Annotated in this window: 87 protein-coding genes, 2 riboswitches and 1 other annotated feature (2 of these 90 cut by a window edge); of the genes, 16 read left to right on the plus strand and 71 right to left on the minus strand. The window is 61.6% G+C overall.

Features of this window, described 5'->3' with window-relative positions:
* Positions 1-997, minus strand: partial view of a glycosyltransferase family 2 protein gene (locus tag BM235_RS02140; RefSeq protein WP_090108883.1) — the 5' portion only. It extends 209 nt beyond the left edge of the window; 997 of the gene's 1,206 nt are visible here — the first part of the coding sequence; its start codon is at positions 995-997; its stop codon lies beyond the left edge, outside the window.
* A gap of 143 nt (positions 998-1,140) precedes the next feature.
* Complete coding sequence (locus BM235_RS02145; protein ID WP_090108884.1) at positions 1,141-1,518, minus strand: hypothetical protein; 378 nt, start codon at positions 1,516-1,518, stop codon at positions 1,141-1,143.
* Between the two features lie 172 nt (positions 1,519-1,690).
* Here BM235_RS02145 and BM235_RS02150 point away from each other — a divergent pair, with 172 nt between their 5' ends.
* Positions 1,691-2,938: a sialidase family protein gene (locus tag BM235_RS02150; RefSeq protein ID WP_090108885.1), complete on the plus strand. Its 1,248-nt coding sequence runs from the start codon at positions 1,691-1,693 to the stop codon at positions 2,936-2,938.
* Positions 2,939-2,992: 54 nt separating this feature from the next.
* Here BM235_RS02150 and BM235_RS02155 read toward each other — a convergent pair whose 3' ends face one another.
* Positions 2,993-3,427, minus strand: a complete 435-nt coding sequence (locus tag BM235_RS02155) for a hypothetical protein (RefSeq protein WP_090108886.1) — start codon at positions 3,425-3,427, stop codon at positions 2,993-2,995.
* A gap of 145 nt (positions 3,428-3,572) precedes the next feature.
* A complete protein-coding gene (locus BM235_RS02160; RefSeq protein ID WP_090108887.1) occupies positions 3,573-4,634 on the minus strand; it encodes an LLM class flavin-dependent oxidoreductase in 1,062 nt (353 codons plus the stop codon).
* 337 nt (positions 4,635-4,971) lie between these two features.
* Here BM235_RS02160 and BM235_RS02165 point away from each other — a divergent pair, with 337 nt between their 5' ends.
* Entirely contained in the window at positions 4,972-5,811 is an 840-nt protein-coding gene (locus BM235_RS02165; protein ID WP_090108888.1) for an amidohydrolase family protein, read from the plus strand.
* A gap of 241 nt (positions 5,812-6,052) precedes the next feature.
* Here the strand turns inward: BM235_RS02165 and BM235_RS02170 are convergent, their stop codons facing one another.
* Positions 6,053-7,375 (minus strand): M20 metallopeptidase family protein, encoded by a 1,323-nt coding sequence (locus tag BM235_RS02170; RefSeq protein ID WP_090108889.1) that lies wholly within the window; start codon positions 7,373-7,375, stop codon positions 6,053-6,055.
* Between the two features lie 132 nt (positions 7,376-7,507).
* On the minus strand, positions 7,508-8,476 hold the full coding sequence (locus tag BM235_RS02175; RefSeq protein ID WP_143106616.1) for an NADP-dependent oxidoreductase: 969 nt from the start codon (positions 8,474-8,476) through the stop codon (positions 7,508-7,510).
* A 202-nt stretch (positions 8,477-8,678) separates the two neighbouring features.
* On the opposite strand from BM235_RS02175, the gene BM235_RS02180 reads away from it, so the two are divergent.
* Positions 8,679-9,314: a TetR/AcrR family transcriptional regulator gene (locus tag BM235_RS02180; RefSeq protein WP_090108891.1), complete on the plus strand. Its 636-nt coding sequence runs from the start codon at positions 8,679-8,681 to the stop codon at positions 9,312-9,314.
* A 97-nt stretch (positions 9,315-9,411) separates the two neighbouring features.
* Here the strand turns inward: BM235_RS02180 and BM235_RS02185 are convergent, their stop codons facing one another.
* Positions 9,412-10,236, minus strand: coding sequence for an AraC family transcriptional regulator (locus BM235_RS02185; protein ID WP_090108892.1), 825 nt, complete (start codon positions 10,234-10,236; stop codon positions 9,412-9,414).
* A gap of 119 nt (positions 10,237-10,355) precedes the next feature.
* Between BM235_RS02185 and BM235_RS02190 the strand changes: the two genes are divergently transcribed.
* Entirely contained in the window at positions 10,356-13,514 is a 3,159-nt protein-coding gene (locus BM235_RS02190; RefSeq protein ID WP_090108893.1) for a beta-galactosidase, LacZ type, read from the plus strand.
* Between the two features lie 444 nt (positions 13,515-13,958).
* Here the strand turns inward: BM235_RS02190 and BM235_RS02195 are convergent, their stop codons facing one another.
* The 11 genes from BM235_RS02195 to pxpB form a co-directional block, all read right to left on the minus strand.
* Positions 13,959-15,152 (minus strand): LLM class flavin-dependent oxidoreductase, encoded by a 1,194-nt coding sequence (locus tag BM235_RS02195; protein ID WP_090108894.1) that lies wholly within the window; start codon positions 15,150-15,152, stop codon positions 13,959-13,961.
* A gap of 36 nt (positions 15,153-15,188) precedes the next feature.
* Positions 15,189-16,148, minus strand: a complete 960-nt coding sequence (locus BM235_RS02200; RefSeq protein WP_255374019.1) for a substrate-binding domain-containing protein — start codon at positions 16,146-16,148, stop codon at positions 15,189-15,191.
* 58 nt (positions 16,149-16,206) lie between these two features.
* Complete coding sequence (locus BM235_RS02205) at positions 16,207-16,518, minus strand: 2Fe-2S iron-sulfur cluster-binding protein (protein ID WP_090109568.1); 312 nt, start codon at positions 16,516-16,518, stop codon at positions 16,207-16,209.
* A gap of 35 nt (positions 16,519-16,553) precedes the next feature.
* Positions 16,554-18,263 (minus strand): FAD-binding protein, encoded by a 1,710-nt coding sequence (locus BM235_RS02210; RefSeq protein WP_090108895.1) that lies wholly within the window; start codon positions 18,261-18,263, stop codon positions 16,554-16,556.
* A 36-nt stretch (positions 18,264-18,299) separates the two neighbouring features.
* Positions 18,300-19,061 carry a LamB/YcsF family protein gene (locus tag BM235_RS02215; RefSeq protein ID WP_090109570.1) on the minus strand — a complete coding sequence of 254 codons (762 nt, stop codon included), beginning with the start codon at positions 19,059-19,061 and terminating at the stop codon, positions 18,300-18,302.
* A 233-nt stretch (positions 19,062-19,294) separates the two neighbouring features.
* A complete protein-coding gene (locus BM235_RS02220) occupies positions 19,295-20,719 on the minus strand; it encodes a UbiD family decarboxylase (RefSeq protein WP_090108896.1) in 1,425 nt (474 codons plus the stop codon).
* Between the two features lie 18 nt (positions 20,720-20,737).
* On the minus strand, positions 20,738-21,808 hold the full coding sequence (locus BM235_RS02225) for an ABC transporter substrate-binding protein (RefSeq protein ID WP_255374020.1): 1,071 nt from the start codon (positions 21,806-21,808) through the stop codon (positions 20,738-20,740).
* Between the two features lie 121 nt (positions 21,809-21,929).
* On the minus strand, positions 21,930-22,727 hold the full coding sequence (locus BM235_RS02230) for an ABC transporter permease (protein ID WP_090108897.1): 798 nt from the start codon (positions 22,725-22,727) through the stop codon (positions 21,930-21,932).
* Positions 22,727-23,518, minus strand: coding sequence for an ABC transporter ATP-binding protein (locus tag BM235_RS02235; protein ID WP_090108898.1), 792 nt, complete (start codon positions 23,516-23,518; stop codon positions 22,727-22,729). Before BM235_RS02235 ends, BM235_RS02230 begins: the two co-directional genes overlap by 1 nt.
* A 4-nt stretch (positions 23,519-23,522) precedes the next feature.
* Positions 23,523-24,551 (minus strand): 5-oxoprolinase subunit C family protein, encoded by a 1,029-nt coding sequence (locus BM235_RS02240; RefSeq protein ID WP_090108899.1) that lies wholly within the window; start codon positions 24,549-24,551, stop codon positions 23,523-23,525.
* The gene (gene pxpB, locus BM235_RS02245) at positions 24,548-25,336 is read right to left on the minus strand and encodes a 5-oxoprolinase subunit PxpB (protein ID WP_304441388.1); all 789 of its coding nucleotides are present in this window, start codon (positions 25,334-25,336) and stop codon (positions 24,548-24,550) included. The genes BM235_RS02240 and pxpB overlap by 4 nt, the downstream gene beginning before the upstream one ends.
* A 276-nt stretch (positions 25,337-25,612) precedes the next feature.
* Between pxpB and BM235_RS02250 the strand changes: the two genes are divergently transcribed.
* Positions 25,613-26,350 (plus strand): IclR family transcriptional regulator, encoded by a 738-nt coding sequence (locus BM235_RS02250; protein WP_090109574.1) that lies wholly within the window; start codon positions 25,613-25,615, stop codon positions 26,348-26,350.
* A 531-nt stretch (positions 26,351-26,881) separates the two neighbouring features.
* Here the strand turns inward: BM235_RS02250 and BM235_RS02255 are convergent.
* The 4 genes from BM235_RS02255 to BM235_RS02270 form a co-directional block, all read right to left on the minus strand.
* On the minus strand, positions 26,882-29,362 hold the full coding sequence (locus BM235_RS02255) for a heavy metal translocating P-type ATPase (protein ID WP_090108901.1): 2,481 nt from the start codon (positions 29,360-29,362) through the stop codon (positions 26,882-26,884).
* 71 nt (positions 29,363-29,433) lie between these two features.
* Positions 29,434-29,769, minus strand: coding sequence for a metal-sensitive transcriptional regulator (locus tag BM235_RS02260; RefSeq protein ID WP_255374040.1), 336 nt, complete (start codon positions 29,767-29,769; stop codon positions 29,434-29,436).
* A gap of 120 nt (positions 29,770-29,889) precedes the next feature.
* The gene (locus BM235_RS02265) at positions 29,890-31,539 is read right to left on the minus strand and encodes a sensor domain-containing protein (RefSeq protein WP_090108902.1); all 1,650 of its coding nucleotides are present in this window, start codon (positions 31,537-31,539) and stop codon (positions 29,890-29,892) included.
* Positions 31,529-33,553 carry an EAL domain-containing protein gene (locus BM235_RS02270; protein ID WP_255374021.1) on the minus strand — a complete coding sequence of 675 codons (2,025 nt, stop codon included), beginning with the start codon at positions 33,551-33,553 and terminating at the stop codon, positions 31,529-31,531. The genes BM235_RS02265 and BM235_RS02270 overlap by 11 nt, the downstream gene beginning before the upstream one ends.
* 288 nt (positions 33,554-33,841) lie before the next feature.
* Here BM235_RS02270 and BM235_RS02275 point away from each other — a divergent pair, with 288 nt between their 5' ends.
* Together BM235_RS02275 and BM235_RS02280 are read left to right on the plus strand one after the other, a co-directional pair.
* Positions 33,842-34,216 carry a helix-turn-helix domain-containing protein gene (locus tag BM235_RS02275; RefSeq protein ID WP_090108904.1) on the plus strand — a complete coding sequence of 125 codons (375 nt, stop codon included), beginning with the start codon at positions 33,842-33,844 and terminating at the stop codon, positions 34,214-34,216.
* 19 nt (positions 34,217-34,235) lie between these two features.
* Positions 34,236-34,883: a hypothetical protein gene (locus BM235_RS02280; RefSeq protein ID WP_090108905.1), complete on the plus strand. Its 648-nt coding sequence runs from the start codon at positions 34,236-34,238 to the stop codon at positions 34,881-34,883.
* A 76-nt stretch (positions 34,884-34,959) separates the two neighbouring features.
* Here the strand turns inward: BM235_RS02280 and BM235_RS02285 are convergent, their stop codons facing one another.
* Complete coding sequence (locus BM235_RS02285) at positions 34,960-36,258, minus strand: alpha-glucosidase/alpha-galactosidase (protein WP_090108906.1); 1,299 nt, start codon at positions 36,256-36,258, stop codon at positions 34,960-34,962.
* Between the two features lie 137 nt (positions 36,259-36,395).
* On the opposite strand from BM235_RS02285, the gene BM235_RS02290 reads away from it, so the two are divergent.
* On the plus strand, positions 36,396-37,250 hold the full coding sequence (locus BM235_RS02290; protein WP_090108907.1) for a helix-turn-helix domain-containing protein: 855 nt from the start codon (positions 36,396-36,398) through the stop codon (positions 37,248-37,250).
* A gap of 144 nt (positions 37,251-37,394) precedes the next feature.
* Here the strand turns inward: BM235_RS02290 and BM235_RS02295 are convergent, their stop codons facing one another.
* The 8 genes from BM235_RS02295 to BM235_RS02330 form a co-directional block, all read right to left on the minus strand.
* Positions 37,395-38,963, minus strand: coding sequence for a 2-isopropylmalate synthase (locus BM235_RS02295; protein ID WP_090108908.1), 1,569 nt, complete (start codon positions 38,961-38,963; stop codon positions 37,395-37,397).
* A 92-nt stretch (positions 38,964-39,055) separates the two neighbouring features.
* Positions 39,056-39,289: a binding site (T-box leader), on the minus strand.
* 93 nt (positions 39,290-39,382) lie between these two features.
* Positions 39,383-40,375, minus strand: a complete 993-nt coding sequence (locus tag BM235_RS02300) for an aldose 1-epimerase (RefSeq protein ID WP_090108909.1) — start codon at positions 40,373-40,375, stop codon at positions 39,383-39,385.
* 4 nt (positions 40,376-40,379) lie between these two features.
* The gene (locus tag BM235_RS02305) at positions 40,380-41,396 is read right to left on the minus strand and encodes a Gfo/Idh/MocA family protein (RefSeq protein ID WP_090108910.1); all 1,017 of its coding nucleotides are present in this window, start codon (positions 41,394-41,396) and stop codon (positions 40,380-40,382) included.
* A gap of 50 nt (positions 41,397-41,446) precedes the next feature.
* A complete protein-coding gene (locus BM235_RS02310) occupies positions 41,447-42,283 on the minus strand; it encodes a carbohydrate ABC transporter permease (RefSeq protein ID WP_090108911.1) in 837 nt (278 codons plus the stop codon).
* A complete protein-coding gene (locus tag BM235_RS02315) occupies positions 42,280-43,257 on the minus strand; it encodes a carbohydrate ABC transporter permease (RefSeq protein ID WP_090108912.1) in 978 nt (325 codons plus the stop codon). Before BM235_RS02315 ends, BM235_RS02310 begins: the two co-directional genes overlap by 4 nt.
* Before the next feature lie 60 nt (positions 43,258-43,317).
* Complete coding sequence (locus BM235_RS02320; RefSeq protein WP_090108913.1) at positions 43,318-44,700, minus strand: ABC transporter substrate-binding protein; 1,383 nt, start codon at positions 44,698-44,700, stop codon at positions 43,318-43,320.
* A gap of 343 nt (positions 44,701-45,043) precedes the next feature.
* A complete protein-coding gene (locus tag BM235_RS02325) occupies positions 45,044-47,308 on the minus strand; it encodes a helix-turn-helix domain-containing protein (RefSeq protein ID WP_090108914.1) in 2,265 nt (754 codons plus the stop codon).
* A gap of 259 nt (positions 47,309-47,567) precedes the next feature.
* The gene (locus BM235_RS02330) at positions 47,568-48,659 is read right to left on the minus strand and encodes a DUF3048 domain-containing protein (RefSeq protein WP_090108915.1); all 1,092 of its coding nucleotides are present in this window, start codon (positions 48,657-48,659) and stop codon (positions 47,568-47,570) included.
* 163 nt (positions 48,660-48,822) lie between these two features.
* Here BM235_RS02330 and BM235_RS02335 point away from each other — a divergent pair, with 163 nt between their 5' ends.
* The 3 genes from BM235_RS02335 to BM235_RS02345 all read left to right on the plus strand — a co-directional run bounded on the left by BM235_RS02335 (position 48,823) and on the right by BM235_RS02345 (position 52,708).
* The gene (locus BM235_RS02335; RefSeq protein ID WP_090108916.1) at positions 48,823-49,782 is read left to right on the plus strand and encodes a hypothetical protein; all 960 of its coding nucleotides are present in this window, start codon (positions 48,823-48,825) and stop codon (positions 49,780-49,782) included.
* Between the two features lie 171 nt (positions 49,783-49,953).
* Positions 49,954-51,699: a glycoside hydrolase family 13 protein gene (locus BM235_RS02340; RefSeq protein WP_090109578.1), complete on the plus strand. Its 1,746-nt coding sequence runs from the start codon at positions 49,954-49,956 to the stop codon at positions 51,697-51,699.
* Positions 51,700-52,102: 403 nt separating this feature from the next.
* The gene (locus BM235_RS02345) at positions 52,103-52,708 is read left to right on the plus strand and encodes a hypothetical protein (RefSeq protein ID WP_143106618.1); all 606 of its coding nucleotides are present in this window, start codon (positions 52,103-52,105) and stop codon (positions 52,706-52,708) included.
* Between the two features lie 185 nt (positions 52,709-52,893).
* Here the strand turns inward: BM235_RS02345 and BM235_RS02350 are convergent, their stop codons facing one another.
* The 4 genes from BM235_RS02350 to BM235_RS02365 form a co-directional block, all read right to left on the minus strand.
* Positions 52,894-54,564 carry an alpha-amylase family glycosyl hydrolase gene (locus BM235_RS02350; protein WP_158543662.1) on the minus strand — a complete coding sequence of 557 codons (1,671 nt, stop codon included), beginning with the start codon at positions 54,562-54,564 and terminating at the stop codon, positions 52,894-52,896.
* Between the two features lie 95 nt (positions 54,565-54,659).
* Positions 54,660-55,493 (minus strand): sugar ABC transporter permease, encoded by an 834-nt coding sequence (locus tag BM235_RS02355; protein WP_090108919.1) that lies wholly within the window; start codon positions 55,491-55,493, stop codon positions 54,660-54,662.
* Positions 55,490-56,782 (minus strand): carbohydrate ABC transporter permease, encoded by a 1,293-nt coding sequence (locus BM235_RS02360; protein ID WP_090108920.1) that lies wholly within the window; start codon positions 56,780-56,782, stop codon positions 55,490-55,492. The genes BM235_RS02355 and BM235_RS02360 overlap by 4 nt, the downstream gene beginning before the upstream one ends.
* 88 nt (positions 56,783-56,870) lie before the next feature.
* On the minus strand, positions 56,871-58,199 hold the full coding sequence (locus BM235_RS02365) for a sugar ABC transporter substrate-binding protein (RefSeq protein WP_255374022.1): 1,329 nt from the start codon (positions 58,197-58,199) through the stop codon (positions 56,871-56,873).
* 548 nt (positions 58,200-58,747) lie between these two features.
* Here BM235_RS02365 and BM235_RS02370 point away from each other — a divergent pair.
* Positions 58,748-59,776, plus strand: coding sequence for a LacI family DNA-binding transcriptional regulator (locus BM235_RS02370; RefSeq protein ID WP_090108921.1), 1,029 nt, complete (start codon positions 58,748-58,750; stop codon positions 59,774-59,776).
* 5 nt (positions 59,777-59,781) lie between these two features.
* A complete protein-coding gene (locus BM235_RS02375; RefSeq protein WP_090108922.1) occupies positions 59,782-61,746 on the plus strand; it encodes a glycoside hydrolase family 15 protein in 1,965 nt (654 codons plus the stop codon).
* Positions 61,747-62,045: 299 nt separating this feature from the next.
* Here BM235_RS02375 and BM235_RS02380 read toward each other — a convergent pair whose 3' ends face one another.
* From BM235_RS02380 to BM235_RS02535, 32 genes are all read right to left on the minus strand, one after another.
* Positions 62,046-63,062, minus strand: coding sequence for a S66 family peptidase (locus tag BM235_RS02380; protein WP_090108923.1), 1,017 nt, complete (start codon positions 63,060-63,062; stop codon positions 62,046-62,048).
* Between the two features lie 165 nt (positions 63,063-63,227).
* Positions 63,228-64,049: an alpha/beta hydrolase family protein gene (locus BM235_RS02385; protein ID WP_090108924.1), complete on the minus strand. Its 822-nt coding sequence runs from the start codon at positions 64,047-64,049 to the stop codon at positions 63,228-63,230.
* A 334-nt stretch (positions 64,050-64,383) separates the two neighbouring features.
* Positions 64,384-65,643, minus strand: coding sequence for a phosphoribosylamine--glycine ligase (purD, locus tag BM235_RS02390; RefSeq protein WP_090108925.1), 1,260 nt, complete (start codon positions 65,641-65,643; stop codon positions 64,384-64,386).
* Positions 65,644-65,665: 22 nt separating this feature from the next.
* The gene (gene purH, locus BM235_RS02395) at positions 65,666-67,225 is read right to left on the minus strand and encodes a bifunctional phosphoribosylaminoimidazolecarboxamide formyltransferase/IMP cyclohydrolase (RefSeq protein WP_090108926.1); all 1,560 of its coding nucleotides are present in this window, start codon (positions 67,223-67,225) and stop codon (positions 65,666-65,668) included.
* Between the two features lie 260 nt (positions 67,226-67,485).
* Positions 67,486-68,106, minus strand: coding sequence for a phosphoribosylglycinamide formyltransferase (gene purN, locus BM235_RS02400; protein ID WP_090108927.1), 621 nt, complete (start codon positions 68,104-68,106; stop codon positions 67,486-67,488).
* Entirely contained in the window at positions 68,103-69,149 is a 1,047-nt protein-coding gene (purM, locus tag BM235_RS02405) for a phosphoribosylformylglycinamidine cyclo-ligase (RefSeq protein WP_090108928.1), read from the minus strand. The genes purN and purM overlap by 4 nt, the downstream gene beginning before the upstream one ends.
* A gap of 260 nt (positions 69,150-69,409) precedes the next feature.
* The gene (gene purF / locus BM235_RS02410) at positions 69,410-71,047 is read right to left on the minus strand and encodes an amidophosphoribosyltransferase (protein ID WP_369803452.1); all 1,638 of its coding nucleotides are present in this window, start codon (positions 71,045-71,047) and stop codon (positions 69,410-69,412) included.
* On the minus strand, positions 71,032-73,275 hold the full coding sequence (purL, locus tag BM235_RS02415; RefSeq protein WP_090108929.1) for a phosphoribosylformylglycinamidine synthase subunit PurL: 2,244 nt from the start codon (positions 73,273-73,275) through the stop codon (positions 71,032-71,034). Before purL ends, purF begins: the two co-directional genes overlap by 16 nt.
* Positions 73,253-73,945 (minus strand): phosphoribosylformylglycinamidine synthase subunit PurQ, encoded by a 693-nt coding sequence (purQ, locus tag BM235_RS02420; RefSeq protein ID WP_090108930.1) that lies wholly within the window; start codon positions 73,943-73,945, stop codon positions 73,253-73,255. Before purQ ends, purL begins: the two co-directional genes overlap by 23 nt.
* A 6-nt stretch (positions 73,946-73,951) precedes the next feature.
* The gene (purS, locus tag BM235_RS02425) at positions 73,952-74,194 is read right to left on the minus strand and encodes a phosphoribosylformylglycinamidine synthase subunit PurS (RefSeq protein ID WP_090108931.1); all 243 of its coding nucleotides are present in this window, start codon (positions 74,192-74,194) and stop codon (positions 73,952-73,954) included.
* A 436-nt stretch (positions 74,195-74,630) separates the two neighbouring features.
* Positions 74,631-75,554 (minus strand): phosphoribosylaminoimidazolesuccinocarboxamide synthase, encoded by a 924-nt coding sequence (locus BM235_RS02430; protein WP_090108932.1) that lies wholly within the window; start codon positions 75,552-75,554, stop codon positions 74,631-74,633.
* Positions 75,555-75,587: 33 nt separating this feature from the next.
* Positions 75,588-76,883, minus strand: a complete 1,296-nt coding sequence (purB, locus tag BM235_RS02435) for an adenylosuccinate lyase (RefSeq protein ID WP_090108933.1) — start codon at positions 76,881-76,883, stop codon at positions 75,588-75,590.
* A 6-nt stretch (positions 76,884-76,889) separates the two neighbouring features.
* On the minus strand, positions 76,890-78,170 hold the full coding sequence (gene purK / locus BM235_RS02440) for a 5-(carboxyamino)imidazole ribonucleotide synthase (RefSeq protein ID WP_369803465.1): 1,281 nt from the start codon (positions 78,168-78,170) through the stop codon (positions 76,890-76,892).
* Positions 78,171-78,175: 5 nt separating this feature from the next.
* Positions 78,176-78,661, minus strand: a complete 486-nt coding sequence (gene purE, locus BM235_RS02445; protein ID WP_090108935.1) for a 5-(carboxyamino)imidazole ribonucleotide mutase — start codon at positions 78,659-78,661, stop codon at positions 78,176-78,178.
* A gap of 264 nt (positions 78,662-78,925) precedes the next feature.
* Positions 78,926-79,027: riboswitch (purine riboswitch) on the minus strand.
* 1,084 nt (positions 79,028-80,111) lie between these two features.
* Positions 80,112-80,720 carry a hypothetical protein gene (locus BM235_RS02450; protein ID WP_090108936.1) on the minus strand — a complete coding sequence of 203 codons (609 nt, stop codon included), beginning with the start codon at positions 80,718-80,720 and terminating at the stop codon, positions 80,112-80,114.
* Between the two features lie 223 nt (positions 80,721-80,943).
* Positions 80,944-81,459, minus strand: a complete 516-nt coding sequence (locus tag BM235_RS02455) for a GNAT family N-acetyltransferase (protein WP_090108937.1) — start codon at positions 81,457-81,459, stop codon at positions 80,944-80,946.
* Between the two features lie 6 nt (positions 81,460-81,465).
* Positions 81,466-83,649, minus strand: coding sequence for an ABC transporter transmembrane domain-containing protein (locus BM235_RS02460; protein ID WP_090108938.1), 2,184 nt, complete (start codon positions 83,647-83,649; stop codon positions 81,466-81,468).
* A gap of 232 nt (positions 83,650-83,881) precedes the next feature.
* A complete protein-coding gene (locus tag BM235_RS02465) occupies positions 83,882-85,276 on the minus strand; it encodes an NCS2 family permease (protein ID WP_090108939.1) in 1,395 nt (464 codons plus the stop codon).
* A gap of 129 nt (positions 85,277-85,405) precedes the next feature.
* A riboswitch (purine riboswitch) is annotated at positions 85,406-85,506 on the minus strand.
* Positions 85,507-85,694: 188 nt separating this feature from the next.
* A complete protein-coding gene (locus tag BM235_RS02470) occupies positions 85,695-86,447 on the minus strand; it encodes a YdcF family protein (RefSeq protein WP_090109584.1) in 753 nt (250 codons plus the stop codon).
* A 75-nt stretch (positions 86,448-86,522) separates the two neighbouring features.
* Complete coding sequence (guaA, locus tag BM235_RS02475; protein WP_090108940.1) at positions 86,523-88,052, minus strand: glutamine-hydrolyzing GMP synthase; 1,530 nt, start codon at positions 88,050-88,052, stop codon at positions 86,523-86,525.
* A gap of 297 nt (positions 88,053-88,349) precedes the next feature.
* Positions 88,350-92,252 (minus strand): S-layer homology domain-containing protein, encoded by a 3,903-nt coding sequence (locus tag BM235_RS02480; protein WP_090108941.1) that lies wholly within the window; start codon positions 92,250-92,252, stop codon positions 88,350-88,352.
* Between the two features lie 171 nt (positions 92,253-92,423).
* Complete coding sequence (bcp, locus tag BM235_RS02485; RefSeq protein ID WP_090108942.1) at positions 92,424-92,888, minus strand: thioredoxin-dependent thiol peroxidase; 465 nt, start codon at positions 92,886-92,888, stop codon at positions 92,424-92,426.
* Between the two features lie 177 nt (positions 92,889-93,065).
* Positions 93,066-95,225 carry a Sip1-related alpha-galactosidase gene (locus BM235_RS02490; protein ID WP_158543663.1) on the minus strand — a complete coding sequence of 720 codons (2,160 nt, stop codon included), beginning with the start codon at positions 95,223-95,225 and terminating at the stop codon, positions 93,066-93,068.
* A 79-nt stretch (positions 95,226-95,304) separates the two neighbouring features.
* Positions 95,305-96,360, minus strand: coding sequence for an ROK family protein (locus BM235_RS02495; RefSeq protein WP_090108944.1), 1,056 nt, complete (start codon positions 96,358-96,360; stop codon positions 95,305-95,307).
* Positions 96,357-96,986: a D-sedoheptulose-7-phosphate isomerase gene (locus tag BM235_RS02500; RefSeq protein WP_090108945.1), complete on the minus strand. Its 630-nt coding sequence runs from the start codon at positions 96,984-96,986 to the stop codon at positions 96,357-96,359. The genes BM235_RS02495 and BM235_RS02500 overlap by 4 nt, the downstream gene beginning before the upstream one ends.
* 293 nt (positions 96,987-97,279) lie before the next feature.
* Complete coding sequence (locus BM235_RS02505) at positions 97,280-99,715, minus strand: alpha-mannosidase (protein WP_090108946.1); 2,436 nt, start codon at positions 99,713-99,715, stop codon at positions 97,280-97,282.
* Positions 99,716-101,278 (minus strand): sedoheptulokinase, encoded by a 1,563-nt coding sequence (locus BM235_RS02510; protein ID WP_090108947.1) that lies wholly within the window; start codon positions 101,276-101,278, stop codon positions 99,716-99,718. It abuts the gene before it with no gap.
* 272 nt (positions 101,279-101,550) lie between these two features.
* Positions 101,551-102,810, minus strand: coding sequence for an amidohydrolase family protein (locus BM235_RS02515; protein WP_090108948.1), 1,260 nt, complete (start codon positions 102,808-102,810; stop codon positions 101,551-101,553).
* A gap of 208 nt (positions 102,811-103,018) precedes the next feature.
* A complete protein-coding gene (locus tag BM235_RS02520; protein WP_090108949.1) occupies positions 103,019-104,389 on the minus strand; it encodes an extracellular solute-binding protein in 1,371 nt (456 codons plus the stop codon).
* Between the two features lie 157 nt (positions 104,390-104,546).
* A complete protein-coding gene (locus BM235_RS02525; RefSeq protein ID WP_090108950.1) occupies positions 104,547-105,374 on the minus strand; it encodes a carbohydrate ABC transporter permease in 828 nt (275 codons plus the stop codon).
* Positions 105,375-105,388: 14 nt separating this feature from the next.
* Positions 105,389-106,261, minus strand: a complete 873-nt coding sequence (locus BM235_RS02530) for a carbohydrate ABC transporter permease (protein WP_090108951.1) — start codon at positions 106,259-106,261, stop codon at positions 105,389-105,391.
* A gap of 20 nt (positions 106,262-106,281) precedes the next feature.
* Positions 106,282-107,298, minus strand: coding sequence for a LacI family DNA-binding transcriptional regulator (locus tag BM235_RS02535; protein ID WP_158543664.1), 1,017 nt, complete (start codon positions 107,296-107,298; stop codon positions 106,282-106,284).
* An 812-nt stretch (positions 107,299-108,110) separates the two neighbouring features.
* Here BM235_RS02535 and BM235_RS02540 point away from each other — a divergent pair.
* Positions 108,111-108,632, plus strand: coding sequence for a PDDEXK family nuclease (locus BM235_RS02540; protein WP_143106619.1), 522 nt, complete (start codon positions 108,111-108,113; stop codon positions 108,630-108,632).
* Between the two features lie 772 nt (positions 108,633-109,404).
* On the opposite strand, the gene BM235_RS02550 is transcribed toward BM235_RS02540, so the two are convergent.
* From BM235_RS02550 to BM235_RS02560, 3 genes are read right to left on the minus strand one after another with little or no spacing between them, the layout of a single operon-like run.
* The gene (locus BM235_RS02550; protein ID WP_090108955.1) at positions 109,405-110,208 is read right to left on the minus strand and encodes an ABC transporter permease; all 804 of its coding nucleotides are present in this window, start codon (positions 110,206-110,208) and stop codon (positions 109,405-109,407) included.
* Between the two features lie 9 nt (positions 110,209-110,217).
* Positions 110,218-111,012, minus strand: a complete 795-nt coding sequence (locus tag BM235_RS02555; protein WP_090108956.1) for an ABC transporter permease — start codon at positions 111,010-111,012, stop codon at positions 110,218-110,220.
* Positions 111,009-112,175 (minus strand): ABC transporter ATP-binding protein, encoded by a 1,167-nt coding sequence (locus tag BM235_RS02560; RefSeq protein ID WP_090108957.1) that lies wholly within the window; start codon positions 112,173-112,175, stop codon positions 111,009-111,011. Before BM235_RS02560 ends, BM235_RS02555 begins: the two co-directional genes overlap by 4 nt.
* A 171-nt stretch (positions 112,176-112,346) precedes the next feature.
* Between BM235_RS02560 and BM235_RS02565 the strand changes: the two genes are divergently transcribed.
* Together BM235_RS02565 and BM235_RS02570 are read left to right on the plus strand one after the other, a co-directional pair.
* Entirely contained in the window at positions 112,347-113,315 is a 969-nt protein-coding gene (locus BM235_RS02565; protein ID WP_255374023.1) for an LCP family protein, read from the plus strand.
* A 96-nt stretch (positions 113,316-113,411) separates the two neighbouring features.
* On the plus strand, positions 113,412-114,746 hold the full coding sequence (locus BM235_RS02570; protein ID WP_090108959.1) for a glutamate-1-semialdehyde 2,1-aminomutase: 1,335 nt from the start codon (positions 113,412-113,414) through the stop codon (positions 114,744-114,746).
* A gap of 326 nt (positions 114,747-115,072) precedes the next feature.
* On the opposite strand, the gene BM235_RS02575 is transcribed toward BM235_RS02570, so the two are convergent.
* Positions 115,073-115,343 carry the 3' portion of a winged helix-turn-helix transcriptional regulator gene (locus tag BM235_RS02575; protein WP_090108960.1) on the minus strand. Its footprint extends 104 nt past the window's final position, so only the last 271 of its 375 coding nucleotides appear in the window; its start codon lies off the right edge, out of view — the gene reads right to left on this strand; it ends in the stop codon at positions 115,073-115,075.

Raw genomic sequence — 115,343 nt, forward strand, 5'->3', positions numbered from 1 at the left:
CGAGCACCATCGTGTACTTCGTGCGGAGCATCTGCACGGCGTACAGCAGCGCCTTGTTCACCGTCTCGTTCGGGAACGGCTTGAAGTCCGTTGTCGGATGCGAGATCGTGGACAGCAACGCGGTCGCTTGCCCGTCCGGCGACAGATCCAGCACGTAGCAGTAGTAATTGCTGAATGCCTGCTCATATAAATTTTCCAGGCGCCCGATCGTACTGTCGTCCGCCCCGCCCACCAGATAGATCACGGTGACGAGCGGTTCGATATTCCTGCGGCTTCTGGCCATATGCCTCGCCAGATGATAGCGGTAGCGCCAGTACCGGTGCTGTGCGTCCGTCTTCAGCGTAGACGATATGCTGAAGGTGGAGTTCACCCGGTAATCCATCAGCTCGATGGGGATGTACTTAATCTCGCAATGCTCGGTCAGACGCAGCCAATAATCGTAATCTTCGACCGGCTGCAGCCCGTAGCCGTCGATCATTTTCGCGTATTTCGCCTTATACATAAAAGAGACCCCGATGATCGAGGAATCGAGCAGCTTTTCTTTGGGCTTGGATTGATATTGGCGCAGCTCGGCAAGCTTGAGCTCGTCGTGCAGCGGCCGATCTTCATTATCGATGGATTGAAAAGAGCTGTAGACGAGACCGAGCTCGTCTGGACCCTTGACCAGCGCCTTGCGCAGCGTCTCGAAGAAAGCCGGGTAGTACACGTTGTCGCTGGATACCCACGTCAAATATTGAATTTGCTTCATTTTATACAGCGGCTTGAATCCGGCATTCAACGCGTTCGCCACGCCCTGGTTCCACGCGAGCGGCATCACCTCGACCCGCGCGTCGCCGCCGGCGTACGCCTTGACTAGCGGCTCCATTTCGGGGGCGCCGTCGATCACGACGATCAGCTTGAAGCCCCTGTACGACTGCCGAAGCACGGACTCCAGCGCGGCCTTGAGAAATTCCGGCTTTTGCTTGTAGACGGGCATGACTACGCCCAGGTCGACCATGAAGCGTCACCTCTTCCGTGCATAGATGATGTTAGTGTATGGGGCTGCCGCCGGATTGCTTGTGCGACTAACCCAGGCCGGTTCTCATTTTCTCCGCGCGAAAAACCCGGCGCTCGCACGCCGGGCCGGACTGCCGAAGGGGCTTATACGGGTATCGTCAATCCGTTAGTCGGCGTGAGCTCGGACTGCAGCACGCGCTGCTCGGTCACGAGATTGCCGAATTCGTCCAGTCCGTAAGTGGACATAGCGACTTGGGTTAGCGTGGCCGTGACGCTGAATTGCACTTCGTAGGACACGTTCCCGGCGATAAAAAAGCTTCGGATGTCGGCCGAGTTGGCTGCCAGGATATAGCCTGTCACGTATAGAGGCGTCAGAACCAGCGAGCTGCTCGGCACGCCGAACACTTCGATGACGACCGTCGCGCTTGTGGTCCCCAGATTCCGCGCGCTGACGACGATGTTGGTAGCCGCCGTGCCTGTCGCTCTCGTGTTCGTGATCATCCCCGTCGTAAATGTCGGCATGAGATCTCCCTCCTTCCTACCCTCTACTCTATTCCCGCCGCGCGAAGCGCAACTGGACAACTACGCCCCGAAAATCGCGCATTTTTTTGTCGGAGGCAGGCTGCCGCATAGGTAGCGGCGTCTGCCCCGCAGTAAACTAATATAATCAAAGCTGACGAAAGGGAGAGTGAGAATGACCAACTTCAACTTCCAAGTCACGCCGGCGGGATTTCCCAAATTCGAGCCCAGCGTCGCCGTAAATCTGCTGATTACCGGCGTCATGGTAGCCGTATCCGTCGACACGACGTCGGGCGTTCCGATGACGGGCTTGTATCGCTCGCTGGACGGCGGGAGCAGCTGGAGCAATTCGACGCTTCCCTTGCCCGCCGGGTTTACCGGCGCCGAAGCGCCGACGGTCGCTTATGCGTTCCCGAACACGTTCGTCGTCGCCGCGCACGTGTTCCCCGGCGCTTCTTCAGGAACGACCGTCGTGTACGTATCCACGGACAACGGCGAGACGTTCAGCCCGCCCAAGATCGTAGCGCCGGGATACGGCTCCTACATTAACAACGACGAGACCAACATCGCCGCGGATGTCGGTCAATCGAGCCCTTATCTCGGCAATTTGTACTTAACCTACAATCATCAATTCAATGTCGCGAACAGCGGCAATTCGACGGCCTTCTTTCAACGGTCTACCGACAACGGGACGACCTGGGGTACGCCGGTCCTGCTGTCCAGCGAGTCCGACCAGGTCGAACGGCCGGAAGTCGCCGTGAGCCTGACCGGCATCGTATACGCGGCATGGGTCACCGTCAACCCAAGCTTCCGCTATGTCATCCGCAGGTCGCTGGACGGGGGCGTGACGTTCGAAGAGTCCACGTTGGTTTCCCCCGTCGTTCCCGTTCCGAACCCGCTGCCCGTGCCGAACTATGCTTTCCGCGTGCTGACGTTCGCCAGCATCTCGACCGACCGGTCCATCGGGCCTTTTACCGAAGATGTGTACGCGGTCTGGCAGGACAACCGCCAAGGCTATGCCGATATCTTTATGTCCAAATCGACGGATAAAGGCTTACATTGGTCCGCTCCCGTCCCGATCACCGGCGCGCCTGCCGGCAGCCAGAACTTCTTCCCCTCCGTCGACGTGGACCCGCTGACCGGCGTCGTCAACGTCATTTACTACAGCAATCAAGTAAACGGCTTCGATCTCGACGTCTACGTGGCCCGCTCCATCACCGGCGGGGCGACGTTCACGAACACCCGGATCACGAACACGTCGTTCAACCCGAACGGCAACAACCCGACGCCCGTGCCCATTATCGGAGACTACATCGACATTATCAGCGTTCCTCCGGGCGGATACATCGGCGTATGGATGGACACGACCCCGGGCTCGCAGACGATATTCGCGGGCTATTCGGATATCGTGATCGCGCCTTAGAAATAAGAAAAAGAGCCCTTCGCGGGGCTCTTTCTTATTGTACGGTGGGCGTGCTCAGTCGGAGACCGCCGTGAAGTTGAAGCTTTCCGGGCCCACCCGGATCGTACCGAGCAATGACGCGGTAACGAATACCGTGTAGGCCACGTTGCCGATATTGGGCGCGTTAAAATCCGAGCCGGCGATCGTGAGGAGCTGCGGGCCGAGAAGGTTGATGTTGAGGTTCTCCGAAGCCGAGAATACGAGAACCCCTCCTGTCGTAAGTCCCCGGTACACATCCAACGTGATGTTGGTTACCGCGGGCAGCAGCGGCAGCTGAAGCGAGATAATGCCGGTGAATTCGACGCGGGTCAAGCCCGCCGTACCTGCGGACAGGTCGAGCGTCTGCTGGGCGACCAGCTGCGGAGCGTTGGCCACGCTGATCGGGATCGCGATCGAGTTGGCATAGCTTGCGTTTTGCGAGGTTTTGGAGTCTAAAAATCTAGCTGGCATAGGTAATCCCCTCCTTTGCCACATTTTATGAGCGAAAGGGACAGCCCGTCTGTGCGTTGACCGCCTCGATATTCGCCTCTTTGGCGCAGGCGCGATGGAGGCCTGGCGGGCCATGCGCTGCGAGAGGCGGGATCGCCTGCCTTCATCAAACCCGCTGCAGCGTCAGCGGCCGATCGCTCCACACGGCGCTGGGAATCTCCCGTCGCAGTACCGGCATCACATCCGTCGCGAAGCGCTCCACCTGCTCGCGCTGCTCGGCCTCGGTCAGCCCGTCGACGCTGATCGCCAGCACCTGGTTGCCGAAGCCTTCGTAGTAGCGCAGCACTTTCTCGATCACGCTATCCGCGCTTCCTACGAGCATCGACCCGCGCTCGATCGTGTCCTCGAGTCCCGTGAACGGCGATTGGTTGTGCTGCGACGAAGCCGTCGCGTTGAAGGCGTCGTAGTACGGCCGAAACCGCCGGATCGCCTCCTCCTTCGTATCGGCCAGATAGAGCTGGCCAGCGCCGGCGCCGACGAGCGCGTCCTTCGGATCGTGGCCGTAATACGCCCATCTCTCGCGGTAATGGTCGATCAGCGCCTGATATTTGGCCATCGGGTGGAACGTGTTGGACGAGAAAATCGGCTCGCCGTACTTTGCGGCCAGCTCCGTCGAGAGCGGGCTCGACGCGCTGCCGTGCCAGACGGGAATTTGCTTTTGAAAAGGCCTCGGATAGGTCGTCACCTCGCTGAGCGGCGGACGATATTTGCCTTCCCAAGTCACCTTCTCCTCCGTCCAAAGCCGCTTCAGCAGGGCGTAGCGCTCCGCGAGCGACTCCCACTGCTCCTCCTCCCGGATGCCGAACAGCGGATAGTGGCGCGGATCGTTGCCCTTGCCGATGATGAGCTCGAGCCGCCCGCCGGAGAGATGGTCGAGCGTGGCATAATCCTCTGCGACGCGTACCGGATCGAGCACGCTCAGCACCGTCACCGTCGTTAGCAGCCGGATGCGCGACGTGCGCGCGGCGACGGCGGTCAGCACGACGGCCGGCGACGACGACAAGAACGGCTCGCCGTGCCGCTCTCCTACGCCATAGGCGTCGAAGCCCAATTCCTCGGCTAGCGCGGCCTGCTTCAACACGTTTTGAAACTTCTCCTGGTCGGTCAGCGTCTCCCCGGTCACCGCGTTCGGAATGTTCATCAGCAGGCTGAATAAAGCGAATTTCATGGCGGACCTCCTCGGGGTTTTGGCACTGGCTTGAAGCGTCATATTATTCCAGGTAATTTAGTCAGAATTAAGATGATGCAATCACTATACGCCCAGCCTAGAGACGTCGTCTAATAGAGTTTTTAAATCCATCGATCGATCAAATAGAAAGAAGCGGGGGCCGCTCCATCTCTCCTCGACGCCTTCCGCACGTCGTCGCGGTTTCCACGCGATCGCCTCTTATCGTCGCATCCGATCGAGTTTGTTAATCCTTCGATTCGATTATTCGATTAGACCCGGACGGAGCCGGGTGATAGATTCTCTAGTAAACGAGCACCGATTAAGGAGGAACCGCGACGTGATCATCGATTTTCGCATGAAGCCGCCGATCCCCGCTTGGGAACCGTTGTTTGCGGAAGGCAAGGACGCGCTCGGCCGCTTATTGAATCTGAAGGGACTCGAGCCCGTGCGGTCGGAAACGCTGGACGAGGTCATTCGCGAAGGCGAAGCGCTGGGCATCGCGCACACGGTCATCATGGGACGCGGCAGCGAGCCGGGGTCGTCGAACGAGGAGCTGGCCGCCTTCCTGGCGAGCCGTACGGACGATCGGTTCATCGGCTTCATCGGCGCGGACAGCCCGGATGTCGCCGGCGCCGTGGCCGCCATCGAGCAATATGCGGCGACCGGACTGTTTCGCGGGGTATCGATCAATCCCGCCGTCCTGCAGCCGCGCGTTCCGGTCGGCGATCCCTCCTGGGACCCGATCTTCGAAGCGTGCCTGAAGCATGGGCTTCCGCTGTCCATTACGCTGAGCGGATTTCTTGGCCTCGTCGGCCCGCAGATCGACTACGACTACGCCAGACCGGGCGGTCTCGCGCGGGCGGCGCTGGCTTATCCCGATTTGAAAATCATCATCTCTCACGGCGCCTGGCCCTTCGTCTCCGAAGCGATCTCGCTCGCGATCTTCTGTCCGAACGTCTATCTGTCCCCGGACCTGTACCTCGGCTTCCCCGGCAGCAAGCTGTACGTAGAGGCAGCCAATTTTCAGCTGAGCGACCGAATCCTGTTCGGCACCTGCTACCCCAACGTGCCTTACGATTTCGCCTTGTCCCATTTCCGAAGCCAGGAATGGAAGGAAGGCGTGCTCGAGCGGATATTGTATCAGAATGGCGCCGAGCTGCTCGGCCTGCCTTCCTGAAGCGACTCATGCGGAGAATCCCTAGTTCCTGAACGAAGGGGATACCGTTAAAACGCCGGAGAAAAGCGGTGCCTGTGCGAAGGGGATACCGTAAAAACGGCGGAGAAAGCGGTGCCTGTGCGAAGGGGATATCTCGTCTCGAAGGCCGAAACGCGGATAGTTCCGGCCCGCCTAAGAAAAGCCGCCGCAGGGTCTCCCCTGCGGCGGCTTTTCCGTGCTTGCACATACGCGAGCACGGAATCTATTCGAATCCCCGCTCCAAAAACGTAGCGGCCGCCCGCGCGTGCAGCTTGGCTCCAAGCGCGATCGCGCGCTCGTCCAGATCGAACGAAGGGTGGTGGAGCGGATGGACGATGCCCCGCGCCTCATCGCGCACCCCGATGAGCAACATCGCGCCGGGCGCCTTGTCGAGATAGTAGGCGAAGTCTTCGCCGGCCAGGCTCGGCTGATCGTGCACGCGAACCTGCTCCGCACCGAACACGTCGGAACCCGCCCGTGACGCGAGTCCGACCGCGGCAGCGTCGTTGATCAGCGCCTTGCCCATGCGGAAGCTCGGCAAGGCGGTGCCGCCGAAGCGGTCGGCGCAGGCGGCCGCGCAGCGCTCGAGCACGGACCGAATCCGCCGCACCGTCGCGTCGTCGAAGGCGCGGTAAGTGCCGAGCACCTCCGCCGTGTCGGCGATGACGTTGCCTGCGGTGCCTGCCTGAAGCTTGCCGAAGGCGAAGGACACCGGCTCTAGCGGGTCGGACGCGACCGCGACGGCGCTGTTCGCCTCGACGGCGAAGTGAGCGGCCATGAGCAGCGCGTCAGCCGCCAGATGCGGAGCGCCGTGATGGCCGGACCTTCCGCGGAACGTGAAGCGAAAATGCGACGAGGCCGCCATCGCCTCCCGCCGGTGAATGGCCAACCCGCCGGTATCGAGCCCCGGCCAGACGTGCAGCGCGAAGGCGGCGTCGATCCCGTCCGCGACCCCGCTCTCGACCAGATCGCGTCCGCCGCTGCGCAGCTCCCCATCGACCGGGCTCGGCGCGGCTCCCTCCTCGGCCGGCTGGAATACGAATCGCACCGTGCCCGCCAGCCGTTCGTGTTCCCGGCTGAGCCCATAGGCAGCCGCCAGCAGCATCGCCGTATGCGCGTCATGGCCGCAGGCATGCATCGCGCCTTCGATCTCGGACCCGTATTCGCGTCCTCGGATCTCCTGGATCGGGAGCGCGTCCATGTCCGCGCGCAGCAGCACGGTTCGTCCCGGCCTGCCGCCGCGCAGCACGCCGACGACGCCTTTGCCGAAGTGATCCCCGACGCCCTCCTGCACCTCCAGCCCATATTCGCGCAAAAGCTGCGCGACACGCGCCGCAGTCCGGCCGACATCGAACAGCAGCTCGGGAAAACGGTGAAACTCCCGCCTAAGCGCGATCCACTCCGCCTCCCGCTCCTCGATCGCGCGGCAGACGGCGTCGATGTCCAAACCAGGCGCTTCGGGTACGGCATGAAGGGCTCGCTCCCACCCCGTCGCTTCGGGGCTGCTTGGTGCAGCCGAAGACGCAAGATTCACCGATAAAGCCATTTTCCCCACCCGCTTACTGAGTTTTATATGGTCACGACTGTACCACCCCGGCGTCGCTGCGTCAATGCGCGGGCTTATCGGACTTTTCTATCGGTCCGCGTTTCCTTTCTATATACGACCTTGCTGCTGCCTTTACGCTTCCGTCCGCAGCACGATCTTGCCGCGCGCCCGTCGGCTTTCGCTCAGCGCGTGGGCGCTAGCCGCTTCCGCTAAACGCATCGCCGCGCCGATCTCGACCCGCAAGTCGCCTGACGCAAGCCGCTCCCCGATCCGCGCAAGCCTATCCGCGTCAAACGGCGCCATTAGCAGCTCCTGCACGCGGACCCCGATGGTCTCGGCCAGCGCAGGCGAGTATTGGCCCCACCCGACAGGCACAAGCGTGCCGCCTTGGCGAACGGACCGGACAAGCGCGTCCGTCCGCTCGCCGCCGACCGTATCGATGACGGCGTCCGCCGCCCCTTCGAGCTCGGCCCAATCGTCCGCCGTGTAGTCGAAGACTTCGTCGGCGCCGAGCGAATCGGCGAACGCGCGGTTGCGCCCCGACGTCACGGCGATTACGCGCGCGCCCGCAAGCTTCGCGAACTGCACGGCGAAGTGACCGACGCCGCCCGACGCGCCGTTAATCAGCGCAGTCTGTCCGGGCGACAGCAGCGCCTGCCCGTGCACGGCCGTCCATGCGGTGAAAGCAGACATCGGCACGCCCGCGGCTTGTTCGTCGTCGAGCTCCACCGGCAACGGCGCAAGCCTAGACGCGGGAACGGCCGCATATTCCGCATAAGCGCCTGCCGTTGCCGTCATCCCAAATACGCGGTCGCCGATACGATACCGCTCAGTTCCCGGCCCTGCCGCCTCGACGACGCCCGCCAGATCGTAGCCCGGCGTGAACGGCAGCGTTAGAGAGAGGCCGAACTTTTCCGCAGCCCAGCCCGAACGCATCTGCCAGTCCCCCGGGTTGACTCCGGCCGCGCGTACGCGCACGAGCACTTCGCCGGCCCCCGCCACGGGCCTCGGAACCTGTTCGAAGCGCAGCGCTTCCGGCGGGCCGTATTCATGGAAGCGCACCGCGTTCATTGTTTCCCGCTTTCTCTGTTCCTTTTCCAAAACATATCCCCCTCATCCGATTCCGGCGCGCACCAAGCCAGGCGCCCGCCGGTCGCCAGCCGGTCGTCGCTCCCGTTGTGCGCAGGCCGCACGCTCGCTTATAATGTAGCCTGCCGAACGCGAAACGTTCAATCGACAATAACGACGATTCGGCCGTTAACGGACACAACCCCGATATTGTCGGGAAACGGAGGGCGCGGACATGAGTACGGACATGGATGCGGACATGGATACGAGCGTTAACACAGCTGCGTATCAACGAGACAGACGTTCCAGAAGGACAGTCAGGCTGTTGAAGCAATCGTTCCGCGAGCTGGTCGAGGAGAAAGGGTTCGAAGCCGTGACGGTGCGGGATATCGCCGAGCGTGCGGACGTCAATCGCGGCACCTTTTATGCCCATTTCCCGGACAAATACGGCCTGCTCGATCTGGTCATCCGCGAGAAGCTGCAGGCGCTGCTCGGCGCACGGCTCGGGCCGGACGCGGGCTGGCGCCGCAGCGACCTGAGGCTCGCGATCGCCGCAGCGCTCGACCACTTCGCGGATGTCTACAGCGGCTGCCGGCGGCGCGAATCGCTCCATCCGCTGTTCGAGCAGGCGGTCCAACAGGAGCTGGCCGCCCTGTTCGGACGGTGGCTCGCAGCCGTGCCCGCGCCTACCGAAGCTTGGCCGGTTCCCGCCGAGACCGTCGCGTCCGCTGCCAGCTGGGCGATTTTTGGGGCGGCCAACGAATGGGCGCGCGAAAAGCAAGCCGTGTCGGCCGAAGACATGACCGATCGTTTGCTCGCCGTCGTCCTCTGCGGCGCCGCGGCGCTGACGCCCGGCGGGCTGCCGGATTGAACGAGATCGGCAGCCATAAGCGCCTCTACTCCACGTCGGGATAAACGGTCGTTACGACGATAGACAGCCATTAAAAGTTGCCTTTTACCGGCCACGCTCAATCGTTTCCCGGCAATCCGTACAGTCTCCTGAACTGCTCCGGACTGAATCCCGTCGCCTTCTTGAACACCGCGCCGAAGTAGCTGGCGTTTTCGAAGCCGACGTCCCGCGCGACCTCGTGCATTCGCCGGCCCGGCGCGCCGAACATGAGCTGCTTGGCCCGTCCGACGCGCTGCAAATTGACGTACTGAAGCGGCCGCATCTGGACGGTCTTCTGAAACAGTCGGCACAAATACTGCGGCGACACCCCCGCAGCCTCCGCGAGTTCGCCGAGCGAGAGCGCCCGGTGCAGATTGTCCTCGATGTAGGCAACGATCGGCTTCATCCGGTTCATATCCTGCTCCCGGTTGCCTGCCGTCTGCATGCGTCCCAGCTCGAGCAGGAGGGCGTATATGCCGTGCGACCTTTCCAGATTCGCCTCGTACGAGAGCGAGTCGCCCTCGAGCATCGCCGCGAACGGTCCCAGCAGCCCTCCTTCCGCCAGCCTGCCGCCTCCAGAAGCGCGCCAACCGGCGTAACGCAGCAGCGCGCCTGCCTCTCTGCCGTTGAACGCGACCCATGCCATCTCCCACGGCTTCGAGACGGGGCGGTACGAATGCCGAACGCCGGGGTACAGGACGAACGCTTCTCCGGGGCCGACGCGGACGGTCCGCCCCTCCACGGTATACTCGCCTACTCCCCGAATCGTCTGGTGCAGCTGATAATCGGGGAAGCCGTCCTCGCGCTCGGTCTCCGGTTGGTGCTCCCAATAACCGATCGAAGTCACGTACACTGGCAGCAGCGACGTCCGGTCCGTCCGGCAGAACAGCATTTTGCTTTTCAACTGGCATCGCTCGTTTCATATTTTTATAGTTCGGAATAAAATCCTTTTATATAACCACTCTACTATACGGACTATAATGTGAATATATTAACGACATCAATTGAAGAGGAGCGCTGCCAGTGCGTCAGAAGCTGCAATATACCCCGCCGGCCAACGGCTATCCCGAATGGAACAACAACCCCGACGTCTTCCAGGTGAACCGGTTGGAAGCGCATTCCCATATGATGGCATATGCATCCGCCGATGGCGTTCTCGCAGCGGATCCGACCGCGTCGCCCTATTTCCTTTCGTTGAACGGCACTTGGAAATTCTCCCTCGCGGACACGCCCGACGAGCGCGCGGCCGACTTTTACCGGACGGATTATGATCTGAGCGGCTGGGCTGACATGCCGGTGCCTTCGCATTGGCAGTTCCATGGCTACGATTATCCGCAATATACGAATATCCGCTATCCGTGGTCCGAGCGCGAGCCCGAGCTGAAGGCGCCGTTCGCGCCTACGGCTTACAACCCGGTCGGCTCTTACGTCCGCTCGTTCGAAGTGCCCGCTTCGTGGGCAGGACAGCCCGTATTTCTAAGCTTCCAAGGCGTCGAGTCCGCCTTCTACGTCTGGGTCAACGGCGAGCTGGCAGGTTATAGCGAGGACACGTTCACGCCCGCGGAGTTCGACATCACGGCCTACCTGGTCGAAGGAGAAAACAAGCTGGCCGTCGAGGTGTACCGCTGGTGCGACGCAAGCTGGCTGGAGGATCAGGACTTCTGGCGGCTGTCGGGCATTTTCCGCGACGTGTACCTGTACTCCGCCCCTGCGCTGCGGGTGTCGGACTTCTTCGCGAAGCCGACGCTGGACGCGGACTATCGCGACGCGGTGCTGGCCGTGGACGTGAAGCTGGAAAACTACTTCGGCAACCGCTATGACGCGAGCCGCCTGGACCTGCAGCTTTACGACGCGTCCGGCCGCGCCGTATGGGACGCCGCTTACTCGCTGGCCGTCGCCTCTGCCGCCGAGGAAGAACTAGCGCTGACGCTGTCCGCCCCGGTGACGGCGCCGCTTAAATGGAGCGCCGAGTCGCCTCATTTGTACACGCTGGTCCTGTCGCTCTACGGCGACGACGGTTCGCTGCTGCATACCACGGGCTGCCGCATCGGCTTCCGCGCGTTCGAGCTCAAGGACGGGCTCATGAAGATCAACGGGGAGCGGATCCTCTTCAAGGGCGTCAACCGCCACGAGTTTTCTTGCGACACCGGACGCGCGCTGTCCAAGTCGGACATGATCCGCGACATCCTGCTCATGAAAACCCATAACGTCAACGCCGTCCGCACGTCGCACTATCCGAATCAGCCGATCTGGTATGACCTTTGCGACGAATACGGCCTGTACGTCATCGACGAGACCAATCTGGAGACGCACGGCAGCTGGGAGTACGGCCAAGAGGAGGAAAAGGAATTCAACGTGCCGGGCAGCAAGCCGGAATGGCGGGACAACGTGCTCGACCGCGCCAACTCGATGATGCAGCGGGACAAGAACCATCCGTCCATCGTCATCTGGTCGCTCGGCAACGAGTCGTACGGCGGCGAGAACTTCATCGCGATGCACGATTTCCTGAAGCAGTCCGATCCGTCGCGCCTGGTGCATTACGAGGGTACGTTCCATCACAGAGCCTACGACGCCGCGTCCGACATCGAGTCGACGATGTACGCCAAGCCCGCGGATGTCGAGCGCTACGCGCAGAACAAGCCCAAGAAGCCTTATATTTTGTGCGAATACAGCCATGCGATGGGCAATTCCTGCGGCGGCCTGCACCTCTACTGGGAGCTGTTCGACAAGTACGATATCCTGCAGGGCGCGTTCATCTGGGACTGGGTCGACCAGGCGATCCGCACGCGCACGCCGGAGGGCGTCGAGTACCTCGCCTACGGCGGCGACTTCGGCGAATCCCCGCACGACGGAAACTTCAGCGGCAACGGTCTGCTCTTCGCGGACCGCACGGTCACGCCCAAGCTGCTCGAGGTCAAAAAGTGCTATCAGAACGCGTCGTGGACGGCAGTCGATCTGCGCGAAGGGCGCTTCAGCGTCCGCAACAAGCATCTGTTCACCGATCTGTCGGCGTACGCGCTGCGCTGGGAGATCGCGATCGACGGCGTGACGCGCGAGAGCGGCGCGCTCGAGCTGGCGCTAGCGCCGGGCGAAACCGCCGAGATCGTCGTGCCTTATGCGTGGGACGCGCTGCCCGGAGACGGAGAAGCGACGCTGCTGCTGTCGCTCGTATTGAAAGCCGATACGACATGGGCAGAGGCGGGTCATGAAGTCGCATGGGATCAGTTCGTGCTGAAGGCGCAGACCGCCGTGGGCGCGGGCACCGGCTCGCCGGCCGACGCGCAGGTAGCCGCGGCCGGCGAAGGCGCTGCTGTCGCAGCTGCTGCGGTAGTTGCTGCGGAGTCCGGCGCCGCGCTGACGGTGAGCGGCGAGCGGTTCGCGCTGCGCTTCGACCGAACGACCGGCGCGCTGGTCTCCTATGCGGTCGACGGTCGCGAGCTGCTCATCGCGCCGCTGCTTCCTTACTTCTGGCGGCCCGAGACCGACAACGACCGCGGCAACAAAATGGGCGAGCGCTGCGCGATCTGGCGCGACGCGGGCAGCAGCCTTCAGCTCGCCGGACTGGATGCGCGCGCAGCGGGAGCTTCGCACGTCGTGACCGCCGCCTATCGGCTCGCGGAAGATGCTTCAAGCGTAGTCACGCTGCGCTACGCGATCGGTCCGGACGGCGCCGTCGAGGCGACGCAGGAGCTGAGCCCGGGCAGCGATGCGCTGCCGGAGCTGCCGGCGTTCGGCCTGATGTTCGAGCTGGACGGCGCGCTGGACACGGTGTCCTGGTACGGCCGCGGCCCGCACGAGAATCACTGGGATCGCCGCACCGGCGCGCGCCTCGGCCGCTATGCCGGCAAGGTCGCCGAGCAGTTCGTGCCGTACCTGCGGCCGCAGGAATGCGGCAACAAGACCGACGTGCGCTACGCTGAGCTGACCGGCGGCGACGGCCGCGGCCTGCGCTTCGAGAGCGCGCTGCCGTTCGAGCTGAGCGCGCTCCCGTGGACGCCCGCCGAGATCAAGGCGAGCGACCACGCATACAAGCTGCCGCCGAGCCGCGGCAGCATCGTGCGCGTGAACTTCAAGCAGATGGGCGTCGGCGGCGACGACAGCTGGGGCGCGCCCACGCATGAGCCTTACACGCTTCCGGCGAACCGGCCGTACGCGTTCCGGTTTACGTTTAAGCCGGTCTGATCGTCAGCTCCACCGTTCATGAAAAAGGCCCGGGATGCGCGTCATGCGCGATCGCCGGGCCTTTTTGCTTCAGCTGCCGGCATCGTCCGTCAAGGGGGCGTCTGCACCGGCGACATCCTTCCGACTGTCTCACGATAACGGTCAGAAGGCATTTATTTCATTCAAAAGTAGCCGAATGAATAACAATAATGGTCAAAAGGCAACTAATCTCGCTTGCACAACCTGCATCGCACCTACCCGGCTCCAAATAACCGCCTTTTGACAACTATCTCTCCCGCCTATCCGTTTACGCGCGAAATAAATGCCTTTTGACAACTAATTCGCTTGCTCTGAAGCCTAAGTTTCTCCGAATATCCAGGCGCGGCGCAGCCTATCGCACGAAACGAAAAAGGACGAGACAGGAATATTCCTGCTCGTCCCTTTCTGCATTCCCAACAATCGCGGTCAAGCCTCCGGCTGCACGGCGTGGCGCAAGCCGGCCTGCTCGAGCAGCGGGATGACGCTCTCGCCAAAGTAAGCGAGCTCCGGCTCGTAATCGTAGAACGTGATCTGGATGCCGTCGATCCCGGCCGCGTGGAGCTGCGCCAATTGTTCGGCGACGTCCTCGGGCGAGCCGACGACGTGCAGATGGCCGCCCACGGCGCGGCCTCTGGCCGTATGCTCGAGCCAGGACTGGCTGTCGCCGGCCTTGTGGCGCGCCGAGAAGCTGCCGATCGCGCCAAGATCCGCATGATCCATGATCGCCTGATAGTAGGCGAACGCCTCCTCGCGCGTCGGGCGCACGATGATCGTCGGATTGATGATCACCCGCACTTTGCGCCCCAGCGCGGCGGCGGCGTTTTTGACCGTCGCCACGTGCGCCGGCAGCTTGGGCAGCGCGTCGGCCAGCTTTTCCCCGGCCGGGCTGGAGACGAAGACGACGTCGGAGTACTTGGACGCGTAGTCGAAGCCCGCAGGCGAGCCCGAAGCCGTGGCCAGCACGGGACGGCCGTATAGCGGACGCGGGGAGACATACGCCTCCTCCAGGTTATAGAACTCGCCTTTGTAGGTCAGATTGTCGACGCCGGCCCACAGCGCGTTGCAGATGCGGGTGAACTCGGCGGACTGGGCGTAGCGCCGGTCGTGATCGCCGCGGGTGACGCCGAACATCTTGGGCTCGTTCTCCGCATAGCCCGTGACGATGTTCGCGCCGAAGCGTCCCTGCGAGATGTGGTCGGCCGTCGCCAGGAACTTCGCCAGATGCATCGGATGCCAGGGGCCGTACAGAATGTGAATGGTGCCCATCAGCAAAATACGGCGCGTCGCGGACGCGAGCGCGACCGCGGAGACGAACGGATCGAGGAAGTTTTCCCGGTAACCCGTCTCCCCGCCGAAGCCGCCCTTGGGCAGCCACTGCGACAGGCCGAAGGCGATGTCGAAGCCTAAGTTTTCCGCTTGCTGCGTCAGCCGCTTATTGTACTCGAACGACCAGTCGGTGCCTCTCGGCAGCGTCGATTGGGACCAGCCCCCCGTCTGCAGCGGCAGGAACAAGCCGAGCATCAGAGGCTGGGAGAATGCCCGCGACAGCGGGCTGTCCGGTATATTCTGCGGCTCCTCCGGCGTCCAGAGCTGCGGATCGGGTTGATTGGAGGCGCTCATCGCATCCCACTCCTATTCCTTATGGATGATATTGACTCAGGTATGCCACACCGACGGGTGGAACACTTCCTCCGGCGCCAGACCCCGCTTTAGCAGGCCGTCCTCGCGCAAATAACCCATGAACTTGCCGATCTGCGCCCAGTTCGCGGCCGCGCCGTAAGGCCAGATATCGCCGTTCATCAGCTTCGACGAACGCTCCACCGACTCCCAGCCCCACGGGTCGGAGCTGTTGTTCTTGATCGTCTCGAGCTGCGCGTCGATGCCCTCGTTCTTGATATCGAGCATCAGCTCGTACAGAAACCGGGGCAGCTCCGGATGGCGCTCTACCGTCTCCGTCTTCAGCGATACCAGATGCATGATCGGGAAAATGCCGGTGCGCCCGTAATACGCCCGCTCCTCGTCCCACACGTTCGGGATGAGCCGGCGGATGACGCCGCCTTCGCCCGACGCCGGAAAGAGATGGGCCGGCGGACGGCGCGCCGACATGACCGCGTCCACGCGCCCCTCGGCCAGCGCTTCGAAGATGTCGCCCTCCGTGAGCTTCGCCGGGATGTCCACGGGCACCCGCTCCGGCCGGAAGGTGAACCACTGCAGCTCGTCGCCGCGGATCGCCCATTCCTCCCGGAACATGCCTCTCACCCATACGGCCGCCGTCATCTGGTATTCGGGAAATCCGAAGCGCTTGCCCTTCAGCTCGGAAGGATGGCGCCATGGGCTGTCCGCGCGCACGTAGATCGCATTGTGGCGGAACGAGCGCGACAGAAAGACGGGGATAGCCGTCAGGCGGGTATCGCCGCCGCCTTTGGCGATCAAGTACGAAGCGAGCGATAGCTCCGCCACGTCGTAAGTCGCCTCGGATATTTGGTTGATAAAAATCTGCTCCACCGTTTCCCGCTTGGCTTCAAGCTCGAAGCCCTCCGGGCGGCGGGCGCCGGACAGCAGCTTCAGCGTGCGGTCGCTCTCCGACATCGCGACGGTCAGCCTGGGTTGGGTCAAGGTCGTTCCGCTCCTTCCTTTTTCCGCATTCGGTTTGCAAACGCTGCGACCGCTTCTATTAATCCAGATCCGTCGCCAGATCCCTGATCCAAGGACGCCCCTTGAGCGGCTCGACGCGAACTTCGCTGCCGGCCTTGGCGCGAATGCTGCACAGGAAGCCGGCCTTGCCGTCCACGAGCGCCGAGCATTCCTTGCAGGCGTTGGCCGAACGGCAAGAATAGCGCACGGTGAGGGACGGATCGCGGTACTCGCGGATCCAGAAGATCGCGTCGAGCAGGCTCATCCCTTCCCGGTAGGGCACGTCGTACGAGACGACGGCCGGCTCGGTGCCGGCTTCTCCGCGCGTCACCTGCAGCTTGATGTCGGACATGTTCGCTTCCTCTCCTTCCTCTTCGGACAATCGCATCAGACGCTCGCCGGGGGCTGCGCCTCCGTCAGCGTCCAGCCGCCGGATTCCCCATCGAGCGACAGGCTGTAGCTCTCCGCGACGGGCTGCGTCTCTTCATAATCGAGCCGTACGTGCGCGCCGCGCGATTCCTTCCGTTGCAAGGCGCCGATGACGATGGCCTCCGCGACCTTCAGCATATGGTCGGCTTCCAGCTTCTCGACCGGCGGCAGCGCGAGCTTGCCCGGTTGCGCCAGCGCGATCGCGTCCAGCTCGGGCCGGAGCGCCCGCACTTCTTCCAGCGCGGCCGACAGTCCTTCCTCCGTGCGCAGCGGTCCCGCGCCCTTCCACATGATCCGCTGCAGCCTGCGCTTGAACGCTTGCAGCGAGGCGCTGTCCCGCTCGACCTCGGCGGGATGCCAGAACGCCTCGAGCCGCCGCCGCTCCGCTTCGAGCGCCCGACCGACGACCGTTTCGGCGTCCGCGGCCCGGCCTTCGCGCGCACGAGCCGCCGTCTCCCCGGCGATCCGCCCGGTCACGAGCGCCTCGGTGATCGCGTTGCCCGACAGCCGGTTCGCGCCGTGCATGCCGTATATCAGCTCGCCCGAGGCCAACAGACCCGGCACTCGGGTGCGCATCTGCGCGTCCACCCGCACGCCGCCGAGCATAAAGTGCGCCATCGGCGCCACCTCGACCATGTCCCGCGTGAGATCGACGCCCTGATTGCGCAGGATGTCGATGACCGGACCGAACGCTTCCTTCAGCTTGTCCTCCGGCACCATGGTGAAGTCCAGGTACGCGCCGCCGTGCGGCGTGCCGCGTCCCGCCTCGACCTCGCGGAAGATCGCGAGCGTCGTCTGGTCGCGCGCCGCGGTGTACTTGCCGCCGACTTCGCCGTTGTACTTGTTCATGAATTCCTCGTGATTGCCGTTCAGCAGCCGCCCGCCCAGCTTGTAGCGGAACGGGTCCCACATAATCGGGTCGATGCCGACGAGCGGCGGGAACAGGTGGGCGATCGGGAAAAACTGCACCATTTCCATATCCCGCAGCTCAGCGCCCGCCTCCGCCGCCAGCACGTAGCCGTCGCCGGTCATGTTCGTCGAGGCGCTATTGCGCTCGTACACCTCGGTCAGCCCGCCGGTCGCCAGAATGACCGAGCCCGCCGAGATGCCGACGGGGCGCATGCCCTCCATCTCGAACCCGACGGCGCCGACCGCCTTGCCGTCCTCGACGACGATTTTCGTGATCATCACGTTTTTGAGCCGGCGGATCTTCTCGTCCTTCCAGATCGCCCGCTTCAAGCCGTTCGACGTCGCGCCGCCCGTATTCAAAATATCCACGTACACGCAGCGAGCCCGCGAGTGTCCGGGCGCGAACGCCTGCGAACGCTTGCCGTCCGGCGTCCGGGCCCATTTCACGCCGTAGTCTTCGGCCTCCAGGATGACCTCCGCGCCGCGATCGACGATCGCGCGCACGATCTCCGGGTCGGCCAGCCCGCGGCTGCCCTTCATCGTATCTTCGAAGTGGGTGTCCGCGTCGTCTTCCTCGGCTTCGCCGAGCGCCACCGCGACCGTCATCTGGGCGAGAATCGTAGCGCCGCCGCGGCCGATCAGGCTCTTGTCCGTCAGGATGACGTCGGCGCCTTCGTCCGCCGCGGCTCTGGCGGCCATCATGCCCGCCGCGCCCGAACCGACGATCAATACATCGGTTTGCAGTAGAATCGCATCCACGCGCGCCGCTCCTCTCTATCGTTCGTTTCGTTTATATTAGCCGCCGAACGCCCGCACTTCGATGCCGGATTCGGACAGCTTGCTTCTGATTCTGCTGGCGAACTCGACGGCGCGGACGCCGTCGCCGTGCACGCATATCGTATCCGCACGGATGTCGACGTCGACCTGCTGCTGGGTCAGCACCTTGCCCTCGGCGACCATTCGCACCACCTGCGCGAGCGAGCGGTCCTCGTCCGTGATGACCGAGTCGGGCAGCCTTCTGGACGTGAGCGAGCCGTCGGACTGGTAGGTCCGGTCGGAGAACACTTCGCTCGCCGTGCGTAGTCCGATGCGCTCGCCCGCCGCGATCAGCTCGCTGCCGGCCAAGCCGAACAGGATGAGCGACGGGTCGACCCGATAGACCGCTTCGGCGATCGCGTTCGCGAGCCCGGCATTGCGCGCTGCCATATTATAGAGGGAGCCATGCGCCTTCACGTGCTGCAGCCGCGCGCCCTCCGCCTGCACGAAGCCCCACAGCGCGCCTAGCTGGTAGACGACCAGGTCGTAAGCTTCCTCGGGACTGATGTCCATGTCCCTGCGGCCGAAGCCGATCAGGTCCTGCAGCCCCGGATGCGCGCCGAGCGCGACGCCGTTGTCCAGCGCGAGCCGGACCGTCCGGCGCATCGTCGCCGGGTCGCCGGCATGGAACCCGCAGGCGATGTTGGCCGACGTCACGTACTTCAAAATCTCTTCGTCCCGCCCCAGCTTGTAGGCGCCGAAGCTCTCTCCCAGATCGCAATTCAAATCCACCGTTTTCATCGCAGGCGTTCCTTCCTTTCGCTGCGTCCCGGCAGTCGGCGCTTCGCGCATGCCGGACCTCCCGGGACGGATATGAATGCCGCCCGTCCGCGGCCCCTCGTCCGCGCGCGAGACCGATCTGTCGCGCGCAGACGAAGAGCCGCCGTACGGCGGCCGCGCCCCAAGACTGCGAGAGCCGGAGCGCGGCACCGACGGCGCTGCTTCAAATTGCTTTATACTGCTTCAGGCTATGATTAGAGCCACTTGCCCAGCCCGTCCGTACCCGGCTCGGACAGCGCGTCCAGGTCGGCCAGCTCGATATGTTCGCGCGGCACGACGGCGCGCTTCGGGAATACGATCGGCGGCGCCGGCTTCGTCGCGTCGACGATCGCGGCTGCGGACATGCGCGGCATGTTCTTGCCTTCCTTGCTGTATTCCCAGTTGGTCGGCAGCAAGCCGCCCGGTCCGTTCCACTTGGGAATGACCAGCAGATCCCGCTCCGCGTCGAAGCGGGTGCCGATCGCCCACGCCACTTCCTCGCCGTTGAAGACGTCGATGTCGTCGTCCACGACGACGATGTGCCGCAGATTTTCCTGCTCGGTGTTCAACGCGGCGAACGCCGCCTTTTTCACGTCGGCCTCCCGCTCCTTGTGGAGCGAGATGTAGCAGTGCATCCGGGCGTAAAACGGCACGTGCACGGTTTTCAGGCTCGGCACGACCTCCTTGACGGTCTGGTAGATGCTGCCCGAACGCGGCACGCCGCCGACGACCAGATGCTCCCGGCTCGACGCGACGATATCCTGGAAGATCGCGTCATTGCGGTGCGTGATCCGCTTGATGCGGATCGTCGGCACCGAGCCGCCGCCGAGATAGTGACCCGGCCACTCGCCGAACGGTCCTTCCGGATGGTCCTCGTCCGGCAAAATCTCGCCTTCGAGGATGATCTCCGCATGCGCGGGGACGAGCAGGTCGGACGTCTCAGCCTGGACGAGCTCCAGCGCCTCGCCCATCAGCGCGCCGGCCGCCTCGTACTCGCCGCCGATGCCCTGCACCCGCGACACCGAGCCCATGACGAAGCCCGGATGATGGCCGAGCGCGATCGCGATCGGCGCGGGCTTGCCCATCTTCTTGTACTTCTTGTAGATCAGGCCGCCGTGATGCGCGCCGAGGAACCAGACGCCCATGTCGGTCGCGTTAAAAATCTGATGCCGGTAGATACCCGCATTGATCAGGCCGGATTCGGGATCGCGGATGATCATCACGCCGGCCGACAGATACGGACCGCCGTCCATCTCGTTGTGAACGGGAATCGGCAGCTTGCCCAGGTCGACGTCCTGCTCCGCGATGACGTTCTCCTTGACCTTCGCCTGCGAGCGCTCGACGACGACCGGCTCGATCGGCTTTTGCAGCTTCTCCCCGTACACCCGGGGAATGTCCTGCACCTCGCAGCCCAAGTACAGGGCGATGCGCTCGTATTCCGTGAGCAGGTTGGAGACGCAGGCAAAGTCCGCGCCTTTTACCCGGTTAAAGAGAAGCGCCGGATACTCGCCCTTCTCCGCGAGCGCCGCGGCATAGCCGGTGATCCCGAAGCGGGGATCGACCTCCTTGTCCACGAGCCGCACGCTGCGCTTGTCGAATTCCGCCAGTTGGCGGAGGTACGTCCTCAGATCCTGGGCCATGCTGCCATCTCCTGTTCGTTAGGGAAGTAAAGACAGATCCACTGCGTCGGCGAACGGAATTTCCTTTTTCAAAATGCCTTGGTCAAGCTGCGTCTTCTGGACGTATTCCGCGCCGCCTTCGGTCACCTTCAGCCCTTCCGGCACCTTGGTCAGCTGGGTGGCGACGGCTTTCTTCAGCACGTCGGCCGGCACCTTGTCGAACAGCTTCTGAACGGCCGCGACCGCGCTGTCCGGATCTTGCTGCGCACGCGCGTTGACTTCGGTCGTTACCTGCAGGAATTGCTTCATCAGATCCTGGTTCTTGGCGACCCAGTCCGTCTTCGCCATGATGACGATGCCCGCGAACTCGAACGGCGGATCGTACAGCACGCGGTAGTTGCCCGTCGCGACCATTTGCGACAGCGTCGGCTCCGACACCATGCCGCCGGCCGCTTGGCCGCTCTCGATCGCGGCCAGCATCGTGGCGCCGCTGCCGCCGTTGATGAGCTTTACGTCCTTTTCCGGATCGAGTCCGGCTTCCTTCAAGCCTTCGCGCAGCCCCGTATCCGACAGGCTGCCGACCTTCGTCACGGCCAGCGTCTTGCCCTTGAGCTCGGCCAGAGACTGGTACGCAGCGTCTTTCTTCACGACGAGCGAATAGCCGACGCCGTTGAAGATCTCGGCATACGCCTTGACGCCGAGTCCGTTCTGGATCTGGCGCAGCACGTGCTCGTAGGAACCGAGCACGACGTCGAGACTGCCGCCGACGAGCGCCTGCACCATGTCGGAGCCGGCGGTGAAGTCCTTCTCGTCGATCTCGATGCCGGCCTTTTCGTACGAGCCGTCGTTGATCCCGACCTGGGCGACGAGCGGCGTCATGCCGCCGCCGACGAGGCCGAGGCGGATCTTGCCTCCTGCCGGCGTCGCGGGTGACGCTTCGCCGCTGCCCGAGGCGGACGGCGAAGCCGAAGCCGTAGCGCCGGCATCGGAGCTTGCGCTCGAGCTGGCGCTTGCGCTGGAGTTAGAATTGGAGTTGGAATTGCCGCACGCGGACAAGACGACCAGCATAATCGACAGCAGCAGCAGCGCGAATGATTTTTTCTTTTTCACGGAATAGCCCTCCTCTGGAATATCGAGCTTGTGCCCGGATATATATCAAGCCGCTCCGTTTGTCGGGTCCAGCGTAATGTAGATTCTCGATCGTGCGAGATTCCGCAGCGTCGAACGCCGCTTAGCGATGCCGGAGCAGGACGCGCTCCAGCAGCAGCACGCACTGCTCGAGGACGACCGCGATCAGCATGATCAGTACGAGTCCGGTAAAAATGCCCGTCGTATCCAGCATGTTCGAGGAGTACGTGATGTAGTAGCCGAGTCCCCGGTTGGAGCCGACCAGCTCCGCGATGACCGAGCCGATGAGCGCCATGCCGATATTGAGCCGGATGCTGGTCAGGATCCAGACGGTAATCGACGGAAGCACGACCCAGCGCAGCTTGTGCGACCATTTCGCCTTGTAGGTGCTCATCATATCCATGAGGTCTTTGTCGATGTTGCGCATGCCTTCGAACGCGTTGTAGAACGCCACGAAGATGACCATTGCCGTGACCATCAGGATCTTGGAGGAGAGCCCGATGCCGAACCATACGATGAACAGCGGCGCCAGCGATACGCGGGGCAGGCTGTAGAGCGCCATCATGTACGGATAGATCCATCGCTCGAAAATGCCGCTGAACGCGAGCCCGATGCCAAGCAGCGTGCCGCCGACCATCCCGATCGCGAGCCCCGCGATCGCCTCCTGCAGCGTCGCGCTCATGTGGTACCACAGATCCCCATCCCCGAGCATCTCGACGATGCGGCCAGCGATGAGGGAAGGCTTGCTCAACCAAAAGGCGTTGAACGCGCGGCCGGACAGCAGCTCCCATGCGCCGATCAGCAGCACGAACACGACGATGCGGCCGGCCCATACGGACGTCTTGGAATACTCGCGTTCGCGAAAGCCCGAGCGGGTCGCGCTTTTCGATGTTGCAGCCATCAGCCGATCCCTCCCGTGCCGCCGCCGGACATTTGCGTCCAGATTTCTCTCTGCAATTCTTTGAAGACCGGATCGAACCGGATGTCGTAAAAAGGCCGGGGCCGCGCGAGCCGGATATCGAACTCTGCCTTGATCCTGCCGGGGCGGTCCGTCATGACGATGACCCGGTCCGACAGCGCGATCGCTTCTTCGATGTCGTGCGTGATGAACAATACGCTTTTGCCGACCGACTCCCAGATGTGCAGGAATTGCTCGCCGATCTTGACGCGGGTCTGGGCGTCCAGCGGGCCGAACGGTTCGTCCATCAGATAGATATCCGGGTCGTAGGCGAAGGTGCGCGCGAGCGCGACCCGCTTGCGCATGCCGCCGGACAGCTGCTTCGGATAGAAGTTCGCGAAGCCTTCGAGCCCGACCATTTTCAGCAGCCTTGTGGCTTCCGCGACCTGCTCCTTGTCGGGCAGCCCCTTGATCGCCAGCGGCAGCCGGACATTGTGTAGCACCGTCTTCCAGGGGAGCAGCGCGTCGTTCTGAAACACCATGCCGACCCCGTCGGGTACGTCGTCGATCGGCCGGCCGTCGATATAGGCGGCTCCCGCCGCCGGCTGCAGTAGACCTGCCGCGACCTTCAGCAGCGTCGATTTCCCGCAGCCGCTCGGGCCGACGACGGAGACGAACTCGCCGTCCTTCACGTCCAGATTGACGCCGTGGAGCGCCACGGTCCGCTGTCCTTTCGAGTGATACTCCACCGCCAAATCCCGTATCGAGAGCTTCGGCTCCTTGTCGTTTGCCATCGGCTTACACCCTCCCGTTCCCGCTGGCCTGCATGCGTTCCAACCCGCTGCGCAGCGTTCGAATTCCGTTTTCCCGCGTTAAATACAGTCGCTGCGCCTCGCGCAAGGAGACGGTCCTGAACCGGACCGTGCCGCCCAGATTGGTCTGGGCCAGCAGCGGCCAGTCCACGGATGCGACCTGCGCGATCTTGGGATAGCCGCCCGTCGTCTGCCGGTCCGCCATGAGCACGATCGGCTGACCGTCGGGCGGCACCTGCACCGTCCCGAACGTCACCGCCGAGGAGATGAGCTCCCGTTTCTCTCTTAGCCGCAGGCCTTCTCCGTCTCTGGACAGCCGGTAGCCCATCCGGTCGGAATCGGTCCGCACTTTAAACGCTTCGGCGAAAAACCGCTCCGCGCTCTCCTCTTCGAACAGCGCCAGCTCCTGTCCCGCGACCGCCCGCACCTCCGGATTCGCCTCATAGGACGGCAGCAGGTCCGGCGCGACCGACCAGCGGCTGAACGCGACGCCGTCCGCCTGCGCTTCGTCCGCGAGCAGCGACGCCAGCGCCAGGCTGGCCGTCGCGGGCGCTCCGACCGGGAGCCGGTCGCCCTTGTGCAGCGCCCGTCCTTCCCAGCCGCCGATGCCCGCCCGAAGATAGGTGGAGCGGCTGTTCATTTTCACCGGCGCGTCCACGCCGCCCGCGACCGCGAGGTAAGCGCGGCATCCCTGCCGCGTCGGGCCGAACCGAAGGACGCTTCCTTCCGGCGCGACGACCGTTTTCCAAAGGGGCAATTCCCGGTCGTTCAGGCGAGGCGACAGGTCGCCGCCGCAGACGGAGATGAGCGCGGGCTCCGCAAAGTAGATCTCCGGCCCGAGCATCGTCATCTCGAGCCCCGCCGCGCTCTCGTCGTTGCCGACCAGCAGGTTAGCGATCCGCAGCGCGAAAGCGTCCATTGCGCCGCCGACGATGACGCCGAACTGCTGCGCGCCGTACCGGCCGAGATCCTGGACCGTCGTCAGCAGCCCGGGCTTTACGATAATCATGCTCATCGCAGCGCCGCCTCCCGACTGTCGAATTCTTCCCGGGAGATGGGCCGGAAGCGGACGATGTCCCCCGCCCGCAGGAGCGTCGGCGGCATGGCGTCCGGCAGGAACAGCGGCTCCGGCGTCTTGCCGATGAGCTGCCAGCCCCCCGGCGTCGCGATCGGATATACGCCCGTCTGATCCCCCGCGATGCCGACGGTGCCCGCAGGGATCGAGATCCGCGGCGTCTGCCTGCGCGGCGTGGCGATGCGTTGCGGCAGCCCGCCGAGGTAGGCGAAGCCCGGCGCGAAGCCGAGCATGTACACGAGATAGTCGGCGGAGGCGTGAATCTCGATAACCTCTTGCTCCGACAATCCGTGCGCCGCCGCAACCTCCGGCAGATCGGGGCCCAGCTCGCCGCCGTAGCAGACCGGAATCTCCGTCACTCTCGGCATGCTTTTCGCCGCGTCCTCCAGCTTCGCCAGCTGATCGCCAAGCCATCCGGCGACAAGGGCGAGAGGATCGGCCAGCTCGGACGATTCGGTATGGCCCCCAAGTCCGCCAAGTCCCGCCAGCACCTCAAAAGGATCGAAGTATACCGTTACGGACAGGAAGGCGGGCACGTATTCGATCATGCCGGGGAAACGATGCCGCTCCAGATGCTCCGCCAGCTGCCTCACCCGGTCGTGCGTCTGACGGCAGATCGTCTCTCCGAGCTGCACCGTGACCGCCGAGTCGCCGAGCGGCAGCAATTTGGCCTCGACTGCGCCATATTTTTCGTAGTTGTCTGCCAACCCTTCCAATTTCATCATCACCTTGTATAATGAATCCTATGTTATGTGAATCCCGAATTTCGGGATTATAATCCCAAATTTCAAATCTATATAATACGATCATTATAGTAGGTAATGAGAAAATAGCAAGTAGCAATTCCGATCTTGGCGTCGGACGACAACAATCGCATATCCAAGCGCTGGCCGTTCAGGGTATACTTACCGAAGAAAACAGGCAGGACGGGCGCGAATCGGAGCGGTATTCAGGAGGAAGTCGTGGAAAACAAGAGCAAAAACAAGACGGTTATCAAATCTATGGATCTATTGAATTTGTTTTTGAATCATACCAAACTCAGCATGAACGACATCATTCGGCTGTCGGGCGTCCCTAAGTCCTCCGCTCACCGCATGATCGGCTCGCTCGCGGACATGGGTTTCCTGACCAAGGATCAGGACGGCCTGTATTCGCTCGGCCTGCTGTTCCTCCAATTCGGCAATCTGGTCGCCGAGCGGCTCGATATCCGCCATGTCGCCGCTCCCGACATGCTGCGGCTTCGGGACGGCATCGACGAAGCCGTTCATCTGGCGGTACGCGACGGCCATTTCTCCATGTACGTCGAAAAGCTCGATACCGACCACCCCGTGCGGCTGTTCACCAAGATCGGCAGAAAGGCGCCGCTCTACGCCGGCGCCTCTTCGCGTATTTTGCTGGCCTTCATGCCCGATGCGGAGCGCGAAAGTTACCTGGGCGAGGTCAAGCTCGAGAAAATCGGGGACGGGACGATCGTCAGCATGGACAAGTTGCGGGAGACGCTGGCCTTGACCCGACAAACGGGGTACAGCTTCAGCCGCTCGGAGCTGGAAAACTACACGGCGGAGCTTTGCGCGCCTATCTTCGATCACGCCGGGCGCATGGCGGCCGGCCTCAGTATCGCCGGCCCGGAGGTCCGCTTCGGCGAAGACCGCCTGCCCGAGCTGATCCGCACCGTCAAACAGACGGCTCACGACATCTCCCGGAAGCTCGGCTACGCGGGACCGCCTATTTCGCTGTAGCGCTGCTGCTGGTCGCAAAAAGGCGCATCGCCTCTCCAAGTGCAGGCGATGGCCGCGCTCTGGATCTGCTGAGATATGTCTGGAGTTGTTTCAGCAGACATACGCCCCTTACCCGCGGCCCGTAGCTGCTCAAGTGATACTCCAGAATAGCGCAAAATTGCGCTATTCTCGCGCCCAAGCCCCCATCCGCTCACCTGCCACTCACGTAATACTCAAAAATAGCGCAAAATTGAGCTATTTTCGTACCTGCGCCCCCTCCCCGCTCCCTGCCGCTTACGCGATACTCCAAAATAGCGCAATAATGAGCTATTCTGTACCCGCACTCCCAGCCTCTCACCCGCCGCTCACGTGATTCTCCAGAGTAGCGCAAATTTGCGCTATTCTCGTACCCGAGCCCCCAGCCAGCTCCCCACCGCTCACCTAAGCCTAAGTCGGAGCCGAATAAAGCAAAAGAGCTGCCCCGTCATCGCCTGACTTTCGGGACAGCTCCTTGCTCATTTTCACTACTTAATAAACCGGCTTCACCGCCATTCACGGCCGAAGCTTCGCCCGCTGCAGCCGCAGCGCGTTCAGCACGACGGACACCGAGCTGAGCGCCATCGCCGCACCGGCGACCCAGGGCGCGAGCAGGCCGATCGCCGCGACCGGGATTCCGATCGTATTATAGCCGAGCGCCCAGAACAGATTTTGCCGGATATTGCGCATCGTGAGCCGGCTCATCTCGATCGCGTCCGGGATGCTCGACAGGTCGCCGCGCATGAGCGTCACGTCGGCTGCTTCCATCGCGACGTCCGTCCCCGTGCCCACCGCCATGCCGACGTCGGCGATCGCGAGCGCCGGCGCGTCGTTGATGCCGTCGCCGACCATCGCGACCTTCCGGCCCGCCGCCTGCAGCTTTTTCACCTCTGCCGCCTTGCCCTCCGGCAGCACTTCGGCCAGCACGCGGGGGATGCCCGCTTGGGCTGCGATCGCCGCCGCCGTGCGGGCGTTGTCGCCCGTGATCATGACGACTTCGATGCCCATGGCCCGGAGACGGGCGACGGCCGCCGCGGAAGTATCCTTCACCGTATCCGCCACCGCGATCGTTCCCGCGTATCGGCCGTCGATCGCCGCAAGCATCGCGGTCTTGCCCGCTTCTTCAAGTCGCGTCATCGCCTCCGATGACGCCGCGCCGATCGTCACGCCCTCCCGCTCCAACAGCCGTCGCGTGCCGACCAGTACCCGCTTGCCTTCTACGACCGCGAGCACGCCATAGCCCGGCAGCGCCTCGAAGGACGAAGCTTCCGGGATGGCGATTCCCCGCTCCCGAACGCCGATTACGATCGCTTCCGCAAGCGGATGCTCGGAATTCTTCTCCGCCGCGCCGACAAAGCGCAGCAGATGAGCGGCTTTATCCTCTTCGCTCAGGGACGATTGAACGCCCGCAGCTCCCTCCGCGACCAGCACGTCCGTCAATTCCGGCTTGCCCTTCGTGACGGTGCCTGTCTTATCGAGCACGACCGTGTCGATGCCCTGCGTCGTCTCCAGATGCTCGCCGCCCTTGAACAGGATGCCGAATTCGGCCGCGCGGCCGGAGCCGGCCATGATCGAAGTCGGCGTCGCCAATCCGAGCGCGCAAGGACAGGCGATGACGAGGATCGCGATCGCCTTTTCCAGCGCCCCGGCGAAGTCCCAAGGCTGCACGAAGAAGTACCAGACGAGGAAAGCCGCGACCGCGATGCCGACCACGATCGGCACGAATATGCCGGAGATCACGTCCGCCACCCGTTGGATCGGCGCCTTCGAGCCTTGCGCTTCCTCGACGATCTTGACGATCTGCGCGAGCGCCGAGTCTTTGCCGACCTTGGTCGCGCGGATGCGCAGCCGCCCGTTCTTGTTGATCGTCGCGCCGATGACCGCGTCGCCGGCCTTCTTGCCGACCGGCAAGCTCTCCCCCGTCAGCATCGATTCGTCGACGGACGATTCGCCTTCGAGCACTTCGCCGTCGACCGGCACCTTCTCGCCCGGCCGCACGAGGACGATGTCCCCGCGCACGACTTCTTCTACCGGAATCGAGCGCTCCGCGCCGTCCCTTACGACCAGGGCCGTTTTGGCCTGCAAGCCCATCAGCGACTTGATCGCCTCGGACGTACGGCCTTTGGCCAACCGCTCGAACCATTTGCCGAGCAGCACCAGCGTGATCAGAATCGAGCTCGTCTCGAAGTAAAGCGACGGCGCGTGGTGAACGCCCATCCCCGAAGACGCCCAGTCGATCGTCAGGTACAGGCTGTAGAAGTAAGCGGCCGACGTGCCGAGCGAGACGAGGACGTCCATGTTCGCGCTGCCGTTCCGCAGCGCTTTGTATGCGCCGACGTAGAAGCCGCGGCCGATATAGAACTGAACCGGCGTAGCCAAGATCAGCTGAAACCAAGGATTCATGAACAGCTCCGGCACGTAGATCCAAGAGGTAAACGAAAAATGGCCGACCATGCTCCAGAGCAGCGGCAAAGACAACGCGGCGGAGATCAGCAGCTTGCGCAGTTGGCGGCTTCGTTCGACAGCCCGGCGATCCACGCCTGCGGCATCCCCCTCGTCCTTCTTCAGCGTCGCCTTGTAGCCGAGCTGCTCGACCTTCCTTTGCATATCGGCTGCCGATACCGCTCCCGGCACGTATTCGACCCGCGCGGTCTCCAGCGCGAGATTGACGGAAGCGGCGCTGACGCCGGGCAGCTTGCCGATTCCCTTTTCGATGCGGGCGGCGCAGGCCGCGCAGGTCATGCCCTCGATGACGAAGTCCGCCGTCTCCTTTACGGTATCGTAGCCCAGCTTGCGGATCGTTTCCTCCATCGCGTCGACGCCGACGCGCGACGGGTCGTAGCTGACACTCGCCTTCTCCAGCGCAAAGTTAACATTAGCGGTGTCGACCCCTTCGAGCTTGCCGAGGCCTTTTTCGATGCGGTTCGCGCAAGCCGCGCAGGTCATGCCCGTGATCGCCAACGTCGCCTGCTCCGTACCTTGCTGTTTTGAATTCATTTTACGATACCCCCCAACCCTATAATAAAAGCCATAAGAAAACGGCGATATCGCCGCAGGTAGTCGTTGAATTACTTAATCAGCTTGTTCATCGTCGTCATCAGCTCGGCCAGGACATCCGTGTCGCCTTCCTGTATCCGCTCGACGACGCAGCTCTTGAGATGATGCTCGAGCAGCAGCTTGCCGACCCCGTTCAGCGCGGATTGGACGGAAGCGATCTGGTTAAGCACGTCGTCGCAGTAAGTATCCCGCTCGATCAGGCCTTTAATCCCGCGAACCTGTCCTTCGATACGGTTCAGTCTGCTGATGAGGCTGCTTTTTACTTTGTCGGAATGGTGGCTTTTGCGCTCTGCGCCGTCGTGATGGCAAGACTCCGCGTCGTCGCTGCCTACGACCGGCACATGCAGTTCGGTATTATCGCTCAAGATCGCGGCCCCCTTTTGTTGACCTTATTATACTCCCCCACCCTATATAATGCAAGTGTTTGGACTGAACGCGGACTCCCGAGGCAACGACTACGGCAACGACTACATGCAGTATCGGTTCCGACCCATTTTTTTAGAACGATACAAAGCCGCATCCGCTTCCTTGATCAATGCTTCGACCGTGTGTCCCGCCCAGGGGAATACCGAGATGCCCATGCTGGTCGTCGCGAAGAACCGATTGGCGCCGAATGCCCACGGCTCTTGCAGCGTTTTCATCAATGTCGACGCCATTCGCTCGGCTTCCGCCTCGTCTTCGATCTCGGTCAGCACGATGGCGAACTCGTCGCCGCCGATACGGGCCGCCAGATCCTTATCGCGCACGCAGCGCTTTAATCGCTCGGCCAATCCTTTAAGCAGCGAGTCGCCGGTATCATGCCCCATCGTATCGTTGACGTGCTTGAAGTGATCGCAGTCCAGGTAAATGAGCGCCATCTTTCTCCGGTTCCGCTTCGCGTCCGAGAGCGCCCGCTGCAAATGTTCGGAGAAAAACCGCCTGTTCGGAAGGCCCGTCAACGTATCGTGATAAGCCATTTCGGTGAGCTGGAACTCCAATTTCTTTCGCTCCGTGATGTCTCTTGCCACCGCGAGAAAATGGATGATCCTTCCTTGACCGTCGAGGACCGGCGTCACCTTCGCCTCGAGCCACAGCCATCCCGCCGTCCGATGCTCGAAGCGGCACTCGAGCGCCCGCGTCTCCTTCGTCCGCCTCATATCGGAGATGAGCTGCCGGATCCGCAGCCGGTCTTCCGAATGAACGAACGTCAGCACCGATTTGTCTTCAAAGTGCTCCGGCGGATAGCCGAGCACGGTCCGAATGGACGGCGACGCGTACTTGGCGATGCCGTCGACGTCCCAGATGCCGACGACGTCATGCATGTTTTCCGCGATGATCCGATACTTCTCCTCGCTCCGCTGAAGCGCTTCTTCGGCTTTTTTCCTGGCCGTGACATTGTGGAATATCATCTGGGCCGAAGGCTCGCCGCCGTAGGAAATGCCGATGCCCATCACTTCCACGAATACGATCGATCCGTCGGGCCGAACGATTCGCTGCTCGAGAAGCGCTTCCGTGCTTCCTTCGGATTTGTAGAGTCTTTGCATTCGTTCGAATGAAGCCTCCCGGTCGTCGGGATGGACATAGTCGAGCACGGAGCGTCCGATCAGCTCCTCCGGCCCGTTCAAGCCAAGCAGCGCGATCCCTGCCCGGTTCACGTAACGAAGCTTGCCTTCCGTATGAACGACGATCGGTTCCGGCGACTTTTCCACCAACAGCCGGTAGCGTTCCTCGCTTTCTTTCAGTTCTTGCTCGACCCGCTTTCGATCCGAGATATCTCTCAGCATGGTCATCGTGGCCGGCTGCCCTTCGTACGGAATAAACATGGCCCCGATCTCCACGTCGATGACATGGCCGTCCGGACGGACGATTTTCATCTCCCTGAAAGGCAGCTCTCTCCCGATCTCCGGCGTGAATGCCTTCAGTCTGACAACGTCGTGATAATCGGAATGCAAGTAATCGAAAATCGTACGGCCGACAGGACTCTCGCCGCCGGTATAATGGAGCGACGCCGGATTCGCGTACAGGATGATGCCTTCCCGCTGAACGATGATCCCCTCGGGCGACGACTCCACCAACCTGCGATAACGTTCCTCCAGCTCCCGCAGCGCTTGTGCAAGCTTGTCGTTTTCAGGATTCATCCCGGCTTCCCCCTTGTTTTCTCGGCGTGATATCGCGCCCGACGCTGATGACGCGTTCGACCTGCCCGTCCCCGCCGAGCACCGGCGTGCAGCCGGTTTCGACCCACAGCCATCTCCCGTCCCCGTGCCTGAGTCTGAACTCGCCATGGCTCGGCTTTTTTTGCTTCATCATGTCGTCGAAAAACGCGATCGCATGCTGGCGATCCTCGGGGTGGATCAGATCGGACAGCGTATTCCCTTCGAGCTTGTCCAGCGAGATTCCCAGAAAAAGCGCGTGCGAGGGGGAAACGAATTGCATACGGCCGGCGGCATCGAGCACGGAAATTAAATCCGTCGAATTTTCGGCGATCAGCCGGTAGCTCGCATACACCTGCCGAAGCGCATCTTCCGCTCTCTTTCTCTCGGTAATGTCGATCGCCGAGCCGATCACCTCCACGACTTTGCCGCCACGTCGCATGGGCCTTAAGGAGGATAGGAACCAGATGCCGCCGATATCTGCCTCGTACGATACATGTTCTTCCCCGAGCCAAGCTCTCCGGTAGTATCCCTCGATTCGGTCCGCAACGTCAGGGGGAAGAAATTCGCGAAGCGTCTTGCCCACGATAAATTCGGGCGAAAAGCCCATACGGAAGACGAGTTCCCCTTCGCAAAGCGTATGAACGAATTGTTCTTTTTCCTTTTTGAATTTCATCGTCACGCCTTGCTGTTTGCGGAGCGTCGTCTCGAGATTTCTTCGGGTCGCGCGCGCCTGCTCCCGCATCAACATCTGGTCCGTCAGCCCCGCCTTGATGCCCAGGCTAGCAACGACGCCGTTGATGTGCTGGAAATTCTGCATTAACGCTTCGGCAGGGACCGGTCTGCTGAATAGGTAGCCCTGCGCTTCGTCGCATAGATTTTGCTGCAGAAAAATCAGATGCTCGGGCTTCTCTACGCCTTCGGCGATGACATTCAAATTCAGATGATGCGCCATCGCGATGATCGTCTTGATGATCATCGCGTCGTTATCGTCCTCCGTGCAATCCCGGACAAAGGATTGGTCGATCTTTAAAGTATCGATCGGGAATCGCTTCAGATAGTAAAGCGAACTATACCCGATGCCGAAGTCGTCTACGCTGATCTTCACGCCAAGCCGCTTAAGCTCCTTCAGCGTCGCGATCGAACGCTCCACGTCCATCGTCATGCCTTCGGTAATCTCCAGCTCCAGATAACGCGGCTCCAACCCCGTATCCGCCAAGGCGCGCCCAACCATATCGACGACGTTCTCCTGTTCGAATTGACGCGGCGATAAATTGACCGCGATCGTGAGCGGTCCGGCGCCTTGATCCTGCCACGCCTTGTTCTGGGCGCATGCCGTTCGAAGCACCCATTCGCCGATCGGCAGGATAAGCTTCGACGCTTCGGCGGCCGGAATAAAATCGCATGGAGCTACGATGCCGCGTTCGGGATGGTGCCAACGAAGAAGCGCCTCGGTTCCCACGATGCGCCCCGTTCGGATATCGAGATGCGGCTGATAATACACGCGAAGCTGATCCAGGTCGATAGCCCGGCTCAACGCCTCGACGAGCGGAGCTCCGGCCAAAGCGGCCGCCCGCCCCGCAGCGGATTCGGCGGCGTCCATCCCCGCTGCCGAATCGCGCACCAACGGCGTCGCGAGGCCGTAAATGCCGACTAGCGCACGGTCGGCATAAACCGGCACGAACGTGATAGACATCGCCGTTTCCCCGCCGTCTTTGCCGATGCAGGCCGCTTCGACAGGCTGCGCGCGGCCCGCTTTCGCTTTGAGCATGCACCGCGTTCCCCGAAGCAGATCCCTTTTCGCAACCATCCGGTTTAAATGGAACTCGTTCGATTCTTTCGGAGGACGGCCGAATAAAGCATGGAAAGCTTCGTTGCCCCCCAGCAGGATGCCGTTGACGTCGACCCACCATGCGGGTTCGGAATGATGCTCGAACATCATCTTTGCGCTCTGCACGAATTGCTTGACTTGAGGCGTCTCCGCCCGCTCCTGAACCATGCCGTCACATCCATTTTTCGAGTCCGTCCCGGTCCGCCGGACCTGCCGCTTCAAGACGAGATCCATCAGAAGCGATGCACACGGCTTGGGCAAGCAAAGCCGCCCGGCTCTGGTCCGGACGGCCTATCTATTCCATTCATTAAAATGTATTAAAATCTTTATTTTCCCATTTCACTACAAATGAAAGCGTATGACATTTTAAAACTAGGAAAAAAAGTATTCATTCCGAATACTTATTCGTATAATAAAGGATAATTGTCCTAATTTCAATGATCAGCGGGGATTATCATGACCCATCCATTCGGAAAACGATTAAAGGGGTTGCGAAAAAAACGAGGGTTCACGATGGAGAAGCTCGGTGCCGCGGTAGGCGTAGCCAAGACGACGATCTCCGGCTACGAAAACGGCAACCGGGAGCCTCCGCTCGCCGTGATCGCCAAACTGGCCCATGCGCTTCGGACAACGGCCGACTATTTGCTGGGCATCACTGACGCCGAAGAACAGCCCTTCCTGTCGCCAGCCGTCGACGCAAGCGCGGGAGCGCCAACCTTTCATTGGAACGGCGCGGAGCTGGACGAGCAGGAGCTGCGGACCATTTGCGAATTCATAGAATCGATCGTCGCCAAAAACAAGCGCAGAACATCAGAAGAACGATCATCCTGACGGATTCAAGGGGTTGCCTATGGAGGAAGTCATCATCTCTTTAAAAAAGTTCAAGACGTCCAAGGAACTGGCGAAGCTGCTCGCCAGGCTCGACGGAGGGGGCGGACAGGATTATAACGTATCGACGAATCTGCTGCGGCTCTATCAAGAGGACCTGATCGACCGTTCCGAATATCTAGCCATTCGGGCCAAGGTCCTGATGGGTCATTACTTCGGCCGCATGCGGCAATGTTATCCCGACCTTAGAGGCGGATTATACTTCTATGACATGGACGCGCTGCGTATCTGGAATGCTTCGGTCGCGCATTTTCCGGATATGTTCAATGAGTACACCCAGGGTCTCAGCGTGGAACAGGATGTCCCCGATCGTTCGCCGGCCCCCGTGTATACGTCTCATGCGTTCGGGATCGAGGACGTGCGCCGGTCCGACCATCCGATCGCGGCCAATCATCGCGAGATGTACGAGCAAGCGTCGATCCAGTCCTTCGTGACGCTGCCCCTGTTGAACGGCACCGAGTCGATCGGCTATCAATTCATTTCAGCGCGATGCCCGCGCGCGTTTATGGAGGCGGAATTGACGTTCTTCTCCTCCGCTTCCGAATACTTGATCCGGGAGCTCGCCTCTATTAAACCGTTCATGATCCGCCAGCTCGAACAATCGAGATAGCCATGCAAGGAAAAACAGCCTTCATTCGGCCCAGGCCGGATGAAGGCTGCTTCGCGTGCATGCCCTTCGCTGCTGCTTAACGGAACTTCGGCAGCCAGTCGCCGTGCGCTTCGATCAGGTCGTCGCACAGGGAGACGATGTCGTCCATCGACAGCTCGGCGGCGGTGTGCGGGTCGAGCAGCGCGGCGTGATAAATGTGCTCCTTCTTGCCGGCCATGGCGGCTTCGATCGTGAGCAGCTGGGTGTTGATGTTGGTCCGGTTGAGCGCGGCGAGCTGCGGCGGCAGGTCGCCCACGTACGTCGGCGTCACGCCAGAAGCGTCTACGAGGCAGGGCACCTCGACGCAAGCTTCCTTCGGCAGGTTCGTGATGAGGCCGGTGTTCATGACGTTGCCGCCGATCTTGAACGGCACGTTGGTCTCCATCGCGTCGAAAATGTAGGACGCATACTCGTGCGACCGCTCGTGCGTCAGCGTCGCGTTGTTCACGATGCTGTCGCGCATCTCTTTCCAGCCCTTGATCTGTTCGACGCAGCGGCGCGGATATTCGTCCAGCGGAATGTTGAAGCGCTCGATCAGCTCCGGATAGTTTTTCTTGATGAAATACGGGTGGTACTCCGCGTTGTGCTCGCTCGATTCCGTGACATAATAGCCGAACTTCGCCATCAGCTCGTAGCGCACCATGTCGTGATGCTTTTCCTTTTGCTTTTCGGCCGCGCGGCGCTTGATCTCCGGATACAGGTCGACGCCGTCCTTGGTTACCTCGAGCAGCCAAGCCATGTGGTTAATGCCAGCGATGCGGGAAGTTACGCCTTCCTTGTCCATGCCGAGTCCGTCGAACAAATGGCTGACGCACGCCTGCACGCTGTGGCACAGGCCGACCGTTTTCACGCCGCCGTAGGTGTTCATGACGTTGGTCAGCACGGCCATCGGATTCGTATAGTTCAGGAACCAGGCGTCCGGACAAACCTCGCGGATGTCGCGGGCGAAGTCCATCATGACCGGAATCGTGCGCAGATTGCGGAAGATGCCGCCGATGCCCAGCGTGTCCGCGATCGTCTGGCGAAGCCCGTACTTCTTCGGCACCTCGAAGTCGGTGATCGTGCAGGGATCGTAGCCGCCGACTTGGATGGCGTTGACGACGTACTTGGCGCCGCGCAGCGCCTCCTTGCGATCCGAGTAGGCGACGATGCGGCACTTGCTGCCGGACGAAGCCTGGATGTTACGAAGCATGCTCTCGGATTCCTTCAGCCGCTCCGGATCGATGTCGAACAGCGCCAGCTCGAAGCCCTGAAGCGAGGGCACGAGCATGCTGTCACCTAGTACATTTTTGACGAATACCGTACTGCCCGCTCCGAGGAACGTGATCTTGGACATGAGATATTAGCCTCCCTGATTCCCGGTGGTATTAAGCCTATCTGCGATTTATAATAAATAAAAAGCGCTTCCGGGAATATGGAACAATACGTTCAACTTATGGAATAATGTAGTCTATCAAGTGGAGGGAATTCATCATGCCCAACCCGTTCAGCCGCACGTCGGTGCATCCGAACCCCCGCGCTTCCGGGACGCTGTCCGTCCTGTTCGCCGGATACTCGCAGACCGAGCCGGAGCACCGGATGGGGCCACAGAAGCTGGAGCACTATCTCATCCATACGGTCGCCGAGGGCAAAGGGTGGTACAGGTGCCGCGACCAGCACTACGATCTCGAGGAAGGCGACAGCTTCGTCATCCTGCCAGGGGAGATGTACGCTTACGAATCGGACAAGGAGCGGCCGTGGCGGTATCGCTGGATCGCCTTCCGCGGGCCCGAAGCCGAGCGTTGGCTCGCCGCGGCGGGCATCGACGCGCTGCATCCCATTGTGCGAGGCGGCAGCGAGGACGCGCTGCGGGCGATCCGGGCGGTCGACGGCGTGTTCGCCAAGAAAAGCTGGACTGCCGACTGGGAGGCGGAGGGCTGGCTGCGGCTCGCGTTCGCGTCTTGGGCCAAGGCGAATCGCCCGCATGGTCCCGCCGCCGGCGCCGAACCGCGCAGCCTCTCCGCCGTCGAGGCCGACCGGGCCGCGCGCTGGCTGCAGGCGCAGCAGTCCGATCCCTCCGTCACGATCGCGCGGATGGCCGCCGAGCTCGGCTACCACCGCACGCATCTGACGAAGCTGTTCAAGCGGGAGACGGGCATGACGCCCGTCGCCTACCTGCAGCAGCTGCGCATCGAACGCGCCAGCTCGCTGCTCGCCGAGCCGCTCTCCGTCGAAGAGGTCGCCCTATCCGTCGGGTACAGCGATCCGCTCTACTTTTCCAAGTCTTTCAAGAAGCTGACGGGACAGACGCCTTCGGAATACAGGCGGCGGGTGCGGACGGGGGGGTGAGCGTTAGGCCGCGAACGGAGTTGCGCGGTAAAACCGCGTAACTCCGACCGATGAGCGCAAATGGTCACTAACGCCGACTGTGGTAAACGAATGAAGAACGGGCAGCCGCGCGTCCCTCCGGACGACCTTGCAGCTGCCCGCTTTTTAACCGATCGCCTGCTCCGCTTCTTCGCCCGGCGCCGAATCGAGCACGATGGCGTTAATGCCGTTCAGGAACGCCAGCGCGCTGGCCTTGATAATATCCGTATCCATCGCACGCCCCGCGAAGGTCTTGCCGTCGTATTCAAGCTGGATGTTCACCCGGCCGACCGCTTCTTCCCCTCTGGAGAGACTGTTGATCTTGTAATGCTTCAGCCGCACCTCGTATCCCGCCAACTCTCGGATGACGCCGTACAACGCGTCGATCGGACCGTCGCCGACCGCGCTGCCCTTGAGCGTCTCCGCGCCCCGGCGCAGCTTGACCGTAGCGGTCGGACACAGCTCGTTCGTGACGACCTGGAACGACTCCAGCTCGAACAAACGCGCGGCGACCGCTTCGTCCTTCGGCTGGGCTTCTCGGTGCCCGTTCACGAGCGCGAACACGTCGTGATCGTACACTTCCTTGCGCGCGTCGGCGAGCGCCAGGAACTTCTCGAACAGCGCTTCGAAGTCCGCGTCGTCCTTCGGCTCGAAGCCCATGCGCGCCGCAGCGTGTTTGAACGCGTGCCGGCCGGACCGCGCCGTCAGCACGAGCTCCATGCTTTCGGCCCCGACCTCCTCGGGCGACATGATCTCGTAAACGCGCTTATCCTTGAGCAGTCCGTCCTGGTGGATGCCCGAGGAATGGGCAAACGCGTTTTCGCCCGTAATCGCCTTATTCACTTGCACGTCGAGACCGGTCAGATGCGTCAACAATCTGGACGTCGGAAGCAGCTCCGTCGTGCGGATATTGGTGGAGCAGCCGAACAGCGCCTCACGCACCTTCAGCGCCATGACGACCTCTTCAAGAGACGTATTGCCGGCACGCTCGCCCAGGCCGTTCACCGTGACTTCGACCTTGTCCGCGCCGCCCCGGATCGCGCTCAGCGTGTTCGCGGTCGCCAGGCCGAGATCGTTGTGGCAGTGAACGCTCAGAATGACGCGCTCGTCGAGGTTTTTGAGCCGTTCGTTGATGCGCCGGATCAGCTCCCCGAACTCATGCGGCTCCGCGTAGCCGACCGTATCCGGCACGTTGATCATCGTCGCGCCGGCTTTGACGACCGCCTCGATCGTGCGCCACAAATAGTCGAAATCGGATCGAGATGCATCCTCGGTCGAGTACTGCACGTGCGGCAGCAGCGTCTTGGCGTATCTTACGGCTTCGACGCCCATCTCCATGACCGCGTCTTTCGACCGGTTGAATTTTTTCTCGACGTGAATGTTCGACGTGCCGAGCACGATATGAATGAGCGGCTGATCCGCTTCCTTGATGCTCTCATAGACGGCGTCGATGTCGCTCTTGACGGCGCGCGCCAGCGCGGTCACCGACATCTGGCGTCCTACCGCGCGGGTGACGGCTTGCACGGACTCGAAGTCTCCGCGGGAAGATGCGGGAAATCCGGCCTCGACGATATCGACCTTCAGGCGTTCCAGCTGACGGGCGAACTCGACCTTCTGCACGGCGTTCAACTTGGCGCCAGGCACCTGTTCCCCGTCCCTTAACGTCGTATCCAATACGATAATTTTGCGGCTCATGGGATATCCCCCTCAGGTTTTATAATGGGAAATCTATGTGAAGCAGGCTCGTTTAAACCCGGAATTTAAACGACAAAAAACCCCGTCTCTGTTATAGAGACGGGGTTTAACCCGCGGTACCACTCTAATTCGTTTCCGGCATGCGGAAACAATCTCGTTCGATGGCCAACACCATCTATCCTTGTAACGGCGGAATCCCGGTTTACCCTACATATCAGGCAACTGTTCATAGAGGAGTTCAACGTGATCCGCGCTGCCGTTTCGCACCAACCAACGGCTCTCTGAAAGGCGTCTTCACATCTACTGGTTCTAATCAACACATTTGGCTTATGAAGTTATCGGTAATTATAGGCCGCCCGAGAAGCGATTGTCAACAGGCATTTATCATGCCTCGACGCCGGGCTTTTATTCTCGCGCGCTCATGCCGGCTCCACGGCGATCCTGCAGGACACGGTTGCGGACGCGTACGGAACGAGTACCCGGAGACCGGTCGCCTCGGGCGGCAAGGGCAGGTTGAAGGCGTTGGTCACGCAAGTATACGGCTCGGGACAAACGAAGCCCCGGCGGCCGTCGCCGTTGTGCAGCACCCATGTGCCGAAGGCGCGGTCCGCTCGATACCGCACGCGGATTCCAGCCTCCGGGTCGGTCAGCACCGCTTCGTTCGCGTCATCGCCGACCGCCTCGAAGACGTCGTCCAAGGCGACGCCGCCGATCGGCATTCCCTGCCGCAGCGTCGAGCCCCGCGCATCCTCCGCCAGCTCGCCCGTCGGCAAGAAGCTCGCGTCGAGCATCCACCTGCGGCCGACCGGCGCCGCGAACGTGCAGGACGCCGGCGACGAAGCTGCGCCCAGCGGGAAGTTGAAGGCGGTGTGATAGCCGAGCCCCCACGGAAACGCGGCATCGCTCTCGTTGTGCACGTCGATCCGCTGGATGAGCGCGTTCCCCAGCAGCTCGACCCGCATGACGAGGCGAAAACGATGCGGGAACTGCGCCGTCACCGACGGATGAAGCGCGGAATCGAACGCCGTGACCAGCCTCGCGCTGTCGTCGTCCCGGCCGCAGGAGACGACCTCCCACGCCTTGTCGTGCACGAAGCCGTGCGCGTGGCTGCCGGTCGCCGGATCGTTCACGTCGAGCCGGTAGACTCTGCCCGCGTATTCGAATGCTCCTCCGGCAATGCGGTTCGGCGGGAACAGCACCGGAATGCCGTACAGCATCGGAGAAGCTTCGTACGCTTTGACGGACGCCGGCGTCCGCAACAGCTCCAAGCCCGATGCCTTGCAGCGGAGCGAGACGACCCGGCTGCCTAAGGCGGGGACGATCGTCGCCTCCAGGCGGTCGCTCTCGATCAGGACGCCAGGCCTTCCCAGCCAGGCGACGACGCGGCCGCCATGGATATCGTCCGGCCACACGGCGTCAGATCCGCTCGACCGACCCGCTCAGGACGGACCGGTGGATGGCATGCACCAGCTTCGTGTTCAGCAGGCCCGCGGCCGCGCCCGACTCCGGCGTCGTACCGAGGCGGACATGATCGACGAACGCGTTCAGCATATAGCTCGGCGCGGAGGTGAACAGGCCGTTGATCGGCGTGCCCAGCGTATGTATATGGCTGTAGACGCCACCGGCCTTGCGCACCATCTGATCGGACAGGTCCACGTACAACGCGCCGTCGTTCCCGATGATCTCGTACTTGAAGTCGTAGATCAGCGGCATCGACTCGGGGAGCACCCAGCTTGTGGTGAACGTCGCGTGCGTGCCGTCGTCGAAGCTGACGACCGACTGGATCGAATCGTAGGTGTCGATGCCCATGCCGACGAGCTTCTTCTTTGTGCCGACGGCGTAGACGCTGACCGGCGTCGCAGTCTTCTTCAGCCACAGCGCGATATCCGTCGCGTGCGGCAGCAGGAACCAGCCCGGCGAGGAGCCCTTCGACCACTTAAGCATCTGCGTCGGGACGAAAATCGTATCGTTGAGACGCGCGTTAATTGTGAGAATGTCGCCGATCTCGCCGCGCTCGACCGCTTCCTTGACGGCGACGAAGGGCGTGTTCCACCGGTTCTCGAACGCCACCATACACGTGACTCCGGCGCGGTCGACCGCCGCTTGCATCTCCTCCGCTTCCTCGACCGAAGTGGAGAACGGCTTTTCGACCATGAAGTGAAGCCCGTGCTCGGCCGCCAGCATGACCGGCTCCTTGTGAAGGAAGTCCGGCGTCGCAATGACGAGTGCGTCCAGCTGTTCCCCCGCAATCATCTCGCGGACGTCCGCATAGCCGGGAACGTTGTAGCGCAACTTGCTCTTATCCAGCGTAGCGGCAAAGGCGTCGCTGACGGCGACGAGCTCCGCATGCGGATTGCGAAGCAGCGTATCCGCAAACAAGCTGCCCCGAATGCCCATGCCGACGATGCCGAATCTGATTTTTCCTTTTTCCATTGCTGATAGCTCCTCTTAGAAAACGTATGATGAGTGCCGCATTGCTTGCGTTATTTGACCGCGCCCGCCGTCATGCCGCTTACGAGATGCTTCTGCAGCAGCCAGAAAGCGACGACGATCGGCAATGTCGTCATGACCGAGCCGGCCATCAGATAGTCCCAGTTGACGACGTACTGCCCCTGGAAGCTGGCGATGCCGACCGAGAGCGTCCACTTGTCGTAGTCGCTGAGGAACGTCTGCGCGAACATGAATTCGTTCCAGCTCGTCAGGAAGGAGAAGACGGCCGTCACCACGAGTCCAGGCAGCGTCAGCGGCAGGATCACCCGGACGAACGTCGTCCATCGTCCCGCGCCGTCGATCGAAGCGGCCTCGTCGATGGCGGTCGATACGCTGTCGAAATAACCCTTGAGCATCCACGTACAAAACGGAATCGCGATCGTCGCGTACGCGATCACCAGGCCGAAGTAGGAGTTCAGCAGGTGGTAGTCCTTCATGATGAGGTACAGCGGAATGATCAACAGCGAGCCCGGCAGCATCTGCGTCAGCAGGATGATATAGCCAATGCTCATGCGGCCCCTGAACTGGAACCGCGACATCGCGTAGCCGCCGAGCGCGGACACGATCAGCGACAGCACCGTCGTGAGCAGGGAGACGATCGCCGTATTTTTAAACCAGGAGATGAAGTTCACGTTCGGATCGGCCTTCGCGTTCAGCATCCCTTTGTAACCCTCGGCATTCAGATGCTGCGGCAAATACTGCAGCGGCTTGCTATAGATCTCCGCCTGCGGCTTGAGCGAGGTCAGGATCATCCAGACGAACGGCGCGATCGCGAACAGGGAGATCAAGACGGCAGCAATATAGACGAGCGGCATATTTCTTTTCTTCATGCCGATTCACCCGCCTTCGTGGCCTTCATGTAGAGCACGGTGAAGACGACCGAGATGAGCAGCAGGAACATGCCCGCCGCCGCGGCGAGACCGAAGTCGAACGACTTGAAGCCGGCCCGGTAGATAAAAATCGTCAGCAGCTCCGTGGCGCGGCTCGGTCCGCCGCCCGTCAGCACGTATACGATGCCGAAGTCCTTGACCGTCCAGATGACCAGCAGCAGGAACACGATGACGGATACGGGCTTCAGCGCCGGCAGCGTCACGCTCGTGAACTGCTTCCACGCCGAGGCTCCGTCGATGCTCGCGGCTTCGTAATGGTCCTTGGGAATGCCTTGGAGACCGGCGAGCAGCATGATGGCGGCGAACGGGAAGCCCTTCCACACGTTGACGAACATCGCGGCCCACAGTGCCGTGTCGGATTCGCCCAGGAAGGCCAGAGGGTTCGACAGAATGTTCATTTTGATCAAAACGTCGTTAACGACACCGAATTGATAGTCGAACATGAGAATGAAGACCAGGCAGGTGACTACCTCGGGAACCGCCCACGGGATGATGACCAGCGCCCGGACGAGTCCGCGGCCCTTGAACGGCGTGTTGAGCAGCACGGCGGTACCGATCCCAAGCACGAAGCGCAGGACGACCGTGACGAAAATGTACAGGAACGTGATGCCGAGCGACTGCCAGAAATAGCCTGAATCCATCACAGCCGCGTAATTGTCCAATCCGACGAACGGATGTCCCTCCGCGATCGGCCGCGCGACCTTCCAGTATTGAAAGCTCATCAGCGCCGCCTTCAGAATCGGGTAGAGCAGCACGAGCCCGACCGCCAGTGCGAGCGGCGCGATGAACAAATAGGCGGCCCTATTCTGCTTCAGCCTCCGCCATTCGGAGCGCCAGAATCGCGGCCGGGGGGCTGCTTCCGTCTGCTGTGTCGGCAAGGAGGGCTGTCCGAGAAGCGCGTTGTCGTTGTTCATTTCCTTCCTCCTCGCAGGCGTCTAATCCGGCGGCGCGGGCCCCCGGACCGGCCTGACGAATTAATTCATCGCTTTTTTCATCTCTTCCGCCGCCTTGTCTAGCGAGGACTTCGCGTCCTGCTTGGCGACGAACATATTTTGCGCGTAGTTGATCAGCGTCTGGTTCAGCGTGCCAAGCTCGGGAATCGGCGGATCCATGACGGCCGGGGCGTACACTTTTTGCTGGAAGTCGAAAAATTGCGCGGCAAGCGGGTTCGCCTGGGCATACGCGTCCGTGCCTGCGTAAGCCTTGCTGCTCGGAATCATGCCGGATTGCGAGATGATCTCCTGCGCCTCGGCGGAAGCCATCCACTTCAGGAAGTCCCAAGCCTCGTCCGGATACTTGCTGTTCGCGGAGATCATGGCGACGAGCGGATAGTTATGCGGATTCGGTTTGTACGTCTGGCCTTCGTATTCGACGGAAGGCTGCGGCATCAGGCCGAGATCGTCCATCAGCGCAGTGTCTCGCTCTCTTGTCATGCCGATAAACCACGGGCCGTCCATCATCATCGCGGCCTGGCCGTTCCAGAACATCTCGCGGCTGACCTTCTTGTCCCGCGTGCCCGGAGGCGTCGCTTGCGGATTGTCGATGAGGTCCTGCCACCATTCGGCCGCCCAGACGTTGGCCGGCGAGTTGACGTTGATCCGGTCGGCCGTATAAGGGCCGGACTCGCCGTCGCCGAAGAAGATGCCGCCGGATACCGGTCTCGCCACGAGACGATACCATTCGGAAGCGACGAACGGGTGCGAGCCTACGACGCTCGAAAACCCGTATTGGTCGACGTTGCCGTCCCCGTCCGTATCGACGCCCAGCTTGATCGCGGCCTGTTTGAAGTCCTCCAGCGTCTTGATCGAAGCGGGATCGATGCCGGCTTTTTGGAACAGCGATTTGCGGTAAAAGATGCCGGTGGTGCCCCAGGCATAATCGGATAACGCATAATAAGAGCCGTTTACCTTGCTAAGCTCCTGGCCGACGAGATCCGTCTCCAGCTCCGTTCCTTTGATGCGGTCGTCCAGATTCAAGAAGGCGCCCTTTTCTCCTTGCAGTGCGTTGTAGGTCGCGATGTTCTCGGGATAGACCTGAACGATGTCGCCCTGCGTGCCTGCGATGATCTCGGTGGTCAGCTTGTCCCAGAAGTTTTCGTAGTCCGTGCCGTGCACCGTGATTTCGACGTTGGGATTCGCTTCGTTGTACTTTTGGATTAAGGCGTCGATCGCTTTCTTGTGAGGCGCTTCCGCATATACGGAAGTTTCGAAGGACAGCTTGATTTTCTCCGCGCCGGCCGAGCCGCTGCCCGCCGCGTTCGCATCGTCTGCGCCGTTCGAGCATCCCGCCAGCGCGACCGTGCCGATCGCGCTGGCCGCCGTAAGCAGTGCCAGGCTCTTCTTGAATCTGTTTTCCATCGAATGACCTCTCCCTCTTCGTATCGAATGTCGACCTGACGCAGCCTGCCTCCAAGTCGTGCCTTAATCAAATCATCGCCGACCGGCCCGCACAACAAACCATTTTCTCCGATACAACCAATCGGACAATTTCATGTCATCGTAAGCGTTATTACGATGGTACGTTTAATGACATGAATCAGCCATACGTTTTATCGCCTTAACCAACCTTATTCCACCTGCCAACTTTTTTCTCCATGCCGTAAAAACCTGCCACATCAACGTTTCCAAGCGCTATTTGGACAAAAACAAACAATCCGGCCGCGCTTTTAAGCGCGACCGGACTGCGAACTCGATATGGCTGTTAACCCTGCTTTTCCTTGCGATAATCGATCGGCGGCACGCCGACGATTTTTTTGAACGTGCGGGCGAACGAGATCGGACTGCTGTATCCGGTCCGCTCGGAGATCTCCTGGACCGGCAGGCTCGTCTCGGCAAGCAACTGCTGAGCGTGGCGGATGCGCAGGTCGATCAGGAAGTCGACGAACTTCAGGCCGAATTCTTCCTTGAAGAGACGGCTCAAATATTTGCCGCTGATGCCGAACTTCTCGCTGAGATAGTCCAGCGACAGCTCGGGACGCGCGAAGTCGCTCTCGATGTACGCCTTGACCTCTTTGATGAGCACGCCTTGGTTTCGCGATTCCCGAGACTGCTCGACCCGCTCCTCGAAAGCTTCCAGCGCTTCGAAAAAAGCGTGCGCGATGTCTCCCATCATCTCGACCTCGGCCAGCGTCTTGGCGAGCGCCGGCATGATGTCCGTGCTCCACAGCCGCCGATACTCGGCGCTCATTCCCTCCACGGCCCGGCCGAGGTTGAAGATCAAGTAGTTCATTACCTGCCCGATATCCTCGCGCGAAGCCCGGTCGAGCTCCATCTGCCGGATGAGCGAGCGGAACTCCGCCCGCCACTTCGCGTCCGACAAGCGCAGCAAGTCTACGATGCCGTCGATCCGCTGAAGATGACGAAATACTTCGCCTCGCCCCGTCGGACTGCCCGCATGCTTCAGAATCCGGTTGTTGCCTTCGATGGACTTGTATTGAAGCGCGGCGAGCGCCTCCTGGTAAGCGTCGTGGATATTCTCCGGACGCACGGCCGGCTCCCCAAGCCCGATCGTCATCTCGAACGGAATATCGGCCCGGATGCGCGCATGCCACTCCCCGATCAGCGCCGACATCGCTTCGTCCGGCACGTCGCTTTCGCACATGAGCATGACCGCCAGCTGGTTCGCCATCGTCCAGAGCATCCATACCCGGCAGCCTTCGGCCTCCTCCGTCAGTCCGCCCACGATCGCTTCCACGGCCTTTTTCCAGCCATCCTGCTCCTCCTGGGCGTACGTCCGCCGCCATTCGGCGCTCCGGTCGATCTCCAGGACGACGACGGAGGCTTTGCCGAACGCCGCGTACATGCCGTGCTGATCCGCCGTAGCCGCCCACTCTTCAGGGCCGACCTGGCGAATGCCTTCAAGCAGCCCGTACAGGTAGAAGTTCCGCTTGACCTCAAGGTCCTGCTGCAGCTGCCGCTGGAAACGGCTGTTCTGGTCGATCATGTTTTCCATCATCGAGTGGATATATCTGAATTCCCCGCCGTAGCGCTCGTCGCCGTCCTTGACCGGGCCGCTGCCGGGCGAGTACCTCTCCAACTGCGCGACCAGGTTGCGGATCGGGCGGTAATTCTGGCGGGTCATCCAGACGATCCAGCCGAGCGCCAGCGCGCAAACGAGCAAGCCCAGCACCAGCCAGACATTGAAGAGGGACAGCAGGAATGCGATCCACTTGCCGTCGTTCCACTCGCTGACGAGCCGCCAGCCCGTATAGTCGGACACCGAAGCGGACGCGAGCGTCTTGTTCGCCTTCGGCGCGACGTCCGCCGGGTCCGTATGGAATAGGTCCTGTCCCGCTCCGTCGTACAGATGCAACTGCGTGACCGATGCGTCGTACATGTCCCGTACGAGCTGCTGAAGGGAAGCCGCGTTGACGTTGATGACGATCAGCCCGTAGCGGCCCGAAAAGATGGACACGCTCCGCGTCAGCGTCACGACCGGCGTTCCCGTCTCGGACGGGAGCTCTTTATACAGCCGAAGATCGGACCATTTGCTGTTCGGCGCCTTCAGGCTGGATTCGATAAAAGGCGCGTCCGGATACCGGTTGAGCGGATATGTCGTGCTCATGTTCAGGACCATACGGTCGTCGGCCCGGACCATGTAGATGGAATGGATGAGCGGATTGGCGATCTTGAGCTCGGCCAGCTCGTTCATGACATCGACCTGCAGCGACAGATCGGCGGCCGTCGGCTCCGAGAAATACCGCAGCACGGTGCGGTTGCGCAGCATCTCCAGCGTGATCTTCTGGTCGATCGCCGTCAGCGACGCGTCCACGACGAGCTGCGCCTGCCGGGTGACATAGTCGTTTGTCTTGCGGGCGGCTTCCTGGTTGCGGCTGTTCAGAATCTGAAAAAAAATAAAAAACAGAAAAGCGGTCAGGATGAAAAACGCCGGCAAGTAAGACAGCAGCATCTTGCCGAACCAGGTCCGGCTGCCGCCCGTTCTCTCTCTACGAAGTTTAAACCCCATCCTCTACGCCCCTTCTTCTGGCTGCGATTGCGGATATGCGTCTATTGTCTGCGCGGACGGACAATTCTCGTACCGTAGGAGTGCGTGCTGGCGAGCACATCGCCTGCTGTACGAGAGGCGATTCGCTTCCGGCCCGCTTCTTTAGGCGCATCGCCTGCTACTCGAGAGGCGATTCGCTTCCGGGACGCATCTTTAGGCGCATCGCCTGCTATTCGAGAGGCGATTCGCTTCCGGGACGAACTCGTCTGCCCGCCATCTTTTATTCATACGTCACATGACTCGCGAACCCGCCGTCCGTCGGCACCACGTGGTAATAGGTCGTGCCCGGCACGAACTTGAGCTCGCGGCCGTCGCGGTAAATGCGGATGATGTCGCCCGGCGTTCGCTTCCACTCGCAAGCGATCGCGCGCCCCTCCTGGAACAATACGGCTTCGCCGCCGCTGTTCAGATCGATCTCCAGCCTGCCGTAGTCGTCGTAGGCGTGATGCTTGGCCGACAGGACGACGAGATTGGCGGCCGTGAGCTGACGCGAATTGTTGAGATCGATATGCGGCTGGCCGTTGACCGATCGTGCGTAAAGATGCGCGGAGGCATCGTATTGATAGGATACCTTGTAGTCCGACAATTGGAATTTGATGTCGACCTGGGTTGCGGTAGGCTTTCCGATCACGTCCGGCGTCGGGTCGAACTGCACCAGCGGCACGGTCGCCGTCTCGTCGTACTTCAACTTTTGCGCGCCCGTATACAGCTTGTCCTGCGTGGAATAAAGATTGTGCGGCGCCTTGCGGTCTTTGGAGCGGTAAAAGTAAGCGCCGGCATTGTTGATCTCGTCCATGTCGGCCTTGCCCGAGTGCTGGAGGATAGCGAGCGCGTCGTTGCTCGCCCCCGCATGGACGAGGACGCCGCCGTACGTCTCCCCGACGTCGATCAGATAGGGGCGGATGCTACGGATCGGGCCGATCGGATCGTCGAACGTCTGGCTCTGAAAGATTGCCAATAACCGCGTGATGCCGCCCTCCGCAAGGATCTCCCACACCGTGTCGGCATGGGTTAGGCCGGATTGCGGACGCGCAGCCTTGAAGTTGTTGATCATGACGCTGAGCGGCCTGCGGACGACGGCTTGGTCCGTCGGCAGCCCCGTGAGCGGCGCGAGAAAGGCGGCCGTCGGCTCGGGGGGCTCGGTCGCCGCGGCGGACGGAGACGAAGCGGACGAGGACGAGGCGGACGCGGTCCCGATCGGCGCGGTCGCGGGCTCGCTCTCCCCGCCGCAGGCCCCGAGTACGGCCATGGCGGCGGCCAGCGTCAGCGCCAGCAGCGCGGTGCGAATCGCGCTCGAAGTGTTCGCGGTCATTCGGTGGCCTCCAGACGATAATTAAATATAGTATTTCCATTAAACCACAACCCTCGCCTGCTTGTCCTGCCCCGGATACATTGCTCATTTCCAAAAGAAACCTTTTCGCCCTTTATTCGTCTAATGGATTATCGCATCCGATATGATAAACGAGGTGACCTGCATGAACGAACCCTTGCTGGCATGGAACGAGCAACTGGAGCAGGCAAAGAGAGACTTGGCGCTGCGGGCCAAATGGACCAAACGGCGAACCGAGCTTGTCCGCGAGGTGGAGCAGCAGCGTCGGGAAGAGTCGCATTGGTCGGAGCGGCTCGCGAGCGAGCAGGACGACGTCGAGCGTATGCGGGCAGCCAGCTTTTCGCAATTCGTGCTGCAGCTGTTCGGCAAGCTGGACGAAAAGCTGTCCAAGGAAGAACGCGAAGCGGCCGAAGCAAAACTGAAGCGGGATGCGGCCGCGGCTGCGCTGCTTGCACTGGAGCGCGAGCAATCGGACGTCATCGGCAAACTGGTCGAGGTCGAATATGCCGAGCGTCGCTGCAGCGAGCTGCTCGCCATGAAGGAGCAATGGATCCGGGAATACGATGCGACAGCGTGGCAGGAGCTTGAAGCCATCTCGGCGGAGATCGGGCAGCTGCAGTCGATGAAGATCGAGTTCGACGAAGCGATTCGCGCCGGGCTGGAGGTCGAAGGCGCGCTCGAGTACGCGGGGGAGAAGCTGTCTTCGGCAAGAGGCTGGGGGACTCATGACCTGTTCGGCGGCGGTTTGATCTCGACGGCGGTGAAGCACGGGCTAATCGACGAAGCCTCCGTGCACATCCATCATGCGGAGGATGCGCTGCGCCGATTCGGCAAGGAGCTTGCGGATTTAAACCAGTCGCACGACGCCTCCGTGCCGCAAGTGAGCGGACTGCTTAAATTTTCGGATTTTTTCTTTGACGGACTGCTGGCGGATTGGATGGTCCAGGGACGCATCGACAGTTCGATTGAATCCGTCCGCGCCCGCAACCGCGATATCGGACGGCTGATCGGCAAGCTTCAAGGGGAAAAGAAACAATTGGAATACCGGATCGCGGCGATGAACAACCGGCGGCAGGAAATCGTGGAATCCTACGGCGGCCGCTAATCGGCCGCGCTCGCCGGGTTGGCACGAGACGGCAATTCGTTTATAATGATACGCAGCACAACTCAAAGGCAATGTTACCGACAGGTACAACCTCGACAAGCATTTCGGGGTTGTGCCTTTTTACGTTCGCGGATGCTTGTCCATTTCGATCGCAAAGGAGCCTGTACCATGATTCTAAGAGAAGCCGTCTATCACCGCCCGAAGCAGAACTTCGCCTACGCGGCGGACCGCCGGACGCTGCACTTGCGCGTGCGCGCGAAGCGCGGCGACCTCGTCCGCGCCGACGCCGTCGTCGGCGACAAGTACGCCTGGGAGCAGACCGCGGCATCCGTACCGATGCGCGTCTTCGCGAGCGACGAGCTGTTCGATTATTGGGAGACCGCCGTCGTCCCGCCTTACCGCCGCCTGCGCTATGCTTTCAAGCTGACCGCCGAAGACGAGACGATATACGTGACGGAAAAAGGCTTCGCCGATCGGCTGGCCCCGAACCCGGACGAATTTTTCGACTTTCCGTACATCAATCCGGCCGACGTGTTCGCGCCGCCGTCCTGGGTGAAGGATGCCGTGTTCTACCAGATCTTCCCTGAACGATTCGCGAACGGCGATCCTTCGCTCGATCCGGAGGACGTTCAGCCTTGGGGCGGCGAACCGACGCCGCGCAACTTTTTCGGCGGGGACCTGAAGGGCGTGCGCGACCATCTCGATCATCTGAAGCGGCTGGGCGTCAACGCGATCTACTTCACGCCGGTGTTCGAAGCGACGACGAACCACAAGTACGACACGACGGACTATATGAAGGTCGACCCGCATTTCGGGACCAACGAGGATCTGAAGGCGCTCGTCGAAGAATGCCATTCGCGGGGCATCCGCGTGCTGCTCGACGCTGTGTTCAACCATGCAGGCAAGACGTTCCCGCCGTTCGTCGACGTGCTGGAGAAGGGCGCGGATTCGGAATACGCGGGCTGGTTCCATGTCCGTGAATTCCCGCTGAACGTCGTCGACGGCATCCCGACCTACGAGACGTTCGCGTTCGAGCCGATCATGCCGAAGCTCAATACGGAGAATGCCGACGTTAAAAAGTATCTGCTCGACGTCGCGCGCTACTGGGTCGAGGAGATCGGCATCGACGGCTGGCGGCTGGACGTGGCCAACGAGGTGGATCACGCCTTCTGGCGCGAGTTCAGGCAGACGGTTAAGGCGGTCAATCCCGAAGCGTATATCCTCGGCGAGATTTGGCACGATTCGATGATGTGGCTGCAGGGCGACCAATTCGACGCGGTGATGAACTATCCGTTCACCAATGCGGTGCTCGACTTTTTCGCCAAAGACCGCATCGACGCTCACGGTTTCGCCAGCGCGATCGGCAGGCAGCTGGCGGCGTATCCGCAGACCGTCACGGAGACAGCGTTTAACCTGCTCGACAGCCATGATACGGCGCGCCTGCTCACCCTCTGCGGCGGCAGCGAAAAGCGCATGAAGCTCGCGGCGCTGTTCCAGCTCACGTATCCGGGCGTCCCTTGCATCTATTACGGGGATGAGGTCGGCATGAGCGGCGGCGGCGACCCCGGCTGCCGCGGCTGCATGGTGTGGGACGAAGAGGGACAAAACACGGACCTGCTTCGCTTCTACAGCGAGACGATCGCGCTTCGCCGGACGTACGGCGCCTTTCGCGATGCCGACATCGCGTTCGTGCAGGCCGAGCGCGGCAGCGGCACGCTCGTGTACGAGCGCCGCGGCGCCGACGGCAGCCGGTTCATCGTCGCGATGAACGCGGGCGTACTGCCTGTCGAGATATCGGCCGACGCGGACAGCCGCTCCTGGCAGGACGCTTACAGCGGCGAGCCGGCGCTTGTCACGGACGGCAGCCTGCGCGCCGTGCTGCCAGGGTTCGGCTTCGCGGTGTGGCGTCAGGTATAACCGTCAGAGCAGTATGCGCTGCCGCCGGGCGGGATGTGTTGACGTAGGTCAACGCTTGAGCCGTTCGCGCTGCCGCCGAGCGGAATGTGTTGACGTAGGTCAACGCTTGAGCCGTTCGCGCTGCCGCCGGGCGGAATGTGTTGACGTAGGTCAACACTTGGCCTGTACGCGCTACCGCCGGGCGGGATGTGTTGACGTAGGTCAACACTTGGCTTGTCCTAGGCGAAGCCAAAAACAGAGGATGTTCTAGAAGTCAAAAGGTATGACTTTTGGGACATCCTCTTTGCATTGGAATCTGTAAGGGCATGCTGGAGGAATCCCCCACCCGCCCCTTAATTCAGCAACTTCCGGCAGGGATCGGTCGTTAGTTAGAAGAGAGGGGATGACCAGGATGCGATATAAAATGCATGTGCTTACGCTTCTATCCGGCCTCTTGTGGTTAACGGGCTGCGAAACGAACGAGCAGGCCAGCTCGACCGGGCCGACACCCGTCGAGCCCCGGACTGCGACGCCCTCCGGACCTTCGCCTGGTGCAAAGACAATTGACGGATCTGCAGCGGCGGAAAGCCGGGAAGGAGACTTCGTGTACAGGCTCGTGAGCGAGAAGCCTGCGTACGCGGAGGGTGAACGCGTGAACTTGTACGCAGAGCTCGAATATACCGGATCTGAATCCTCCGTGACGATCTACCACTCGGTTTCTCCATTCTATTTCCCGATGGAGGAGACGACCCGGAATTACGGGATCGCCTACGTGATGAACCAACCGCTCGTACCTACGGAGCTCGCTCCCGACAAGCCGCTCCGGGAAGCGTACGTCGGCAGCGGCGGATACGGCAGCCAGGATCCGAAGGCGTATATTGAATTCATGCAGCGAATCGGCAAGCTGGACTTTCCTACAGGGACTTACGTCGTGAACGGGTTCGCGGACTTTTACGTGCAGCCCAAAGGCGGCGAGAAAACCGACTACAAGCTGAAGGCAACGATTACGTTTAAGGTCGGCGGCGCCTAAATCCGCCGAATGACTGAATCGGCGCGATCGCGGCGCTTTCTTCCATGACAAAAAAGAGCTTGCCCGAAAGTCACGCCGGTTCAGGTGACGATAGGGCAAGCTCTTTATTTGGATGAAATGTCAGGACGCATCGCTTTGTGTAGCCTTTGCGCTTGCAGAGGCTCACTCCTCAAGCTCGCGACGCGTTATTTCAATATGACCGTTCCGTACGCGGGCAGCGTAATCGTGCCTTCCTTCAAGCCGGCGCCCGATTCGCTCGCGTACCACAGCTTGCGGTACGCCTTCGCCGATTCCGCATCAAGCGCGATCGTCTTCGGCTCCGCCGTCAGATTGTGCGCGACGTAGACCCGCTCCTCCGCCGTCGCCCTGATAAAGGCGACCGTACCCGCGGGCGGTTCCGCCGCTACCGGCACGATCGCGCCGTCCCGCAGCGCTGCCGACTGCCCGCGCAGCGCGATCAGCTCGCGATACCGGCTGAGCATCGAGCCCGCTTCGCCGTCCTGCGCCTCCACGCTCACGGCCGGATCCGTATTGGCGACCGAAGGCTCCCAGCGCGTCTGTCCGGTTCCCGCCTCGGACGGCTCTCGGATCGCCCCGCCTTTTCCAGCATTCGACTGCCCTTCTCCAGCATTCGTCCGGCCCTCGCCAGCCTGCGACGAATCCGGATCCGCCCCCGACTTCGTCCAGCGCATCGGCTCGCGCTTGCGCTCGTCGGCGCCGGCGCCCTGCATGCCGAACTCCTCGCCGTAGTAGACGAACGGTCGGCCCGGCATCGTGAGCAGCATCGCCGCCGCCAGCTTGCCCTTGGCGACGTCGCCGCCGGCCAGGCTCATGAAGCGGTCGCGGTCGTGGTTGTCGAGGAACGGCGCGTCAATGTACTTGCCGCCCGACTCCCGCGCGAAAATCTCGCTCGTCCGTTCCAGCCGGCTCGGCATGTCGGATGCCGTTCCTTTCGCGGCCGCATCTCGAATCCAGTCGCTCAAGTCGAAGTCGAACGTCGAGTCCAGCGCATTCTTCACGTAAGGCACGATTGCGCCGGCGCTCGACCATACTTCCCCGACCAGGTAGACGTCCGGATGCTTCGCGGTCAAGCCGCGCCGGAATTCCTGCCACCACGCCTGGTTTTTCTTCGCTACCGCCGGGCTGTTCGCCTGAGACTTGAAGTCCTCGTACACGTGCTTCGCCGCGTCGAGCCGGAAGCCGTCGACGCCTTGATCGAGCCAATAGTTGCCGATCTTGATCATCTCGGCGCGCACCGCGGGCTCGTCAAAGTTCAGGTCGGGCATGCCGCTCCAAAACGTGCCAAGGTAATGGTCCCCGCCCCCGACCGCATGCCAAGCCTCGCCGCCCGTGGCGCTCATCGCCGACGTCGACAATCCACGATCCTCCGCCCAGGTATACCAGTTGCGATGCGCGTCATCCTTGCCCGAAGCGGACGCCGCGAACCAGGGATGCTCCGCGCTCGTATGGTTGACGACCAGGTCCATGAGCACCTTCATGCCGTGCTTATGCGCCGCGGCCAGCAGCGACTTGTAATCGTCCATCGTGCCGAACTGCGGGTTGATGCCGTAATAATCCGTCACGTCATAGCCGTGATAGCTCGGCGAAGGCTGGATCGGCGTGAGCCATAGTCCGTCGACGCCGAGCTCCTCCAGATAATCGAGCTTCTGCTCGATCCCCTTGATATCGCCGATCCCGTCGCCATTCGAATCGGCGAACGAGCGCACGAAGATTTCGTAGTAGACGCCCGAAGGTCCCTTCGCGTCCTCCGTTTTAACCGTTGAACAGGAGACGAGCAGCGAGCCGAGTGCCCCGACGGCCGCCGCAGCCGTGACGATGCGCCGAAGCTTTCGCACCGCCGCACCTCTCTCCCCCGCGTCCGCACCCGTCTCCCCCTGCATCCCGCCGGCAACTGCCCCCGCTGGATCCGGCCGTCTTTTCATCGAGCGGATCAGCCCTTGCTCGCGCCGGCCGTCAAGCCGTCCACCAAGAAGCGCTGCGTGTACATGAACAGAATCGTGATCGGAATCGCGACGAGCACGCAGCCAGCGGCGAACAGCGTGAATTCCGTACTATTATAAGCGTCGATGATATTCCACAGTCCGACGGCCAGCGTCCACTTCTCCGGCGTACGCAAAATCATGCGCGCGAAGATGAAGTCGACCCAGGCGCCCGCGAACGTCGTGAGCGAGATATACGTCACGATCGGCCGGGACAGCGGCAGAATGATGCTGGTGAAAATTTTCATATGGCTCGCGCCGTCGATGACCGCCGCCTCCTCGAGGCTGCGCGGAATCGTGTCGAAAAAGCCTTTAGCCACGAACATGCCGAGCGCGGCGCCCGCCGAGTAGACGATGATGAGCGCCCACTGCGTATCCAGCAGGTTCAGCATGTTGAAGATGACGAACAGCGCCGTGATCGCGAGGAAGCCCGGGAACATGCCGAGGATCAGCACGACCGTCAGCATCGTCTTGCGGCCCTTGAACCGGAAGCGGGAAAACGCGTACGCCGTCAGCAGTTGGATCAGCGTACCGAGAATCATGCTGATCGTCGCGACCTTCAGCGTGTTCCAATACCAGGTCGCGTACGGAATGCTCCGGTCCGCGCGATCGCGGAACAGATCGCGATAATGGTCCAGCGTCCAGTGCTGCGGGATGAACGTGTCGCTGAACAGGGAGTTGCCGACGCGGAAGGAGGACAGCAGCGTCCAGAGCGCCGGGTACAGCGCCGCGCATCCGATCAGAATGAGCAGCGCGTAGCTGAGTACCAGTTTCGAACGTTTCATTGGATCATGTCCTCCTCCTTGAACGATTTAGTACGGGTGTATACCAGAATAGCCATCGTGGCGATGAACAGGAAGATCAAGATGGATACGGCAGCCGCGATGTTGTATTGGTTGAAATCCAGCGTCAGCTTATACAGCCAGGTGACGAGCAGGTCCGTTCTGCCGGCGTTGTTGTAATCCATCGTCGCGGGGTTGCCGCCGGTCAGCAGGAAGATGACGTTGAAATTGTTGATGTTGCCGGTGAACTGCGTGATCAGAAGCGGCGCCGTAGCGAACAGGATGTACGGCATCGTGATGTTGCGGAACTTCATCCAGGCCGAAGCGCCGTCCACGTCCGCCGCCTCGTACAGGTCCTTGGAGATGTTGGTCAGGATACCCATGACGAGCACCATCGAGACCGGGATGCCGATCCACATGTTGACGACGACGACGGAAAACTTGGCCCAAAACGGATCATTCAGCCATGGCAGTCCTTCGAGTCCGAATGCCCGGAAGTAGGCGTTGATCGGACCGAATTTTTCGTTCAGCATGTTTTTCATGATGAGCAAGGAAACGAACTGAGGAATGGCATAGGGAATAATGAACAGCATGCGCCAGAAGCCTTTGAACTTGATGCCCTTCTGGTTGACTAGCAGCGCGACGAGAATGCCGCCGAAGTAGCAGGTCACGGTGGCTAGGATCGCCCAGATGATCGTCCAGGTCAAGACGCCGAAGAACGTATTGCTCCAGACATTCAGGTTGAACAGCTTGTGGAACGTAGCGAAGCCGACCCAATCGACGAGGTTTTTGGGCGGTATATGGTTGGGCGACGCATAATTGGTGAACGCGATCAACGAGGTGAAGATGATCGGCATGACCGTGAAGAACAGCACGCCGAGAAACGGCAGCGCGAGCAGCAGCCACGGGAATACGTCGTTCTTCAGGCCGTGGATCTCTTTGCCTTGCTGGATGCGCAGTCCGACCCGATAAGCGTCGCGAATATTCAAAATGTAAATGAGCAGGAATACGACGACGACGAGCGCCGCGAGGACGCCGTGAATCATCATGAAAATCGAATGGTCCCCTTCGACCATGACGCTGATCTTGCCTTTTTTCTCGAAATGACGTCCCTTGTCGCCAAGGGTCATGAGCCCGTCCAGATAGGGAAACAACTGCGCCGCTACGATATAAATGCCGGCTGCGTGCGTAAGAAGCAGCATCGCCGCTTTTTTGTGCTGCTTGTTGTAGAACTGGCCGAGTCCCGCAAATAAAACCGACAGCCAGGCGGCCGACATTGCTTGTCGCTTCAAACAGGCCCTCTCCTTCCTTAAAGCCATTACACCCGCCGGGCTGCGGCGGGTGAATGGTTGTGATGTTGTTCCCTAGAGGTTAAGCGGATTATTGAGCGGTCGCGATAGCGTCCTTGATTTTCTTCGCCCAGTCGTCCATCGTCTTTTGCGCGTCCGCTTTGTCGTTCCACAGGGAGGACAGCGCGGCTTCGTGCGTCGACCAGAAGGCGTTCATGCCCGCGACCTTCGGCATCGGCGTGGAGTTGTCGAACTGCTTCAGGAAGACGCTCGCGAACGGATCGCTCGTGACCTTCTCGCTTGCGGCTACGTTTTTGTTCGCAGGCAGGCTGCCGAACATTTCGAAGTTTTTCGCTTGGAATTCCTCGGAGGAGATCAGCTCGGCGAACATCTTCGATGCGATCGGGTACTTCGTGTTCGCGTTGACGAGGAAGCCCTTGACGCCCGAGAACGGCATCATCGGCTTGCCGTTCGGCAGCGTCGGATATTCGGCGACGCCGAGGTTCTTGACGCTCTTCTTGAACTCTTCGGTCTGCCACGGACCGCTGACGTTCATGGCCAGTTTGCCTTCGTTGAAGAGGCTCGTCTTGATGTCGGCCTTCACGTCGGCCGCCTTGATCGGCAGGATGTCCTTCAGGCTCTGGAAGAACTTCGCGGCTTCTACGCCTTCCGGCTTGTTGATGCCGATGTCGCTCTCGTCGGTGCCGTCCTTGCCGAATACGTACGCGCCGTATCCGCCGAAGAAGCCCCAGCTCCAGTATCCGTTTCCGAGTTCCCACATATAAGCGTATTTGTTAGCCTTGGGGTCGTTATACGTCTTCGCGAACTTGATGACGTCGTCCCAAGTCTTCGGCATTTCGCCGTTCGGTACCAGGTCCTTGTTGTAGAAGACCGCCGTCGTCTCGACGGACATCGGATAGCCGTACAGCACGCCGTCCATCGTGAAGGCGTCGACCGACTTCTCGGAGTTGTTCGCCTTCGTCTCTTCCTCATGCAGGTCGTTCGGCAGAATGACGCCGGCTTGCACTGCCGAGCCCAGACGGTCGTGCACGGCGGAGAAGACGTCGGCGCCGACGCCGGCAGGGCCGTCGGTGATCATCTTTTCGATCGATTTGTCCGGACCTACGTCCTCGACTTTAACGTCGATGTTGTACTTCTCCTTGAATACTTTGGCGGCTTCGTCGACGATGCCCTTCTCGCTGGCGCTGTACCACACGGTCAGCTTGGCGCCTTCTTCAGGCGCATACGTTTCTTCTTCGGATGCCGACGCGGACGCGGAAGCCGATGCGGACGGCGCGGCCGACTCGCTAGCCGGCGCCGAAGACGCGGCGTTGTTGTTATTGTTGCTGCCTCCGCAAGCCGTCAATCCGGCTACGAGAGCCGTCGATACGAGAAGCGCGGATACCTTTTTGATTTCCATTTGCAAATGACCCCTTTCATAGATAGGAACTTGCGATGAAGCATGGCGGCCCGAACGGAGTTAAAAACGTCCTGGGCTTTACGTCGGTTTACGCGGTCTCGACATTCGTGCGCAGCATTCGTTGCGTGCTAGTTTGCGCGTTTACATATGGAAATATGTTAGTGCAAACGTTTGTCCGAAACGCAATGTTAAAACATAAACCAACTGATTTACAGCTGCATCCCCCGACTAAATTCCGTCAATCCTGCGTTTAAACCCTTGAAAGCGCTTGATCTACGTCACTCACTATACCGCATTCCATACAACTTGTAAAAACGTTTGCACAACTCATTTTCAAGCCTTTTTCCTATTTAATCGCTTGTTTACTTTCGGAAACGCCCTGATTCATACGATTTTCTTCGTTTTTTGATGCCGACTCCCTGTCCTTTATTTTTCTATTTACTTTGATAATCGGCTGGGATAGGATGAGTATAGTTGTTCATTCTTAGGCGCATCATAAGTTCAAACGTTTGCACATAATGTCTGCGCCACTCGCGGAGGTACCCGATATGGTCACCATCAAAGACATCGCGAGACTCGCTGGCGTATCCCCTTCTACTGTATCCAGAGTGGTGTCCAACCATCCGCGGATCAGCCCGGAGACGTCCCGCAAAGTAAAAGCGATCATGGAAGAGCAAGGCTATCACCCTAACGTGATGGCCAAGAGTCTCGTATCCAAAACGACGCAAACGCTCGGCATCATGCTGCCCAGGCCGGCCGAGGAGCTTTTTCAGAACTATTTTTTCGGCGAGCTGCTGCGCGGCATCGTCACCCAGGCGACGCGCATGAACTACGACTTGCTCATGACGACGGCCACTTCTTCGTCCGACGAAGTGAATACGATTTCACGTCTCGTCCGCGGACGCAGAGTCGACGGCGTGCTGCTCCTCGCCTCCAAGCGAGACGACCCGCTAATCGCTTTTTTGAGCCAGGAGCGGTTTCCTTTCGTCCTGATCGGGAGAAGCGAGGCATACCCCGATGCGGCCATGGTAGACAATAACAACGTGCAAACGGCATACGACGCCACTCAACACCTGATCTCCCAAGGACACAAGCGAATCGGCTTCGTGAGCGGTCCGCCCGACCTCACGTTGTCGCACGACCGGCTGCTCGGCTACCGGCAGGCGCTTGACGAGCATGACCTGGAGACGCGCGCCGAATGGATCGTCGAAGGCGAATTTTTGCAGGAGAGCGGCTTCCGCGCCATGTCCCAGTTCATGAGCCTGCCCGAACGTCCTACCGCGATCGTCGTCATCGACGATAATGTGGCCTTCGGCGTGCTGCGCGGACTGTCGGAGCTGGGCTACCGCGTGCCGGACGATATCAGTCTCGTCAGCTTCAACAATATCGCGCTGTCCGAGATGGCCTCGCCACCGCTGTCCTCCGTGGATATCGGGACGTATTCGCTCGGCTATACGGCGGTTCAGTCGCTGCTGCGCGTCATAAGCGGCGAGCCGATCCATCAGAATCCCGTCATTATCCCGCATCGCCTTATCGTGCGGGAATCCTCGATGAACCCGACGTTTAAAAGGAGCTGACAACTATGAACGACAACAAGCCCTATCTCGTGGATGCGGTCATCGGCAACGGGCGCACCCTCGCTTCGATCGGCCGCACCGGACGCCTCTACCGGCTATGGTGGCCGCATATCGATTTTCCGCAGCACGTGGACGTCATCCGGACGGGCCTCAAAATGGACGGCTTCGGCGACGGCACCGTCTGGTTCGACGAAGCGGACGCTGGCTGGACGCATGAGATCGCCTACGTGCCGCGCACGAATATCGTACAGATCGACGCGCGATCGGACCGGTATCCGCTGGAGGTCGCACAACGCGACTTCGCCGTGCCCGGTGCCGATATTGTCGTACGGGACTACGCGATCACGAACCGGTCGGATGCGGTAGTATCGTTTTCGTTCGTTTGGTACTCGTCTTTTCAGATTACCGAGAGCGCGCTGTACAATACGACGATGTTCGACGACGGGTCGGACAGCTTGATTCATTACCGGCAGCGCACTTTTTTTGCGGTTTCTAGTGCAAACGTTTGTGCAGGCTATCAATGCGGGCATGCGCGGGAGGGCGCGAATCACGCTTGGCTCGGCGGCAATGACATCGATATGCAGCCCGACGGTTCGCTCGTCTGGCACTTCGCGGACGTCGCGCCCGGCGAAACGGTCTCTATGCCGGTCTATATCGCCGCCGGCACGACGCGGGCCGAAGCGCTTGAGGTCATGGCCGTCGCCAAGGCGAAGCGCGCGGCAGACTGGCGCGCCAAGACCGAGGCGTATTGGCATGCCTACCTGGAGGCCGCAGCGCCTTGCCCTGCGGGTGCGGACGCCGATATCGCCGAAGCGTACGAGCGTTCGCTGCTAACGTTCCGCCTGATGGCGGACAAAGAGACCGGCAGCCTGCTGGCAGCGCCCGAGCCCGACGAGACCTTCTCGCGCTGCGGCGGGTACGCGTATTGCTGGGGGAGGGATGCCGCCTTTATTACGACGGCGCTCAATAAGGCGGGATTGACCGGCGTGTCGGAAAAGTTTTACGACTGGACGCTTACCGCCCAAGAGCCGAACGGCTCCTGGCAGCAGCGGCACTATCACGACGGCAGCCTTGCGCCTTCGTGGGGGCTCCAAATCGACGAGGGCGCCTCGATATTATGGGGCATGTGGCAGCTGTACGAGCAGACCGGAGACCGCAGCTTCGTTGAGCGGATGTGGCCGGCGATCTCGCGCGGCGCCGTCTTCCTCGCTTCCTTTATCGACGAGAAGACAGGTCTGCCGCTGCCGAGCATGGATCTCTGGGAGGAGCGCAAAGGCGAGCATACTTACTCTGCCTCCGCCGTGTGCGGCGGACTTAGAGCCGCAGCTGCCTTCGGCCGGCTGATGGGCCACGAAGAACCGGCGGCGCAGTGGGAGAAGATCGCGGCCGGCATCGCCTCGGCCATCGCGTCGCGCTGCTGGAACGAAGCGGAAGGCAGCTTCTACCGCGGCCTCCATCTGTCCGTCGACGCCGGCAGGTTCGCCAGCGCGGCCGCCCTCGGCGTTTCCGGCGCCGCATCCCGCGACGCCAAGGGCTACGAGCGGTTCACGCTCGACGTCGATCCGGTCGTCGACATCAGCCTGCTCGGCGTGTCCGTGCCGTTCGCCGTCCTGCCGGCGGACCACGACTATATGCGCCGCACGGCCGACGCGATCGAGCGCAAGCTGACCGTGCCCGGCGTCGGCGGCATCAAGCGCTACGAGGACGACGGCTACATCGGCGGCAACCCTTGGATTCTGACGACGCTCTGGCTGGCGCAATACCGCGTGCAGAACGGCCAGTTCGCCGAAGCCCGCGAACTGCTCCAGTGGGCGCTCGATCATCGCACCGAGACCGGCCTCTTGCCCGAGCAGGCCGACCGCGATACCGGCGCCCCCGCCTGGATCGTGCCGCTCACCTGGTCGCATGCGATGTTCGTGCTGACCGTGTCTATGCTTGCGGAAGCCGGGTATTGGTCGGGGAAGGAATGAGCGAGAACGACAAGCAAAAAGAACCGCCGCGAGGCGGTTCTTTTTGTTTTCCAAGAATCGCGCAAGTTCCCTTACGTCGGCGTAACGGCTGCAACGTTGCTTTTCCCGCTTGCTGCTATTCCCGAGCCTGGTCGCCCCGCTGTAGCCGCGATTTACACGCTTGCTGCCCGCAGTCGGTCCGGCAACGTTGCTTTTCCCGCTTATAGCCTCACTTTAGCCTCGTCGCCTCACTGTAGTCGCGTTTTTCCCGCTTCCAGCTATGCAGGCTAGCCGACAGCTGCATATTTCCGCCCATCCGCTCACGGCATGAATGTCTGCACGACCGTCCCCCGCCCCGCCTCAACCACGACCTCCGCGTACGCGCCGTTGACGAGCGTAAGCTGCGGCGGCTTGTGCCCGCAGTCGATGTCGTAGGCGACCGGCAAGCCCAACTCGTCGGCGATCTCTTCGAACATGTCGAGCTCGGTATAGCCTTCCCTCGGAATATGCACGCCGCTGCGGCCGAACAGAATGCCCGCGCAATTTTCGAACCATCCCGCCAGCTTCATCTGCACGAGCGAACGCCGCATATCCACCGTCGCCAGCTCGCAGTTTTCTAAATACCACAGCACCGGCTCGCCCGGAATATGCCGCTCGCGGAAAGCTCTCACGTCGCCATAAGGCGTACCGATCAGATGACGGATGACGTCGATGCAGCCGCCCAGTAGCCGGCCGCTCGCCTTCATCCGCTCCCCGCCTACGATCTTCCAGACGGTCGGCTCCGTCAAATGATAGACGCCCTGCGCAGGAGCAGCCTCGCTCCACGAATCCTGATGATGCGTCGAGGAAGTTTGCGCAACCGATTCTCCTTCGCCCGTCCATAGCACCTGCTCCCATGCTGCAGTCGTCGGATCGGTCCATTCGCCGCGCAGGTCTACGAAGTTCGTGCCGTGCGCCGTCGCCATGCCCGTCCGGAGCGTCACCGCGAGCAGCAGCACGCTGATATCCGAGTAGCCCATGATCCATTTAGGCGCAATCCTGTCGAAGTCTAGATGCTCCAGAACCTCGATCAGCAGCTCGCCGCCCCACGGAGGCATAACGAGATCGGTTCGGCCGTCCTGCAAAAACGCGTTCAGCTCCGCGGCACGCACCCGCGCCGGCGCCGATTTGGCCTTGTGCTGCGTCCATGTCGTCTCGCCTACGGCGACCTGATAGCCCTGCCGCTCGAACCGGGCGACTGCCTGGCGTATGAACGAATGCCGTTCCTCGGAAACGCCCGAAGACGGCGCCGTGACCCCGATCGTAGCCTGCTGCGGCAATTTCGGATAAACAATCATCGCTCTCGCCCCTTGACGGACACGAATATCCTGACGCGTCCGCATCGTTTAATCGTCTAATGAGAGTTTATCCTCAGCGGCGGCAGCCGTCTATCCGTCGGATCAGATCGCAGACTCGCCGCACAAAAAAAAGCAGCGGCCCGGGCCGCTGCGCTGTCGTATGAATCAGATGCTCCAATGCTGCCAATCCCGCTGACGCTGCTCATAGCCGCCGAGCCAGTCGCCCGTCGCCTTGAACAGCTGTTCTTTATGCTCGCCCTTCGAATACGTATGATCGGCCTGGAAAATGATCGACTTCTCGCAACGTCCCTCGCCGCGAAGCCAAAACGTCTTCTCCAACAGGAACGTATAGTCCACCGGAATCGTCTCGTCCCCGGTCCCGTGCACGAGGAATACGTCGCCCGGGAACTTTTGCGTTTCCTGGAACGGCTGATGCTTCATCAGCGCATCGAAGAACGCCGGCTTAATCGAATAGCCGAGGTAGTCCGCCTGGCCTTTGGTGACGGCTTCGTCGTACGCTTTGCGTCCCACGATTCGCAGAATGTCGTTGAACGGATAAGCGACCGGCGACCAGAGCGCCAGCGACTTCACGCGGCGATCGCGCACGCCCGTCAGCAGCGCGACCGATCCGCCCAGGCTATGGCCAAGCAGCGTCACGCGCGTCGGGTCGACGATATCGAGGCCGAGCGCATAGTCGAGCACCGCCCGCGTCTGTTCGATCATCGAATCGAGCCCGTGGTCCCCGTAAGCGCCCTCGCTCTCTCCGCATCCCGCGAAGTCGAAGCGGATCACCAAGCTGCCCCGACCGGCGAACTCGCGTGCCGCAAGTACGAAGAGCCGGTCCACGCCGATGCGATTGCCCACAAAGCCATGATTAATGATGACGAGCGGCAGCTTGTTGCACTCGTTCTTCCCTTCCTGAGAAGGATAGTGAATCGTGGCAGCGAGCGACAAATCGCCGTATCGTATCGTTAAAGAGCGCTCCATAAGAACGTCCCCCTTTTCCATTAATTCCGATTAATTTACTATGTATTAAATATAACGCCAGTCGCTCCTCCTGTCAACAAGGCCGGAGAGAAATAAAGGCGGGACTGGGGAACACTAACCATCTCGATTCGCAAAACCAACGAGGAGGTCGTCGAATGGAAGCATTCACCGAATGGGTGTCCGCGCATGTACTCACGTCGATGCTAATCGTCGGGTCGGTCATCGCCGTCGTTTTCGTGTTCGCGAACCGCAAGGCCCTATTTTACAAGCAGTAAAGGAAAGAGCCGCTCCGGCGCTGCAATAGCGCGGAAGCGGCTCCTTATATTCGATACGATTAAACCAAAGCCTTCGCGGCGATGTCCGTGCGGTTCTGCTTGCCCTCGAACGTAATGCCGGACGCTGTCCGGTAAGCTGCTTCGCGCGCTTCGGCGATACCGGCGCCAAGACCCACGATGCCCAGCACCCGGCCGCCGGCCGTCACGATCCGGCCGTCTTTCTCCGCGGTACCCGCGTGGAAAACGAGTCCATCATTCACCGCTTCGAGTCCGTCGATCGGCAGCCCCTTCGGATAGGAGCCCGGGTAGCCGCCGGACGCGAGCACGACGCATACCGCAGCCTCGTCGCTCCATTCGATCTCGATGTCGCCGAGTCGCCCTTCGAGCGAAGCTAGGATGATCTCAAGCAGATCGCTTTTCAGGCGCGGCAGCACCACCTGCGTCTCCGGATCGCCGAAGCGCGCGTTGAACTCGACCGTCTTGGGCCCTTCCGGCGTAAGCATGAGGCCGCCGAACAGCACGCCGCGGAACGGGCGGCCTTCGGAGACCATCGCGCGCGCTGTGGGCTTCACGATGTTCTCGATCGCCTCGTCGATGATCGACTGCGGGATGTGGGGCAGCGGCGAGTAGGTGCCCATGCCGCCCGTATTCGGGCCTTTGTCGCCATCGTATGCCGGCTTATGGTCCTGCGATGCAGGCATCGCCCGCACCGTCTCGCCGTCAACGAATGCCAGAATCGACATTTCCTGTCCGGTCATGAATTCCTCGATGACGATCTTGTCGCCGGCCGCGCCGAACGACTTGTCGACCATCGTGTCCTTGAGCGCCTGCTCCGCTTCCTCGCGGGTGAAGCAGACGGTCACGCCCTTGCCCGCTGCAAGCCCGTCCGCCTTGATGACGATCGGCACCGGCTGCGAAGCGAGATAGTCGCGCGCCGACGCGTAATCCGTGAACGTCTCGTACTTCGCGGTCGGAATGTTGTATTTATGAAGCAGATCCTTCATGAAAATCTTGCTGCCTTCGATCTCCGCCGCGGCCTTGTTCGGCCCGTATACCGGAATCGACGCCGCTTCGAACGCATCGACGATGCCCGCCGCCAGCGGATCGTCAGGCCCGACGACGACAAGGTCGATCGCCTGATCCTTGGCGAACTGCACGAGCTTGTCGAACTCCAGCTCCCCGATCGGCACCAGCGTGGCGAGCTGCGCGATCCCCGCGTTGCCCGGCGCGCAGAAGATGTGCTCGGCCTTCGGATTTTTGCGAAGCGCCCAGACGATCGTATGCTCGCGGCCCCCGCGGCCAATGACTAAAATACGCATGTTCTCTTTCTCCCTCCGCCGATCAGTGCTTAAAGTGACGGACGCCCGTGACGACCATCGCGATGCCTGCAGCGTTCGCCGCGGCCACGGATTCCGCGTCCTTCACCGAACCGCCCGGCTGGATGATCGCCGTGATGCCCGCCTGCGCCGCCAGCTCGACCGTGTCTCCCATCGGGAAGAACGCATCCGAAGCGAGTACCGCTCCGTTGGCCTTGTCGCCTGCTTGCTCGATGGCAATGCGGGCCGCGCCGACGCGATTCATCTGGCCTGCGCCCACGCCAACCGTCATGCTGTCCGCCGCGAGCAGGATCGCGTTCGACTTCACGTGCTTAACGACCTTCCATGCGAAAAGCAGCTGCTTCAGCTCTTCTGCGGTCGGCGCGCGCTCCGTGACGACCTGGAGGTCGGCCTCGTCCAGCGAGTGGACGTCGCTTTGTTGGACGAGCATGCCGCCGTCGACGCTCGTCACGAGCCATTCCGGCTTGCGCTCGGCCGCGCTCTGTACCTGGCTGTCGGTGCCGGTGGCGAGCAGGCGAATGTTCTTTTTACGGCTCAAAATCTCAAGCGCTTCCGGCGTGAAATCCGGCGCGATGACGATCTCGAGGAAAATCTGCGCGAGGCGGTCGGCCGTCTGTGCGTCGATCATGCGGTTCGCCGCGACGATGCCGCCGAAGATCGACGTCGGGTCGGACTCGTACGCTTTGACGTACGCTTCGTCGATGTCCGCGCCGATGCCGACGCCGCACGGGTTCATATGCTTGATCGCCACGACCGCCGGCTCGTCGAACTCGGAAACGATCGCGAGCGCCGCGTTAGCGTCGTTAATATTGTTGTATGAAAGCTCCTTGCCGTGCAGCTGCTTCGCCGTCGTAATGCTCGGGCCTTTCTTGGCGAGCGGCTTGCGATAGAAGGCAGCCTGCTGATGCGGATTTTCGCCGTAGCGCAGCTCCTGCACCTTTTCGTAGGTGAACGTCAGGCTCTCGGGCAGCGGATCGCCAAGCTGTTCGGCGAAGTACTCGGAGATGAGCGCATCGTATGCAGCCGTGTGGCGGAATACTTTCGCCGCGAGGCGCTTGCGCGTCTCGAGCGTCGTGTCGCCGCTCGCTTGAATTTGCGCGAGAACCTCGTCGTAGTCGCCTGCATCGACGACGACGGAGACGAACGCATGGTTTTTCGCGGCAGAGCGCAGCATCGTCGGACCGCCGATATCGATGTTCTCGATGGCGTCCTCATAGCTGACGTCGGGCTTGGACACCGTCTCCTTGAACGGATACAGGTTCACGACGACGAGGTCGATGTAGTCGAGGCCCAGCTTTTCCATCGCCTCTACATGCTCGGCGCTGTCGCGGATCGCGAGCAGTCCGCTATGGACGGCAGGATGCAGCGTCTTGACGCGGCCGTCGAGAATTTCCGGGAAGCCCGTCACGTCCGAAATGCCGATGACCGGCACGCCTTCGCGCTCGAGCAACGCATGGGTGCCGCCCGTCGAGATGATCTGCACGCCTTGCGCGGCGAGCGCGCGGCAAAATTCGGTGATGCCCGTCTTGTCGGATACGCTGACCAGCGCTCTTTTGATTGCCATGACTGTTCATCCACTCCTAATAGGGTTGATTAATGCCGCCGGGGTGGGGTTATCCCCTTCACACAGGACGACGGCGCGGTACCTGAGCGAACGGGATAAGCCCACCCCGGGGCTGTCATACGATAAGTCTGGGGTGACGCTTACGGTCGGAAATGGTTAGTTGCTAAAAGTATAGCAATGCGGTGCATCGTTAATCGGCGGCAGCGACGCACTTCCGAGCACGCAGCGATACGGCGCACCGTTACTCAAAAGCTCCTAACCTAATCTTTCACAGTAACGATACGACCCGCCAGCGAAACGCGGCCCTCTGCGATCAAGCGCACCGTACGCGGCAGGAGCTCGTGCTCGATCGCATGGATACGCGGCGCGAGCGTCTCCTCCGTGTCGCCCGAAGCGAGCTCGATGACCCGCTGGGCGATGATCGGACCGCTATCGAGTCCGCCGTCCACGAAGTGCACGGTCACGCCGGTCACCTTGACGCCATAGTCGAGCGCTTGTCCGATCGCGCGGATCCCGGGAAATGCAGGCAGCAGCGACGGGTGCACGTTGATCATTCGGCCTTCGTAGGCGCCGACCAGCACGTCCGTCAAGATCCGCATATAGCCGGCCAGCACGATCAAGCCGACTCCGCGCGCGGCCAGCTCGGCCGCGATTACGGTCTCATACGCCTCGCGGGACGCGTATTCCTTCGGCCGGAAGACAAACGTCTCGATGCCAAGCGCGCCGGCCCGGGATACAACCTTGGCCTCCGGCTTGTCGCAGACGAGCAGCGCGATCTCGGCGGGACCGAGATCGCCGGCCCTCGCCGCTTCGGCCAGCGCCTGGAAGTTGCTTCCGCTGCCGGATGCGAATACGGCGATCCGGAGCTTGTCGCGGCTCATTCGAATTCGGCGCGACCGAATGTCACGACGCGGGAGCCTTCGGTGACGCGGCCGATGACGTACGCCTTCTCGCCGAGCTCGCTAGCGAGCGCGACGGCCTGCTCCGCTTGGTCCGCCGGCACGACTAGTACCATGCCGATGCCCATGTTAAACGTCGTGTACATGTCGCGGTCGCTGATCGCGCCGTCGCGCTGCATGAGTCCGAACACCGGCTGCACCGGCCATGCGCCCAGGTCGATGTCGACGTTGACGCCCTCCGGCAGCACGCGCGGGATATTCTCGATGAACCCGCCGCCGGTAATATGCGCCATGCCTTTCACCTGCACGCTCTCGATCAGCTTGAGCACCGACTTCACATAGATGCGCGTTGGCTCGATGAGCGCTTCGCCCAGCGTCTTGCCTTCGAGCTCGGGCAGCTTGTCAGAGAACTTGTAGCCCTTGGTATCCAGCAGCAGCCGGCGAACCAGCGAGAAGCCGTTGGAGTGAACGCCGCTCGAGCCAAGCCCGATCACCGCGTCGCCGGCCGCGATGCCGCTGCCGTCGATCGCCTTCGGCTTGTCCACGATGCCGACGGTAAAGCCTGCGATATCGTACTCGCCGTCTTGGTACATACCCGGCATCTCCGCCGTCTCGCCGCCGATCAGCGCGCAGCCGGCTTGCTCGCAGCCGTCCGCGACCCCTTTGACGATCGCTTCGATCTTCTCGGGTACCAGCTTGCCGCATGCCAGGTAGTCAAGGAAAAACAGCGGCTCCGCCCCTGTCACGACCACGTCGTTCACGCACATCGCTACCGCGTCGATGCCGATCGTATCGTGCTTGTCCATTTCGAACGCCAGCTTCAGCTTCGTGCCGACGCCGTCCGTGCCGGAGACGAGCACCGGCTCCTCGTACTTGTCCTTGTTCAGGCCGAACAGCCCGCCGAACCCGCCGAGTCCCGTCAGCACCTCCGGACGCATCGTGCGCTTCACGTGCTTTTTCATTCGTTCGACCGCTTCATTGCCTGCGGCAATATCGACGCCGGCTTGTTTGTAAGCTTCGGACACTTGGGTTAAGCCCCCTTGGGTAGAATTGTAAAACTAAAATTGTTCCGCTATCCGCTCCGCAACCACCTCGGCGCAGGCACATAGCGCCAAAAAGTTCCGCTATTCACACCACAACAACCTCAGTGCAGGCACATAGCGGCAAAAAGCACCGCTATTCGCACCGCCGACACCTCAGCGCTAGTGAATAACGGCACTAAATGCCGCTATCCCGCGCCCCCGATGGCCGAGGCGCACGCCGCGTCAGCCACGCACCGCTCGCCTCAGTCGCAGCTGCAACTCGTCGCCTTGGCGTCCTCGAACTCCACCGGCGTCGGGTAGTCGTTGGTGAAGCAGCCGAGGCACAGTCCCCGGTCGTACTCGCCCTCCGCCCCGCCGACCGCCTCGAGCAGCCCCGGCTTGCTGAGGAAATAAAGCGAGTCCGCGTTGATCGCCTTGCGGATCTCCTCGACCGTCTTGCTCGACGCGATGAGATCGCGGCGATCCGGCGTGTCGATGCCGTAGTAGCAAGGATTCGCGAATGGCGGCGACGTGATGCGCACATGCACCTCGAGCGCGCCGGCCTCGCGAAGCAGATTGACGATTCGCAGCGAGGTGGTGCCCCGCACGATCGAATCGTCGATCATGACGACGCGCTTGCCCTGCACGACCTTGCGGACGGCGGACAGCTTCATCTTGACGCCCTTCTCGCGCAGCTCCTGGGAGGGCTGGATGAAGGTGCGTCCGGTATATTTGTTTTTGATGAGTCCGAGCTCGTACGGGATGCCCGTCTGCTCCGCGTAGCCAATCGCGGCCGAGATGCTCGAGTCCGGCACGCCCGTCACGATGTCGGCGTCCACGAACGACTCCAGCGCGAGCTGCTGGCCCATGCGCTTGCGGGCGCTGTGCAGGTTGATCGTGCCGATGTCGCTGTCCGGACGCGCGAAGTAGATGTACTCCATCGCGCATACCGAGCGCCGCTGCAGCACCGCGTAGCGTTCTTCGCGAACGCCGCTGCGGTCCAGCACGATGATCTCGCCCGGCTCCACGTCGCGAACATACTCGGCGCCGATGACCTCGAAGGAGCAGGACTCGGAGGCGAAAATGTAGGCGTCGCCGAGACGGCCCATGACCATCGGACGCAGGCCGTTCGGATCGCAGGCCGCGATCAGCACGTCCTTGGTCATGATCAGGAACGCGAAGCCCCCGATCAGCCGCGAGAACGCATCCTTGACCGCCTCGACCAGATCCTTGGACGAGCGCGCGATCATATGCGCGATAACTTCGGTGTCGCTCGTCGTCTGGAAGATCGAGCCCGACTCCTCGAGCTCCCGCCGGATGATCGGCTCGTTGACGAGGTTGCCGTTCGTGCAAACGGCCAGGTCGCCGCCCCGGTACTTGAAGACGAGCGGCTGCGCATTGGCCAACCGGCTCGCGCCGGCCGTCGAGTAACGGACGTGGCCGATCGCGTTGGCGCCGACGAGCGAGTCCAGCCGGTCGCGGTCGAATACTTCCTTCACCAGGCCCATGCCGCGGTGATAGTGGAAGTCGCCGCCGAGATTCGACGTGCAGATGCCGCAGCTCTCCTCGCCGCGGTGCTGCAGCGCGTGCAGCCCGTAGTAGGACAGCTCTGCGGCGTCTTTGTGCCCGAACACGCCGAACACGCCGCATTCTTCCTTCAGCTTGTCCATCATGCCCGAAGCCTGGTCGTTGCCCTGATTATAATAATCCCCGGTCCAGAAACGCGCCTCGGCGGCCGGCAGCCCTTCCGTCTGCGAAGACGGCAGGTCGCCGGTCCGTCCGCTCATGTCGTAAGGCAGGATGCTCGCGGTCGGACCGTGAGGCTGCCTGTCGGACGAGGCGCTTGCTCCCTCGACGACAGGCAGCGCACGGCCCGCTCCGGCGTTTATTTCATCCGGCATGGGATCGCTTCCTTCCATTCTGTGCGGAATTCGTTCACGGGTGCCTGAATTGCCGTATGTCCGTTGACCGCGATGACCAGCTCGTCTCCGCCTACGACGCCGAGCTTCTGCGCCGGTACGCCTTGTTCGGCGAGCCAGGCTTCGAGCGCCGCTGCGGACCCCGGTTTGACCGACAGCAAAATGCGCGATTGCGATTCGCTGAACAGCGCCAGGTCCGGACGCAGGTTGGTCGTGAAGTCGACCTTCGCCCCGAGACCGCGGCCGAACGTCGCCTCCGCTACCGCCGCAGCCAGTCCGCCTTCGGACAGGTCGTGCGCCGAAGCGACGAGGCCTTGGCGGATCGCGCCGAGCACGGCGCCGTGCAGCGCTTTTTCCACAGCCAGGTCGATGACCGGCGGGCGGCCTTCGGTCAGGCCGTGTACCGCGTATTGGAACTCGCTGCCGCCGATCTCCGCCTTCGTCTCGCCGAGCAAGTAGATGACGTCGCCTTCAGCCTTGAATTCTTGCGTCGTGATGTGGTCGATGTCCGTGATCAGGCCGACCATGCCGACGACCGGCGTCGGGTAGATCGCGCCCTTGGCGTTCTCGTTGTACAGCGACACGTTGCCGCCGATGACCGGCGTCTCGAGGAAGCGGCAGGCTTCGGCCATGCCGTCGACCGACTTTTCCATCTGCCAGAACACTTCCGGCTTCTCCGGCGAGCCGAAGTTGAGGTTGTCCGTGATCGCGAGCGGCTCGCCGCCCGAGCAGACGATGTTGCGCGCCGCTTCGGCGACGGCGATGCGTCCGCCGACCTCAGGGTCGAGGTACACATAGCGGCCGTTGCAGTCCGTCGTCATCGCAAGCGCCTTGCGCGTGCCGCGAATCGCGACGACTGCGGCATCCGAGCCGGGAACGACCGCGGTCGACGTGCGGACTTGGTAGTCGTACTGGCTGTAAACCCACTCCTTGCTCGCGAGCGAAGGAGAGCCGAGCACCTTTTTCAGCGAATCCGTCAGGTCGAGCATTTGCTCGTAGCGGTTCGTATCGATGGAGCCGTTTTTCAGATAGTAATCCGGCACCTTGGAAGGCTTGTTGTACACCGGGCAGTCGTCGACGAGCGCCTTGACCGGCATGTCCGCGACCTCTTCGCCCTTGTGGAACAGGCGGAGACGGCCGTCGTCCGTCACCTTGCCGACCTTCGCGCAGTGCAGTCCCCAACGCTCGAAGATCGCCTTGGCTTGCGCCTCGTGATGCGGCTCAGTAACGAAAAGCATGCGCTCTTGCGACTCGGACAGCATCATCTCGTAGGCAGTCATGCCTTCTTCGCGCTGCGGCACCTCGTCGAGGTACAGCTCCATGCCGTTGCCCGCCTTGCTCGCCATCTCGGCGCTCGAGCAGGTGAGGCCCGCTGCGCCCATGTCCTGGATGCCGAGCACGATGCCGGAGTCGATCAGCTCGAGCGTCGCTTCCATGACGAGCTTCTCCATGAACGGATCGCCGACCTGGACGGCGGAGCGCTTGGCTTCGGACTCGGCGGTCAAATCCTCGGACGCGAACGTCGCGCCGTGGATGCCGTCGCGGCCGGTGGCCGGACCGACGTAGAACACCGGGTTGCCGACGCCCTTGGCGACGCCGCGTTGGATCTTGTCGTGGTCGATGAGGCCGACGCACATCGCGTTGACGAGCGGGTTGCCCTCATACGCTTCGTCGAACATAACCTCGCCCGCGACCGTCGGGATGCCGATGCAGTTGCCGTAGCCGGCGATGCCGCTGACGACATGCTCGAACAGGTACTTGACGCGGTCGCTCTCGAGCTTGCCGAAACGCAGCGAGTTGAGCAGCGCGATCGGACGGGATCCCATCGAAAAGATGTCGCGGATGATGCCGCCGACGCCGGTCGCGGCGCCTTGATACGGCTCGACCGCGGACGGGTGGTTGTGCGACTCGATCTTGAAGACGACGGCTTGCTTGTCGCCGATGTCGACGATGCCTGCGCCTTCGCCCGGTCCCATCAGGACGCGCGGGCCGGTCGTCGGGAAGCGGCGGAGCAGCGGCTTGGAGTTCTTGTACGCGCAGTGCTCGGACCACATGACGCTGAACACGCCGATCTCGGTGTAGTTCGGCTGGCGTCCGAGGAAACCGCAGATGAGTTCGAATTCGGAATCGGAGACTCCGAATTGCTTGTAGATTTTCTGCTCGGCGATCTGCTGGACCGTCGGTTCTTTAGCGGGTGCTTGCTGCGCCATTGCGTTCCCTCCAAGCGTTCAGTACTGACGTAAACATCTTCGCGCCGTCCGCCGAGCCGAGCAGCTCGCTGACCGCGCGCTCCGGGTGCGGCATCATGCCGACGACGTTGCCCGCTTCGTTCGAGATGCCGGCGATGTTGCCGACCGAGCCGTTCGGGTTCAAGCCGTCATAGGTGAAAACGATCTGGCCGTTCGCCTTGAGGCTCGCCAGCGTCTCTTCGTCGCAGTAGTAATTGCCTTCGCCATGCGCGATCGGAATCGTGACGACCTCGCCCTTTTCATAGTCGCGGGTGAACGCGGTGTTCGCGTTCTCGACGCGCAGGCCAACCGGGTGGCAGCGGAACTTGAGGCTGTTGTTGCGGATGAGCGCGCCGGGCAGGAGACCCGCCTCGGTGAGCACCTGGAAGCCGTTGCACACGCCGAGCACGAACTTGCCCTCGGCCGCGGCCTTGCGCACTTCGTTCATGACCGGGGCGAGCTGGGCGATCGCGCCGCAGCGCAGGTAGTCGCCGTAGGAGAAGCCGCCCGGCACGAGAATGCCGTCATAGGCGGACAGGTCGGTAGCCGTTTGCCAGACATAATCGACATCCTCGCCCAGCACGTCGACGACCGCGTTATACATGTCCAGGTCGCAGTTGGAGCCCGGGAATACGATGACCGCGAATTTCATGAGGTCTCAGCCCTCCAGTTCGAATCGGTAGTCTTCGATGACGGTGTTGGCGAGCAGCTTTTCGCACATGGCCTTCACGCGCTCTTCGGCAACGGCGCGGTCGGTCGTATCGATCGTGAGCTCCATGTACTTGCCGATGCGGACCTTCGCGACTTCGTCGAAGCCGAGCGTCTGCAGCGAGCCTTGAACGGCGTTGCCTTGCGGGTCGAGCACGTTTTCCTTGATCGTCACGTATACCGTTGCTTTCATGGGATGGGTCTCCTCCTGGATAGGGACATGGGATAGGGGATGTATGGTCGAAAGTAGAGCGACGGAGGCAAAGTTACGGCGAGCTGCGGACGGGATTGCGGATGAAAGGGCGACGAGTGGCGCAAACCTTTCTCCTTGACCGGCTGCGCGGCGGGGAATAACTGCAAAAGTGCAGCTATTTGTCGCGCACCAGCGCCCCGGAGCTATATAACTGCAAATATGCAGCTATTTCAGCTCCGTGCCCGCGCAACGCTGCAAATGCCCGAAAATAAATGTATTTTTGCAGCTATTCCGGCGGCGCCATCTCAGTTGACGGAAAACAGATGTATTTTTGCAGCTATTCCGGCGGCGCCATCTCAGTTGACGGAAAACAGATGTATTTTTGCAGTTATCGGCGACGATAGCGGCGATTGCTCAAGCCGCGAATCGCGAGCCGCTAGTACTTGACCGCCTGGAACGTGTTGAAGCCGTAACTCGTCGGCTCCGTCAGCCGGCGGTAAATCTCCTGGTAGCGCGCCGTAGTCGCATTCACCACATCGTCCGGGAGGCGCGGCGGCGTGCTGTCGCGATCCCAATCCGTGCTGAGCAGGTACGTGCGTACCGGCTCCTTGTCCATGCTGTCAATCTCGATGTCGAGCTCGTACTTCTCTTCGGCCCAGAAGCGCGAGGAATCCGGCGTGAACAACTCGTCGATCAGGATGATCTCGTCGCCCAGCAGACCGAACTCGAACTTGCAGTCCGCCAGGATGATGCTCTTGTGCTCGCATACCGCGAGCGCGTAATCGTATAGCAGGAGGCTGCGCTTGCGAAGGCCGGCGGCCAGCTCCGAGCCGATGCGGCGCTCCATCTCCTCGAAGGAGATGTCCTCGTCGTGGCCGACGTCGTTTTTGCCCGCAGGGGTAAAGATCGGCTCCTCCAGCTTGGCGTTCTTGCGCAGGCCGGCGGGGAGCGGAATGCCGTTGACCTCGCCGTTCTTCTGGTACTGCCGCCAGCCGCCGCCCGTGATGTAGCCGCGCACGACGCACTCGATGTCGATCCGCTTCGCCTTTTTCGTGACCATGATCCGCCCGGCCAGCTTGTCGGGTTCGGAGACGAGGTCGCCCAGCTTGCGGACGTCCGTATGGACGACGTGATTGGGAACGAGATCCTTCGTCTTGTCGAACCAGAAGGCGCTAAGGCCGTTCAGCACCTTGCCCTTCTCGGGAACGGCGGGGTCGAGCACGTAGTCGAACGCCGAGATCCGGTCGGTCACGACGATGAGCAGATGCTCGCCGAGATCGTAGAGCTCCCTGACCTTGCCCTTGTGGATGAGCGGCGCCTTGACGAGCCCTTCCGCGGTAGATAACGCTTCTGTAGACATGTCAGCCTCCTGCATTCTTTATATAAGAAGAGATTATTCCAGACCGAGCCGCTTGAAAATCGTCTCGACGTGCTTCAGGTGCCACGAAGGGTTGAACGCGTCCGCGATCTCTTCGGCGCTCAGGGCGTCGGTGATCTCTTTCGTCTCGGAGACGATGGACTGGAAGTCGCGCTGCTCTTCCCAGGCTTGCATCGCGCGCGGCTGAACCGTATCGTACGCCTGCTCGCGGGAGAAGCCTTTGTCGATCAGCTTCGTCATGATGCGGCCGGAGAACGGCACGTTGTAGGTGCTGCGCATGTTGCGCTTCATGTTCTCGGGGAAAACCTGCAGGTTTTTCACGATGTTGCCGAAGCGGTTCAGCATGTAGTTCAGCAGCATCGTCGCGTCCGGCAGAATGATGCGTTCGACGGAGGAGTGAGAGATATCGCGCTCGTGCCACAGCGCCACGTTTTCGTAGGCGGTGATCATGTGGCCGCGGATGACGCGGGAGAGGCCGCTGATGTTCTCGCAGCCGATCGGATTGCGCTTGTGCGGCATCGCCGACGAGCCCTTCTGGCCCTTGGCGAACGGCTCTTCGACTTCGCGGAACTCGCTCTTCTGCAGCGCGCGGATCTCGGTCGCGAACTTGTCGAGCGAAGAGCCGATGAGCGCCAGCGTCGCCATGTACTCGGCGTGGCGGTCGCGCTGCAGCGTCTGCGTGGAGATCGGCGCCGCGCTGATGCCGAGCTTGTCGCACACGTACTGCTCGACGAACGGGTCGAGGTTGGCGTAGGTGCCGACCGCGCCGGACATTTTGCCGTACTGGACTTCGTCCGCGGCTCTGCGGAAGCGCTCGAGGTTGCGCTTCATCTCTTCGTGCCACAGCGCGAGCTTCAGGCCGAACGTCGTCGGCTCCGCGTGCACGCCGTGCGTGCGACCCATCATCGGGGTCGACTTATATTGAATCGCCTGGTCGCGAAGGATGGCGATGAAGTTCACGAGGTCGCGCTCGAGAATCTCGTTGGCTTGCTTCAGCACGTAGCCGAGGGCGGTGTCGACGACATCCGTCGACGTCATGCCGTAGTGCACCCACTTGCGCTCCTCGCCGAGGCTCTCGGATACGGCGCGCGTGAACGCGATGACGTCGTGGCGGGTCTCCTGCTCGATCTCGTAGATCCGGTCGATGTCGAACTTGGCGTTCTCGCGCAGCAGCACGGTGTCCGCCTTCGGGATATGGCCGAGCTCCGCCCAAGCCTCGCAAGCGCACAGCTCGACTTCGAGCCATGCTTTGAATTTGTTTTCTTCGGTCCAGATAGCCCGCATCTCGGGGCGGCTGTAGCGTTCGATCATGATGGATTAGACCCTCCAAATGGTTGATTCGTCGATCCATGCGAGCGCGGCTTCGGTATCCGCGGCCAGCACGTTGACATGGCCCATCTTGCGCCCGGTCTTGGCTTCGGCCTTGCCGTACAGGTGAATCTTCATCGCGACGCCGAGCCTGTCGGCCTCCGGATCGCGCGACTGCATCCAGTCCAACAGCGGCTCGACATGCTCGCCTAGGATATTGCCCATCACGACGGGCGACAATAGCGAGGTGTCGCCGAGCGGGAGGTCGCAGATCGCGCGGATATGCTGCTCGAACTGGGACGTGCGGCACGCCTCCATCGTATAGTGCCCGGAATTGTGCGGCCGCGGCGCCAGCTCGTTGACGAACAGCGTGCCGTCCTTGGCGACGAACATCTCGACCGCGATCAAGCCGACGGCGCCGAGCGTCTCCGCGATCGACACCGCGAGGCGCTCCGCCTCGGCGATGACGGCGTCCGGCACCCGCGCGGGCACGATGGACAAATGCAATATATTGCGAACGTGAATATTCTCGGCAGGGGGGAACGTTCGGATCTCTCCCGACGGCCTGCGCGCGGCGATGACCGAGATCTCCCGCTCGAAGTCGATGAACTTCTCGAGCACGAGCTCGGTGCCGGCGCGGCTCGCCTCGTCCCAGGCGAGAGCCAGCGCGTCCGTCCCGCGCAGCACCCATTGGCCCTTGCCGTCGTAGCCGCCGGTCGCCGTCTTCAGCACGGCGGGCAAGCCCAGGCGCTCGGCCGCCTCCTGCAGGTCGGCGAAGCTGGCGATCTCGGCGTAAGGCGCGACCCGCGCGCCCGCCGCCTCGATGGCGCGCTTCTCGCGCAGCCGATGCTGCGTCGTATGCAGCAGGGCGCTGCCCTGCGGCACGTACGATTCGGCCTCCAGCATCGCCGCGACGTCCGCGTCCACGTTCTCGAACTCATACGTGATGACGTCGCTGCGGCGCGCCAGCTCGCGCGCCGCGTCGCGGTCGGCGTAGCCGGCCACGATCTGCTCGGCCGTCTGGCCGCAAGGCGCGTCCGGCGTCGGATCGAGCGCCACGAATCGGTAGCCCATCCGGCTGCCCGCGTGCGCCAGCATCCGTCCCAGCTGCCCGCCGCCCAGGACGCCGATCGTGGCGCCCGGCAAGATCGGACGAGCCGGCTTCGCGCCGACTACGGCCGCCTGGCCGCCCTGCGCCGCTCCGTTCTGCAGGCCGCCGACCGGCCCGCAGCCGTCGACGCCGCATGCCTCGCCTTCGCCGCCCAGCAGTCCTTCAAGCTCGCGATTCAGCCCGCTCATGGCAGCACCGCGTTGTCCAGCACGTCCTGCGTGATCCGCTCGCGCCGCGCGGCGACGCGCGCCTGCACGTCCGCGTCGAACGCGCCGACGATCTGCGCCGCCAGCAGGCCGGCGTTCGTGGCGCCGGCCGCGCCGATCGCGACCGTCGCGACCGGGATGCCCCCCGGCATCTGGACGATCGACAACAACGAGTCCAGCCCGTTCAGGGCGGCGGACTTCACGGGCACGCCGATGACGGGCAGGACGGTCTTCGCGGCGACCATGCCGGGCAGATGCGCCGCGCCGCCGGCGCCGGCCACGATGACCTTGAGCCCGCGCTGCGCCGCGGATTCCGCGTATTCGAACATGAGATCCGGCGTACGATGCGCCGATACGACTTTTTTCTCATAGGGGACGTTCAGTTCGTCCAGCACCTCGCACGCCTTCTTCATCGTCTCCCAATCGGACGTGCTGCCCATGATGACCCCGACGATTGCCGACATGGTTCCACCCTTTCCCCCGTTAGCTTTTCCTCATTGTCATTATTGCACAAATTCCGTCGCAACTTGTCCGGTCCGCGAATCCGTCCGCACGTTGCGGCGATCCCCCGGCACGGACCCGGCCTAAAGCGCAAAAAAGGGCGACTTCCGGCCGTTGTCGGCCCTCCGTCTAACCCCGTCTCTCACCCTATATTCCCGGCTTCGCTCCCAGGCGCCGCAAAGGCGCAACGCGTTCCTTCCCGCGAGGGATCGTCCCGCATTCCGCCTATCGTCCGTCCGAGAGCTCGTAGTCCGGAAATTTAAGGTCTCCGGGTAGAGACGATCGGGCCTTATTCCCGATAATATACGAGCGATTCCGATTCTGTTTGCCGGTTTTTAGTTTAACCCAAACCTCACATGTCTGTCAAACGAAAAGGCGAACGCTAACGATTGCAGAAAAAACGAATGTTCGGATTTTAGCCCTGCAATTCCGAGGGTGAAGGTTAGATTAAGAAATTTTCAGTAAATTTAAGATTATGAAGGTTAAACAAAAGCAGCGACTCCGAAGAGAACGCTTCACGGCCGTGTCGAAGGGCGGGAGCAGCGGCGGTCGGAGCCCCGAAAATAAACAATGCTCGCGTCCACTTCTATGACACGCCTCATCCGTGCCGGCGATTGAGCATCGTCGCTACTCGGTATGCCCTGCTCCGGTATGGCCTGCTGCGGCAAGTCACGGCAGCGCGAGCCAGACATTGCGCCCCCGCTATCGCCGCGTTCATGCACAGAATATGTGCATCTTGGCTCTACACGGGCAATTCGCCGGCGCCATCGCGGCGTTCATGCACAGAATATGTGCATCTTGGCGTTGGCCGGGCGTTGTGCTGACGCCATCACCGTGTACATGCACAGAATATGTGCATCCTGGCATCGTCGCCCGCGATCCTTACTCGCTGCCGCTTGACCGGCACATCGCCCCTTCTCGCTGCCGCTCAGTAGAATGTGTAGACGCAGGTCAACACTTCTCCTCTACTCGCTCCCGCTCGGAACAATGTATTGACCTACGTCAACACTTCGCCTCTACTCGCTCCCGCTCGGCACAATGTATTGACCTACATCAACACTTCGCCTCTTCTCGCTCCCGCTCGGCACAATGTATTGACGTAGGTCAACACTTCACCCCGCTCGCGTCCGCTCAGCAGTTGCCCATGCCCCATGCACGCCAGCAGTCAAATGAGTCCTACCACGAGCAGGGCCAGCGCCTGCTCCCGCAGGCTCCGCGCAACTCGCCGCTCCGAAGCCCCGCTCCGGAGGCCGTTGCCCGACAACATCGCGTTAACTCCGCCCCCGGACCATACAAAAATGGAGCGAAGCACGCCGCTCCACCCCAAAAACCATTCCTATAACGTCGACGTCCGACTTGCCGTATTCACGCTTGGCAACCGGTTCTACCTGCCGCCTTAAAGAAAAAGACGCCTCAGGCCTGGGGCGCCATTTGCTTCTTCTCGTGGGGCGTTATGATGGCCTCGGGCAGCGCCCCTCTTCGCGCCAATCGCGACGCGAGACCGCCTATCCAGGCGTCCAGCTCGCTTAGCGGCGCCTTGTACAGCGCCAGCCCCTCGACGACGGTCCGCGCCGCGCCGGGTAGCCGCGCGATCCGCGCGAACAGCCGCTCGTTCGGATCATGATCGGCGACGGTCCAGAACTGTACGTACGCGGCGTCCGGATTGCCCTCGCGAATCGAATCGACGAGCGCCCTGGCAGCGGCGAGGAACACGACCGGCGATCTGCTGTCCGGTTCGATGAAGACGGTCTCGATCTGGCAGTTCTCCCGGTCTTCGTACTCGCCGGGCCCGGTGCCGTAGACAAAGCCGAATGCGCCGATCTTCTCGTAGGAATCCTCGCCATGGATGAGCGTAGCCCTGCCGAGCGCAAGCGGACTTGCAAGGAAACTTAGCTTGATCGCGAAGGGATACGGCATATTGAGCGCATCGTGGCGCGATATGAGATAACGAAGGTAGGAGGCATGGTCCATATCGAGCTCGCAGTTCCGAAATATCAAGCTCTCGCCCGCGCTTAGCGTCATGTCGGCCACCTCCAGACTTCGGTTAAATGTGCGGCGCAAGCACCGCCCAGCCGCGTTCGGCCGGGACGGCCGCTCTCTTACTTTTGAAGCTGGGCGCGGAGTTTATCGTTAACCAGGATGATTTTTCCGAAGCCGCTGCCTTTAACGACTTCCTTGATATCAGGCTTAGCAGGATACATACGACGACCTCCTTCGACAAATATTGGGTGATTGCCCAACACAACTATACACGATTCCACTTTTCCAGAACAGACCTAATCTTGCCCACCGAGCCGGCGTATATCGTCTCCGGTCCCCATTCGCCGTCGCGGACGCCGCATGGCTCTACGAACTTCGCGTACAGCCTGTTCAAGTAGCGGTTATCGCTCTGCGCCGCCAGCCGGATCTCCCGCACGCCCGGATGGCGCTCCGCGATCGTATGGACCATAAAGGCAAGTCCTTCGGAAAAAAGACGGCTTCCGCGGTATTCCCGGTCGGAGAGCGCGAGATCGATCAAGGCGACGTTTTTGTCGGCGAAGCCGTCGTCCCGCGTGCCGTGGAAGAAGACGCCGATGCCGACGGGGTGCCCGTCTTTTTTCGCCAGCACGAGATGACCTTCCGTTAAGTACGAATAGATTAACGCCGTCGTGGCAAGCATCGAATACGAAGGGTGAACGTCTCGAATATGTTGAAGCATAAAAAGGCTGGCCTGCGCTAAATCGTCGTCCGTCTCGCATAACGTGAATTGAAAGTGAGCCATCTACCTTCATCCTCTCTTCGGGGCACGTCTCAAGCGGCCATCCTCGGCTGTGGCGGACGCTTGCAACCTGCCGGCCATCGTGCGCTCGAGCGCCGCCATCGTAGCCGGCGACGATTCGACGAGTCTCCTGAACACCTCCCGGCGCATAGACAACAATACCCCTGGCCCGAGCGCCCGCACGGTGGCCGTCCGCGGCACCTCCCGCATCAGCGCGATCTCGCCGAAGTAATCGCCGTCCTGCAGCGTGGCGACCCGCCTCGCTTCTCCTACGGGCTGCTCCTTCAGAACCTCAAACTTGCCGCGGACAATGATATAGAACGTGTGCCCCTCTTCGCCTTCGCGGACGATATCCTCGCCCTCCGCGCACGGTCGCGTGGAGAACAAGCCCGCAAGGCTCTCCAGGAGCCGCGGCTCGACATCCTCGAAAAAGGGCAGCCGGCCGAGCCGGTCCGCGCCGACTTCGGCATGCAGACCGTCCTCGGACAATGAAAAGCCCTGCTGCTTGTCCCACAAGCGCGCATATGCGCCGCCGAGGCCGAGGAGCTGCTCGTGCGTGCCGCTCTCGACGACTTCGCCCCGGTCGAATACGTAGATGCTGTCCGCCTCTACGACCGAGGAGAGCCGGTGCGTCACCGAGACGACGGTCTTGCGGCCGCGCAGCGACAGGACCAGCTCGTTGACCCGCGCCTCCGAGACCGTATCGAGCGCCGCGGTCACCTCGTCGAGCAGCAGCACGTCCGGATCGCGGAGCAGCGCCCGGGCCAGCGCGATGCGCTGGCGCTCGCCGCCGGAGAAGCTGGCCCCCTCGTGCCGAACGGTCGTATCGAGACCTTCCGGCCAACGGTCGACCGCCTCCTGCAGCCCGGCCCGGCGCGCCGCGTCGGTCACGTCGGCGTCGGTCAGGCCTTGCCGGTCCAGCAGCAGATTGTCCCGTACCGTCGTGTTGAACAGAAACGTGTCCTGCCCCACGAGCAGCGCCAGTTCGCGAAGCCACCGTTCGCCGATCTCGCGCAAGTCGACGCCGTCCATCGCGACGCGACCCTGTCTCGGGTCGTAAAGGCGGGCGAGTAGCTGAAGCGCCGTGCTCTTGCCGGAGCCGCTGGCGCCGACAAAAGCCGTGTAGCTGCCGCCTTCGATGGCAAGCGATACGCCTCGCAGCTGATCCCCGCCTTCGCCGTAGCCGAAGGTCACGCTCTCCATCGCGATCCCGCGGATCGGGGCAGCAAGCGAGCGCGGTTCGGCAGGTTCGGGCACTTCGGACTCGCGCGCCATGATCTCGCCGATTCTGGCGAAGCTGACGCGCGCCTCGATGATCCCGGGAATGAGATAAGTAAGGTTGGTGGCGGACTGGCCAACCGTCATGAACAGCGTGAAGAAGGCCATGAATCCGCCGATCGTCAGATCGCCCCGAAAGATCAGGTACCCGCCGATGCCGATCATGAGGCCGTTCAGGATCATCAGCGATACCAGCGGGAGCCGCTCCATCCATGAGGTCACAAGACGCAAGCGCAGGCCGCTTCGCAGCATCTCTCCGACGAGCCGGGCGGCCAAGTCTCCGACCCGCGCCTGCTGATGGAGACTGCGGATCGTCTTGTGCCCCTTGACGGTCTCGTCGATCGCGTTCATGAATCGCTCCTGCGACGTCTTGAATCGCTGCTGGCCTTCCTCGGCCCGGCCTTGCAGCAGCTTGGGTCCGACGATCATGAGCGAAGCGCCCGCGATCATCACCAGCGTCAGCCGCCAGTCGAGCGTGAACAGCATGACGAGACCGAGCGCGACGCTAAGCGTCTGCGCGAAAAGCAGCGGCACCGTCGCGCCCACGGTGCGCTCTACCGAGGCGGTATCCGTCGTGAAGCGGGACACCAGATCGCCCGTGCCGTATCGCTGGTAAAAGGAGATCGACTGCCGCTGCACCCGCTCGAACAGATCGAGCCGAAGCTTCGCGACGCCCTGGCCGACCAGTCTGCCGAGCGCGTAGTCGCCGGTCAGGGACGCCGCGATCGACAGCAAGCCCGCTCCGATCAGCAGACTCAGGATCAGCGCGAAGACGCCGCCATCCTTGGGGACGAACGCCTCGTCGACGAGATACTTCAGACTGAGCGGAGCGGCGACGGCGTACGCGGCATCGATCAGCAGGCAGATCAGCAGCAGGGCGATGAGCCCCCTGTAAGCGGAGAAATATTTAAGCATAAAGTCTCCAGTGCCCTGGCGGGCGGTTGATAGCAAGATATATCAACCATATCGTACCTTTTTGAAAAGTGTCAATCCTTGTCGGACGATCGGCGCCAGCGGCAGTTGTGCGGCAGCATCGCATAACGCCGCGACTTCCGGCGCCCGAGACTGGGCACATCGATCAAACATAAAAAAATCTCCGCTCCTTCTCATTAGAAGGAAGCGGAGATCGCGTGCAGCGGAGTGTGGATCAGCCTTCCGCGCCGATGAACACGTAACGCGCGATGACGAGCACGAACAGCACCCACATCAGCCAGTGAACCTGGTACTTCTTCTTGCCTGCCAGGTTGGCGATGACGGCCAGCACCACATACGAGATGATGCCGAACGAGATGCCGTTGGCGATGTTGTAGGTGAACGGCATCATGGCGATCGTCAGGAACGCCGGAATGCCCACGACGAGATCCTCGAAGTCAATCTCCTTGACGGACTGCATCATGAGCACGCCGACGATGATGAGCGCCGCGCTCGTCGCCGGAGACGGCACGAGCAGCGCGATCGGCGCGAGGAACAGCGACAACAGGAACAGCACGCCGGTCGTCGAGGACGTCAGACCCGTGCGGCCGCCTTCGGCGATGCCTGCGGAGCTCTCGACGAACGCGGTCATCGTGCTCGTGCCGAGCATGGCGCCGCCGCTGACGGCTACGGCGTCGACGAGCATCGCTTTGCCGACGAGCTTGCGTCCCTTCTCCTTGTCCTTGAAGAAGCCGGCCCTGTTAGCCGTACCGACCATCGTGCCGAACGTGTCGAACAGCTCGACGAACGTAAACGTCGCGATCGCCGACAGGAGGCCGGTCGTCAGCAGGTCGCCGAAGTCGAAGTCCCAGAAGTTCAGCTTGCTGAAGTTCGGCACCCAGTCCGCCGACTTCAGCGTATCGAAGGTGACGACGTCCACGCCGGGGATCGCGCCGACCAGCGTCGTGATCAGGATGCCGATGAGGATCGCGCCGCGCACGCGCAGCACCATCAAGGCGCTGATGACAAGCAGACCGAGCACGGTCAGCCAGACGGAAGGCTCCGTGATGTCGCCCAGGTGGAAAATCGTCTCGTTGCTGTTCAGGTTGTTGTAGGAGCCTGCCGCATAATCGGCGAACGGGCTCAGCGAGATCGTCAGCAGGCCGCTGCCCTTGAGGCCGATGATCGTGATGAACAAGCCGATGCCGACCGTGATCGCCACCTTGATGCTGTCGGGAATCGCGACGATCAGCATCTGACGCACCTTGGTCACGGTCAGGATGATGAAGATAATACCCGAGATGAATACCGCGGCCAGCGCCATCGATGCGCTGATCTCATGCCCCGACGCCTTGGAGGCGACGACGGTCGTCGCGAAGTACGCGTTCAGGCCCATGCCCGGCGCGAGCGCGACCGGGAAGTTGACGAACAAGCCCATCGCGAGCGTAAAAATGCCGGCGCCCAGCGCCGTCGCGAGGAAAATGCCGTACGTGTCGAGACCCGTGCCGTTGCCCAGCACCAGCGGATTGACCGCCAGGATGTACGCCATCGTCATGAACGTCGTGATGCCGGCCATGATTTCCGTGCGTACGTTCGTACCGAATTCCTTCAGCTTAAAGAAACGTTCCATCGTCTCCAAAGCTCCCCTTTCGCCCCTTTAAAGTTGGCGCCACAACCAAAAAAACCTAGAAGATGTTTCTCCTAGGTTCCGCATAAAAACGCGTTCTCATGCGCGAAGCCCGATCGCTTCGATCGCTGCTTCGCCTTGCGCGTTTTTCCTAGCCAGGTCCTTTGCGGTGACCTTGTAGAGACATCCGGGCCAATCCCCGGAAATATACGAATCGATATGCAATTGTTTTAAGTTATGGTCCCTCGCCTATTCTAGAGCCGAAATTTGTCGGATGTCAACAGAAAACTGAATGTTAACAACCAAAACGAATGATTACGTTAATGATTTAGCAAAATTATCAAGCAATCGCCTGCAAATGTATATTGTAAGCGGAATCAAAGTGAACATTCGAATAAAAGCACGCTGCTCTCTTGCTACCTCATCGCAGCTTCGTCGCCAGCAAGCCGAGATACTCCTTGAGGGCCGTCCCCGTCGTGGCTCCAGCCGCGCTGCTGGGCGCGAACAGACCGGGGTAAAAGGAGAAGCGTCCTCCGCTCGAGAGATAGTCCGTCGGGAAAGGCTCGGGTTCGACGCCGGCCAGTCGGAATTCCCGCATCGCCCGCGGCAGATGGAAGGCGGAGGTGACGAGAACGGGACGCGACAAGCCTGAGGACTTAAGCAATTCCGCCGTGTAGACCGCGTTTTGTTCGGTGTTCAACGAGCGGTTTTCCACGAGGATGTCGCCGTCCGGCACGCCAAGCCCGATCAGCTGCCTTCTGGCGATATCGGCTTCGTTGCCGCTATCGGAAAATACTTGTCCGCCCGAGAAAAGAATCGGCAGCCCAGTCGTCCGATGCAGCCGGACCGCCGTCATGAGCCGGTTGGCGGCCCCGCCGGACAGATTGCCCTCGCCGCCGAGATCGGGCGTCCCGCGCGTCGCCCCGCCGCCAAGCACGACGATGACGTCGCCGCTCGCCGCGTTCGGTTGGTCGTATTGCCGTTCAAGCCCTTTGATCAACGGCTGGCTCGTTAACGGGATGACCGAGAGATAGAGCAGCAGCGCGACGGCGGCGATCAGCATAGCCGGCCGGCGCGACTTCCTCCATAGCCAGACCGAGGCGGAGAGCAGCAGCAGAACGAAGATCCCCGGCGGCAGCACGAAGCTGTATATGAACTTAATGATATAAATCAGCTGGACGCCCTCCCTTGACCGGTCATGAAAAATCCCTTTTATTTGCCTTTGGCGCAAATAAAAGGGATTCGCTTTTTATTCCCACTCGATCGTCGCCGGCGGCTTCGACGTGATGTCGTAGACGACGCGGTTGACGTCCCGTACTTCGTTGACGATACGCACGGAGATCTTCTCCAGCACGTCCCACGGGATGCGCGCCCAATCGGCGGTCATGCCGTCTATGGAGGTCACCGCGCGGATGCCGACGGTATACGAGTACGTGCGTCCGTCGCCCATGACGCCGACGCTCTTCATGCCCGGCAGCGCCGTGAAGTACTGCCAGATCTCGCGGTCAAGCCCCGCCTTCGCGATCTCGTCGCGCAGGATCGCGTCGGACTCGCGCACGATCTCGAGCTTGTCCTCGGTCACTTCGCCCAGCACGCGGATCGCGAGACCCGGGCCCGGGAACGGCTGGCGCATGACGATCGCGTCAGGCAAGCCCAGCTCGGCGCCGACCTTGCGGACTTCGTCTTTGAACAGCGCCTTCAGCGGCTCGACGAGCTTGAACTTCATGTCTTCCGGCAGGCCGCCGACGTTGTGGTGCGACTTGATCGTCTGCGCCGTCGCGGTGCCGCTCTCGACGATGTCCGTGTACAGCGTGCCTTGCGCCAGGAAGGCGAAGTCGTCGAACTTCGCGGACTCTTCTTCGAAAACGCGAATGAAGTCGCCGCCGATGATCTTGCGCTTCTTCTCCGGATCGCTGACGCCCTTCAGGTTGCCCAGGAAACGCTCGCTCGCATCGATCTTGACGACGTTCATCTCGAACTTGCCGACGAACGTGTCCATGACGCTCTCGGCTTCGCCCTTGCGCAGCAGGCCGTGGTCGATGAACATGCAAGTCAGCTGGTCGCCGATCGCGCGGTGGATGAGCGCGGCCACGACGGACGAATCGACGCCGCCGGACAGCGCGCAGAGCACCTTCTGGTCGCCGACTTCGCGCTTGATCTCCGCGATCATGTCCTCGATGAACGACTCCATGCTCCAGTCGCCCCTGCAATCGCAGATGTTATACAGGAAGTTGCGGATCATCTCGTTGCCGTATACGGAGTGACGAACCTCCGGGTGGAACTGCACGGCGTACATCCGGCGCTCCGGATGGCTCATGGCCGCGACCGGCGCATGCGGCGTGCTGGCGTCGACGCGGAAGCCCGCAGGCAGCTCGGTGACGTGGTCGCCGTGGCTCATCCAGACGGTCTGGCGCGTCTCGAGATCGCGGATCAGATGCGAATCGGCCACGAAGTCGACGTCCGACTTGCCGTATTCGCGCTTGGCGGCCGGTTCGACCTTGCCGCCTTGCTGATGGGTGATCAGCTGCATGCCGTAGCAAATGCCTAGGATCGGGACGCCGAGCTCGTAGACGCCCGGGTCGACGGAAGGCGCGCCTTCCGCATAGACGCTGGCAGGGCCGCCCGAGAAAACGATGCCTTTGGGATTAAGCGCGCGGAGCTTGTCCGCCGGCGTATTGTGGGGGAGCAGTTCGCTGTACACGCCCAGATCGCGGATCCGCCTGGCGATAAGCTGGTTGTACTGGCCGCCGAAGTCGAGTACGACGATCATTTCATGCATTTGATTAGTCACGAGAAGTAGACGAGCCTCCTATCCGGGCCTGACGCCGCCATACGGCGCCGGTGATGAACCGTGTTGCACGATAAACGGAATCGATTGAAGCTATTATAGACTTGCTGCGTGACAGCGTCAACCGGAGATCCCGCCGCCTCTCTGCTCGATCTTCCCGCAATCAACGGCAGCTGAGAGGCGCTCCTCTACCCCGTACGCGATATCAAATCAGCAAGGCCGGCAGGAGTAAAAAACGGGCAGCGGGAGCGTTGAGATCTCCCGGTCTGCCCGGCTGCATGAGGAAGATTAATGATCGATGAATTGCACGGCCACCAGCAGCCGTTTCAATGTCGCTGCCGCTTCCGCCCGGGTCGCGAAGGCTTCCGGACGCATTCGGCCGTCGGCCGCCCCGCGCATAATGCCGGCTGCGGCGATCCGTTCCGCCGCCGAGCGGGCCCAAGGCGAGATTTGCTCCTCGTCGGAGAAGCTTGCCCGTGCACCGTTGGATCCGGATGCCTTTGCCGGTTCCCCCGCAAGCGTCAGCGCATTGGCCAACATGAAGGCCATTTGCTCTCGCGTCACCTGGGCGTTCGGGTCGAACCGCTCCTCCGTCACGCCGCTCGCCAATCCAGCCTTCACGCCGGCCGCCACCTCCGGAGCGAACCAAGCGTTCGCGGGAACATCGGCAAAGGTCTGAGCCGTCGGATCTGTCTCTGTCTTCAGCCCCATCGCCCGCACGAGCAGGGCGAGGAATTCCGCGCGCGTAATCTTGCCGTTCGGGGCGAAACTCGTATCCGATACGCCCAGCACGATCTGCTTCGCGGCCAGCAGCTCCACGTCATCCTTCGCCCAGTGGCCGATCAGGTCATCGAACGAACGCTTCGTCGTTTCCATAATGGCATAGATGCTGTTGTGCGGCAAACGCATAGACATTTGCTTCTTGTCGTCGCTCCTCGTCCCGATGACGGCCGGAACGAAGGACAGCGACGAGGCGCCCGGATCATAGACGACGGCGGTATAGCTGCCGCCTTCCTTAATGCCCTCCAGAACGATCGCCCGAGCCATGTACGTGCCGCCGAAGTCCTTCACTTCAAGCGACCTGCCGCCTGTCGATACCGTAATTCGGAATTCGACGGCTTGACCGATCAGCTTCATCCCTTTGCCTCCGGCCAAGCGTTCCAGCTCGGTTCTCGTCGAGCCGGACACTTCCGACGCCCAGATATTCACCTTCATATGGTTCAAGTCGACTCCAAGCCGGGATGCGAGGTCCGCCAAATCAAGCACGCTCGCCTGCAGCTCGAAGCTGGAGCCGTTCAGCCGGGTCTCGAATAGAACGTCAGGGAACGTGGCCATCAGCGCCCCCAGCTTATCGGCCGGGAACTCCGCCTTCACGGTCTGCTCCGTATCGTCGATAACCAGGACAACCTTCGGAATGCCGACTTTATCGAGCTTATCCCGGATCTGATCTATCAGGTAGTCGGACAGTACGACCTTATCGATGACCGTCCCGTCCGCCTGAACCTCCTTCACGAGGTCCGGCGGCGCGATTCGGACCAGAATGCCTCCGTCCGGCGACGTATCGAATGTCGTTCGCGGACCGGAAGGAATGTCGGGCGACGCCGAGATGGACGAGATCGTGATCGTCTCTACCGCTTCGTTGCCGGCGGCATCTCGGGCATATACGGTATACGGCCCGTTCTCCGTCACCTCGAACGTTCCCGACGCGAGTATCGAAGTGCCGGCAGAGCCGTTCGCGAATTCGGAGACGCTGCGCGTGCCCGTCATCCAGCTCAGCTTCGCCAACGAGTTGCCCGCGGCCCGTTCCCCGTACACGGTCGCCGTCACCCCTACCTTTGCTTCAGAACTCGAAACCTGAGTCGCCGCAAGCTCCAGCTCCGGGGCCACACCGATCAATCGAATGCCGCTCGTATCCGGCACGCTGAAGCTTAAAGGGGCTTGGGTGTCGTCCGAGATAAAAGTGACATCGGCGCCATCCGCCAAATCAAGCTGCGAAGCCGGCTGTATGCCGTCCTCATCCGCCATTCCTTCGGGAAGCGTATAACTGAAGGTTAACGTCTTCGTCGGCTCGCCTGCCGCGCCTGTATAAACCGCATATACAGACTGCGTCACCGAGCCGGTGCCCGCCGCAATCGGCAGCCTCGGCGTGCCCGTGACGCTCACCGGCTCCTCGTAGGTTAAGGTAAAGACAAGCTCTCCGTTCGTTCCGTACAGGCCGGACGCAGGTACATCCAGCACGACGCCGACTACCGTTAGTTCAAAAGCCGCGATCGCGTCGTTCAGCGTCGCCGATGCCGCGTCCAATTGCGCCTGTGTTTGTTTCGCCGCGTCATCCAACACCGCCTGCGCGGCGTCGATCGCCGTCTGCAGCGCGTTCCGGGCGCTTCCGGGCGCCTGTCCGACGCCCGTCCCCTCCGGACGATCCGTCAGCGCCTGCTCCGCCGTCGCGATCGCCGCGTTCAGCGCCGCCGGGTTGCCGGCCTGCAAAATATTGGTCAAGTCAATCGTCTTGACCGTCTCATTGCCTGCCATATCCCTTGCATATACCGTATAAGTTCCGTTGCTCGCCGCATCGAACGCTTTGGCGACCGTGACATCGGTACCTGAGACTGCGAAGTCGGACACGCTCTTGTTCCCGGGCAGCCACTTCAAGAGACTGAGCGAATTGCCGCTGCCGTTCGCCAGCGCCGATATGTTCACGGTAAGCGGATCGAACGTATCGCTCGTCGTCGAAGGCGTGAGCGTCAGATCGGGCGCAGCGGGCATGCTGACCTGGTGAGAGACGTTCGCGGACACTTGCGAAGTGTAGTTGCCGTCTCCCGAGTAACTGGCGCTAAGCGCATGCGTACTCACGCTCAGCGCTGACGTCGTCCAGGTAGCGATGCCGCCGGTGAGCGGAACGCTGGTGACTAGCGAGGTAGATCCGTCTTTGAACTGGACCGTGCCGGTCGGCGTCTCCCAATCGCCGGTCACCGTAGCCGTCAACGTAACCGACTGCAGCTTGGTCGAAGAGGATGCCGGCGACACGCTTAGCGTTACCGATGGCGCAAACGTTAATCGGACCGGCGCCAGCGTCCCGCTGCCCCAAGTCCAGATTCTGCCATCGTCATCGATCGCGTACGATCGGCCGTAGCCGGCGGCAACCGACTTGAAACGAATCGGCGTTCCGCCGTCCGTCACGGTCAGCTTGCCCGGCGATCCGTTGACTTTCGTGCCGTTGCCCAGCTGTCCTTGGTCGTTAAGCCCCCAGCTCCAAATGTCGCCGTTCGCGTCCAGGCCCAGCACGAATCGCTCTCCGGCGGATACGGAATCGAAGGCTACCGGAGCTCCGCCATCTTTGATCGCGCGTTTCGTGGGCGTTCCGTTGTCCGTCGTTCCTCCGTCTCCCAATTGGCCCGATTCGTTCTCGCCCCATGTCCAGACCTGTCCGCCGGCATCCACGGCGGCGTGCAGCATGTAAGAGGAGGAACTTCCCGAGCCGTTGCCCGTCGAGATCGATCGGAAGTCGACCGGTGCCCCGCCTCCGTCATTGAGCACGTATTTGCTCTTGACTAAACCGACTGCGTAGAGATTCCAAATCCGGTTGGACGTATCAAGCGCAATCGCATCTTCATTGTTGTCCGATATCTGATTGAATGCGACAGGACTTCCCCCATCGGCAATAGGCAGCTTGACCGGCTGATCGCCGATCGCGCGCCCCCATCCCCAAATGCTCCCGTCGCGGCTATCGATGGCGAACGAGGTGAGTCTGCCTCTCGCCATTCCCGTAAACGTAACATCCGTGCCGCCGTCCAATACGGGCAGCTTGGTCCAGGAAGACGAGCCCGGCAATGACGGGCCAACTCCATCCTGTAAGTAATCGCCCGCCCACCACAGGTGTCCCGAAGTGTCGAGCGCCGTGGAACCCGACCAGCCCGTCTTAACGTCCTGAAACGTCACGGGCGTTCCCCCGTAAGTCACATCGATCCTTCGGGGCGTCGACGCACTTGTCGTCGTCCCGTCGCCGAATTGGCCGGAGCTGTTGGATCCCCACGCCCAAATATAGCCGTCGTTATCCAAAGCGACCGTCGTGCCGTACTCCGAGTTCACGGACTTAAACTTCAAGCCTGTCGCCGCGTTCGCCTGCGGGGGCACGAGCATCGGGCCTGCTAATAGGAGAATCGCTAGAAATGCAATCAACAGTTTCTTCAACTCCGACTTCCTTCCCGGCAATCAATTAATAGATTAGTTAATACTATTTTATACCAATTCCCGTCTTCCGGTAGACTTTTTTCGACAAAAGCGCAAAAAGACTCCTGCCAACGGAGTCCTAGAAATTAAAAACGCCAATTATGAAGCGGTATCCCTATCCGAGCCGTGTCCTCACCCTTTTACCGCTGCCAGAACCTTCTCCGCATGCCCTTTCACCTTCACGTTGCGCCATTCTGCACGGAGCACGCCTTCCTCGTCGATAAGAAAAGTCGAGCGGACGATGCCCATATATTCCCTGCCGTACAGTTTCTTGAGCTGCCACACTCCGTATAGCTCCGCTACCCGGTGGTCGGGGTCCGACAACAGCAGAAACGGCAATCCGAACTTGTCCGCGAATTTGCGATGCGCTTTAAGATCGTCCGGGCTCACGCCGAGCACGACGGCGCCGGAATCGCCGAACGCCGGATGCGCGTCGCGGAAATCGCACGATTCCTGCGTACACGTCGGCGTGTTGTCCTTCGGATAAAAGTAAAGCACGACCTTGCGGCCGCGATATTGACTCAGACTGACCGGTCCCTCCGCGCTCTCCAGCTCAAATTCGGGCGCGGGCGAGCCGACTTGAAGCGCTGCGTCCACTTGCTTCTCTCCTTTTTATCTACAGGTCTCCCCATAGCGTATCAGATGTCGTTGAAGGAGTAAAAGCATGTCGGCGGCGTCGCGGCAATTGACGTTATTTCCCGGGAAAAGAACAACCGGATTCGCCACCCCTCGCGGGTCTGACGAATCCGGTCATGAAGCGAAATCCCGCTCTGCTCAAGGGTTCTCGGCTGCGGCGAGCTCGATCTCGAGGCAGCATTCTCCGTTGCCTTTCGGCAATTGGACGGTGTAAAAGCGCGCGCAGGCGCTTCTAACTTCGACATCCTCGCCGTCAACGCGCGCGGATATCGGCGGCCTGTCGGAGACGAAGCCGAACGGCCCGCCGCCTTCCCGGACTCGGACGCGCATCCTGCCGCGGCTGTCCGCCGCGCACGTCAGCACCGCATGCGAGCCGGCGAACTTGTCGAGCCTGCCGAGCGGCGCGAAGCCGTCCGAGAGCGGCGCGACGGTCCAGATCGCGCTGACGCCCGGCGCGAGATCGAGCGCGAGCGCCTCCCCGCGGCTCACTATCTCTGCTTTGCCCGAGCCGTGCTCGTGCAGCGCGAACCGCTCGCCGCTCAAGCCCGGTACGTCTCCCGGCCCGATCGACGCCTCCATCCCGCCTGCCTCCGCGTCGATCCGGAAGAGCGCGATCACCCCGGCGCCGCCGGCCGTGTTCCACAGCTTGAGCGGCAGCGCCTCCCGCGTCGGATCCCGAAGCAAGCAGTCGAGAGCCGGCACCGCGACTCTGTCGCAGCGAAGCAGCGAGCCGTCGCGGTAGGCGAGCTGCCGCAGCAGCGCAGGATCGGTCTGGCCGGGCGGATCGCTCACGTAGACCGGGCCGCCGCTGATCGCCCGGAGCAGCGCGCCGGCGCGCGCATCCTGGTGCCGCGTCCAGAACATATCCCAGTCGCCCCAATAGAAGGCGCCGTGCCAATAAGAATTATAGGCGTTCTGCAGCGCGTGCTCCGCAAAGCCGCGCAGGTCCTGCGGCACGAAGTCGTCGCTGCTGCGCGACACGGCCGATTTCGGACGGTGCCAGACATTTTCGGCGGCCATCCCCATGCAATTGATCAGCGCCGAGTCGAAGTGGAGCGCCACCGACGCTTCCAGCGATGCGTGCGCTGCCGAGGCGGCGTCTCCGACCGCGTGCGAACCTTCCCAGAAATTCGACACGGCGCTCTGGCTGTCCACCTTGACGAAGTCGACGCCTTGGCGCGACAGCCAATCGTGCCAACCGTGCCAGAAACCGAACGCTTCCCCGGGTTCGGGCGACGGGAGCAGCTGTCCGCGGGCGTTCGAACGCAAGAATCGGCCGTAGCCGCGCGCCTCCTCGCTCTGCGGATCGATGCCGCCCCAATAGCCCGCGATCGTATGCCATACGCCGACATGGCGGATGCCGAACCGGTTCTTGAGCAAGCCGACCGCGTGACCCAGCCCCTGCGGGAACTTCGCCGGATCCGCCTCGAACCGCGCCAGCTTGCCATCGCGTACGTCCGACCACCCGTCGTCGATCATGAACCAGCCCGCCGGTACGCCAAGACGCTGGAGCTCATCCGCCTTTTCCAATAGGCCTTCCTCGTTGACCTTATGGTAAAAGGCGTCCCAGCTGCACCATCCCAGACGATCGAGTAGCGGCGGATAGGTCTTGGCGGAGCGCAGCAGGCCGGTTCTGCCGAGCGCCTCCGCGGCGGCGGCCGTATGTCGCTCGATCATCGCGTACGGATCTTCTCCGACGCCCAGTACGAACGCGACGGCATCCATCCGCGTCATGCCTGTCCCGCCAGGTGTCAGCCGGATAACGATGCCACCTTCGTCGCCCGACACGTCGGCGCGGACGGCGCCGCCGCTGACGGGCAGCACCTGCAAATAGCGTCCGGCGTCGCCGCAAAGCATCGATTGGGTCCGTTCGGGCACGTCCTTCCAGTCTGTGCCGAAGGCAGGCCGCGTCCACCAGTCCTTGTGCTGGTAGACGGCCATCCAGCGTCCGGGCGCGGCGCCCGCATCCAGCTGCAGCTCGATTGCGCAGGACGGCGCGAACGTCCGCTGGCGCCCGAAAACGTTGTCGTTCGCAAGCTCCGCCTCGACGCGTCCCTTCACGCAATCGCCCGACCGCCGGACGATTAACGCGACGCGGATGCCGCCCGCCTCGTCCGAGAAGGCGTATCGGGTTTCGTTTAATGCATTTTCGTCGCTATTCGTCGACCTTTCCGCGACCCGCGGCAACGGCAGCTCCGCGGACTTGCCGCCGGGTTCGGTAAGCCTTACCGTGCAGCGCACCTTCGACGCCTGGCCGCCGCCACCTTTCGCTCCCGAAGCGAGTAACCATTCGAACATCATCCGTGCCTCCTTCGACTTTCTTTTGGAGCCTCGCAAGCCGCAAATGCCGTACGAGCCCCGAGAGCTGCGCGTTGGTTCACGCCTCCAGCGCGTGCAACGCGACCGACAGGCTTGCCGCGTCCCCGACGTTCTCCCGCAGCTGCGACGGCAAGATCCGGCAAGCCGCGAGCGAGCGCGGCAGCGCCTCCCGACGCAGCGTCTCCAGCACGACCGGCGCCAGCAGCGGCTCCTGCCGCGCGTAAATGCTCCCGATGACGATCGCTTCGGGATTGAGCATGTCGACCATCACGGCGAGGCCGCGGCCCAGCTCGATGCCGGTGACGCGTACGATCAGCGCGGCTAGCTCGTCTCCTTCCCGGGCCGCGTCGAAGATCATGCGAGCCGTTAGCGTTTGCTCGGCGCAGGCGCCGGTCGTAAGCGCGGTCGTCTTGCCCGCTTGCAGCCATTCCTCGATCATGCCGATGCCCAGCCTCGCCATGCCGCCGCCGCTGCAGAAGCCTTCGAAGGAGCCGGCCTTGCCGTATCCGACCGGACCTTCGTCACGCATGCGAATATGCCCGACCTCGCCCGCCATGTCGTTTACGCCTGTATAAAGCCTGCCGTTTAAAATCAATCCCGCGCCCATGCCGGTGCCGAAGGTGAGGAACGCCATATGGCGGGTGCCTCTCCCCGCGCCCCAGCGCCACTCCGCCAGCGCGCAGGCGTTGGCGTCGTTCTGCAGCGCTGCCGGCACGCCGAACCGCTCGCGCAGCGGCGCGAGCACGTCGATGCCGTCCCAACCCGGCAGGTTGGGCGGCGACAGCACGAGGCCGGCCTCGCTGTCCAGCGGGCCGCCGCAGCTGACGCCGATCGCGGTCAGGCTGCTGCCTTGGACGCGAGGCGGCGAGCCCGCCGCAGCTTCAGTCGCCTCGGCCGATATCGCCGCTTCCCCGGCCGCTCCCGTCGCACTGCCGCCATGCTCGGCCAGCAGCGCATCGAGCGCGTTCATCAACGCCCCTATCGCCTCCGAAGGGGTCCCGGGCGTCGGAAAGCTCGTTTTCCCAAGGATGTCGATCCCGCTCTTCGACGCCTCTCCAACGACAGCCGCGCACTTCGTGCCGCCGATATCCAGCCCCCCGAGCAGCCGTCTCATGGGAAAAACGCCTCCTCGAGCATGATGCACAGCGCATGATAGATCGGCAGATGCCGCTCCTGGATGTCCGGCGTCCGCTCGTAGGGCACGCGAATGGCGATGTCGCACAACGAAGCGAGCTTGCCGCCTCCGCGGCCGGTGAAGGCGATCGTCGCGAGACCCAGCGACTTGGCGACTTGGACCGCGCGCACGACGTTAACCGAATTGCCGGACGTGCTGAACACGACGAGCGTGTCCTCCGGCCTGCCGTATCCATGCACCTGCTGCGCGAACACCATGTCGGCCGCCACGTCGTTGATGTACGCCGTCGCCAGCGCCGACTGGCTGACGAGCGAGATCGCCGGCAGCGCGCCCTGCAGCCTGTCCGCGATATACGCGCCTTCTTCGCCCCAGACGGCGAACCGCTCACGCTCGGCCTCGCCGAGCCGGCGCGGCGACATGAAGCCCTTCATCAGCTCGCCGACCACATGCTCGCAATCCGCGGCGCTGCCGCCGTTGCCGGCGAGCAGCATCTTGCCGCCTCTCTCGAACGAGCTGCGCGCGGTTTCATAGGCTCGCTCGATATCCGTGCGGCAGACGGCCAGCTCCGGATACTTCGCGATCAGGTCCTCCAGCGTCCGGCTCATGCGCGGCACCTCCATTCCATCACTTTATATCGTTAAAAGTTTCTAGCGGACACGAGCATGATAGCGGAACTTATTTCCGCTATCGCGCCAGCCAAGCACGGTTACGCGCATCTTAGCGGAACTTTTTTCCGCAATCGCACCAGCCAAGCTCGGTTACTCGCATCTAACGGAACCTTCTTCCGCTATTGCATCTGCCAGCCACGTTTACCGGCGCCTTAGCAGAACTTTTTTCCGCTATTGCACCTGCCGTAAACTCTCGCTCACACGCCGCAGTTCAAACGGCCCGCTACAGCTCAAACGCCCCGCTCCAGCAGATCCGTCTCGACGACCGGCTCCGCCGCGTCCCGCGGCACGCGGAACGTCTTGATCTCGCTGGGCCCGAGCTCGGCGCGGATGGTCCGCTCGAAACGCGGCAGGACGAGCTCCGCCACCGTGCGGCGTCCTTCCGTCTCATAAGCGCGGATGATCAAATCTCCGCTGCCGTCTTCCGCGATTTTCACCGCGCTCACGACGACATTGTCCGCTGACGACGCCGCGTACGAATCGGACAGCGGCAGATCGCCCTCGTGATACGTCTCGATGACCGCCGTCGGCCTGCAGTTCAGCTCGGCCGCGCGATGCGCGGTGCCCGCCTGCTCCCAGCCGCCTTCATGCGGCAGCAGCGAATAATTGAATCGCTGGATGCCTTGGTCGATAAACGAATACTCGCCGTCCGGCTCCGGCACGAGCGGATCGTGATGCGCGTAGATCGGGCTGCGCAGCACGGTAAGCGCCAGCTCTTTGCCCGAGATGCTGTAGCTGTACTTGGCGTCGTTCAGCAAGCTTACGCCATAAATCTTGTTCGTCTGGCGCGTCAGCCCCGTGTAGTCGACCCAGCTCTGGCCCGGCTCCTCTTCGCCGTTGTGCTCGCGCTGGATCGTGCCGTATGGCGTCTCATACGTATGCTTGCTGAAGATGACGTTGATCGGGAACACGAGCTTCAGCATCTTAAACTTCTCGCGCCAGTCGACGGTCACGCTGACGTCGATCAGCTCGCGGTCCGGGTACATCGCGAAGTCCTGCACGAGCTTCGAATCGCCGTACCGGCTCACGACGCGAATGACCGACTTGACCGGGCCATGCTCGATGCGCGACACTTTAACCGCCTTAAATTCCCCGGCAACCTTGTTAAAGTGAAGCACGTCGTGGCTCCACGTATCCGATTTGTCGTCGATGACGACCGCGCGGGCCGCAGGACCGGCGAACACGTCGTGTTCCGCCTTCTTGTCGCGCAGGCTCTTGATCGCGCCGGTATCGCGGTCGAATTCGAGGCGGAAGCGGCCGTTCTCGAGCACCAGGTCGCTCGCCGCGATCGGCGCGCCTACGGCCTTGAGCGACTCTGACTCCGCGACCAGCTTGTAGGTGCGATAGCCGAGCGGCGGCAGCACCGCCAAGAAGCTCAGGCGATAGCGTCCGCCCGAGGTTGCCTGCGACTGGACCGTCTGAAAAGGCACCGGCATATCGTTTTCGTCCGTCAGCACGGTCCTCGGCCCGATGCCGCCGACCTCGAGCTCCACGTTAACTTTGCTCGCCCAAGCATGCGGATTGAACACGACGATCGGCTTCATGCCCTCGTCCTGACCGATGCCGACGCGCCAGGAGATCGACTGCACCGCATCGTTCAGCGCGCGGTCCGCGATCGCCATCGCCTCGCCGAACAGGTAACGCGCATCCTCGTAGGCCGCCTCCAGGCTCGTGCCTGCCAGTATGTCGTGAAACTGGTTGAACAGCACGTTTTTCCACGCGCGTCCGAACGCCTCGAGCGGATACGGCTGCCCCGTGATCCAGGAAGCGAGCGCCGAGTACTTCTCTGCCGCGGCGAGACGGTTTTCGGCCTGCCGGTTCCACTGCTTGATGCCCGAGTGCGCGCTGTAGCAGCCGCTCGCGTGATGCTGCAGATCGTCGTGGACGACCGGAAACGACAGTCCGGACGCCTCCATATCCGCAAAATACTGATCCGGCGTCGAGAATACGAGCTTCGGTAGCTCCGGATCGTCGTTCAGCGCGCGGATGCTCTCGATGTTTTCTTTGGTCGGGCCGCCGCCGTGATTGCCGACGCCGTAGAAGAACAGCAGATCGTTCAGCGGTTCCTTGAACTCGCCCAGCGCGCGGCGGACGTGACCGCCGAGCTCCTTGCCCCAGGACAGGTACTCGAACATGATGCGGAACGTCAGCACCTTCGAGCCGTCGTCCGACTGCCACCAGAACAGCCGGCTCGGGAGCCCCTTTTCGTTCGGCATCGGCCGCATCATGACGTAGTAATCCATGCCGCTCTTCTTCAGAATCTGCGGAAGCATGGCATTGTGGCCGAAGCTGTCGACGTTGTAGCCGACCTTCGCCGTCACGCCGAACTTTTCCATAAAGTAGCGCTGTCCGTACAGTCCCTGCCGCACGAACGACTCGCCGCTCGGAATGTTGCAGTCCGGCTGGATCCACCAGCCGCCGACGAGGTTCCAACGGCCTTCGGCCACCCGCCGACGGATCTCCTCGAACATGTCCGGCGCGTTGATCTCCACCCATTCGTACATGGCGGCCGAGCTGGACGTGAACACGAAGTCGTCGTACTCCTTCATGCGGTCGAGCGCCGAGCGGAACGTCGCCTTGACTTCCTGGAAGCCCTCCTGCCATTGCCACAGCCATACCGGGTCGAGGTGGGCGTTGCCGATCATGTAGAGCTTTCTGTGCTTCATTTAAACGATATCCCCTTCCGTCAGGCGGGCGCCGCCCATACAGGTCAACGCCTCGTCGTAATCCGTGAAAATGCCCGCGCATACCGCCGCATGCACGGCCGCGCCGAAGGCGGCTTCTTCCCGCGCCCCGGTGAGCTCGATCGGCGCGCCGATCCGTTCCTCCAGCAGCCGGCGCAGCGCCGGGTTGCGGCGAAGGCCGTTGCCCGCGCCGACATGGCGCCGCACGCCGGCGAGAAACTCGGCCGGGAGCTGGGCGGCGAACGCTGCCAGCTCGTCCGCGACGCCCGCCAGCAAGCCGGCGGTCAGTGCCTGCGGCGTGAAGCCGGTCGCGTCCAGCCCCGCGATTCGCGCTTTGCGGTGCGGATCGGCCCGCGTGCCGAAGAACGCAGGGTCTACCCGCGGGAGCGTGCGCCCCTCGTCAAGCGCGCTCATCGCCCAGCCGTTCATGGCGGCATACAGCCGGTCGGCGGACACGCTGCCTTCGCCGCCGCCGAGCGCCTCCGCGATCTCGCGGTAGAACGAGGCGAGCAGCGCATAAGTTTTGCCGCCGCCGAGCGAAGCGCCGGACAACAGCCAGCCGCCGCCCGGAAACGGGCGCAGCTCGAGGCCCGCCGCCTCAACGGGCTCCGGCGCGTACAGCGACAACTGCGCGCCCGTCCCTACGTTGAAGAGCAAACTGCCCGCGAGCGCCGGCACGGTGCCGAGGTAGCTCGCCTGGTTGTCGCCGATGGCGGCGGCGACCGGAATGCCTTCGGGCGTCGTGCCCGCTAGCGCGCCTGACGGCCCTGCCAGCTCCGGCAGCATCGCCGCGTCGATGCCGGCGCGCGCTGCCGCGTCCGCGTCGAACGACCGGCTTCGCAGGTCGAACAAGCCGAGGCCCGCCGCCTGCGTGGCGTCTACGAGCGGCGCCGTCCGGCCCGTGAGCCGCATCGCCGCGTAGTCGCCGACGGTGCACAGCTTGGCGGCCGCCTCTGGCACGCCGCCGGTCCGGCGCAGCACGTCGTGCGTCAGCAGGCCGTAGCCTGACGGAACGGGAGAGCCTGTCAACGTCTCGAGCCGTTGGCGGTAGGTCGCCGCGCCTGCGGCCGCATTTTGACGATCCGCCGTTTTCCTGCCGCCTGTCCCGCCAATGACCGTTCCCCGGTTATCCGTCGCCCCTCCGCCGTTCGCGTCTTCGTCCGCTCCGTCTGTCAGCAGCCGCTCGCCCCGCCCGTCCTGCCACGTGTAGAGGGGACTAACGGCCCTGCCGCTTCCGTCGACGTAGAGGATGCCGTGCATCTGCGCGGAGATGCCGATGGCCGCCGTCTCCGGTAGCAGGTCGCGCCATTCCTCGAGCATCGCGAGCAGCTCGTCCGCGATCCGATCCGGATCTTGCAGACGCTCGTCAGGCGCCTCTCCGGCAATCGCAGCGAGATTCGGCCGAACGATCGTCCGAACGACGGTCCCGCCCCGCGTATCGACCGCCGCGGCGCAAAGCGAGGTCGTGCCGACGTCGAGCCCGATGACGTACCGTTTGCCAGCTTCGATCGCCGCCCGCGCGGCATTTCCCCTATTTTCGGACATGACGCCCCTCCTCCCCGCAGCCTTCCTTCAACCACGATCCCGATCGACTTGACCGCATATCTCATCCTGCAAAAGTACACGATACATTCGTCAAAATGAGAATTGCCGCACGTAGCCTGCATATGTGCAGGATAGCGCCCTCTCATTCACGATTTTGCGGTCCATAAGCCTCGCTATCCTGCACTTTTGCTCGATCGTTTCGCTTGAAGCCGCACCTTCCGCTCTATCCCGCACTTTTGCGCGATAGCTTCGCTCGAAGTCGCGCCTTCCGCTCAACTCAACCCTTCCAACCCGTACAGCTCGATGACGTTGCCGCGGAAGATGCGGTTCGCGAAGTCGATCGCCTCGGCCTCGCTCAGCGCTCCCGCTTCCGCTTTTTCGCTCAGCGTTTCGGATACGATCCGCTTGGCCAGTTTCAGATGCGCATAAGTGCCTTCGATATGGTTGTAATCTCCGCCGTAGCCCTGGATCTTGCTCGCCGGGATCATCTCGATCGCCTGATGCAGCGTCTCCTTGGCCGCGGTCGGCGTGATGATGTAGATCCAGGTGAAGTCCGCGTACGCGTTCGGGAAGTTCTTGACCATGCTGAGGTATACCTGATGAAACGGGAAGCCGGCATGCAGCAGCACGAAGCGCGCATCGGGATAATCCAGCAGCAGCGGCACGAGGTGTTCGGGGTTGGAACGTCCGATGATGTTGCCGTCGCCCGACACGCTCGTCTCGTGATGGCCGGTATGAATCTGCACGGGCAGGCCGATCGCGGTCGACCGTTCGATGACGTGCCGGATCATGTAATCCTGAAGCGGCCGCAGCTCGCTCTCCGTCATGATCGCGCCGCCGAGCAGCCGGTCGTAGAGGCGCTCCGCGTCGTCGCGCGCCGGATTGCCGCAGGCAAGCGTCCGCCAGTATGCGTGGCCCAGCTTGGTGGCGACCATGCCTTCTTGCTTGTATCGTTGCAGCAGGCCGTCCGTTTCGTCCAGATAGGCGTGGAACGATCGCGCTTCCGCGTCCTTGTCCATCGCCCGCCAGACCGAGAGGAGGTCCTCCGTCGTATTCAAATTAAAGGTGAAGTCGAGGAACATGATCGGCCGGAACCGGTCGTAGCCGAGATCCGTCGTCTGGATGAGCGTGAATGCCAGATCGATGCCCGACCGTTCGCCGAGCACCTCGTCGTACCAGCCGGGATTCGCGCTGGCCGCGAGCACGCTCGCATTCGCTTGCAGGATGCCGTCCGCGTTCCAATCGCGGAGGCCGTGCAGCTCCTCCATCGCCTGCTTGAACATGCGGGCATAAGTCGTGTTGGACGTGCGTTGCCAGTACTTCAGAAAAACGGTGGCCCGTTCTTCGTCGGACAAGCCGAGGCGACGGTCGAGCGCGCCGCGCTTCATGCCTGCGGAGATCAAGTCGGATTCCAGGTAGTGCAGCAGCGAGAAAAGGTCGTGATTTTCCCTGCGGCGAATCGAAGGCGTCGCCAGGTGCTCGTGCGCGTCGATAATGCGGAGCTGTCGGATGTGATCGTGTATGGTTTGCATCTCTTCTGTCTCTCCTTCCGTGAGCCCGTGCAGGTCTTGCGGTTCGCCCGGGCCGTCCGGACGGCCGGAACGACGGTTCGTACGGGAAGGCTCCCGGCCGCTCGTCGTCCCGGCTCCGCTCGCTGCCGGTCGGCAGCGGCGGTTCCGGTCGAGTAGGACCCTTTTGTCCGTCCATCCGTTACTCAGTGGCTTAAATCGTAGATACGCTTTAGTCGACCTTCAGTTCGGGGAAGGCGTTTTTGACTTCCTTCTTGAAGCTCGCGACGACTTTGTCGTAATCCGTCTTGTTCGCGACGCCTTGGCCCGCCGTCTTGCGCCACAGGCTCAGGATCTCTTCGCCGTACTTGTCGGCGGACAGCGCAGGCAGCTTCGTGACGGTGTCGTAGTAAGGCTTCAGGATGTTCTGGTCGCCGAAGAAGCTCGACTTGAACGAGTCCATATTGTCTTGGTATACCGTAGCGAGACCCGGCATGTTGCCCGTCTTGCCGAGGTTGTAAGTCTGCCATTCGGAGCTTGCGATATACTTAATGAATTCATAGGCCAGTTCCTTGTTCGGCGACTTGTCGTAAATGCCGCGGTACGTGCCGCCGGTGTAGAAGCCGAGCGGCGTAGACGCGACGCCGAATTTGCCGACGGCTTTGTCGTCCTTGTTGTCGATCATGAAGCCTGCCCATGCCGGCATGGACGTCAGCACGACCGTGCCGCTGTTCAGCGCCGTGCCCCAGCCCGCCGACATGAATTCCAGCTTGGCGTCGACGTTGTTCTCGCGAATCTTTTGTTGAACCGCGTACGTGTCTTTCCACTTCGGGTCAATGTTGAGCGCGCCGTCTTTCACCCACGGCTCCGTGTTGTACGCCATGATGTCGAACAAATCCCCGGCGTTCTCGATGAGGTGGACTTTGCCGCCGCTTTGGTCATACACCTTCTTGCCGGTCTCGATCAGCTTATCCCAGTCGCTCACCATCGCGCCGATCTCGGTTGCGTCGTCCGTGCCGAGGTATTTCTTCGCCGTTTCCTTCAGGTACCAGAAGCCGCCCGGAGACGAGTGATCGGAGATCGCCTTCAGCTTGCCGTCGGAGGAACGTCCGAGTCCTTGTACGTAAGGCACGTAGTCCTTGACCAGGTCTTCGCCGCCCATCGCGGACAGGTCTGCCAGAAACTTGGAGTCGATGAACTTGCCGATGTAGCCGCGCTCCAGGTCGAAGATATCGGGCAGGTCCTTGCCGCTTTGCAGCGCGGTCAGCAGCTTCGTTTGATATTGATCGCCAGGGAACATCTTGACTTCAACCTGTACGCCCGGGTTCTTTTCCATGAACTTCGCGGCCATGTCTTTCACCTGGTCGAAAAACGTCCAGATGACGAGCTTGCCGGACAGCGCGCTCGGCGCCGCGGATTCGCTAGCGGAGGCCGATGACGAAGGAGAGGCGGGCTCGGAGGCCGACGCCGACGGAGATGCCGAATCCGATGCCGAAGACGACGGAGATGCGTTGTTGCCGTTATTGTTGCCGCCGCAAGCGGACAGCAGCGTAAGGATAAGGATGAGCGCCAGCGATACGGGAAGCCATGATTTTCTTTTCAAAGCAATCGCCCCTTTAGATCGTTTAGTGAGAACCTAAAGCTTGTCATACACCGGGTTCCTTGCGGTTGACTGCGCTTTCACAACTCCTTCAGTCCGTACGGGACCCGCATCACCTCTTTCGCGAAGTGTCATTGTCGTTCAATAGGTCCGTTTCCGCTTAGCCTTTGACTGCGCCTGCCGCTACGCCGCTGATGATCTGTTTCGACATCAAGGCGAAGAAGACGAGCAGCGGGATGACGGAGATGGCGATGCCGACATACTGGGCGCCGAAGTCGGAGGAGAACGCCGACTTGACGCTGGCGATCATGACGGGAAGGGTCTGCTTGTCGTTGTCGAACAGGATGATCATCGGGGTCAGGAAGTCGTTCCATTTGCCGATGAAGGAGAAGATCGCGAGCGTCGCGATGGCCGGCCCCATGAGCGGGAGCACGATCCGGTGGAAGATCCGCCACTCCCCGCAGCCGTCGATCCGCCCGGATTCGATGATCTCGTCGGGGATCGAAGCGTCCGCGAACTGGCGCATCAGGAAGATGCCGAACGCGTTGTACAACGATTGAAGCAGCAGCGGCCAGTACGTATCGGTCAGCTGCAGCATGCTCATGACCTTATAAAAGCCGATGATGCCGAGTTGTCCCGGGATCATCATCGTGCCGAGTACGAACAAGAACAGGAAGTTCCGGTAGCGGAAGCGGTACTTGGAGAAGCCGAAGCCCGCCAACGCCGCGAAGTAGACGTTGAGGATCGTCGCCGTGACCGAGATGAACACGGTGTTCGCGAAGCCGCGCCAGATGTTGACGGAGCCGACGAGCCGGTTATAGTTGTTCGCAAGCTCCGTGCCGGGCCACAGCAGCAGCTTGCTGGCGATCTCGGAGTTCGCGTGGGTCGACGTAATGAGCATGCTGTAGAAAGGAACGAGACAAACGAACGAGACGGCGGCCAGCAAGAGATACAGCAAGGCTTTGGTGTGGGTATATCCGGATCTCATATGCGAGGCGCCTCCTATTCCTTTGTTCTCGTGGCCAGTGTCGTGATCGCGGTGAAAAACATAACGACGACGAAGATTCCGTAGGCGACGGCCGAACCATAGCTGTAGTCGAAGTTTTTGAATGCGGTCTCATACAGGTACATGATCATCGTGCGCGTCGAGTTGCCCGGACCGTCCCCCAGCATGAGGGGCGCGTCGAACAGTTGCAGGCCCCCGATGACCGAGGTGATGAAAGTGAACAGCATGACCGGGCGGAGCAGCGGCAGAATGATCCGGCGGATGATGATCGGCTTCGTCGCCCCGTCCACCTCGGCAGCCTCGTATACTTCCTTGGAAATGCCCTGTAGACCGGCGATGAAGATAATGAGATTAAACCCGAAGTATTGCCAGCAGATGACGCCCGCGACGATGATCCGCGACCACCAGGGATTGTTGAACCAATTGACCGGATCGTTGACGAGGCCGATGTTCATGAGCACCTTGTTGATGCTGCCCGTCTGCCAGTCGAACATGAGGCTGAACAGAACGCCGAGCGTGACCGGCGTGACGATGTGCGGGAAGTAGAATACCGCCCGGAAAAAATGCTTGCCCCGGATGAACCGTTCGTTCAGGATGAGCGCGAGCCCGAGCGCGAGCAAGATCTGCGGGACGATCGACATGATCCAGATAATTAGCGTGCTGCCGATCGTCTGGAAGAAGAAGCTGTCGTGAATCAGTCGGGTATAGTTGGCGGCGCCGACGTATACCGGATCGCTGAAGCCGTCCCACTTGGTCAGGCTGAGATAGAAGGTATACAGAATCGGCGCCAGGCCGATGAGCAGAAATCCGATAAAAAACGGCGCGATGAAAATGTAACCGTAGAAGGACTTGTTGATTTTCGTGTTCATGCGCATCAACCCTCTTTTAATCAGATGGAAGTCGGTCTGTCGCAGGAATCGCGGACGACTAGATGGGGCTTCAGCAAGCTGAAAGAGCGGCTGTCGACACTCTCATACTCCCCCTCGATCCGGCGGAATAATCCGTCGGCCGCCAGCATGCCGATCTCCTGGAACGGCTGCCGCACGGTCGTGAGCGACGGGAACACCCACTCCGAGATCGAGATGTCGTCGAAGCCGACGAGCGAGAGCCGCGAAGGCACGCTCAGTCCCTGCTCCTGGATCGCCCGGAGCGCGCCGATCGCCGTCTCGTCGTTCGAAGCCACGACGGCCGTGAATCCCCCGACCTTCAGCAGCTTGCGCATCGCCTCGTAGCCCCCTTGGTTGCTCCAATCGGACTCTGAGATCCAGGCCGGGTTCGCCGCCAGACCGAGCGCCTCCATCGATTGGCGGAAGCCCTTGAGCCGATACTTGCTCGCGCCGGCATGCGGCGGGCCCGCGATGTAGGCGATCTCCCGGTGGCCGAGGCCGTGCAAGTAACTCACGATCTCCTCAAGGCCTGCAGCGTTGTCGACGTCGACCGACATGAGCCCTTCCATCTCGCCGTGATCTCCGACGAGCGCGATCGGGTAGGCCGAGTCTCTGAATTCGGCCAAGTCTTCCTCGGTCCGCTTCTGGAAGCTGACGAGGATCAGCCCGTCGACCTGGCCCTCGTACAGCAGCGACAAGAACTCCCGCTCGCTGCCGTAATTGGACGTCCAGCTGTAGAAGATACAATTGAAGCCTCTGCGCCCCGCGACGATCTCGATGCCGCGGATGATGCCCGAGTAGAACACGTTCGAGATATTGTCGACGACGACGCCGATCGTGTTGGTCTTATCCATGACCAGCCTGCGGGCATTGGCGTTGCGGTGAAAGTTAAGCTCCTCGATCGCCCGGTCCAGCGCCTCCTGCGTGGCGCGCTTGACCTTCTGCCCGTTGAGATAACGGGATACCGTGCTTTTGGAAGTATTGGCAAGTCTCGCTACGTCGTGAATGGTAGGTCCCATGGTTCTTCCTGCTTTCCTTGGATGGTGTAGGTTCTCGCCAACGTTCAGGTCGCTTCGGCGCCCCTTATGGTACGCCGGCGACCGACGGAGCAAGTAACCACCGATGAACGGATGATTTCGGGAACGTTCCCATTTTAACACGAGACCGGAAATTGCGGTATTTCTTCGTTGCGATGTTGCGAAAGATTGCTCTACGTCGTACCGCCAAATTTCATTCGACACGAATGCGACAACCAACTCTACCCTTATCTGCAACGACTCAAGCAAAAACGCTTTCAATTTCATTTTGGGAACGTTCCTATTTTTTTGATAAAAGAGACCGGCGAAACTTAAGTTTCTGCGTTCGTTGATACGACGGCTCGCTATTACCGTGTCGTTGCTCCCCCTACACGAAGCGGCTCAGCCAGCACTCTGTTTTACGCTAACCTTGCTCATTCATTGCATCGCATTGTTTTGGGAACGTTCCCAATTATGATATTAAAATGTGTATGCGCTTATATTACAAACATAACGTCCTCTTGTCAATAGCTCGACAGCGGTTTTCCTCGTCCTGCGTTCCACTTGCAGCGGATGGAAGTTAACGGTATATTTGATCCTATAAATACCTTTGCGCGTGAAGAACACCGCCTCTCCAACTGGAGAAGGCGGTTTTTTATGTTCTATTTTAGGGGGAGATCGCAATATTGGACGAACAGTAAGCTCGATGGCTGGAGGAGCAGCGCCGGGGCCGGACAGGCGAATCGCTGCGCAGGCTTACAGAAGGACATGCGTTTAACGAGTCCCTATTCGCCAAACAAATCTGGTTGTCGGCGGTGGGCAACTTCGATTACCTATATGCGGAATACGAGGTTCCGGGCTTTGGCGAGGGCTCGTTCTTCATCGATCATGCCTACTTGAGGCCGCCGCACAAGGTCGGATGGGAGATCGACGATTTCAGCACGCATGGGCAGCACGCAAGTCGCCGTACGTTTGAATACGAGCGTGAAAGGCAGAACCTGCTGGTGCTGGATGGGTGGACCGTCTTTCGCCTGCCGCTGGATATGATCCGGGAGCGCCCGCGCAAGTGCCAGCAATTCGTGCTTCAGACGCTTGGCAGATTGTACGGAGACTTCGGAGCGGACAAAGAAATAACGCTTCCGCTTAAGCAGCGTGAGATCTTGCGGTTTGCTCATAAGCTGCAACGGCCTTTTACCCCCGCCGATATACGCGTCTTTCTTGGCACTGGCGACAAACTAACACGCTTGTTGCTTCATGATCTCGTCATGAAAGGATGGCTGGACGCAGCGTCGGGCACACAGCGAGTTAGGTCGTTTCAACTTCGGAAAAGGCATTGATAATGCGAATAAGGCGCTCAGCACTTGTTGCATACGTGTCTTACAGCCGTGCTGAGCGCCGCTCCTCGCTAAGCTCCACCATTCGCACGATGGGCGGTATTACGCACCACGCCATTCGCACAATAGCGGCACTGAATACCGTTTACCTCGCGTGGCCCCTCCATTCGCACAATAGCGGCTCTGAGCACCGTTATTGCCTCACACAGCCCCAAAATTCGCACTATAGCGGCACCGAGGACCTTTATTACCTCGCGTGGCCCCGCCATTCGCACAATAGCGGCACTGAGCACCGTTATTGTCCCCCGTGGCCCCGCCATTTGCACAATAGCGGTACTGAGCACCGTTATTGCCTCGCACGGCCCCACCATGCGCACAATAGCGGCACTGAACACCGTTATTGTCCCCCGCGGCCCCGCCATTCGCACAATAGCGGCACTGAACACCGTTATTACCTCGCGTGGCCCCGCCATTCGCACAATAGCGGCACTGAGCACCGTTATTGCCTCGCACAGCCCCACCATTCGCACAATAGCGGCACTGAGCACCGTTATTGCCTCACACAGCCCCACCATTCGCACAATAGCGGCACTGAGCACCGTTATTGTCCCCCGTGGCCCCGCCATTCGCACAATAGCGGCACTGAACACCGTTATTACCTCGCACGGCCCCACCATGCGCACAATAGCGGTACTGAGCACCGTTATTACCTCGCGAGGCCCCGCCATTCGCTCAATAGCGGAACTTTCTTCCGCTATCACCTCCCACCCTACCCCTAGCTCCCCGCCCCCCGGTAGCGCTTCACGCCGCGGTTCCATACCGCGAGGCCGATGCCCGCGGCGATGAGGCCGACGACTGGCGTCATCCACGCCATGAAGACGTCGCGGTGCGCCTCGAGGAAGAACATCGCCGGGTACACGCCGACGAAGGCAAACGGCAGCACCCAGGTGAGCAAAAAGCGGATGCCCCGGTTGTAGATCTGGACCGGATAGCGGCCGTAGCTCTGAATGTTGTACATAAGCGGGATGATGCCCGTCGGCGCGTCGGAGTAGAAAGAGATCGCCGCCAGCGTTACATAGATCCCCGTGTAGATGAGCACCGAGCCCAGCACCATGACGACGAGCACGAACGGGTCGTACCAGTCGAACGCGAGCCCGAGTTTCCCCCACGCCGTGCCCATGATCGCGAGCCCCACGAGCGAGGAGACGAGCGACGGCGGGTCTACGTTTTCCAGCATGACCTGCGCCAGAGAGTGGGCGGGCCGCGTCAGCACGCGGTCCATCTCGCCCTTGATGATGTAGCGGTCGCCGAAGTTCCATAGATTCGTGAAGGCGCCGAACACCCCTTGCGCGATCATGAAGTAGCCGTAGACGAATACGACCTCGGATTCGCTCCAGTCCCCGAGCGTCGGGGTATGCTGGAACACGATAAAGATGAACACGAGATTCGTCAGCGAGAACAGCAGGTCGCTCACGACCTCGACCCAGAAGTCGGCGCGGTAAGTCAGCTTCACTTTGGCGTAGTTGGCGATGTATTCCTTAAACAATCCGAACGTGTAGCCCAATCTGGACAGTCTCATATCTCTTCGTCAACCTCCTTGCACGAACAGCCGCTTACGCGCCGACCGCCACATGAGCACGATCGGGACGACGAGGACCGCGAACCAGCCGATTTGAATGAGCAGCGCGTGCCAAGTCTCCGCCTCGCTCGTCCTGCCCGTGAACACCGAGCTCGGCAAATACGTAATCGCCTGGAACGGCAGCCAGTCCATGGCCGCCCGCCCCCATGCCGGGAAAAAGGCGATCGGCACGACGACGCCGGACAGCAGGTCGACGAGCACGCGTTTCAAGCGCATGAGCCCCTCGTTGTTCTCGACGAAGAAAGCGAAGAGGCCGGTCAAAATGTTGAGCTGGGTGTTGATCAGGAAGCTGAACCAGATCATGACGAAAAACACGATCCAGCGCATCGGATCCGACGGAAGCGTCACATGGAACAGCAGCGTCGCCAGAATCATCCCCGGCACCATGAACAGCAGCAGGCGAAACACGCCCTCGCCGAAGCCCTGCATCATTTTCACCATTAAATAATTGATCGGCCGCGTCATCTGCACCGCCACGCTGCCGTCGCGAATCTCGTTCGAGATCTCGCGGTCCAGGTTGTTGAAGTAAAAAGCGCGCGCCATCCAAGACACGGCCACGTAAGTCGTCATCTGCTCGACCGTAAAGCCTGCCAGTGTCTCGGCCTCGCCGTAGATCGCTTTCCACAGGAAGTAGTACGCGCCGATGTTAATGGCATAAACGATGATACCGCTATAATAATTAACGCGGTAAGCGAGCATCGTCAAAAAGCGGATGCGAATAAATTCGAAGTAAGCGGCGTTCACGGCTTGGTCGCCTCCGCCTGTGCGGTAGGCCGCGAACTGTCGGTGCTTGCGTTATCGCTCACTGTACCGTTGTCTGCGCCATTTTCAGCGCCGTTTGCTTCTCCGCCGCCTTCTCCATCGTCTCGGCCGCCGGGACCGCCGACCGCCAGCGCCTCCGCCGGCGTCTGCGCGCTGCCCGTCCGGTAAATCTCGCGCACGATCTCCTCGGTGTTCGTCTCGATGATCTTGATATCGCTGATCTCCATCGTGCCGACGACGCGCGACAGCACCTCCGACACGTTGATCTCGAGCGGAATCCATACCGTCGCGGTATACGCGTCGCCGAGACTCCACTTGACGTCCAAGCCGTCCGTCAACGCGGCCAATCTGTCCACCCGCACCGCGTCGCCGAACGTGAAGACGACCTCGCGGCCTTTGCCCCAGCGCGTCTTCAGCTCTTCCAGCCCGCCGTCGTAGATGATCCTGCCGTCGTCCAGCATGATGACGCGCGAGCAGAGCGCTTCGATGTCCTGCAGATCGTGCGTCGTGAGCAGGATCGTCGTGCCGCGTTCGCGATTGATCCGTTTCAGGAACTCGCGGATCTCCGTCTTCACGACGATGTCGAGGCCGATCGTGGGCTCGTCCAGGAACAAAATCGATGGATTGTGCAGCAGCGCCGCCGCCAGCTCGCAGCGCATCCGCTGGCCGAGGCTCAGCTTCCGCACCGGGCGGTTCAATAGCTCGCCGAGCGATAGCGTCTCGACGAGTTCGTCAAGCAGACGCTTGAAGTCGTTTTCGCCGACGCCGTACACCTTGCGCAGCAGCCGGAACGATTCGATGACGCCGATGTCCCACCACAACTGACTCCGCTGCCCGAACACGACGCCGATGCCTTGGACGAACTTTTCCCTTTCCTTATGCGGCACGTAGCCGTTGACCTTGATATGCCCGGACGTCGGGACGAGGATGCCGGTCAGCATCTTGATCGTCGTCGACTTGCCGGCGCCGTTCTCCCCGATATAGCCGCAAATCTCGCCCTGCGGGATCTGGAAGCTGATGTCCTTGACCGCGGTCACTTCCGTATATTCGCGCTTGAAAAGGTCTTTTAGCGCCCCGCCGATGCCTTCGCGGTTTTTCTGAACATTGAACTGCTTGCGCAGATCGCGTACGTCGATGGCTAACATTCCATATTCCTCCGTGATTCGACTTAACTTGATTCGAGTCGTGCGGGAACTATATAATTCAATATGATATCTTACAGGAGATTGATCTTAACGTAAAACGAAGGGAACATGAGGATGCGCAGTCAGCCGCGAAAAAAAAGAAGATGGCCCCTTTACACGGGTCTCTCCATATTGGCGATCGTCATCGCCTTTGTCGCATGGTACGTCTATAGCGGGTACCATGCGCTGGACCGGCTCGAAAAACCGAAGGAAGACTCGATTTTCAGCAACGTGCCCGAGAAGCCTGAGGAACAGCCGCCCGAATGGACCGGCTCCGAACGCGTCAATGTCCTGCTTATGGGCGGGGACAACCGGGGACTTACTAAGGGTGAAGCGCCTCGATCCGACTCGATGCTCATCGCTTCGTTCGACCCGACGTCAAAGAAGGTTCACCTCTTCTCGATCTTGCGCGATACGTACGTGAAGATTCCGGGACACGGCTCGGATCGTCTCAACGCGGCGCTCTCGATCGGCGGGCCCAACCTGTCCATGAAGACGATCTCCGAATTGACCGGTCTTGATATCCAGTATTATGTGTACGCGGACTTCCAGGGCTTCATCAAGCTGGTGGACGCGATCGGCGGCGTGGACTTTTATGTAGAAAAGGACATGAAATATACGTCTGCAGCCGACAAGCACCTGTACGATATCGATCTGAAACAGGGGCAGCAGCATCTCGACGGCGATCATGCGCTGCAGTACGTGCGCTTCCGTCACGACAAGCTCAGCGACTTTACGCGCACCGAGCGCCAGCGCGCCTTCCTCGGCGCGGTCGCCGACAAGCTGCAGTCCGGCTGGAACTTGATTAAGCTGCCGATCATACTCAACAAAGTCGTGCCTTATGTCGATACCAACATGTCGGTCAACGACATGTGGAAGCTCGCCAGCCTCGGTTACAAGTCGCACCAGGCCGGCTCCGCGCAGCTGCCGCCGATGGATAATCTGGTCGAGCAGAACATCGGAGGCTCGACGATCGGCATTCGCGACGAGGACAAGCTGCGCGAGTACATCCAGGAAGTGCTCGCCTCGGATTCGTCGGCGGCTTCGGCTTCGCCTTCTCCGTCCGGCTCTGCTTCTGCGTCCGCGAGCGCCACGCCATAAACTTCACGTTCGCCAAGATGGGGACCGCCGATTCGGCGGTCTCTTCACGTTCGCTCGCTTCAGACCCCTATCCCATTCGCTCAGGAGGCCCCTTATATGCCGAATCCTCAAGCAAGCCCGAATCCAAGACCCGAATCCGCGCGCCTTTACGAAGAAGCCCAGCGCCATATCGTCGGCGGCGTCAACAGCCCGTCGCGCTCCTTCAAGGCCGTCGGCGGCGGCGCGCCCGTGTTCATGCAGCGCGCCGAAGGCGCCTACTTCTGGGACGTGGACGGCAACCGCTACCTCGACTATCTGGCCGCATTCGGCCCGATCATCACCGGCCACGCGCATCCGCACGTCACTTCGGCGATCGTGCGCGCCGCGCAGAACGGCACGCTGTACGGCACGCCGACCGAAGGCGAGGTCACGCTCGCGCGCATGCTGAAGGACGCGATCCCGTCGCTGGATAAAGTGCGCTTCGTCAACTCCGGCACCGAAGCCGTCATGACGACGATCCGCGTCGCGCGCGCGGCCACCGGGCGCAACAAGATCGTCAAGTTCGCCGGCTGCTACCACGGCCACTCCGACCTTGTGCTCGTCGCCGCGGGCTCGGGGCCCTCGACGCTGGGCATTCCCGATAGCGCGGGCATCCCGGTCAGCATCGCAAGCGAAGTGATCACTGTGCCTTTCAACGACGCCGAAGGACTGCGGCTCGCGCTCGAGGCTTGGGGCGACGATGTGGCCGCCGTCATGATCGAGCCGATCGTCGGCAACTTCGGCATGGTGATGCCGAAGCCGGGCTTCCTCGAGGACGTGTGCCGCATGGCCCGCGCGGCCGGCGCGCTCGTCATTTACGACGAGGTCATCACGGCGTTCCGGTTTCATTACGGCACGACGCAGACATACGCTGCGGCGTTCCCGGACCTTGCCGCGATCGAGCCGGACCTGACGGCGCTCGGCAAGATCATCGGCGGCGGCCTGCCGATCGGCGCCTACGGCGGCCGCGCCGAGATCATGGCGCAGGTCGCGCCGCTCGGCCCCGCCTACCAGGCGGGCACGATGGCCGGCAACCCCGCCTCCATCGCGGCGGGTATCGCCTGCCTCGAGGTGCTGCGCGAGCCGGGCGTCTACGCGCGCATGGAGGCGCTCGGCACGCGCCTCGCCGACGGCCTGCGCGAATCCGCGGCGCGTAACGGCGTGCCGCTGACGGTCAACCGCATCGCGGGCGCGATCTCGACTCACTTCTGCGACCACCCCGTCACGAACTACGACGAGGCGCAGGATACCGACGGCGAACGCTTCGCGGCGTTCTTCCGCGAGATGCTGTCGCGCAGTATCTATCTGGCGCCGTCCAAGTACGAAGCGTGGTTCCTGACGACCGCGCATACGGACGCGGACATCGACAGGACGCTCGAAGCGGCGGAGGAGAGCTTTAAGGCGATTCGGTAGCCGCCGGAAGAGGAAGAGGAACACGAGCTCGGCACGGAACCGCACATTTTTTGTGCGGTTCTTGTGCATGCGGCGCGGGCGCTCGGCATAGAGCCTTGCGTCCATGCGGACGCGACGCAGAACCGCACATTTCTTGTGCGGTTTTCGTGCATACGGCGCAGGCGCGCGGCTAGAGCCTTGCGTCCATGCGGACGCGATGCAAAACCGCACATTTTTTGTGCGGTTCTCGTTTATGTAGCGCTATACACGCAAAATAACCGCACAGAGTTTGTGCGGTTTTTTGTGATGATCTAGCGGTTGCTCGAGGAGGGCGCGTGCGTTACGCCTTATTCGGACGCCGCCGCGCCGAGGAGTGCTTCCGCTTCCGCTTCCGGCTCGGCCCGTCCGCAGGGCGCCTCCGCCCGCGCCCATTCGCTCATCGCGGCGAAGATCGGCTGCAGCCTGCGGCCGCTGTCCGTGAGCTCGTATTCGACGTGCAGCGGCACGCCGGGATAAAGCGTTCGCGTCACGATTCCCTTCTCTTCCAACATCCGCAACCGGTCGGTCAATGTCTTCGGGCTAATCGGATGGAGCGATCGCCTCAGTTCCCCGAACCGC

The organism is Cohnella sp. OV330 (assembly GCF_900112065.1).
Taxonomy (GTDB): Bacteria; Bacillota; Bacilli; order Paenibacillales; family Paenibacillaceae; genus Cohnella.

What these genes read in the sequence shown, in the direction of transcription:
- BM235_RS02145 (WP_090108884.1), bottom strand. Translation starts at nt 1,518, where the DNA reads ATGCCGACATTTACGACGGGGATGATCACGAACACGAGAGCGACAGGC.
- BM235_RS02150 (WP_090108885.1), top strand. Translation starts at nt 1,691, where the DNA reads ATGACCAACTTCAACTTCCAAGTCACGCCGGCGGGATTTCCCAAATTC.
- BM235_RS02155 (WP_090108886.1), bottom strand. Translation starts at nt 3,427, where the DNA reads ATGCCAGCTAGATTTTTAGACTCCAAAACCTCGCAAAACGCAAGCTAT.
- BM235_RS02160 (WP_090108887.1), bottom strand. Translation starts at nt 4,634, where the DNA reads ATGAAATTCGCTTTATTCAGCCTGCTGATGAACATTCCGAACGCGGTG.
- BM235_RS02170 (WP_090108889.1), bottom strand. Translation starts at nt 7,375, where the DNA reads ATGGCTTTATCGGTGAATCTTGCGTCTTCGGCTGCACCAAGCAGCCCC.
- BM235_RS02180 (WP_090108891.1), top strand. Translation starts at nt 8,679, where the DNA reads ATGAGTACGGACATGGATGCGGACATGGATACGAGCGTTAACACAGCT.
- BM235_RS02195 (WP_090108894.1), bottom strand. Translation starts at nt 15,152, where the DNA reads ATGAGCGCCTCCAATCAACCCGATCCGCAGCTCTGGACGCCGGAGGAG.
- BM235_RS02205 (WP_090109568.1), bottom strand. Translation starts at nt 16,518, where the DNA reads ATGTCCGACATCAAGCTGCAGGTGACGCGCGGAGAAGCCGGCACCGAG.
- BM235_RS02215 (WP_090109570.1), bottom strand. Translation starts at nt 19,061, where the DNA reads ATGAAAACGGTGGATTTGAATTGCGATCTGGGAGAGAGCTTCGGCGCC.
- BM235_RS02220 (WP_090108896.1), bottom strand. Translation starts at nt 20,719, where the DNA reads ATGGCCCAGGATCTGAGGACGTACCTCCGCCAACTGGCGGAATTCGAC.
- BM235_RS02230 (WP_090108897.1), bottom strand. Translation starts at nt 22,727, where the DNA reads ATGGCTGCAACATCGAAAAGCGCGACCCGCTCGGGCTTTCGCGAACGC.
- BM235_RS02235 (WP_090108898.1), bottom strand. Translation starts at nt 23,518, where the DNA reads ATGGCAAACGACAAGGAGCCGAAGCTCTCGATACGGGATTTGGCGGTG.
- BM235_RS02240 (WP_090108899.1), bottom strand. Translation starts at nt 24,551, where the DNA reads ATGAGCATGATTATCGTAAAGCCCGGGCTGCTGACGACGGTCCAGGAT.
- pxpB (WP_304441388.1), bottom strand. Translation starts at nt 25,336, where the DNA reads ATGATGAAATTGGAAGGGTTGGCAGACAACTACGAAAAATATGGCGCA.
- BM235_RS02250 (WP_090109574.1), top strand. Translation starts at nt 25,613, where the DNA reads ATGGATCTATTGAATTTGTTTTTGAATCATACCAAACTCAGCATGAAC.
- BM235_RS02255 (WP_090108901.1), bottom strand. Translation starts at nt 29,362, where the DNA reads ATGAATTCAAAACAGCAAGGTACGGAGCAGGCGACGTTGGCGATCACG.
- BM235_RS02265 (WP_090108902.1), bottom strand. Translation starts at nt 31,539, where the DNA reads ATGAATCCTGAAAACGACAAGCTTGCACAAGCGCTGCGGGAGCTGGAG.
- BM235_RS02270 (WP_255374021.1), bottom strand. Translation starts at nt 33,553, where the DNA reads ATGGTTCAGGAGCGGGCGGAGACGCCTCAAGTCAAGCAATTCGTGCAG.
- BM235_RS02275 (WP_090108904.1), top strand. Translation starts at nt 33,842, where the DNA reads ATGACCCATCCATTCGGAAAACGATTAAAGGGGTTGCGAAAAAAACGA.
- BM235_RS02280 (WP_090108905.1), top strand. Translation starts at nt 34,236, where the DNA reads ATGGAGGAAGTCATCATCTCTTTAAAAAAGTTCAAGACGTCCAAGGAA.
- BM235_RS02285 (WP_090108906.1), bottom strand. Translation starts at nt 36,258, where the DNA reads ATGTCCAAGATCACGTTCCTCGGAGCGGGCAGTACGGTATTCGTCAAA.
- BM235_RS02290 (WP_090108907.1), top strand. Translation starts at nt 36,396, where the DNA reads ATGCCCAACCCGTTCAGCCGCACGTCGGTGCATCCGAACCCCCGCGCT.
- BM235_RS02295 (WP_090108908.1), bottom strand. Translation starts at nt 38,963, where the DNA reads ATGAGCCGCAAAATTATCGTATTGGATACGACGTTAAGGGACGGGGAA.
- BM235_RS02305 (WP_090108910.1), bottom strand. Translation starts at nt 41,396, where the DNA reads ATGGAAAAAGGAAAAATCAGATTCGGCATCGTCGGCATGGGCATTCGG.
- BM235_RS02310 (WP_090108911.1), bottom strand. Translation starts at nt 42,283, where the DNA reads ATGAAGAAAAGAAATATGCCGCTCGTCTATATTGCTGCCGTCTTGATC.
- BM235_RS02315 (WP_090108912.1), bottom strand. Translation starts at nt 43,257, where the DNA reads ATGAACAACGACAACGCGCTTCTCGGACAGCCCTCCTTGCCGACACAG.
- BM235_RS02320 (WP_090108913.1), bottom strand. Translation starts at nt 44,700, where the DNA reads ATGGAAAACAGATTCAAGAAGAGCCTGGCACTGCTTACGGCGGCCAGC.
- BM235_RS02325 (WP_090108914.1), bottom strand. Translation starts at nt 47,308, where the DNA reads ATGGGGTTTAAACTTCGTAGAGAGAGAACGGGCGGCAGCCGGACCTGG.
- BM235_RS02330 (WP_090108915.1), bottom strand. Translation starts at nt 48,659, where the DNA reads ATGACCGCGAACACTTCGAGCGCGATTCGCACCGCGCTGCTGGCGCTG.
- BM235_RS02335 (WP_090108916.1), top strand. Translation starts at nt 48,823, where the DNA reads ATGAACGAACCCTTGCTGGCATGGAACGAGCAACTGGAGCAGGCAAAG.
- BM235_RS02345 (WP_143106618.1), top strand. Translation starts at nt 52,103, where the DNA reads ATGCATGTGCTTACGCTTCTATCCGGCCTCTTGTGGTTAACGGGCTGC.
- BM235_RS02355 (WP_090108919.1), bottom strand. Translation starts at nt 55,493, where the DNA reads ATGAAACGTTCGAAACTGGTACTCAGCTACGCGCTGCTCATTCTGATC.
- BM235_RS02365 (WP_255374022.1), bottom strand. Translation starts at nt 58,199, where the DNA reads ATGGAAATCAAAAAGGTATCCGCGCTTCTCGTATCGACGGCTCTCGTA.
- BM235_RS02370 (WP_090108921.1), top strand. Translation starts at nt 58,748, where the DNA reads ATGGTCACCATCAAAGACATCGCGAGACTCGCTGGCGTATCCCCTTCT.
- BM235_RS02375 (WP_090108922.1), top strand. Translation starts at nt 59,782, where the DNA reads ATGAACGACAACAAGCCCTATCTCGTGGATGCGGTCATCGGCAACGGG.
- BM235_RS02380 (WP_090108923.1), bottom strand. Translation starts at nt 63,062, where the DNA reads ATGATTGTTTATCCGAAATTGCCGCAGCAGGCTACGATCGGGGTCACG.
- BM235_RS02385 (WP_090108924.1), bottom strand. Translation starts at nt 64,049, where the DNA reads ATGGAGCGCTCTTTAACGATACGATACGGCGATTTGTCGCTCGCTGCC.
- purD (WP_090108925.1), bottom strand. Translation starts at nt 65,643, where the DNA reads ATGCGTATTTTAGTCATTGGCCGCGGGGGCCGCGAGCATACGATCGTC.
- purH (WP_090108926.1), bottom strand. Translation starts at nt 67,225, where the DNA reads ATGGCAATCAAAAGAGCGCTGGTCAGCGTATCCGACAAGACGGGCATC.
- purN (WP_090108927.1), bottom strand. Translation starts at nt 68,106, where the DNA reads ATGAGCCGCGACAAGCTCCGGATCGCCGTATTCGCATCCGGCAGCGGA.
- purF (WP_369803452.1), bottom strand. Translation starts at nt 71,047, where the DNA reads ATGCCGGATGAAATAAACGCCGGAGCGGGCCGTGCGCTGCCTGTCGTC.
- purL (WP_090108929.1), bottom strand. Translation starts at nt 73,275, where the DNA reads ATGGCGCAGCAAGCACCCGCTAAAGAACCGACGGTCCAGCAGATCGCC.
- purQ (WP_090108930.1), bottom strand. Translation starts at nt 73,945, where the DNA reads ATGAAATTCGCGGTCATCGTATTCCCGGGCTCCAACTGCGACCTGGAC.
- purS (WP_090108931.1), bottom strand. Translation starts at nt 74,194, where the DNA reads ATGAAAGCAACGGTATACGTGACGATCAAGGAAAACGTGCTCGACCCG.
- BM235_RS02430 (WP_090108932.1), bottom strand. Translation starts at nt 75,554, where the DNA reads ATGTCTACAGAAGCGTTATCTACCGCGGAAGGGCTCGTCAAGGCGCCG.
- purB (WP_090108933.1), bottom strand. Translation starts at nt 76,883, where the DNA reads ATGATCGAACGCTACAGCCGCCCCGAGATGCGGGCTATCTGGACCGAA.
- purE (WP_090108935.1), bottom strand. Translation starts at nt 78,661, where the DNA reads ATGTCGGCAATCGTCGGGGTCATCATGGGCAGCACGTCCGATTGGGAG.
- BM235_RS02450 (WP_090108936.1), bottom strand. Translation starts at nt 80,720, where the DNA reads ATGACGCTAAGCGCGGGCGAGAGCTTGATATTTCGGAACTGCGAGCTC.
- BM235_RS02455 (WP_090108937.1), bottom strand. Translation starts at nt 81,459, where the DNA reads ATGGCTCACTTTCAATTCACGTTATGCGAGACGGACGACGATTTAGCG.
- BM235_RS02460 (WP_090108938.1), bottom strand. Translation starts at nt 83,649, where the DNA reads ATGCTTAAATATTTCTCCGCTTACAGGGGGCTCATCGCCCTGCTGCTG.
- BM235_RS02465 (WP_090108939.1), bottom strand. Translation starts at nt 85,276, where the DNA reads ATGGAACGTTTCTTTAAGCTGAAGGAATTCGGTACGAACGTACGCACG.
- guaA (WP_090108940.1), bottom strand. Translation starts at nt 88,052, where the DNA reads ATGCATGAAATGATCGTCGTACTCGACTTCGGCGGCCAGTACAACCAG.
- BM235_RS02490 (WP_158543663.1), bottom strand. Translation starts at nt 95,225, where the DNA reads ATGTTCGAATGGTTACTCGCTTCGGGAGCGAAAGGTGGCGGCGGCCAG.
- BM235_RS02495 (WP_090108944.1), bottom strand. Translation starts at nt 96,360, where the DNA reads ATGAGACGGCTGCTCGGGGGGCTGGATATCGGCGGCACGAAGTGCGCG.
- BM235_RS02500 (WP_090108945.1), bottom strand. Translation starts at nt 96,986, where the DNA reads ATGAGCCGGACGCTGGAGGACCTGATCGCGAAGTATCCGGAGCTGGCC.
- BM235_RS02505 (WP_090108946.1), bottom strand. Translation starts at nt 99,715, where the DNA reads ATGAAGCACAGAAAGCTCTACATGATCGGCAACGCCCACCTCGACCCG.
- BM235_RS02510 (WP_090108947.1), bottom strand. Translation starts at nt 101,278, where the DNA reads ATGTCCGAAAATAGGGGAAATGCCGCGCGGGCGGCGATCGAAGCTGGC.
- BM235_RS02515 (WP_090108948.1), bottom strand. Translation starts at nt 102,810, where the DNA reads ATGCAAACCATACACGATCACATCCGACAGCTCCGCATTATCGACGCG.
- BM235_RS02525 (WP_090108950.1), bottom strand. Translation starts at nt 105,374, where the DNA reads ATGAGATCCGGATATACCCACACCAAAGCCTTGCTGTATCTCTTGCTG.
- BM235_RS02530 (WP_090108951.1), bottom strand. Translation starts at nt 106,261, where the DNA reads ATGAACACGAAAATCAACAAGTCCTTCTACGGTTACATTTTCATCGCG.
- BM235_RS02535 (WP_158543664.1), bottom strand. Translation starts at nt 107,298, where the DNA reads ATGGGACCTACCATTCACGACGTAGCGAGACTTGCCAATACTTCCAAA.
- BM235_RS02550 (WP_090108955.1), bottom strand. Translation starts at nt 110,208, where the DNA reads ATGAGACTGTCCAGATTGGGCTACACGTTCGGATTGTTTAAGGAATAC.
- BM235_RS02560 (WP_090108957.1), bottom strand. Translation starts at nt 112,175, where the DNA reads ATGTTAGCCATCGACGTACGCGATCTGCGCAAGCAGTTCAATGTTCAG.
- BM235_RS02570 (WP_090108959.1), top strand. Translation starts at nt 113,412, where the DNA reads ATGCCGAATCCTCAAGCAAGCCCGAATCCAAGACCCGAATCCGCGCGC.